Source organism: Paenibacillus tyrphae (assembly GCF_027925525.1).
GTDB classification, from domain to species: domain Bacteria; phylum Bacillota; class Bacilli; order Paenibacillales; family NBRC-103111; genus Paenibacillus_G; species Paenibacillus_G tyrfis_B.
In genome coordinates, this window is the sequence record NZ_BSDJ01000017.1 from 1 (window position 1) to 115,343 (window position 115,343).

The window sequence follows — 115,343 nt, forward strand, 5'->3', positions numbered from 1 at the left end:
GTCGGGTCGATCCGGTCTTCTTTCGGGCAGATGACCATCATCCCGCCGTTATACAGCGTCCGCGCGATATCTCCGACGAACACGTCGAACGAGAAGCTCGCCAATTGCAGCAGCCGCACCGGGAACTGGTCCAGACGGTAATCCCGGCGATAAGCCGCTGCCGTATTGACCAAGCTGCGGTGCTCGATCATAACGCCCTTCGGCTGGCCCGTCGTCCCCGACGTGTAGATCACGTAAGCGAGGTCGCTCGGCTCGTTTTGGTTCGGCACGTTGGACGCGTCCTCGGCGTAAACGGATTCGTCGTCCAGGCACAGCGCCGCTTCCAGCGCCTGGCCTTCAGCCAGCCACGCTTGCGCGCGCTCCTGCAAATGCGTCTGCGTCAGCAGCACAGTCGCTCCGCTGTCCCGCAGCATAAACCCGATCCGCTCGGACGGATAGTCCGGGTCCAGCGGTACATACGCTCCGCCTGCTTTCCAGACGGCCAGCACGGCGACGAGCAAGTCCGTCGAACGGTCGGCCAGAATGCCGACGATCGACTCGCGCCCGATCCCGCGGGCTTGCAGCGTCCGGGCCAGCCGGTTCGCCCGCTCGTTCAGCTCGCGGTACGTCAGCTGCGCCTCTTCATACACGACCGCCGTCTGCTCCGGCACAAGCTCCGCCTGCGCTTCGAAGCACGCGTGGAACGTTTGCTCCGGCGCATAGTCTTCCTCAACGCCCACACTGCCGAAGCCATCCACCAGCATCGCCCGCTCTTCCGGCGTAACCAGTTCCAGCTCGTTCACCTGCGCGTCCGGGTTGCTTGTCGCCTGCTCCAGCACGTGCACGAGATGACCGCGCATCCGCTCCAGCGTCGAACGGTCGAACGCCAGCGCGTTGTATTCGAAGTGGATGCCCATGTCTTCGCCCGGCATCACCGTAATGTTGAATGCATAGTTCGTTTGCTCGGACATCGCGACGCCCGCAATCGCGAAGCTGTCCGCGCTGTCGCCTCCCATTTGCTCCATTTCCTGCTCGACCGGGAAGTTTTCGAATACGATAATATGGTTGACCAAATCTTGCTTTTGCTCGGTTAAACCTTGAATCTCGTAGAGCGGATACGTCTCGTAGGTGCGGGAAGCCAACGCCTGCTCCTGCGTGCTCCGCAGCAATTCCGCGAACGTCGTTTCCGCTTCGCAGCGAATGCGCACCGGAATCGTGTTGATGAACAGACCGATCATCCGGTCGACGCCCGGAATGTCGTCCGGCCGCCCTGATACAACGCTTCCGAACACGACATCCTCGTTGTTGTTGTATTTTTGCAGCACGACGCCCCAAGCCGCCTGCAGCAGCGTGTTCATCGTCACCTGATGCAGCCTGGCCGTCCGACGCATCTGCTCGGTCAAACGCTTTCCAAGCTGGAACGCCAGCTCCTCGGCCGCGTAGCCTTCTGCCTTGCGCTCCTGCGGCAGCAGCGTCTGATGCTCGAAGCCGGTCAAATAGCCGCTCCAATAGCGGGCCGCTTCCTCGCCGTTCTGCCGCTCCAGCCACTCGAGATAGCGGCTGTACGGGACAACCGGAGCAAGCTCGGGCTCACGCCGGTCCAGCAGCGCGAAATACGTGCCGAACACTTCGCTTGCCACCAATGCGAGGCACCAGCCGTCCATCACGATATGATGGAAGCTCCAGATGAGGCGGTATACGGCGTCCCCCGTTTGCAGCACGGAGATGCGCATCAGCGCGTCCTGAGCCAAATCGAAGCTACGGGCCTTATCCTTCTCAAGGAAAGCCGCGACATACTCCTGCCGCTCCGCTTCTTCCATGCCGCGCAAATCCTCGTAATGGAAGCCAACCCTTTTCGTCCGGTAAACGACCTGCAAAGGCCGCTCATGCCAGCCGCTATAGAAATTCGTGCGGAAAATCTCGTGTCTTTCCGCGAGCCGCTCCAGACTTTGCTCGAACACCGCCAAGTTGAAGCTTCCCGTCAGGTCGAATGTGGCTTGCTGGAAGTACGCTCCCGAATCCGGCTCCATCAGGCTGTGGAACAGCATGCCGTTCTGCATCGGGGTGAGTGCGTACACGTTCTCCAGCTCCCCGGCGCTCCGGGTCCGTTCCGCAATCGCGTCCAACTGTTCCACCGTCAGTCCTTTGAACAGGACGTCGCTTGGCGTCAGCTCCGCGCGCTCCTTCGCCGTGCAGTGCGCGATCACTTCCTGCAGATTCGCCTGCAGCCGCTCGGCCAGTCGCTCCATCGTCTCTTTGCGGTACGCCTTGCCGTTATAGCGGATATCCAAAACAAGCGTACCGTCGGTAACAATTCCCCCGAAATCCAGCGCATATTTCATTACCGTGCGTTCGCTGACGGCGGAGCCGATGGAGTATGCGGACATCGCGACGTCGCCGCTTTGCAGGTCTTGATCGAACTGCCCCAAATAGTTAAAACTGATCTGCGGCTCCGTCTCGCGAGCGCGATCTTCCTGTAAACCGGACAAATGCTTCCAAATGCCGTAACCGATCCCCTTATGCGGAATTTGACGCAGTCCTTCCTTCACCCGTTTGATCTGCTGCGCTACGGACTCTTCCTGCCCCATCTCCAGCACGACCGGGAATTGGCTCGTGAACCACCCGACAGAACGCGAGATGTCAATGTCCGGCAAAATCTCCTCACGGCCGTGTCCTTCCAGGTTGACCAGCACACGCTCCATTCCGGTCCACTGGCGGATCGTCATGCCCAGCGCCGTCAGCAGCAGGTCGTTCACCTCAGTGCCGTAAGCCCGGTGCGTTTGTTTCAACAACTGCTCCGTTTCCCGCTTCGTCAACTGCACGGCTACCGTCTCGCTATCGCGAAGCGTAAACGCGCCATCATGCACCGTATCCTGAGGCAGCGGAGCATAGCTTGCCTCAGCGATTTGCTGCCAATACGCCGACTCGCTTGCCATAGCCGGACCGGCCGCATACTGCGACAATTGTTCCGCCCACGTACGGAACGAATCCGTTTTGTACGGCAAACGGATGGCTTGTCCGTTGGCAGCCTGCTCATAGCCTGCCGCAAGATCCTCAATCAAAATGCGCCAAGATACCCCGTCAACCACCAAATGGTGAATGACGATCAGCAAGTGATCTCCGTCGTCGCAGCGGAACAGCCCCAGCTTTACCAAAGGTCCGGCGCTCAGGTCGATGCCGCTTTGAATGTCGTCCGCTTTCGCTTCAATCGCCGCAGCGCAATCCGCCGTTTCCCTCACATCGACCACATCCAGGGTATACAGCTCGCCTTCGCCCATACCGCGGTTCCACGCTTCAAAACCGGTTTCCGTCTTACGGAAGACCGTGCGCAGGGCGTCATGATGCTCCACGACCTTCGCCATCGCCTGCCGAAGCGGCGTTTTGTCGAAGCCGCGTTCCCGGTGAAGCATCACCGCTTGGTTAAAATGATTCGGCTCCTCCTGGTTTTGCTCGAAGAACCAGTATTGAATCGGCGTCAGGCTGACGGCTCCGCTGACCTCGCGCTGCTCGGCCTTTTTGTCAGCCGCACGAAGCAGCGGGCTTAATTCCGCCACCGTCGCATACCGGAACAAATCCTTCATTTCAAGCTTATGCCCGAGTTGCAGCAGTCTGGAAGATACCTGGATCGCCTTGATCGAGTCGCCGCCCAACTCAAAGAAATTGTCCAGCACCCCGACCGCCTCGACACCGAGCACGGCCTGCCACACCGAAGCCAGCGTTTGCTCCGCGGTTGTGCGGGGCGCTACATATTCCGCGCCCGTCTGGATGCTTCCTTCCGGCGCAGGCAGCGCTTTGCGGTCGATCTTGCCGTTGGCGTTCAGCGGCATCCGCTCCAGCTGCACGAAGTACGACGGAATCATGTAGCTCGGCAGCTCCTGCGACAGCGCGCTTCGCAGCTCCGCCGCGCTCCATTCCCGGTCCGCCGTGAAATAGGCGCACAGCTGCTTCTGGCCGAGCTCGTTCTCCCGCGCAATAACCACCGCTTCACGCACGTCCGGCAAGCGCAGCACTTGCGTTTCCACCTCGCCAAGCTCGATCCGATAGCCGCGGATTTTCACCTGATGGTCGATCCGGCCCAAATATTCGATATTCCCACACGGCATCCAGCGCACCAAGTCGCCCGTTCGGTACATCCGCTTGCCCGGCGCAAACGGATTCGGCACAAACTTCTCCTCCGTCAGCTCCGGCCGGTTCAAATAGCCTCGGGCCACGCCCTCACCCGCGATGCACAGCTCTCCGGCTACGCCGACCGGCATCAAACGGGAAGCCGCGTCCATAATCCACGCCTGCACATTGCCGAGCGGCCGTCCAATTGGCACGCCCGCCAGCTCTGCGGTTTCTGGAGTCGTCGAATAATAGGTCGCATAAATTGTCGCTTCCGTAGGTCCATAAATATTTTCCAGTTGGGCGTTCGCCGCTAAGCTGTAATAGTCCTCGACCGCTTTGACCGGCAGCGCCTCTCCGGCAACGAATACATATTTCAAGGTGCGGATGCTGGAAACGTCGGTTTCCTTCAGCGTATTGACCCATGCGCTGAACATCGACGGCACTAGATTCAAATGGGTGATTTGCCCGCTCTCGATCGCTTCCGTGAGCGCAGCGGGGTCTTTTTCCAGCCCCGGTGGCAAAATCGCCAGTTTGCCTTTTCCGAAATACCAACCGAACAACTCGGTTACCGATACGTCGAACGTGAAGGTCGTTTTCAGCAAATACGTATCGTCCGCCAGCATCGGGTATTCCCGCTCCAACTGGGTCAGCGTATGCACGACGGACCGGTGCTCGACCATGACCCCCTTCGGCTTGCCGGTCGAACCCGACGTGTAAATGACGTAAGCCAAATGACTCGGTCCCGCTGCAGGCTCCGGGTTCGAAGCATCTTCGCTATACACCGCCGCGTCTTCAAGCACCAGCAGCTTCCCGGCAAAATCCGCGCGTTCCCGCAAACGGCTCTGCGTCAGCAGCAGCTTGGCCCCCGAATCCTCCAGCATGTAAGCGATCCGCTCCTGCGGGTATTCCGGATCGATCGGCACATATGCGCCGCCGGCTTTCAGGATTCCGAAAATGCCCACGATCATCTCAAGCGAACGCTCGACCATGATGCCGACCGGCTGATCGGGCTGTACGCCCTCCGCCCGCAGCGTATGCGCCAACCGGTTCGCTCGCTCGTTCAATTCCCGGTACGTGAGCCGCTCGTCTTCGAATACGACCGCCACCTGGTCCGGCGTCCGCTCCGCTTGCGCTTCGAACAGCCCGTGAACGGTCTCGTCACGGGGATAGTCCGCCGCCGTAGCGTTGAAGACATCGACAATTTGTGCCCGCTCCGCCTCGGTAACCCATTCCAGCTCGTCCACGCGAATATGCGGTGCAGCCGCCACCTGCTCCAGCACCCTGGCGACATGACCGGCAATTTGCCGGATACCAGCTTCGTCGAACGCCATCGCATTATAGCCGAAACGAATGGTGATCCGTTCGCCGGGGATAACGATGAAATTGAAATTGTAGTTCGTTTGCTCCGGCGTTTCGATGTTCGCAATCGCAAAAGCGTCCCGGCTTCCGCCGCCCAGCTGCCCGATCTGCTCGTCGATCGGATAGTTTTCGAACACCATGATGTGGTTGATCAAATCGCGCTTCTGTCCGGTCCGCGCCTGAATCTCATAGAGCGGAAACGTGTCGTGGGCGCCGGAATTCAAGGCTTGCTCCTGCGTTCTGCGCATGACATCGGCTACCGATTCCCCGGCGGCACTGGTGATGCGCACCGGAATCGTATTGATGAACAAACCGATCATCGATTCCACGCCCGGGATTTCCGCCGGACGGCCAGCCACGACGCTGCCGAACACGACATCGTCGCTATTGTTGTATTTTTGCAGGATCAGGCCCCACACGGTCTGAATGAGCGTATTGACGGTCACCTGATGCTGTTTGGCCGCACGTTCGACCCGTACGCTCAGTTCGGGACTGAACGTCCAGTCCAGATTTTGCAGGACGTAGCCTTCCGTCTTGTGCTGCGGCTTCTCCTGCGGCAGCAGCACCTGCTGCTCGTAGCCGGACAAGTAATCGCTCCAATAGCCTGCCGCCGCTTCGCGGTTCTGATTTTCCAGCCATTCGATAAACCTGCCAAACGGGGTTACCGGTTCAAGCTCCGGCTGCCGCTGCTCGCGGAACGCAAAGTAGCTGCCGAACACTTCCTGAATCAAAAGAGACATGCACCAGCCGTCCATCAAAATATGATGGAAGCTCCAAACAAAGCGGTACATATCCTCACCGGTGCGCAGTACCGACACGCGCATCAGCGAACCTTGGCTCAGGTCGAAGCCGCGGGCCTTGTCCGCGCTCGTAAAGTCGGCGGCGTGCGCCTCGCGCTCCGCTTCCTCCATGCCGCGCAGGTCTTCATAAAGCAGCTCGCCCGCACGTTCCCGGAATACGGCCTGGACCGGCTCGTCCTTCCAGCCGCTGATGAAATTGGTCCGCAGCGTCTCATGCCGCTGTACCAGCAGATCCAGACTTTTCCCGAAGGATACGACATCGAAGCCGCCCTTCAGATCGAACGTCGCCTGTTCAAAATAAGCTCCCGATTCCGCATCCATCAGGCTGTGGAACAGCATGCCCTTCTGCATCGGCGTTAGCGCGTATACGTTCTCCAGCTCGCCGACCGGCTGCGTAAGCTCCGCCAACCGCTCCAGTTCGTCAACCGTCACTCCTTTGAGCAGAACGTCGCTCGGCGTGAGTTCAGGCTGCTCTTTCGCCACACAGTGCGCGATCACTTCCCGCAGGCTGGCTTGCAGCAGTCCGCCCAGCCGCTCCACCGTTTCTCGGCGGTATTGGGTTGTGCCGTAGCGGATCGTTAAAACAAGCTCGCCTTCCGATACGATACCGTTCATATCCAGCGCAAAATCCATCGCCGCATTCCCGCTGGCTTCCGCCCCCACGGAATACCGGGATTGCTTCAGATCGTTGCTTTCGTAATCTTGGTCGAACTGGCCGAGATAGTTGAAGCTGATTTCCGGCTCGACGGCAAACTTCACGCCCTCTTGCGGCGCGGACAAATATCGCAGGATGCCGTACCCGATGCCTTTGTTCGGAATGTGGCGCAACCCTTCCTTCACCCGCTTGATCCGCTGGCCGATAGGCTCGTCCTGTCCCTTCTCCAATACGACCGGGAATTGGCTTGTAAACCAGCCGACGGTCCGCGAAACGTCCACATCCGGGATGATTTCCTCCCGGCCATGGCCCTCCAGGTTGACCGGCACTCGGTCCAGACCCGACCATTCGTGCACGGCCATGCCCAATGCCGTCAGCAGCAGGTCGTTCATTTCCGTACGGTATGCCCGGTGCGCCTGCCTCAAAAGCTGCTCCGTTTCCTCCGCCGTCCAGCGCACCGTCACGACGTCGCTCTCTTTCAGCAGCGGTCTGACCTCCGCGTTATCCTTCGGCAGTGAGGCATAGTCGCTTTGCTCGATCTGCTGCCAGTACGTCCGCTCCTGCTCCATCGCGGGGCCGTTCACATAGTGCGACAGTTGCTCCGCCCATGTCCGGAACGAATCCGTTTTGTGAGGCAGACGGATCGCTTCTCCGCGAAGCGCCTGCTCGTATCCAGTGGCAATGTCCTCGAACAAAATACGCCACGATACCCCGTCGACCACCAGATGATGGATTGCGATCAGCAGATGGTCGCCGTCTGCGCAGCGGAACAGACCGAGCTTCATGAGCGGTCCCTGTTCCAAGTCGATGCTGCCTTGAATTTCCGTCGCTTTCGCTTCGACCGCGGCCGCGATATCCATCGCACCGCTGAAATCCAGCACCTCCAGGCTAAACAGCTCGCCTTCGTCCACGCTGCGGTTCCATGCGACGTAGCCACCTCCGGTCTCCCGGAATACCGTGCGCAGCGCGTCGTGATGCTCGGCGATCTTCTTCATCGTCACGCGCAGCGCCGCTTCGTCGAAGCCTTCCTTGCGGTACAGCATAACCGACTGGTTGCTGTGATGCACGTCCGCCGGCTGCTGCCCGAAGAACCACCGCTGGATCGGCGTCAATTCTACCTCGCCCTCCACGGCTTCCTGGCTCGCCAGCTTGCCCGACGTTTGAATGTGCGGACTCAGCGCCGCCACCGTCGGATACTGGAACAAGTCCTTCATTACGAGCTTGTAGCCCGCTTGCAGCAAGCGAGAAGCCACCTGCAGCGCTTTGATCGAATCGCCGCCCAGCTCGAAGAAGTTGTCCAAGATGCCGACCTTCTCCACGCCCAGCACAGCCTGCCACACCGCCGCCAGCGTCTGCTCCGCCGCCGTCTTCGGCGCTGCGTACGCCGCTCCCGCGCGTACTGCGCCTTCCGGTTCCGGCAGCGCTTTGCGGTCCACTTTGCCGTTTGGCGTCAGCGGCAACCGCTCCAGCTTCATCATCCGCGCCGGCACCATATGCGACGGCAGGCTTTGCTCCAGATACGCCTGCAGCTCCTCTACGCTTAGCGTGTCGTCCCCTGCCGCGTAGCCTGCCAAATATTTTTGTCCCCGCTCGTCCGTCCGGTCGATCACCACGGCCTGACGCACCCCAGCGAAGCGCAGCATCGCCGTTTCGATCTCGCCCAGCTCGATCCGGTAACCGCGGATTTTTACCTGATGGTCGATCCGGCCGATGAAGTCCACGTTCCCGTCTTCCATCCACCGCGCCAGGTCGCCCGTACGGTACAAACGCTCGCCCGGCACGAACGGGTTCGGCACGAATTTCTCCGCCGTCAGCTCCGGACGGTTCAAGTAGCCTCGCGCGACCCCGGCTCCGCCGATGCACAGCTCGCCCAGCACGCCCACCGGCACCGGTTGCAGCTGCGCGTCCACGATGTAGAACCGCGCATTCAGCCACGCCTGCCCGATCGGCACGCTCCCCGTCTCCGGCAGCTTCGTCAAAGGCTCGTCGTAGTAGCTCGAATCGATCGCAGCTTCCGTTACCCCGTACGCGTTGATGATCCGCATGGTTGAGCCGAAACGCTCCTGCAGCACCCGGTAATCCGTCACGCTACAGCTGTCCGAGCTCGTAATCAGCAGCTCTATCGAGCTAATGTCCAGCCCGTGATCCGCGATATGCTGCATAAACGGGACGATCAACGCCGGTGTCGATTCGAACACCGTAATTTCGTAATCCCGTATCCAGCCGTGCAGGCGAGTCGGGTCGATCCGGTCCTCTTTCGGGCAGATGACCATCGTGCCGCCGTTGTACAGCGTCCGCGCGATATCTCCGACGAACACGTCAAACGAGAAGCTCGCCAATTGCAGCAGCCGCACCGGGAACTCGCTAAGCCGATAATCCCGGCGGTACGCGACCGCCGTGTTGACCAAGCTGCGGTGCTCGATCATGACGCCTTTCGGCTGGCCCGTCGTTCCCGACGTGTAGATCACGTAGGCGAGGTCGCCCGGCTCGTTCGAGTTCGGCACGTTGGACGCGTCCCCGGCGAACGATGCTTCGTCGTCCAAGCACAGCACCGCCTCCAGCGCATGGCCTTCGGCCAGCCACGCTTGCGCGCGCTCCTGCAGATGCGTCTGCGTCAGCAGCACAGTTGCTCCGCTGTCCCGCAGCATGAATCCGATCCGCTCCGACGGATAGTCCGGGTCCAGCGGTACGTACGCGCCGCCCGCTTTCCAGACCGCCAGCACGGCAACGAGCAAGTCCGTCGAACGGTCGGCCAGGATGCCGACGATCGACTCGCGCCCGATTCCGCGCGCTTGCAGCGTCCGGGCCAGCCGGTTCGCCCGCTCGTTCAGCTCGCGGTACGTCAGCTGCGCTCCCGCATACACGACCGCCGTCTGCTCCGGCACAAGCTCCGCCTGCGCTTCGAAGCATGCATGGAACGTTTGCTCCGGCGCGTAGCCGTTCTCTACGCCTACGCTGCCGAAGCCGTCCACCAGCAGCGTTCGCTCTTCCGGCGTAACAAGCTCCAGCTCGTTTACCCGCGCGTCCGGGTTACCAGTCGCCTGCTCCAGCACGCGCACGAGATGGCCCCGCATCCGCTCCAGCGTCGAACGTTCGAACGCCAGCGCGTTGTATTCGAAATGAATGCCCAGATCATCGCCCGGGATGACCGTAATATTAAACGCATAGTTCGTTTGCTCGGACATCGCGACGCCCGTAATCGCGAAGCTCTCTGCCCCACGGCTACCCATTTGCTCCATTCGCTGCTCGACCGGATAGTTTTCGAACACGATAATATGGTTGACCAAATCCTGCTTTTGCTCGGTCAAAGCCTGAATCTCATAGAGCGGATACGTCTCGAAATCGCGGGAAGCCAGCGCCTGCTCCTGCGTGCTTCGCAGCAATTCCGCAAACGTCGTTTCCACTTCGCAGCGAATGCGTACCGGGATCGTATTGATGAACAGCCCGATCATCCGGTCGACGCCCGGAATATCGTCCGGCCGCCCCGACACGACGCTGCCGAACACGACGTCCCCGTTGTTGTTGTATTTTTGCAGTACGACGCCCCAAGCCGCCTGCAGCAGCGTGTTCATCGTCACCTGATGCTGCTTCGCCGTGCGCTGCATCTGCTCCGTCAGACCCTTCCCGAGCTGGAACGATAGCTTCTGCGCGTCATACCGTTCCACCTTGCGCTCCTGCGGCAGCAGCGTCTGATGCTCAAAGCCGGCCAAATAGCCGCTCCAATAGCGGGCCGCTTCCTCGCCGTCCTGACGCTCCAGCCACTCGATATAACGGCTGTACGGGACAACCGGAGCAAGCTCCGGCTGACGCTGCTCCAGCAGCGCGAAGTACGTGCCGAACACTTCGTTCGTCACCAAAGCGAGGCACCAGCCGTCCATCACGATATGATGGAAGCTCCAGACAAAACGGTACACCGAGTCGCCTGTTTGCAGCACGGACACGCGCATCAGCGCGTCGTGACTCAAATCGAAGCCGCTGACTTTATCCTTCTCAAGAAAAGCCGCGACATACGCCTGACGCTCCGCTTCCTCCATCCCGCGTAAATCCTCGTAATGGAAGCCGGCCTGTTTCGTCCGATAAACGATCTGCAAAGGCTGCTCATGCCAGCCGCTGTAAAAATTCGTTCGGAACATGGGGTATCTTTCCACCAGCAGCCCCAGACTCTTCTCGAATACGCCGATATGGAAGCTTCCCTGCAGCTCGAATGTCGCCTGCTCGAAATAAGCGCCCGAATGCGGCTCCATCAGGCTGTGGAACAGCATCCCTTTTTGCATCGGCGTGAGCGCGTACACGTTCTCCAGCTCGCCGGCAGAGCGGGTGCGTTCGACAAGCGCATCCAGCTCTTCAACCGTCAGCCCTTTGAGCAGGACGTCGCTTGGCGTCAGCTCCGGCCGCTCTTTGGCCGCGCAGTGGGCGATCACCTCACGCAAGCTCGCCTCCAGCAGCCCGGCCAGCCGCTCCATCGTTTCCTTGCGGTACGCTTTGCCGCTGTAGCCGATGGACAGACGCAGCTCGCCGTCCGTGACCATGCCGTTGATATCCAGCTCATATCTTCTGGCCAGACTTCCGCTGACAGCCGCTCCGCTCGAATAAGGCGACAAACGGAAAGCATTGCCTTGCAAATCCTGGTCAAACTGCCCCAAATAGTTAAAGCTGATTTGCGGCTCGACCTCGAATTCCTTATTCCTCCACGAATCGGAAGCGGAGGACAAATATCTCAAAACGCCGTAGCCGATCCCTTTGTTCGGAATGCGGCGCAGCCCTTCCTTCACCCGCTTGATCCGCCGGGAAACGTCCCGCTCTGCCCCCAACTCCAGCACAATCGGGAATTGGCTCGTAAACCAGCCGACGGTGCGCGTAATGTCCAGCTCCGGCAGGATCGCTTCCCGGCCGTGTCCCTCCAGATTGACAAGCACCCGCTCCATCCCGGTCCACTCGTGAACCGCCATGCCCAGCGCCGTCAGCAGCAGATCGTTTACTTCCGTGTTATACGCGCGGGACGCCTGCTTCAGAAGCTGCTCCGTCTCCTGCGCCGTCCATACCGCCGTAACGGCTTCGCCGTCCCCGACCTGCGCCTGATCCTGCGCACAATCCTTCGGGAGCGCACCATAATCGGCTTCCGCGATCTGCCGCCAATAGGCCCGTTCGCGCTCGATGGCCGGACCGCTCGCATAATGCGACAGCTGCTCCGCCCAGACCTGGAACGAATCCGTCTTGTGAGGAAGACGAACCGTCTCTCCCTTCAACGCTTGCTCATAGCTTGCCGCCAAATCTTCGAGCAAAATGCGCCACGATACTCCGTCCACCACAAGATGGTGAATGGCAATCAACAGATGATCTCCGTCCGCGCACCGGAACAGTCCCAGCTTCACCAAAGGTCCGGCGCTCAGGTCGATGCCGCTTTGAAGCTCGTTCGCCTTCGCTTCGATCGCCGCTGCGCAGTCCGTTTCGCCCGTAAAATCGGCGATGTCCAGCGTGAACGGCTCGCCCTCGTCGACGCCCCGGTTCCATGCCTCGAAGCCGCCGCTTGCCGTCCGGCGATATACGGTGCGCAGCGCATCGTGATGCTGGACGATATGGCGCATCGCCTGACGCAGCGCCGCTTCGTCGAAGCCCGCTTCCCGATGAAGCAGCAGCGCCTGATTATAATGATGCGGCTCGGCCGGCTCCTGCTCGAAGTACCAGCGCTGAATCGGCGTCAGCTTCACGCCGCCCGCAACTTCCCCTTGGTCGGCGATGCGGTCGACAGCCTGCACATGTCCGCCAAGCTCAGCCACGGTCGGATACTGGAACAACTCTCGCATTTCGATCTTATAGCCGGCCTGAAGCATTCTCGAAGACACCTGAATCGCCTTGATCGAGTCGCCGCCTAACTCAAAGAAATTGTCCAGCATCCCGACGGCTTCGACTCCCAAAACCGCCTGCCACACCGATGCCAGCGCTTGCTCCACGACAGTCCGCGGGGCCACGTATTCCGTTCCCGTCTGCACGCTTCCTTCCGGCGCAGGCAGCGCCCGGCGGTCCACTTTGCCGTTCGGCGTCAATGGAATGCGCTCCACCTGCACGAAATACGACGGCACCATGTATCCCGGCAGCTCCTGCGACAATGCGCTTCGAACCTCACTTACCATCAATTCATTCTCCGCCGTAAAGTAAGCGCACAGCTGCTTTTGTCCCTGCTCGTCTTCCCTCGCAATAACGACCGCTCCCCGCACGCCTTCCACGCGCAGCAGCTGCGCTTCCACCTCGCCCAGCTCGATCCGGTAGCCCCGGATTTTCACCTGCTCGTCGATCCGGCCTTTATACTCCAGCGTTCCGTCCGCACGCCAGCGCGCCAAGTCTCCCGTCCGGTAGCAGCGCTCTCCCTCACGCACCGGGCTCGCGATAAATTTCTCCGTCGTCAGCTCCGGACGGTTCCAATAGCCTCGCGCCACCCCGTCTCCGCCGACGATCAGCTCGCCCCACGCTCCGACCGGCTGCAGTTTCATCCCGCGGTCGACCACATATGCCGTCGAATTCGCAATCGGACGTCCGATCGGCACCGCTTCCCTTTGCTCGCCCGCTATCTCGTGCGTCGTCGAGAACGTCGTATTTTCCGTCGGACCGTAGCCGTTGACCAGACTTAGCCCCGGGTTATCCCGCACCACCCGGTTGATGTGCGGCACCGATAGCACGTCCCCGCCCACAATCAGCGTCTTCATGTCCCCGAACAGACGGCTGTTCTGCTGCGTCAATTGGTTGAACAACGGCGCAGTCAGCCACATCGTCGTGATCCGGTACTCCCGAATCGCTTCCTCCATACGGGCCGCGTTTAAAATCACATCGTTGCTGACCAAATACAGCTGCCCGCCGTTCAGCAGCGCTCCCCAAATTTCGAACGTTGACGCGTCGAACACGACGGCGCCCGTCTGCAAAATGCGCGTCGTTTCATCCAGTTGGACGTAATTCGTATTTTTTACTAACCGGACCACGTTGCGGTGCTCGACCATCACGCCCTTCGGCTTGCCGGTCGTTCCCGACGTGTAGATGATATAGGCCAGATCCTCCGGCCCGCTCACCGGCTCCAAGTTCGAGGCATCTTCGCTGTAAACCCTTTCATCGTTCAAATCTACGACTATTCCCGCAAAGTCCGCACGCACCAGCTCCCGGTGCTGCACCAGCAGCAGCTTAGTCCCCGAATCGTCCAGCAGGTAGCGGATGCGCTCCTCCGGATAGTCCGGGTCAACCGGCACGTAGGCGCCTCCGGCCTTCAAAATCGCCAGCACCCCGATCACCATCTCGACGGAGCGCTCGGCCATGATCGCGACGGGCTCGTCGCGTTCTACCCCCGCGACCCGCAGCGTCCGCGCCAGCCGGTTCGCCCGCTCGTTCAGCTCGCGGTAGGTCAGCTTGACGTCTTCGCACATGACCGCCGTCTGCTCCGGCGTCCGCTCCGCCTGCGCTTCAAACAGCGCGCCGATGCTCTGCTCCCGCGGATAGTCCGCCGCCGTAGCGTTGAATACGTTCAGAATCTTACCGCGCTCCCCGGCGTCAATCAGCGATAAATCAACTATTTTTTGGGTCGGGCTCTCGATCATATGTTCTGCCACGCCAAGGAACTGCCGGATCAGCTGCGCGACTTCATGTTCATCAAACAGCTCAATACGGTAATCCAGATATAGGACGAGCTTCCCATCGTCCAGCATCTCGACCATGTGAATATCGAAGTCGTTCACGATATCCCCGCAAAAATCGTTGTCCACCTGCATGACCGAATCGCCGAACGGGGCAAAGCTCAAAGTACGGTATTGGATGGACGCCCCGAACAAACGCTGAATATCTTGGCTGCGCCGGGCTTCCCGCAGGTCCTGAACGATTTTGTTGTAAGGATAACGCTGATGACGCAGGATCGACGCCTGCTCTTTGGCTACGCTTTGCAGGAACGCCAGCAGCTCGGACTCGGGCTCCACCCGAACGCGGGTCGCGACCGTGCTGACGAACATGCCGAGCGTATCTTTTTCTTTCTTCGACGTCCGGTTCGCATACAGCGTTCCGATCGGAATGTCCTGTTCCTGCGTCATTTTGTACATGTAAATAGACAAAGCGGTCAAGAAGAACGTGAACAGACCGATCCCGTTCTGCTCGCAAAAAGCTTTCACACCTTGATAGAGCCCGTCGTTCAGCACGACGCTTTCCCGCTTGGCGGCTGTGCCGAGCGTCAACGGATTGTAGGATTTCAGCCCGAGCGTCTCCGGGAATTCGCCGAATTTGCCCATCCAGTACGCTTTATCTTTCTGATAGCGGTCCGATTGCTCGTACTCCTGCTCCACCTGAATAAAATCGAGATAGGAAGGCTTGCTTTTCCCCGCAGCAGCCGTCGTCTTCCCGCTAACGATCTGCGAGTAATGCTCGCTGATTTGGTTGACGGCCTGATTCATGGACACGCCGTCGGTGACGATGTGATGCATTTTAAAATTGAACCACGTTTCTTCCTCGCCAATCCGAACAATAACGAACCGGTACAGATCCGAATCCAGCAGCTCGAACGGCACCAGATTATGGAAGCGCACCCATTCCTCCGCCTGCGCCAAGTCCAGGTCGAGGCATTCGATTGCCTGATCGGCATGCGGCCTGACATATTGACGGGGAACCCCGTTATCCGACACGATGCGGATTCGAAACGAATCGTTCCGGGCAATCACTTGGTTGATGGCTTGCTTCAAGGCGTCGATCTGCACATGACCTCTTATTTTAACGGTCCCGATGATGGTGGACGTATTGCGGTGCGGATAAAGCAATTCCGTATACCAAATCCGCTGCTGAGGCTGCGTTAACGAATAAAACTGGATTGGATTTCCGCTCATAAGATTCTCTCCTTGTAAAAGTACTTGGAAAATATATCCTAGTAAAAGCCGTCTGCCTGCCGATCCTCCTGCCGCATCGCAGCCGATGGACATCAGGCCGGTTGCCCGGCCGGGTCCGCACGGAACTGCAGTTGGTACAGTTCGGCATAATGCCCCCCTTCGGCGAGCAATTGCTCATGAGTCCCCTTCTCTTTCACCTCGCCATCGGCAATGACGCAAATGACGTCCGCCTGCTCCACCGTGGACAGCCGATGGGCGATGACGAGGGTCGTCCGCCCCTGCATGAGCGCCTGAACCGCTTGCTGCACTTCATGCTCCGATTCGGCGTCCAGCGCCGACGTCGCTTCGTCAAGCAGCAATATCGGCGCGTTCTTCAGCAGCGCCCGGGCAATCGCAAGGCGCTGGCGCTGGCCGCCCGACAGATTGGCGCCCCGCTCGCCGACGACGGTATCGTAGCCGCCCGGCAGCTCGGTAATGAACGAATGGGCATACGCCGCTTTCGCTGCGGCCTCCACTTCCTCCATCGAGGCTCCGGGGGAACCAAAACGAATATTGTCGGCGACAGTGCCGTGAAACAGCGTCGACTCCTGCGGGACGTAAGCCATGAAGTCCCGGATTTCCGCCAGCGTATAGTGTCCCGCCGACTTTCCCCGGATCGTCAACGTTCCCTCATCCGGAGGGTAGAAGCCGAGCAGCAGCTTCATGACGGTGCTTTTGCCGCCTCCGCTCGGACCGACGAGCGCCGTCATCCGCCCTTCCTCCACCGTCAGGTTAAGCCGTCGCAACACCGCGCGGGACGAATCGTAGCCGAACGACACACCGCTGAATTCCAGAGCCGCTTGCGGGGAAGCCGCCATTCGCGCTTGATCGGGCACTGCAAACGTTTCGGAAAAACGCTCCGGTTCCCTGTGTTCGTCCAGAATCTCCCGAATCCGGGTCAGGCTCGCAAACGAATTTTGCATCAGCGAGACGGCCGAGCCGAGCTGAAGAAATACTGCCGAAATGCCGGTTTGCAGCTGCACGATTTGCCCGAGCGTACCAAGCTCCATCTGCTTCGAGGAGACCATCAGGAGACCGATCACAAGCATGCCTCCCAAGGCCGCAAACTCGATGAAAAAGTTGCACGCATCCTGCAGACCAAGATGGCGTCCCTGCTTGACTCCGGTCTCGCTGACCGCGTCGCTGGCTTCGCTGCACAACCGCCCGACCTTCCCTTTCAAGGCGAACAGCTTGACCACCTGAAGGCCGGTCAGCAGATCGCTGAGCCGTTCCGTGAACCGTGCCGTCTGTTCCTGCAGCCGTCCGCTTACCTCTCGCATCCTCCCCGCGAACTTTGCATTCAGCCAGGCTGATAGTAGGGTAAGTCCGACCGCGACCATAGCAAACCGCCAGTCCAGTGCAAGCAGGATCACGATCGAGCTGACGAACATGGTGATTTCCAAAATGATGGATCGCATATATTCCGTGTATGCCCTCTCCAGCGTCTGCACGTCGTTAGTCATCCGGGAAATCAGATCGCCGGAGTGACGGCTTTCCGCCGCCCGGAAAGGCAGCCGGCTGATATGCGCGAACAATTGCAGGCGGATGTCCGCCAAAGTCAGCTTCACGCAGCGGTGGTACGCATAGCTGCATATGGGCGATAAAATGCTCAGGGCCAAAAACGTGCCGCACACCAGATAAATCGCCCTGTAAAGCTCCGCCGTATCCCGGCTGACCACAAAATCAAGCAGGTACCGGAGCACGAAAGAAAGCAAAATCGGGACGCTTGCATTGGTGAGGCTGTTGCCGAACACACCGATGTAGTACAGCTTGCTTCGCGGCCTCATAAACGACATCAAGTGCCGAAAATCATCGAACCCCTGCTTGAAGGTCACGCTCTCCCCCCCTTGCCGCCTGCGAACGGTCAAGTCCGGCGGTATCTTCGTCCTCCGCAGCTGCAAACTGCTGGACGTATAATTTGCTGTACACTCCGTTATGTCTGAGCAGTTCGTCGTGCGTCCCGCTCTCCGCGATCCGCCCCTGATCCAGCACGATAATGCGGTCGGCCTGCCGGACGGTCGACAATCGGTGGGCGATGACGAGCACGGTACGGCCTCCCATCATGCTCTTCAGAGCGCTTTGCACAAGCGCTTCGGAGTGGCTGTCGAGCGCCGAGGTAGGCTCGTCCAGCAGCAGCAGGGGAGTGTCCTTCAGGAATGCCCTGGCGATGGCAATCCGCTGCTTTTGCCCCCCGGACAGACCGCCTCCACGTTCGCCGAGCGGCGTCTCATAGCCTTGCGGAAGCTGCATAATAAATTCATGCGCATGTGCGGCCTTTGCCGCCTCGACGATTTCCTCGCGGGTGGCGTCCGCGCGCCCGTAACCGATATTTTCGGCGATGGTGGCCGGAAACAGATACGATTCCTGAGACACCAGCGATAGGCGGGCGCGCAGCTCGGACGGATCCCAATCGGACAGCGGTCGGCCGAACACTTCGATCGTGCCGTCCCCATCCGGCCCGGGCTCGTAAAATCCGCATAGCAGCTTAAAAAGGGTACTTTTCCCGCCTCCGCTGCCCCCGACGAACGCTACCGTTTCGCCTTCGTTCACCTGAAAGCTAATCCCGTCCAGCACCTTCGTTTCGCCGTCGTAGGAGAACGTTACCGCCTCGAACCGTACCGGAGCGGCTGCGGGCCGAACCGGCAGATTCATTGACCCTTTCCGTTCCGTGGGCCAATCCAGTGCCTCGAACAAATGCTGGGCGGCTCCCGCAGCTTCTTTGATCTGCGAGATCATCGTCGGGAGCATCGAAATCGGCTGCAGAATGAACGTAATGAGATAGAGGAACAGGACGATCCCGCCTGCGCTCAGCTCCCCTTGCGCGATCAAATAGCCGCCGAAGGCGATAACCAGAATAATGGGCGTAGAGAAGAGCGCGACGCCTATCGGCGTGATTGCTGCATATCGCTTTTCCATGCGCAGGCCTTGTCTGATCACCTCGTCCATGATCAGCGAATATTTTTTCAAAAAAGCCGCCTGCATGTTGAACGCTTTGACGATGGCAATTCCGCCGATCGCATCTTGGGCCACGACATTCAGCTCGCTGATCTTTTCCTGAAGCTGCGCCGAATACGATTGAATCGGCTTGTTCAGCAAAGCGGCCAAGACGATGCCGAGCGGCATCAGCACTAGACTGGACAGCACCAGCTTCCAGCTTGTGAGCAAGAGCAAGGTCAGAGCGCCTATAAAAACAACGGGAAGATAAAAGAGATTGGCGAAATGCTGGATGAAAAAGTTTTGCAGCACGGCGGTATTGTTCGTCAACCGGGAGACAAGATCTCCCGTAAAGCGGCGCTCCACGTTCGACATCGTCAGATCGCCGAACCGGTCCGCCAGCTCGTTGCGCAAATCCCTTAATGCGCTGACGCTAAATTTCGCCGAAGCGTATTTGATCATAAATTTGCACGGCATGCCAACCAATACCATCGCAAGGACCATCAGAATCATGGCGACGGGCGAACCGATCGTTCCCTCGGCCAACCGTTCGATGGCTTTGCCCAACACGATGTCGATGGCAGCCACACAGAGGGAAGCGAGCACCGTGACAGCAACCCACGGAAAATAAGGTTTGACATAGCGGGCCAATCTGGAAAAAGCGGGGTTTCGTTTGGACAAAAGGGAGCCTCCTATCGTCGGACGGCTTTCGATGGCTTAGCAGCCGCCAAACCGTCAATCACGTCGTGCCTGTCCATAGTCTTGGCTGATTACCGAGGAGCCTTGAATTCCAAAGCTTCAAAATGTGGTTCTCATCCCTGTCTCCTTTCGCACTGTAGTAGGTTTATCCGGCTTTCTCTTTCACCCTTTCGATAACGTCAAGCTTCAGCGTACCTTCGCGATTTAATACACATTATTCCGATAAAAATTATGAAGTATATAGGAGAATTTGTCCTACAATAACAGGAGCTAATCTTCCGGCTTAACCTAAACGATTGACATGGATCATGTCCTGTCGTAAAACAGCCGGTTTATTGGGCGCCGACAATACGTGCATAATGCTGTCAATAACCTCCGTCTCCTGCTGATGGAGAAAGAAGTGATTGCCCTCGAACAGCTGCAGCTTGAAGTCGCTGCTTGTATGTTCCTGCCAAGCGCGAAGCGAGTCTATGCTCACATCATGGTCTTGTACCCCTCCAAAAACGGTGATCGGGCAGCTCAGCGGTTCTTCCGGATGGTAAACGTACGTTTCGCAAACGGCAAAATCCGAACGCAGTCGAGGCATAACAATTTGCATCAATTCGTCATTGTCCAAAATCTCTTCCGGTGTTCCCTCGATGAGCCGAAGCTCATTCTTGAACTGTTCGTCCGGCAGACGATGGAGAATTTTTTTTCTGGAGGTATAGTGCGGTGCGTCTTTTCCTGACGCGAAGAAGTGTGCAGGCAATACCTGATGTTCCCGGTAGAGCTTCCGGGCCGTTTCAAATGCAATCAGCGCCCCCATGCTGTGACCGAAAAAAGCAAACGGAGAGTGCAGGAATGGCGTCATCTCCGAAACAAGCGATTGTACGATGTCCGGAAGAGAGTTTAGCGGGCTCTCCAATGCCCTGCTTTCCCGACCGGGGAGCTGCACGGGGCATACTTTAATCTCTGGCGGAAACTTTCGTTTCCAATTGCCGAATACCGACGCTCCGCCGCCCGCATATGGAAAGCAGAATAAACGAAGCTGCATACGCGAACTGGCCTCGGCATTCAGAAACCAAGAAGGCGTTCGTGAAATCATGTCTCCTCCCCCTATAGGTGTTGTCGAAGAGTGGATCCCATTCTCTGCTAATTATATACAAATAATAGGACCTATTGGCATGAGACATTTATCCTAATTTTAGGAGATTAAATTTACAGAAAACAAAATAACCATTTTTATTCATTTATGTAATAAAACCATACTTCTTTTTGTTTTCACTTTTACTTTTTTTCCATCGGCTTGGCTTGTTTATTTTACATTTCATTCATTTTAATTCTAAAGAAACCGTAAATTGACGCGAAATTTGTAAAAACAACTCTAAAAAAGTCCGGTTCCCTTAGAGACTTCCCATGCCAGCCATTTTGACCAAGATTTACGAAACTAATAAAATCAAAACGAAAATTCCGTTAAGACAAAATGGTCTCCGGCAAGGCTTCACAAAAAAACGCTCTTGTCGAATTGTGTCAAACTAACATTCGTAAAAACTAAGACTTAAGACCTATATACTTGTGTTCGTAATAAAAACGTCAAGCGAATACGATTGAGCAATATCATCCAATTCTTCTTTAAGGGCATTCTGATATAGTTACAAGGAGGAGCTGTTAAGGAGGAGAACACATGCCCAATGAGATTAGAACCGTGTGCTATGACACGGATTTGCAGATAGAAGCCTATCGTTTTGAAGGGATTATGCAGAAATTCCCCAACCATTTCCATGACTATTACGTGATTGGGTTTATCGAAGAAGGTCAGCGGTATTTACAGTGTAACCATCAGGACTATATCATTCATCCCGGCGATATTCTTATTTTTAATCCGAGGGATATTCATTCCTGCGAGCAGATTGATGAGAAAGTATTGGATTATCGCTGTATCAATATACAGCCGGATCGGATGAGACAAGTTGTATTGGAGATCACCGGTCGCGATTATTTGCCTGATTTCACGCACAACGTGATTTGCCGAAGCGAGCTTGCATCCTCCTTACAGGAACTGCATCACATGATCTGTGAAGGGGAGACGGACTTTGTCAAAGAGGAATTGTTCTTTTTTCTGATCGGACAGCTTATGCAGGACTATTCGGATACTTCCGCCGAGGGAACGGCCCAGGAGCGTGATTCCGAGTTTCAAGCGGTTTGCGATTATATGGAGACAAATTTTTTCCAAAAAATCACGCTGGATGAGTTGAGCGGTATGGTTGGCCTCAGCAAATATCATTTTCTACGGTCCTTCACCCGGCAGAGAGGAATTTCCCCTTATAATTATCTGGAGACGATACGGATCGGCAAGGCCAAAAAGTTGTTGGAGCAAGGCATTGCTCCCGTTGACGCAGCGCATCAAACCGGATTCAGCGATCAAAGTCATTTTACGAATTTTTTCAAAAGATTTATTGGTTTGACCCCCCGGCAGTATATGCGCATCTTCCTCCATGCTAACCCGGTGGAGCGCTCCGCTCCCAAGGAGGACGTATGACGGATTCCCGTAAAAAAGCCGCCGCACACTTTGCGGCGTTTGTGACCATATTGATTTGGGGGACAACCTTTATCTCGACCAAGGTTCTGCTGGTGGAATTTACCCCCCTTGAAATTTTGTTTTTTCGCTTCATTCTTGGCTATATCGTGCTGTGGGCGGTTTATCCGCGCTTCTTCAAAACGGGACGCATTCGAGAGGAGCTGCTCTTCGCAGGAGCCGGGCTTTGCGGCGTTACCATGTATTTTTTGCTCGAAAATATCGCCTTAGTCCATACCTTGGCCTCAAATGTAGGGATTATCGTTTCCCTTGCTCCGTTCATCACTGCCGTTTTAGCGCATTTTCTGCTGAAAGAGGAACCGCTGCATCTGCAGTTTTTCATCGGGTTCATCGTCGCGATCCTCGGTATTGTCTTCATCACCTTGAATGGCAGTTATATTTTAAAGCTCAATCCGCTAGGCGATGTTCTGGCCATTCTCGCCTGCTTGTTTTGGGGGGCCTATTCCATTTTGATGCGTCATATCAGCAAGCTCGGCTATCCTGCCGTGGGCATCACCCGCCGTGTCTTTTTTTACGGATTGATCTTCATGCTGCCCGTGTTGCCCGTGTCCGACTTTCGTTTAGATCTGGAACGATTTGCCGAAGGAAGCCACCTTCTCAATCTATTATTTCTTGGCATGGGTGCCTCCGCGCTCTGCTTTGTGACATGGAACTGGAGTGTCGGCGTTCTCGGCGCAGTCAAAACAAGCATCTACATTTACCTGGTCCCGGTCATCACCGTAACGGCCTCCTATCTGATTCTGCATGAGAACATCACCGGAACCGCTTTATTAGGCACGTTTCTTACGCTGGCGGGATTATTTCTTTCCGAGAAAAAAACGAAGAAGGCGAAATAAAAAAACACCCGACAGGTGTTTTCCCCCATTCGATATGCGAAAAAAGGAGAACAGCGTCAGGTGTTCTGTTTAACGTCATGCTGTAAACGGTACTGCATCGGCGTGGTGCCAAGCTTTTTCTTAAACACGTAATGCAAATAGTTGGCGCTGGAGAAGCCGTTCTGAAACGCAATCTGATCGATCGTAAGCTCGCTCTCGGCCAATTCCTTGCAGATTTGCGCGAGCCGCACATGCTCGATGTACTCGCTGAACGTGCCTCCCGTTTGCTCGCGAAAAATGCGCTGCAGCTGTCTCGGGCTGACCTGCACCCGCTCCGCCACCACCTCCAGCGTTAGCGGCGCCATGTAGTTGTCCTTGATGAACTGGGCGGCTAGCTGGTAACGGTAGTTTTTCATATCGCGGGAAGGCAGGTCCCGCTGCGGCGTATCGTCGTAGGCGCGCGTCATCCGCAGCAGCACCTGAATGATCGATTGCTTGATCACCGTCAGGACTCCCGGCTGATTCTCGTACCAGGCCCGGTATGCGGTCATAAAGCATTCCATCGCCTTGTATTTGTCGGCCATCGGCCGGGGAGGCAACTGCTCCAAGCGGCGGATGCACGCTTCCGCCTCCGCCTGCTCCCAGCGGGCTCCCCACTCCTCCGTCTCTTCCGCTTCCAGCTTTTGAATATCGATATGCAGACACAGCTCATCCATCGCCTCGAAAGCGTCCGCCTCCTGATAATGCAGAAGACCGGGGCCGGTCAAATACATCTGGCCTTCCTGCAGCGAATACGGCTCACTGCCGAGAATGACCTTCCCTTTGCCGCGCGGGATAAAATGAAATTCGAAGTCCGAATGCTTATGAAAATGCACGATCCGGCCCGGAGCAAAGCTGGTATGGTGAAAGTTCAGCATGCGAATGCCGTAACGGCCCCATTTGAACTCCACCTCCAGCCGGTCAAGCGCCGTCGGGTTTTCCAGCATCAGCTCGAACGGATACGGCCTCGCGCCGATTCGGGACTGGCCGTTCATGGCTGCAAATCGTTAAGCTTGCAGGCCGCCCCGGAGCGTGCGGACAAGTTCGAAGCTTCCATTAACCGCGTCAGGTCGAGCGCAAGCCCGATATTTTCGTCCGCCGTCGTTCCCTGCTGAATATGGGCTACCCACTGATGAAACGCCGACGGTCGACCGGCCGGAAGCTCCTGCACCCGCCATTCCTCGTCCGACGCCGCTTCGCCCTTCGCTGTGCGTACGAGCAAACGGTTGTCGTGCGTCGAATAGAGCAAGCTGCCTTCCGTGCCGTGCACTTCAATAACGAACGGCGAGTGCCGATTGACGAAGCCCGCCTCCACAACGGCAAGCGCCCCGCTGGAATAACGCAGCACGGACACCGCATTGTCCTCGACTTCTCTGCCGGTAACGAAGCCGTAGTTGGCCGTTACGCTCTCCGGCATGCCGAGGAACAAGCGGGCCAAATACATCGGATGGCAGCCGAGGTCGATCATCGCGCCGCCGCCGCATTGCTCCGCATTGTAGAAGTGCGCGGGAAGCCAACCGTTCGCCGAATGGTCGTTCGGAATCGCGCCGTTATGAGACAGCCGTGTGCGGACTAGCGTCACCTCGCCGAGCAGCCCCCGGCTCAGCACGTCCTGTACGGCCAGCGTGTAGCCTTCGTTCAAGCGCGGAAGCGACACCGTTAATTTGACGTCGGCCTTGCGGACCGCCTCCATAATCTCGTTGCTTTCCTTCAGCGTCGGCGCGACGACTTTTTCCGTAAAAATATGTTTGCCCGCCTGCGCCGCTGCCACCATCACACCCCGGTGCAGATTGGTCGGCGTATCGACAATGACCGCATCGATATCCGGCTGGGCGAGAAGCTCATCCAGCTTGTCGTAAAACCGGACGCTCCGCGCTTCCGCTTCCCGGCGTCCACGCTCCGGCAGCTCATCCCATACGGCCACAATTTCCGTATCCGGATGCTCCGCCGCCTGCTTCGCGTAATCGGCGGCATGCACATGCCAAAAGCTAAGCATCGCTACTTTGATCATCGTTCCCATCCTTCCTTCCGGCGTTTAGTCGAAGTATACGGCTTTGCCCGTTTTCGCCGATTCGTAGATCGCTTCGAGAATTTCGGACACGACGCAAGCCTGCTCCGGCGTGACGACCGGCTGCTTGTCATGCAGGATGGCATCGATCCACAGACGCATTTCCGTATCCGGCGCGCTCTCGCTTTGCCCGTCGTAGAAATCGACTCCGCCGCTGCCAAGCTGGATCTTGTTCATGTACAAGCGGCTCAGCTTCTCTCCGTTCAGCCGGAGGCCGTCCTCCATATCCGCGCCGCCTTCCGTTCCGCACAAGGTGCTCTTCGCTTCCTTCGCATCGAGCGTATTGAGCGCCCAGCTCGATTCCAGCATGATGGTCGCGCCGTTTTTCATGACGATCATGCCGAAGGCCGAATCTTCCACCGTAAACTTCTTCGGGTCCCAAGGTCCCCAAGCATTGGCAGCGTTTTCTTTCCCCGATAATTTATGAAATGCCGTTCCAAGTACGACCTTCGGTTCGTAGTTGTCCATCAGCCAGAGGGTCAGGTCGAGGGCATGCGTGCCGATATCGATCAGCGGTCCTCCGCCCTGCTTTTCCTCGTCCAGGAAGACGCCCCAAGTCGGCACGGCGCGGCGACGAACGGCATGCGCTTTCGCATAGTAGATGTCGCCAAGCTCGCCTTCCTCGCAAATGCGTTTCAAATAAAGACTGTCCGCCCGGAACCGGTTGTTGTAGCCGATCGTCAGCTTCTTGCCTGTCCGCTTGGCTGCCTCGACCATCCGGCGCGCATCGGCCGCCGTCTTGGCCATCGGCTTCTCGCACATCACATGCTTGCCGGCTTCCAGCGCCGCAACCGTGATCTCCGCATGGGAATCGTTCGGCGTACACACGTGAACGACATCAATCGACGCATCCTGCAGCAGCGTTTTATAATCTTCATAGACCTTCGCTTCCGCACTGCCGTACTTCGCTTTCGCTTCCTCGGCCCGATCGGAAATAATATCACAAAATGCGACAAGTTCAACTTGATCCAAACGAGACAGACTCGGCAAATGCTTTCCGTTTGCAATGCCGCCGCATCCGATAATGGCTATTTTGAGCTTCTGGGACACTTGATACGCCTCCTATTTTTGTACGACATGCCTTCATAGTAGCATGATTGAGGCGGCGATGAAATTGCAATTTGACGACAGGAAAAAGTAAGATATTGCGACATTGTCAAAATCACAGAGCACATACTTATTAACGGGAAGCCTCCCGCAAAAACTGTCCGATCCGGCGGACTGCTTCCTGAAGCCGGTCCTCTTCCTGAACGAGCGCGATGCGGACATAGCCTTCACCTTCCTTGCCGAACGCGTCGCCCGGAATAACGACGACGCCCGCGGAATACAGCATTTCCCGGGAAATCTGCCGGGATGTCCAGCCTTCCGGGATCGGCGCCCAGATAAACATCGTCGCCTTCGGTTTCGGAATGCTCCAGCCCGCTTCGTTCAGCCCTTTGATCACAATATCCCGTCGCCGTTCGTACAGCGCTGCGACTGATCGGCTCCCCGGCATCATATCTTCCTCCAGCGCTGCGATGCCGGCATGCTGCACAGCCAAATATACGCCGTAGTCGATATTGGATTTCAGCACGCGCAGAGCACGGACCGCGTCACGCTGTCCGACCATGAAGGCGATGCGGCAGCCGGCCATATTGAAGCTTTTCGACAAGGAATGGAACTCGACGGCGATGTCTTTCGCTCCCTCGACTTCCAGGATGCTGGGCGGCTTGAAGCCGTCAAACGACATCTCGGAATAAGCGAGATCGTGCACCAGCAGCAGCTCGTGCTCGCGTGCATATTCCACCAGCCGCTCGAAAAACGTCAAGTCGGCCACCGCCGACAGCGGGTTGCTCGGATAGTTCAAGAGCATGAATTTCGCTTGCCGCGCCACTTCTTCTGGGATGTCCTCCAGCTTCGGCAAAAAGCCGTTATCGGCCCGCAGCGGCATATAGTAAGGCTGCACCCCGGCCAACACCAGACTCGCGGAATAAATCGGATAGCCCGGATCGGGAACCATCACGGTATCGCCGGGGTCCGTCACTGCCATCGCCAAGTGCGCCAAGCCATCCTGCGAGCCCATCAGCGTGACGATCTCCTCCTCCGGATCGAGCGTCACCCCAAACCGGTGGGCGTACCAGCGGGCGACCGTTTGCCGGAATTGCGTACTCCCTTCCGATGTCGGATAGCCGTACATTCCCGGATCGTTCACCGCGAGCGTTAACGCTTCCATGACACGGGCGGACGGTGCCCGGTCCGGGCTCCCGATGCCGAGGTCGATCACATCGACGCCGCGTGCCGTCACTTCCCGCTTCCACGCCGCCATCTCAGAAAAAATAGCCGAACCCAGTTCGGCCAATCGTTTCGATTCCCATCGTTTCATCTATTTGCTACCTCGTTTTCCTTCCGAACGGCCATTCGGAATGTTGATTATACCTTCAGTCCCGTTACCTCGTGAACGTACCACATCATGCCGATGAGAAACGCTGCAAGCAGCGCATACGCCGTCCCGTACTTCCATCGCGACGCCGTAGGAACTTCGTAGTATTTGTCATTTTCGTATAGACGGTAATCGATCTGGCAGTGGATCATCAGATGCAGACCGTCTTCCTTCCGGAGATGCTCTACCCGGGTCACGTGTGCACGCTTGATGATTCCTTGATGCATGAGTGGCACCGTTCCTTGAAAATGAAGGCCTTCCCAGAGAACGTTCACATACTGCTGCCCGTCCAAATCCGAGAACGTGACAAAAGGCAGCTCCCGCTTATGCTCCGGGCCGGGAATCATATAGCCCTGCGCCAGCAGCGGCTCGGCCGCCACCAGAAAGCTTGCGTTGACGAACCGCTCCTCGCCTTGCTTGCGGTATTTGACGAATTTTTTGTACAGATCGTAGGCGAACATCGCCCAAATGATGAAGAACAAATACGAGCGCAGGTATATAATGACGACCAGCCCTCCGACCAGGCCGACCAGCCAGAGCCAGCGCGTTACCGCCGTCGCGATCCGTCCTCCGTCAAGCGGATGAATCGGCAGCAGGTTGATCAGATTAAGAAAAAAGCCGACATAAGCGATGGAATAAAGCAGTTTACTATACTCCGGGTTATCCAGCGCATAGGCTGCGCCGAACACGGCTAACGCGCCGACCGTTCCGAGAACGGGTCCCCCCAAAGCGACATACGCTTCCGTCACCGCATCCCGGGGATTCCGCTTCATGGTGATCAGCGCGCCCAGAAACGGGATAAACACCGGGGCCGTCACAGGCATCCCTTTTTGCTTGGCGGCAATGACATGACCGAGCTCGTGGATGAGCAGCAGCAGGACTAAGCCGATAGCGAACTGCCACGGAAACACGATCGCATACGCGCCGATGGTCACCGCCATCGAGATGATCGCTCCCCCGAATTTGCCGAGCTTCAGCAATGGCAGCAGCGTTTTCAGCTGCGTCAGAATGAAGGTCGCGGCTGCGCCGATATACCAAAGCGGATTTTGTTTTTTCGGTTTAGGTCTTTGCTGCAACAAGACTCACGCTCCTTAGACAAACCTTACGATTCGTTCCCCCAATTTTCCTCGTACAGCTCCGGCTTGAAGCCAACCGTCACCCGCGTCCCGTCCGTCGCGACCGGCCGTTTGATCAGCTTGCCGTTCGATGCGAGCAGCTTCATTTTCTCCTCGTCGTTCAACTGCGGCAGCTTGTCCTTAAGCTGCATTTCCTTATACACCTCGCCGGAGACGTTAAACCACTTTTTGATGTCCAGCCCGCTTTGCGGGATCAGCGTCCGAAGCTCCTCTACGGTCGGCGGCTGCTCCATAATGTGGATCGCCTCCACTTCCCATCCGTGCTCTTTGAGCCACTTCAACGCGCTCCGGCAGGTGCTGCAAGCAGGGTATTGAAAAACTTTGATCGCTTTGCTCTTGCTCATGATTTCTCTCATCCTTATCCTATCCTGAAATGGTTAACTATGACATGAATTCATTATACCGATGAATCGGCGGGTCCTGCAAATCGCCATCGACGCGGTTAAAAGTTGAAAAAAGGCAGCCAAGCGCAGATAATGGAAAAGAGTCCCATAGAAGGAGTTTAGCCATGATTATGTTCTTAAACTCATTTACAGCTTCATGATGCCTCCCGGCTGCTTCGTTCCGCTGCTGCTCCTGATCGGATGGTGGCTTTACGCCCGCGTCCGCCGCTCGGCCGGCATCGTTCTGTTCGCCTCGGCCGGCATCGTTCTGTTCGCCTCGGCCTGCCTCGTCTATTTGCTCTCGATCCCGCTGGTCGGCGAAACGGCGCTGCAGTCGATCGAAAATCGCTATTCGCCGCCTGCCGTCCTGCAGGGCGACGTCTACGTCATGCTGACCGGCGGAGCGGTGTCGGGGACCCCGGACGTGAACAGTACCGGCCATTTGAGCGGCAGCACACTGCACCGTGTCGTCGCGGTGGCCGAGCTGTACGCCGCTAAGCCGCTGCCGATCATCGTCTCCGGCGGGCAGGTGTACGCCGATACGGCCAACGAGGGCCAATTGGCCCGCAGCAAGCTTATTGCGCTGGGCGTTCCGGCCGAAGCGATCCGGTTGGACGACCGGAGCCGCACAACGCAAGAGAATGCGCAATACTCGAAGCAGCTGCTGGACGAAGGCGGTTGGAAGCGGCCGATCCTCGTGACGTCGGCTTTTCATATGCCTCGCTCGGTGAAGCATTTTGCCGCGCAGCACGTTCAGGTCGTTCCTTATCCGGTCGATTATAAGATCAGCCGCGGCACAGACTGGACGGGAAGACTATGGATTCCGACCTCAGCGGCCATGGACGATCTGAGCCTCACGGCCAAAGAGTATTTGGGACTTCTGCAGAAATGAACGAAACCGAAAAAATCCGCTCGTTTCCCCGATCGTATCTTGAAATACGCGGGAACGGCGGATTTTTTATGCTTATCGTACAGCCTCGGACTGCTCTAATTGCCTGATGCAGCGTTCCATATCCGCCGGAAGCGGCGCGTGAAATTCCATCCGCTGGCGCGTGACGGGATGCGTCAGCCCGAGCGTGCAGGCGTGCAGCGCTTGACGCTCCATCCCATAGTCCGCAGCAGGCGAAGACGCTTGGCAGACGCTTGGCGCCGCCTGCTGCTGCGTTGCGCTGCGGTCGGCGACGGGGATGCCCTCGGCGGCCGCCTTATCTACCTCGTCCGCCGTTCCACCCGGACCGTACATCTTATCGCCGAGTAGCGGATGGCCGAGATACCGCATATGCACTCGGATCTGGTGTGTCCGCCCCGTCTCCAGCCACAAGCGCACAAGCGTCGCTTCGTGAAACCTCCGCTCCACACGGTAATGCGTGACCGCCGGATAGCCGGTTGGCGTGACGATGCGGACATGCGGCGCAAGCGGATTGCGGTCGATCGGCGCATCAACCGTGCCTTCATCGCTGCCGATTACACCGTGCACGAGCGCAACGTATTCCTTCTTTAGCCCGTGCGCCTGCATTTCCTCCGAAATTTGCTGATGCACGTAAGGATTTTTGGCGACGGCCAGCACCCCGGACGTCTCCTGATCGAGCCGGTGCACGGGGCGGAAGCGGAAGCTGACGCCCTTTTCCCGCCAATAATGAACAACGCCGTTGGCCAGCGTATCCGTGTAATGTCCGTGCGTCGGATGCACGATCATCCCGGCCTCTTTGTTCAGCACCAACAGCTCATCATCCTCATACAAAATGTCGATCGGAAGCGGCTGCGGCAAAATATCGTCGGACGCTTCCATCTCCATCCGCGCGGCGACCCGGTCTCCGGCGCGTACCTTCACATCGATATATTTGCGTTCCCCGTTGACCGTTATGCCCTGTTCCGTCAGCTTCAGCCGCGAAAGCAGCTTGCGGGATACGCCCATTCGTTTTTGCAAAATCGTCCTCAGCACCATGCCGTCGTCTTCTGTCGGGACGATATATTCCAGCGGTTTATAATAGCTCATGACTTGCGTCTGAACACCTCGGCGCTCCGAATATATTCCACGTCGCCGTTGCCGGCCCGATGATTGGCCACCCGGGCGACCGTAAAGAACAAGTCCGACAGCCGGTTCAAATAACGGCGCACCTCTTCGTTGATCGGCTGCGTGCGAGCGAGCGTGACGACCCGGCGCTCGGCGCGGCGGCATACCGTCCTACATACGTGCAGCGCCGACGACGCCTGGCTCCCGCCCGGAAGGATAAAGCGCTGGATGTCCGGCGTTTCCGCATCGTATTTGTCGATCCATGCTTCCAGCCGGTCCACCATCTCGGCCGTCACCTTATACGGCCGCAGCTCCTGCTTCAACAGCGCCAGATCGGAGCCGCAGTCGAACGTCTCGTGCTGGATTTGCAGCAGATCGGCGAGCAGATCCGCATCGCGTTCCGCATCCAGAAATCCCATCGCCTGGCCGATAAAGCAATTCAGCTCGTCGACCGTGCCATACGCCTCGACCCGGACATCGTCCTTATCTACGCGGCCTCCGATCACACCGGTTTTCCCGGCATCGCCCGTTCTCGTATAAATTTTCACTGGAATCCCTCCCGGCCTTTTTTCCACCCTATCATCTCATACAATCGCTCCATATCCAAGTGCTCCCGCACATGGGCCGCGAGCCGGTCGAAGGCCGCCTCCCGGCGTTCCTGAAAGCGCAGCTCCGCCGGCAGCGGCTCCAGTCCTTTCGCAGCGCGAATCCCGTTCAGCCACGCACGGCGGAAATCGTCGTTATGCAAAATGCCATGCACATACGTGCCCCACAGCCGTCCGTCCGCGCAAACCGCGCCGTCCGGCGACGAACCGGATTCGGCCAGTCCGGTATCGGGATGCGATAACTCGAACGGGTGGTCGACAGGCCGCAAAAACGAAGTCACGCCCATGTGAATCTCATAACCCTGGATTTCAAACGCCTGCCCGGGACCGGCATACAGCCGTGTCGTACCTGCGGCTCTTACGGTCCGTTTCTCCGTGGCAAATACGGTTTGCGTCGGGAATAAGCCGAGTCCGTCGAGCACCGGTTGGTTGGATTCGACCGCATTCGGATCGAGCAGCTTCTCCCCCAGCATCTGATACCCCGCGCAGATGCCCGTCACCCATCCGCCGCTTTTGGCGAAATCAAGCAGCTTCCGGTCAAGACCGCAGTCGCGAAGATATAAAAGATCGTCGACGGTATTTTTGCTTCCCGGCACAATGACCGCATCCGGAAATCCAAACGTCTCCGCCGAATCCACAAAACGAAGCCGGACATCGCGCTCGTATTCCAACGGATCGATATCCGTAAAGTTGGACAGGCGCGGCAGCCGGATGACAGCGATATCGAGCATGTCTTCGGACAGTGCCGTATCCGTGCGGCCTAGTTCGCCCTCCGCCAGCTTGCGATCGAGCGAAGCCGAATCCTCGTCCTCCAGCCCAAGCTGCGGCAAATAAGGAATAACGCCCAGCACCGGCTTGCCCGTCCGCTTCTCCAGCCATTCGATCCCCGGCGTAAGCAGCGTCACGTCGCCTCGGAACTTGTTGATGATAAAGCCCTTCACCCGGCCGCGCTCCTCCGGCGACAAAATGTCCAGCGTCCCGACAAGGGAAGCGAACACGCCTCCACGGTCGATATCCGCCACGAGCAGCACCGGGGCGTCCGCCCATCCGGCCAGCCGCATGTTGACGATATCCCGGTCTTTCAGATTCACCTCGGCCGGGCTGCCCGCCCCTTCGATCACGACCGCGTCATAGGCTTGCCGCAAGCGGGCGAGCGCTTCCTTCACGACGGCCTCGGCTTCCGGCAAATATTTTTCCCGGTAAGTCCGCGCATCCAGATCACGGTAAGGCTTGCCGTGGACGACCACTTGCGAGACCATGTCTTTTTTGGGCTTGAGCAGAATCGGGTTCATGTCCGTCGTGGCCGGAATCCGACAGGCGTCCGCCTGCATTCCCTGCGCCCGGCCGATTTCTTTACCGTCCGGCGTCACGTAGGAGTTGAGCGACATGTTCTGCGATTTGAACGGCGCCACGCGCAAGCCGTCCTGCAGCAGGATGCGGCACAAAGCCGCCGTCAGCAAGCTTTTGCCGACATCGGAGGCGGTTCCCTGCAGCATGAACGTCGGGGCGAGCTTCAGCGATGCGGAATCGGGTATGGCCCCACCGCTGCTCTGTGAACCTTCCGCCCTCCGGGCTGCCGCGGCTTCTTCGCCCGCCGTCACGCACTCCCGCGCTTCGAGCAGTTCGGCAATCGACTGCCTAAGGCCGTCCAGCAGCGCTTCGTTCTGCTCCCTCAGCTTGACCGCCACCCGGCAGTACGTTTCGTCCAGCCCGGGAAACAGCGAAGCGTCCCGGATCAAAATGCCCCGCCGTCCCATCGCCGCTTGTAGCGCCCGCACGTCAAGTCCCAGCGGCCGCAATGAAAACAGCACAAAGTTCACATCGCTCTCGTACACGCTCAGGCCGAGCAATTGCAGCCCGGCGCGCAAACGTTCCTTCTCTTCCTTTACCCATTCCAGCGTCCGGCGCGCAAACTCCCGCTCCTCCAGAACGGCCGAGCCGATCCACTGGGATAAAGCGTTTACGCTCCACGGCACCTGCAGCCGTTTCATTTCGCGGATTAGCTCCGGATGCGCCACTACGTACCCGAGACGAAGTCCGGGAATCGAATAAAACTTCGTCATCGAGCGAATGACGGTCAAATGAGGATTTTGTGCTGCAGCGCGGACCAGCGTCAACTCCTCCTCCCGCGGGCAAAAATCCAAAAACGCCTCATCGACGATAGCCGGAATCTGTCCGCCAGCCAGCGCCTGCACCACCTCATCCGGCAGTAGACGCCCTGTCGGATTGTTCGGATGACCGAGAAACAGCAGATCGCACCGGTCTGCTGCCGCCTGCACGTCGGCCAGACGAAGCGCAAAACCGTTCGCTTCATCGAGCGGGATATCGACGATACGCCCCCCGATTTTTTCCACAGCTTCTTCGTATTCGGCAAAAGACGGACGAACCAGTCCCGTCACCCGGGGACGTCGCACCCGGACGGCCAAATCGATCAGTTCCGCTGCCCCGTTGCCGACGAGCACGCATTCGACCGGAACGCCGTGCTTGGCCGCCAGCTTGCCGGTCAGCTCCCGCACCGCCGGGTCCGGATAATGGACGACCTCCTGCCATTGCTCGGCCAAAATGCGTCCTACCGCCTCAGGCGGTCCGAGCGGGTTCATGTTCGAGCTAAAATCGACAAATCGCTCCCGCGGCTTGCCGAATGCTTCCGCGGCCGTCCACAAATCGCCACCGTGTCCGTATCGTTCCAGCATCGCAACCTCTCCTATCCCTTAATCAACACAAGCACGAGCAGCAGAGCCGCTTCCAGCAATTCGTTCATCGCGCCGTACGTATCGCCCGTCAGCCCGCCCAATTTCCGGTGAATCGAAACGCTCATCAGAGCACCTGCCCCCATCGTCACGGCGAGCAGAATACCTACTATACCTACCATATGCCAAAACGGAAGCGTAAGCCCTCCGAATGCTTCTCCCGCTGCAACAACGACTAATGACAGCAACAGCGCCACCAGCCCCGAGCCTGCGGCATGCCTGGCTCCGACACCGCGAAAAAAGCCGCCCATTCCGCTCCCCGCCTGCCGCGCATACGGCCAGCAGGCTATCGCTACGACCATGTACCAGCGGCTCCAGAGCGGAACCAGCGCCAATAGGAGCCACAGATTCACCTGGCCACCGGTTGCCGCAGAAGGCAGCAGCTCCGTCAGCAGCGACCATTTCAGCAGCAGCACCAGCACGGCGGCGATAACGCCCATGGCGCCAACCCGGCTGTCCTTCATGATTTCCAGCATTCTCTCCCGCGAACGGTGGCTCAAGATGCCATCAGCGGTATCCATCAGCCCGTCGAGATGCAGCGCTCCGGTGATCATCACCCAGAGCCCGAGCAGCAGAGCGGCTGCCGGAAGCGGGGACAGCACGCTGGTTAACAGCAGACCGGCAGTGGCTGTGATCAGTCCCAACACCAAGCCGACGAATGGATAAAAAACGACGCTCCGCCGAAACAAAGCGTCGTTATAATCCAGCTTCACCGGTACGGGCAATCGGGTTAAAAATTGAAACGCAGCCGCGCAGGCTTCGCCCCAAAGCCGCATCAAACGAATAAAAGCGCGCACAGCAATCCCCCCGCAATGATGTAACTGACGCCGTACAGCATGCGCACGGTCCGCTTAATATCTTCCCGGGTGCGCTCCCGCAGCGGCCAGCCCATCCGGGCCCGTTCGCTTGTCCGGCCGTGGTACACGTTCACGCCCCCAAGCTCGATGCCGAGCGCACCGGCCACCGCCGACTCCGGAATGCCGCTGTTCGGACTCGGATGAAGCCGGGCAAACTTCAGGACAGCTTTTGCCGCACGAACGGCATACAGTCCTGGACTTGCAAGCGCAACCAAGACGAGCAGCCCTCCGGTCAGCCGCGCCGGAATCCAGTTGAGCACATCGTCGAACCGGGCCGAGGCCCAGCCGAAGTGCAGGTACTTGTCATTTTTGTAGCCGACCATCGAATCCAGCGTATTCGCCGCACGGTACAGCATCGCCAGCGGAGCTCCACCGAGCAGTGCAAAGAAGATCGGCGACATGACACCGTCTACGATATTCTCGGCCACCGTCTCTACGGTCGCCCGCGTAATCTCCGGCTCATCCAGCCGCGTCGTATCCCGTCCGACGATATAGCCGACATATTTTCGCGCTTCGTCCAGACGCCCTTCGGCCAGTGGGCGGTAGACCGCCATAGCCGCATCCTTCAGTCCTTTGATGGCGATCGTGGTCGAAATGAACCAGGTGTTCACCGCATAGCCGAGCCACGGATGCACCTGTGACGCAGCCCAGACGATGAGGTACATCGCGCCGAACGCCAGGCCTACCGTCGATGCGGTAAGCGCAATGCCGCGCCAGCGCACAGCCCACTTGCCGTGAACGCCGGCCGCCTGCGCCCCGTCCGGCCACAGGCGCCTTTCCACGGCGGAAATCCACCGCCCGATCCAGATGACGGGATGCGTCAGCCAGCGCCATGACGGGTCGCCAAGCACCCAATCGATGACGATGGCGGCCAGCACCATCATTAGCGTTTCACTCATACTTTTTGGTGGGTGTATCTCTTTGTTCGCTCCGCTTGACTTCGTCAAAAGTCGCTCTCAAAGAGATACACCTCCTCCCTATAAAAGACTAAAAAGCTTGACGCGCCGCCTTACAGGGCGCTTATTTTTCATGCGCTGCCGGCGGCGGGCATGAAGCCGGGCTTGATTCTTGGTTCGCTCCGTTGACTTCGTCAAAAGTCGCTCCCAAGAAAACGCACCCACCCGCCCTACCCCAAAACCAAAAAACGTACTGCAAACTACAGTTTAAAAGCCATGCTCTTGAGTTCAAGAGGAATGCCGGAGGCGACAAGGAATACCTGATCGGCTTCGCGGGCAAGCCGTTGATTCATCCGGCCGGACAAATCGCGGAAAATACGGCCGAGCTTGTATTCCGGTACAAGCCCGGCTCCGACTTCGTTCGTCACGAGAACGGTCGGCTGCTTCACCGCCGCGAAGACGGCAGCCAGGCTGTCGATCTTCGCTTCGAGCTGCGCCTCCGCATCCGGCTCCTGTTCCAGCCGCAGCAGCCAGTTCGACAGCCAGAGCGTCAGGCAGTCGACGAGCACGACCGGTGCCGACGATCGTTCGAGCAGCTCCGCCAAGGCGAAGGGCTCCTCGGCCGTCGTCCAGCGGAAGCCGCGCTCGCTGCGCGATTGGCGGTGCAGGTCGATGCGACGCCGCATTTCGTCGTCATACGCTTGCGCGGTCGCGACATATAGGCCCTCGTGGCCCAGCACCGCCGCGTACTTCTCGGCGAACCCGCTTTTGCCGCTGCGCGCCCCTCCGGTGACAAGCACTCTCACCGGCATGTTTCCTTCCCGTTGACCGGCTTTCATACGCTTTCCCGTTCCGATGCGCCCGAAATTCCGGCATCCGCGAAGGTCGCCATCTCCTTCATAATGCGGACCGCCGCTTCGATCATCGGGAATGCCAGCACCGCGCCGGTGCCTTCGCCCAGCCGCATGTCCATGCGAAGCATCGGCGTCAGGCCGATCTCCGTAAGCAGGCGCTCATGGCCCTGCTCTTGCGAGAGATGCGACGCGATCATATACGACACGCTGAGCGGCGCCAGCCTCGCCGCGACCAAGGCCGCGGCCGACGAAATGAATCCGTCGATGACGACGGGGATGCGGCTCTGCGCCGCACCGAGAATAAGACCGACCAGTCCGGCGATCTCAAGGCCACCTACCTTGGCGAGCGCATCGAGCGGATCGGAAGCTTCCGGCCGGTTCGTTTCAATCGCCCGGCGAATGACCGCCTGCTTGTGCAGCAGCCGCTCGTCGTCGATTCCGGTTCCGCGTCCTGCCGCAGCGGCGGGGTCGGTCGCTCCGAGCACGGCCAGCAGCGCCGAGCTGGCTGTCGTGTTCCCGATGCCCATCTCGCCGGTAGCGAGCAGCCGGTAACCTTCGCCCGCCAACTCCTGGGCTATTTCCACGCCGATCATGACCGCGGCTTCCGCCTCCGCCCGCGTCATCGCCGGTCCTTTCGCCATGTTGGCGGTTCCCATGCGAATCTTGCGCGAACGCAGCAGCGGGTGCGACAGCTCGGCGTTGACGCCGATGTCCACGCAAACGACATCCGCCCCGGCCTGCCTTGAGAGCACATTGACGGCCGCCCCGCCGTTCAGGAAGTTGAGCACCATCTGCGGCGTCACCTCCGCCGGAAAGGCGCTAACCCCTTCCTCGCATACGCCATGATCTCCCGCCATTACGACGACGGCTTTTCGCGTCAGCTCCGGCATCACCTCGCCGCGAATGCCTGCGAGCTGCTTCGCGATTTCCTCCAGCCGGCCGAGGCTGCCCGGCGGCTTGGTCAATTGGTCCAGCCTGCGGGCAGCCTCCTCCATGATCTCCGCATCAAGCGGCCGAATGTCCGATAGCACTTGTTGTAACCGGCTTTGATCCGTCACGGTCATTCCCCTTTTCCGAGCAAAATTTGCGGCACGCCGCTGTCCGGGTGCCGAAGCACATACGGACGCGTGCCGTATACGTTCTCCAAAAGATCAGCGCGCAGCACGTCCTCCGGCGTACCGATTCCGGCTGCCTCGCCATTATAAAGCAGCATAAGCCGATCGCAATACTGCGCGGCCAAGTTCAAATCGTGCAGCACCGAAATGACGGTCATCCCGCATTCCCGCTGCCATTGACGGACCTTGTCCATTAGATCCACCTGATACCCGATATCCAGAAAGGTCGTCGGTTCGTCCAGCAGCAGCAGCTTCGGCTCCTGCGCCATCGCTTTGCCCAGCGCCACCCGCTGCCGCTCGCCACCGCTCAGCCCGTCGACCGTACGTTCCTCCAAGGGTCTGAGCTTCAGCCAATCAAGAATTCGCTCAATTAAAGCTGCGGAATCCCCAGGTTCGTCTCCCAACCAGTTTTGGTACGGGTAACGTCCCATCTCGACGATTTCGCGCACCGTGAACCCGAGCGGCGGCAGCGCATCTTGATGCAGCACGGCGAGCTGCCGGGCCAGCTCTTTGCGGGAGACGGCTTCCACCGGACGGCCGTCCAGCTTCACCGTTCCGGCGGCAGCACGCTCCGCGCCGGATATCATATGCAGCAGCGTCGACTTTCCGCTGCCATTCGGGCCGAGAATGCCAAACCATTCGCCCGGCTCTACCGAGAAGCCGATCTGTCGAAGCACCGGACGGCCGCCGAACGCTTTGGCCGCCTGCTCCACTTCCACCCGTATCACCCGCTTCGCTCCCCCTTTTTCCTGAAGTCTTATACATGAGGAGCGCCGCGTGAACGGATATTTTCCCAGTCGCTACGGTCCCCGGCTTTCTCGAACGACGCTCTGCTTCTCCAAAACCATTCCCCTCGTACGCCCGTTTGATCGACCCGGACCTAAGTCGAAGCGGCTCCAGATTTATCCTTCCCGAATCGCCCGCTTCCGCCGCCGCAGCAAATAAGCGAAGAAGGGCGCTCCCATAAAAGCCGTGACGACGCCGAGCGGAATTTCCGTCGGGCTAAGAAGCGTCCGCGCAAGCGTATCCGCCAACACGACATAGATGGCGCCTCCGATGAGCGAAAGCGGCAGCAACAAACGGTAGTCCGGGCCGACCAGCAAACGCAGCAGGTGCGGCACGAGCAGGCCGACAAAAGCGATGACGCCCGACACGGATACCGCAGCGGCCGTAATCAAAGTGGAAGCGATCAATACGACAAGCTTCGTCCGTTCCACGTGAACGCCCAGGTGGGCCGCCTGCCGCTCGCCAAGAGCAAATAGATTCATGGCCCTTCCGAATCCGAGCAATATCGCCGCTCCGACGGCCAGATAAGGAAGCAGTACAAGCGAATAAGTCCATCCGCGCAGCGCCAGGCTGCCCATCATCCAAAATACGATTTCATTAATGACCTGCTTGGACATCGAGACCATCAGCGAAACGAACGAGCCGAGAAACGCCTGCATTACAACGCCGGACAAAATGACCGTTTCCATCCGCAGTTTGCCTTCCGTCCGGGCCAGCAGCAGCACCGCACTTAGGGTAAGCGTCCCGGTCGCAAACGCGACAACCGGCACGCTCCATTCCCCAAGCAGCGAAAACTGCAGCCCGAACAGTATCAGGAAGGAAGCCCCTACGGACGCCCCCGACGAGACGCCGAGCGTGTACGGGTCGGCAAGCGGATTGCGCAGCACGCCCTGAAATGCTGCGCCCGCCAGCCCGAGCGCTGCGCCAACCAGCAGACCGAGCGCCACCCTGGGTAGCCGCACCTTCCATATAATTTGCTCCGATGCCACGCTCCAAGTCTCGGGGAGGTACTCGCCGGGCCATGGAAGCTGATGCAGAAGAATCCCCCACACGTGCCCGAACGGCACGCGAACCGAACCGACGGACAGGGCGGCCGTCGCGGACAGCAGAAGCAGGACGATAGCGCCTCCGCCCCATATCCACAGCTTGCGCTTCATTTTATTTCACCAGATCCGGATAAATCCCTTTGGCAATCTCCACAAGCCCGGCCGTAATGCGCGGCCCCGGACGGCTGATCAAATCTTTGTCGACACCGGCCAGCTTGCCGGACCGGACCGCTTCGATTTTGTCCCAGCCGCTGCGTTCGCGGATCAACTGGTCCATCGGCTTTTTCGACTTGTCGTCAATAATGCCGTTCGGATAAATGATCACCTGCGGATTATCCGCGATGACTTTCTCTTCGCTGATTTGAACATAACCTTTCTCACTACCGGCTACGTTGATCCCGCCGGACAGCGTGATCAATTCGTCGATAAATTCGCCTTTACCGACCGTCCAGCCCGGAGAAAACTCGATAAACACCTTTTTCTTCTGCTCCGGCTTCAAATCCTTCACGGCATCCACGACCTTCTGACGGTCGGCTTTCATCGAATCGACGAGCTTTTGCGCCTGCTCCTGACGATCGAAGATTTGCCCCATCATCAGCAGATTGTTCATCACGTCGTCCAGCGTTTTCGGCTCGACCTTGAACATGTTGATTTTCAGCTCGCGCAGCTTGTCGACCACTTGCGGCTTCATCGAGACCCCGGTCATGACCAGATCCGCATTGGCCCCGATCAGCGCTTCTTCATTCGGCTTGACGATGCTGCCCATCTTCGGCTTCGACTTTGCTTCCGCAGGGTAATCGCAGAAGTCCGATACGCCGACCACTTTATCTCCGAGACCCAGAGCGAAGAGCGCTTCCGTTTCGCTCGGCGAGGTCGATGCGATTCGTTCCGGCGCTTTCTCAAACACGAACTCTTTGCCCGTAGCATCCTTCACCTTCAAAGGATACGACGTTCGCTTGGCGGACGCCGCCGCTCCATCCTGCTTCGTGCCGTCAGCCTTCGGCGGATTGGCAAGCTCCCCCTGCCCCGGCGTCTTCACCGCGCTTCCGCAGCCGGCCAGCGATGCGGCCAGCGCCAAGCTCAAGATCGCAGCTAACCATCGTTTGTGTAGAACCTTCGTTGTAAGTTTAGCTTTCATCTTCCCAAACTCCTCTGGATATGTGGTTTATTTTGTTTCCGCCTAAAATGAAAAAGGCCCTTCACCCCGGGAGCATCTCCGAGGCGAAGAGCACAAACGGACCGCCGCCTGCGATCCGCCTGTTCAAAGACGGCACACCGCTGGCCGGCTGCCCGATTCCGCTCCTTTTCCTCGAAGGACGCTTCGCTTGCCGTTCGGGCAGGTTTCCTGACTTACAGGCTTCCTTCCGGAACTCTCCGCCTTCCCGCTTTACATCAAGCAGTGGCTTCCCGGAGAGCATTCGCCCGTTCACAGTGGCGGGACCGCGCCGGAGTCACACCGGCTTCCCTTTTAACTCGCAAGCTTCCATCGCCCGCAAGCACCCGAACCGCTATTCGATTATTCGCCCGCCGTCGGCTCCCGCATAGAGCCTGCCTTACGAACGGTTACTTTTGCGCAATGATTTTTAACACTTGCTTTGCTTTCTCCAGGTCCGGAGCACTCTCCGGAATGAACGCAAACAAATCCTTGCCGTTCAATTGAAGCTCCTTGAACCAAAGGGACTTCTCCATCGGAATGCCGTACAGATGCTTCTCCTTCTTGCCGCCTACGGGAATTTCCATAACGCCTTCGGCAAAATCCTCCGGCTTCGCCACGTCGTCAAGCGACACGTATCCACCTTGCTGCGCCATGCCCTTGAACTGCTCCGCCGGTATAATCAACACTCCATGCCCTCCGGCGGCTATTTCGACCATCATTTTCTCAAGCGAAAACAACGGCGATGTCACGACTTGCACAGTGGGCGTCTGTCCGATTTTGCTCTGCAGCGACGCTTGCAGCTTTTCCCCGATTTCCGTCGGAATGCCGCTCTTCCCCATTAAAAACACCGTCACGTCCGCCTTCGGTCCTCCGCAGCCCGCAAGCACGAAGATCAGCAGCAGACCGAGAAGCCATCTCCTTCTCATCGTCCCTTTGTCTCCCCCTCTATCCGTGCCGACGGAAGCCCGTCTCCGCGGCTCTCTATCCTTGTATCTTACCATAGTCGGGGCTGCGCTTTCAAAGCTTTTTCGACAAAGCAAAAAGAGACCGCTCAACGTCGGTCCCCTTTAGGGCGATTCATATATTCATTGATTTTAATATCCAACTGCATGCTGATTTCGACAACTTCGGGGGACGTGAGGCTGTTCCCGTTCTGTACAAGCTGTTCCAGCTGACGCCGGAGCTTGTAGATGTCATCTTCCAGCGAAACGGCGGATGAGGCCTGTTTTCTTTTTCCAAAAGTCCACTTGGCCTTGTGCTCGCTGTCGCGAATCCAGCCGACGTTCAAATATTGCCGGAGCTGATATTCCGGAAAAGCCATCCCCATCCCTCCCACCGGGTCGTCGTCATCAGACTTAAGCTGACAAGTTTTTATAGGTAAGTCATACATTTAAACCTTTTATACCTATAAGATACCAGTTTTTGGGGGATTTGAAAATGATTTATTTTGACGAAATTACAACTTTTTTATGAAATTTCCAATCCTGTCGATTGCTTCTGTCAATTGATTGACCGATGTCGCATATGAGCAGCGGATAAAACCCTCGCCGCCGAGACCGAATACTTGCCCGGGCACCGCTGCAACCTTGGCCTCAAACAGCAGCCGCTGCGCGAATTCCTCCGAAGTAAGTCCCGTGGACTGGATGGACGGGAAAGCGTAGAACGCGCCCTGAGGCTCATGGCACGGCAGGCCGATCTCCCGGAAACCATGGACGACCAAGCGTCTCCGCTGGTTGTAGGACTCGACCATCTTGTCCTTCTCCTCCATCCCGTTCGTGAGCGCTTCGAGCGCAGCCACCTGCGCCATGGACGGAGCGCACATGACCGTATACTGATGGATTTTCAGCATCGCCGAAATGAGGTCCTGATGCCCGCAAGCATATCCCATCCGCCATCCGGTCATGGCGAACGCCTTGGAGAAGCCGCTCACGAGAATCGTGCGGTCCCGCATGCCGGGCATCGACGCGAAGCTGACATGCTTTTGCTCGTAGGTGAGCTCCGCATAAATTTCGTCGGAAATGACGATCAGGTCGTTCTCTTCAACAATTTTCGCAATCGGAAGCCAGTCCTCGTACGTCATGATTCCGCCGGTCGGGTTGCTCGGGTAACACAAGATGAGCACCTTCGAGCGGGGCGTAATGACCGCTTTCAGCGCTTCCGGCTTGAGCTTGAACTGGTCCTTGGCGAACGTTTCGATCCCGACGGGAATACCGCCGCTGATCCGCGCGATCGGGCTGTAGGAAATGTAAGTAGGCTCCGGAATCAGGATTTCGTCTCCCGGGGCGATCAAAGCGCGCAGCGCAAGATCGATGGCTTCGCTGCCCCCGACCGTTACCATCACTTCTTCCGACGGCTCGTAGAGCAGCCGGAACGATTCGTACAAATATTCCGCGATCGCCTCGCGCAGCTCAAGAAGGCCGGCGTTAGGCGTATATTTCGTATTGCCGCGCTCCAACGAATAAACGCACGATTCCCGGACATGCCAAGGCGTGTGAAAATCAGGCTCTCCGACGCCAAGAGAAATAATATCTTTGCTCCCGCTTACCAAGTCAAAAAACTTGCGAATCCCCGAAGGCGGAATTTCCTGCACGAGCGGCGCCAAATACCCGCGCATTGACTTGACCTGCTGTACCTGTTTTGACTCAATCATTGCTTTTCAGCGTCCTTTACGGCGAGATTAAAAGACGGCGGTCATCCTCATGATCTTCAAAGACGATTCCGTCTTGCTTGTATTTTTTAAGAATAAAATGCGTTTTGGTCGAAAGCACCCGGTCGATCGGAGACAGCTTGTTGGAGACGAACGACGCCACTTCCTTCAGCGTCTTCCCTTCGATTTCCACCAGCAGATCGTAAGCCCCCGACATCAAATAAACCGACTTGACTTCCGGATATAAGTAAATGCGCTCGGCAATCGCATCGAAGCCCCGTCCTCGCTCCGGCGTAATCTGCACTTCGATCAAGGCGGTGACCTTCTCATTGTCCACCTTGGCCCAGTTAACGACCGTCGCATATTTGACGATAACGTTCGCTTCCTCCAGCTCGCGGATGGCTTCCGCCACTTCGGCTTCGGACGCCCCCAGCATAGTCGCAATCAGAGCCGGCGTACGTCTCGCGTCTTCCTTCAGCAGCTCGATAATTTTCATTTTGAATTGTTCCAATGACAACGCCCTCCTACTAGATATACGAAGCAAACGGCCTCACCCGGCGAATCCACCGTGAGCCGGGAAGCCTGCGGGGTCGCAGCCTCGCAACGAGTGCCGGAACCGATGGCTTATTACTCCATATTACACCTGTCAGCCACGCTTTGGCAAAGTAAAATTATGCGGGCTCGCTTTCCCGCGGCTAACGGAAACCACCTTCCCCTGCACAGCAAAAAAAACCTCCGAAACCCATTCGGAGGTCGATAACGGCTTATGGCAAGCCCGTATCAGCAATGGCAGTGGCTCTCTACCGGGGAAACGGCCAGCAGCTTGCGCATATAGGCTTCGATTTCCCGCCGTTCGTAGCCGGGCCTGATTTTGCATTCGAACGCTTGCTGTCCGATGTCGTCGCTTACCAGCCGCCCGAGGCCGACCAGCACTCCTTGGTCGTAGGCCGCGATGACAGGGCCCCCGTCGCATAAAGCTTCGTAAGCCAGCGGCCGGCGCTCGCCGGTCCGCCCAGACACGGAGTCGATCAACTGCTGAAACTGCGCTTCGCCCGGAAGCTCGTTATGCAGCGCGATTTTCATCCTTGGTTCCCTCTCTTCCATACTGCTTTTCGATGTCAAGATTGATCTCTATTGATTATTATACATTTAATTGCATATTTATTCAACATATCCGACGGAGTTTACAAATAAAAAAGGCCCACCCTTATTGGGCGAGCCTAAAAGTATCGAGAAAGTGGTCCATTGAGGTAATAGAGGTGAACGAGGGGGTGGGGTATCTACTTCCGGTCGCTGCCCCACCCCGTAAAGTGAAGTTGAATCAAGGAAGATAAATCCGAGTACTTTTCGGGGACCCCAGATCTGCGGGAAATTCGAGTTGAAGCCCCTTAGTAGCGGATATTTCCCGAAGACAAAGGCGAACGCTATCGCTCCTCCAGTAGATACCCCTCCGTGTGTAGCTCTATTAATAAGACCACTTTCTCGATGAAACAAGCCTGCCCTCATCGGACAAGCCTGCTTTCCCTATCGGATCAAAAGATTCCCATGCTCAAATAGCGCTCTCCGGTATCCGGCGCAATGCACAGCACGCGCTTGCCGCGGCCGAGCTTACGGGCGATTTGAAGCCCTGTCCATACGGACGCTCCGGCGGACGGGCCGACCAGAATGCCTTCGAGACGCGCCAAGTCCCGCGTCGTTTGTAGCGCATCCTCGTCGGACACCTGAACGATTTCGTCGTAAACGCTGGTGTTCAAAATTTTCGGCACGAAGCCGGGGCTTGTGCCTACGAGCTTATGGGGTCCCGGCTCGCCGCCCGACAGAACCGGAGAGCCTTGGGGCTCGACGACGTAGATCTGCACTCCCGGAAGCTTCTCGCGAAGCACCTCGCCCGTGCCTGTAATCGTGCCGCCTGTACCGGCGGTCGCGACGAACGCATCGAGCCGCCCTTCCATCTGCTCGATGATCTCCAGCGCCGTCGTCGTCCGGTGAATGTCCGGATTCGCCTTGTTCTCAAACTGCTGCGGGATGAAGCTGTTCGGAATTTGCGCCTGCAGCTCCACCGCCTTGCGGATGGCTCCTGGCATCCGCTGCTCAGCGGGCGTCAGGACAACCTCCGCTCCGTACGCTTTCAGCAGGTTGATCCGCTCTTTCGTCATGTTATCCGGCATGATCAGAATCGCCTTGTAGCCCTTGGCCGCGGCGTTCATCGCCAAGCCGATCCCGGTATTGCCGCTGGTCGGCTCTATAATCGTCGCACCGGGGCCGATCAGGCCGTCCTTCTCCGCCTGTGCAATGAGATTGAACGCCGCGCGGTCCTTGACGCTTCCGCTCGGGTTGAAATATTCCAGCTTCACATACAGCTCCGCATCGTTTTCCTCAACCAGCCTGCGGATGCGCACGGCCGGCGTATCGCCGATCAGCTCCGTAATGCTGTTCACCATTTTTCCGGTAGTTCTCTTCATGCTGCCTGCCGCTCCCTTCCCTATCCCTCTTATTTTATCGGGAAGGTATGGTTTTAGCAAGCTACACGAGAGTTCACGCCATCTCCGCCTTGCGCATCCAATACCATACGGCGAGCGGCGAACTGCCAATGCCGAGCAGCAGCCAGTTCATGGCGGCGGGCGACTGGGTAAATGAAACGACGGCAATAAACACAGCGGTGCCGAGCAATCGGCCCGCATTCAGCGCCAGCTCCCGCATGACGATATATTCCTCCCGCTTCTTCACACTCTCCTCCTCCCGCCCGATGAGATCGAAGACGATGGAGGTCATGGGAATGCCGTACAGTGGATAAAAGACGGCCGCGCCTACCCCGAACAGCAGCAGCGTAAAGAAATTGACCTTCCAAAAAAACGGCAAAATGACAAGCACCAGCATCACCGCGCCGAGCAGCATCGCTTTCCCCCGAAATCGGGGCTTCAGCAGCTTGCCCGCCACCAAAAAACTAAGCAGCGCTACCGCGGAAGTAATGAGCGAGAAATTGCCGAGCGACATCTCGCTCCCCGTATGAACATAGACCAGCAGTCCGATCATGAAACCGAACACGCCCTCCCGAACACCTTGGGCCGCCAGGGCGAGCCCGACCTTGCGCCAAGCCGTATCCTGGTATCTTAAGCACCGCCAGACGAGAAACCATTCGTAGGTCCCGGACGTTTTACGCTTTTTCAGAAAAAAGCTGAAAATCACCCCGACCACAAACACAATCAGCGACAAGGTAAAAATGAGCCGATACCCCGTCGCCGCATGCAGCCGGATAATTAAAAAACCGGAAATCCAGGGCGCGATCATCCCCGCCCCCGATCCGAGCAGTCCCGCCCATCCGTTGAACCGGTCGCGGTCGTCCGGGCCCGTCACCTCGAAGTAGACGACGTTGAATGCAAGCCAGAACAAGCCCGATGACAAGCCTTGAACGGCTCCAAGCAGCGCGAAATAGTCTGCGGCCCTCCCGCCGAACCACAGCACCAGCATGTAAAAGACCGCCGCAACCGCAACCCCCGTGCGCAAGCAGTTCATTTTGTTATGTTCTTTGACCCATTTGCCCGCAATCCAGAACGTTAGCGCCATCGTCAAATGATGAATGAGCGTAAACCATCCGATGACCGTAAAATCATGCTTCGCTTTCCATAGATACACATTGACGAACGTGCCGGAAAGGGCGTTGGCCACGGCAAACAAGCCGTTCACCGTCAGCAGAAGCCGCGATTGCCCCGACAACGGGCCGCTTTTTTTCTTCTTCGGCTTTCCGCCGGCCGGGCCTGTCTGCTCTATATCCCGCCAACTGTGCTCCCCCGCACGATCCTTGCCTCGCACCCAATCGTGCGGAAAATGTTTAGCTCCGGAATGCATGCTCTCACCTTGTATCCGTAATGTCTTAGTTAAGCTTCCCTGTTCGGCGGAAATCATGAATGAAAGCCAAAAAAAGGAACCCGGAAGCCGGCAAATGCCTGCTTTCGAATTCCTTTTTTAGCAGATCTTATTTCTTGGCTCCATGCTCCCGAAGCTGCTCCACCAACGCGAGTCGGTCCGTTTCCGCCAACTGTCGTTCGACTCTAAAGCAGGACGGGCACAAGTAAACCTGAACGCTGAATGACGCTTGAAGGAGCGGCTTGCCAAGCGCCGGATGCACGAACGGAACAAAGGCCTCCGAAACCGATTCGGTACCGGCCAGCAGCATAAAGCTGTGGCAGGAAGAACATTCCGGCGCTTCCTCTTGACTGTCCAGCAGTTGCTGAACGCCTTCCCCGTAATCGTCTGCCAGCTGCAGCTCCTCGTCCGACAGCTCCAGATCGTCATCCAGTTCTTCCTCATCGTCATATTGGATGCCCGAATCGGAACTCTCCACCTTTAGATTAATGCTCCGGTAATCGCTCAGCTCGTTGAAGCAGTGCGGACATTCCTCTTCCGGACCGATTTCCGGATCCCATACGATCTCCGTATGGCACCACGGGCAAACTTGATTTTCTGATTGCGACAAACGCGTCATCCCCCTTAGCGGCGGCGGGTGAAGGTCTGCTTACGCCTTCACGCTATGCAAATTTAATAAAATAGTAAACGCCCGCGCCCAAAAAAACAAGCGCAAGCGCAAATAAGGTGCCCCATAAATATTTCACAAGGACTCTTCCTCCTCCGGTCTTGAAGAACGATCCGATTCTGGCCGGCCCTCTTCGCCGGCCCCCGGCATCAGGTCACGCTAGCGCCGATAACATAGGACAACGATACCGAAATTACCATGGATAGAAAGCCCACGGCCCGGTTGTCCTTCTGGATTTGCTCGTCGATTTTGAAGTACGGCGTCAAAAACTCAAAAATAAAATAAGCCGCCAGCAGCAGTAAAAAGCCGTACCCTGCCCAAATCAACGAATGCAGCAGCGAATCGTTATTCAAGATCGCAAAACGGAACAGGTTGCAGATCCCGAATATTTTGCCCCCGGTTGCCATCGCTACCGACAAGTTTCCTTTCTTGATCTCGTCCCAATCCTTATACTTGGTGACAAGCTCGAAAATCGCCAAAAAGACAATCAGCGCCAGCACGGCGATCGAAAAAAACGCCAGCGTCTCAACATAAGGGTTGCTCAACAAAAAATCCACCTCTTTATCCGCCATATCGATCCACCCTGCCTTTCGCCTCAATCAAGGTGAGTTTTTAACACTGAAGAGACTGAAGGCGCTAAGCCTCCAGTCTCTCTATGTCGCTTACTCCGCTTGCTTCTTGGCCGCCAGCTTCGCACGAAGCGCTGCCAGTTCATCGTCGACGCCGTCGTTTTTGCTGAGCGCTTCGAACTCGTCGTCGAGGCTCTTGTCTTTGGAGCGCAGCTCATTGCTCGCTTCGGCTTCCGCCTCAAGCTGCATCACCTTTTGGCTCATCCGGTCGAAGCCTTTCGCCGCATTGTCGGTACCGAAGCCGGTCATTGCCTGGTTGATTTGCTTCTGGGCTTTGGCCGCTTCCGCACGGGCTACCAAAATGTCCTTTTTGTTCTTCATTTTGCTGAATTCGTCCTTCATCTCGGACAATTGGTTGCGCAGACGGTCGGCGTTGGCTTTCGCCGTATCGTATTGCTGCTTCATTTCGTCATAGCGCAATTGATGCTCTTTCTTGTCCTGCAGCGCGCGGCGGGCCAAATCCTCGTTGCCGGATTCCAGTGCCTTGAGCGCTTGCTCCTCGCGCTTTTGAACCATTTCTTGCGCTTCCTCGTACTGCTGCTTGAACTTCTTCTCGATCGCGATTTGCTTGGCAACCGCCGACTCGGCTTCCAAAATATCTTCTTCCATATCCCGAAGGAATTGATTGAGCATTTTTACCGGGTCTTCCGCTTTGTCCAGAAGATCGTTAATCGAAGCCATCGTCATGTCACGCAGTCTTTTGAAAATTCCCATGTTAAAATTCCTCCTGTACGATTGTTTAAATATCGCTTCAGCCTGCAGAGCTTCACAAACATCGATGCTTACACTCGTATATACGGAAGATGCGAGCCGGAGTTTCAATTGTCGAATAAAATTTTTTCAAAGGATGAGTACGGGCCCGCTGCGACCGGAAGGAAGAGCGGGCTTCTTCTATTTCAGCTCGGCTACCGTGACCCCTGCGCCGCCTTCGTTGTAAGCTCCCATCCGGAAGCTCTTAACATGCTTATGCTTGCGCAAAAACTCTTGAATGCCGGTCCGCAGCACGCCGGTGCCTTTGCCGTGAATGATAAACACCTGGCCGAAATTGGCCAAGTACGATTCGTCCAGGAACCGGTCCACTTCAATGATCGCCTCTTCCACATTGGCCCCGCGCAAGTCCAGCTCCATCTTGGCGTTCTCGTCGCGCGTCCGCTTCAGGCTGGAAGTAGCCTGCTGCTGCGGCTTCTTCTGGGCGGAGGCTTGCTTCAGCAGCTCCAGGTCCGCTTTGTTCACTTTCATCTTAAGAATACCGAGCTGCACGGTCACTTCCGTCTCGCTCACCAGCTCGACCACATGTCCCCGCTGGCCGAGATTCGTCACCAGCACTTCGTCGCCCGGCTCGATCCGGTCGGCCTTTTTGCGCGGCGCGCCGGCCTTGGACTTGCTTCGGAGCTCGGGAGCAGCATCGTTCATCCGCCGTTTCAGCTCGCTGAGCTTGTGATCCTTCACTCCGCCCGCTTCCTCGCGCTGAATTCTGCGGAGCTCGGTGATGATCTCGTCGGCTTCGCGGCGGGCTTTCGCCACCGCCTCCTGCGCCTCGCGCTCCGCACGCTCGAACAGCTTATCCTTCTGCTCTTCGAAGCGCCGGCGTTCGGCGGCAAGCTGCTCGCGCAGCGTTTCGACTTCGCGGCGGTTGCGCTCCGCCGATTCGCGCTCGGCCTCAGCCTGCAGCCGGTTCTCTTCGAGCGTGGCGATCATCGATTCGACGCGCTGATCCTCCTCGCCGACCTGTCCGCGGGCATGGTCGATGATGGTTTTCGCCAGGCCGAGGCGCTCCGCAATCGCGAACGCATTGCTTCGCCCGGGAACCCCAACAAGCAGCCGATACGTCGGGCGCAGCGTCTGCACGTCGAACTCCATGCTGGCGTTGATGACGCCTTGCCGGTCGAAGGCATACGCCTTCAGCTCGCTGTAGTGCGTCGTCGCCACGATACGGCAGCCCATCCGGTGCATATGCTCCAGGATCGATATCGCCAGCGCCGAGCCTTCCGCAGGGTCGGTTCCGGCCCCAAGCTCATCGAGCAGCACAAGGCTTTTCGGGGTCATTTCTTTGAGAATCCGGATAATATTGGTCATATGGCTGGAGAACGTACTAAGGTTCTGCTCGATGCTTTGCTCGTCTCCGATATCCGCAAAGATCGCATCGAACACGCAAAGCTGGCTACCCTCCTCGGCCGGAACGAACAGCCCCGCCATCGCCATGAGCGACAGCAGACCGATCGTCTTGAGCGAGACGGTCTTGCCGCCCGTATTCGGTCCGGTTACAATGATCGTCGAATAGCGGTTGCCCAGCTCCACGTCAAGAGGAACGACCTTTTCTGCAGGAATGAGCGGATGCCGTCCGCGCTTGAGCTTGATGAAGCCGCGGTCGTTGAGCAGCGGCAGCGTCGCTTTCATTTCGCGCGCGACGCCCGCTTTGGCGAAAATAAAGTCAAGCTCCGTCAGCGACTCTACGTTGACGAGCAGCGTATCCGCGCTATCCGCTACGAGGGCGGACAGCATGCGAAGAATTTTCTCGACCTCTGCCTCTTCTTTCAGCTTTAATTCACGTACGCGGTTGTTCATTTGCACGACCGCTTCCGGCTCGATAAACAACGTCGCCCCGGAAGCCGACTGATCGTGGATCATGCCGCCGAAATGGCCGCGGTATTCCTGTTTTACGGGAATGACGTACCGGTCCCCCCGGATCGTTACGAGATTGTCCTGCAGCATCTTTTGGATGGACGGCGTGCGCACCATTTGCTCCAGCCGCTCGCGGGCTTTCGATTCGCTCGACCGCAGCTCTTGACGGATTTTCAGCAGCTCCGCGCTTGCGGTATCCATGACCTGCGCGTTCTCGTCGACGCACCCGCGAATCCGCTCTTCCAAATCCTTATGGTCCGTCATCGGCTCAAGCAGGTCAAGCAGCAGCGGAACGCTGTAATCTTCGTTCGTCGCTTCCAGAAACCTGCCCAGCCGGCGACCGCCTTGACTCGTCATCGCAATATCCAACAACTCGACCGGGTTCAGCATGCCGCCGATCCGCGCCCGATGGACCGCAGCGCGAATATCCCGGATGCCGCCGAACGGCGCGCCGCCCTTCAAGCGGTCCACATTGACCGCTTCGTCGGTTGCCTGCAGCCTGCGCTTCACTTCATGAAAGTCGCCGCTCGGTTCAAGCTCTTCCACCCGGCCTTTGCCGAGCGATGTCGCCGCATAATTCGCGCAGCGCTCAAGCACTGACCGGAAATCCAGCGTCGCCAATATTTTTTGATTGTATGATGTCTTGTTCGTATTCATCGCTTTCGTTTTAGAAACCTGCCTTTCTTACCGGAAAAAGCTCTCCATTGCTATTATATCCAAGTCCGGGTAGTAAAGCTAATGAATTTCCGCTAAGGTTTGCCATTCATAAAGCCGAAGACTTGGGAAAACCTATAAGGTGCACCGAAAGCGTTTGACGAATACCGCAAAGACACGAAGGAGGAACTGCACGATGCACTTGCTTGGACATCTCGTCAGGTTTATCGTTTCCGCCTTAATGCTGCTGATTGTAAGCTGGATCGTTCCCGGCTTTAGGGTTGGAGGCTTCTGGAGCGCCTTTTTCCTGGCCTTGGTTATCGCGATCGCGGCATGGGTCATTGAAGGAATCTTCGGCAGAAAGATCACTCCGTTCGGCCGGGGAATTGTCGGTTTTTTAACAAGCGCGCTGATCATTTGGCTCGCCCAGTTTATCGTGAGCGGCGTATCGACAAGCATTATCGGTGCAATCCTGGCTGCCTTGGTTATCGGAATCATCGACTTGTTCATTCCGGTGAAAACACCGTTTGAGCAAGGCCGTTCCGGTCGTGAGAACGCCAAGTAAGCGAATCGGCCGCAGGCAAAAGCGTCTGCGGCCGATTTCTTCGTTTTCACGAATATGGTCATTATACAAATAACGAGTAAATCAAGTAACACGCCGTCCCCCAAATCATCAGAGCCGATATCCGGTTCAACCAAGTATGGAACCGTCCAGAAGTATCCAGCTTTCCGGTCATCCGACCGACGCTGGCCATTCCGATAAACCACAGCCACGATACGACGATGGCCGCAGCGGTAAACCCGACTTTTTCCGCTCCCGCATAGTTCAGCGAGCTCGTTCCGATGACACCGACGGTATCGAGGATCGCATGCGGATTAAGCAGGGAAATCGACGCCGTAAAGGCGATTTGCTTCGAAATTCGGAACGATTCGGGCGAGCTTTGAACAGACGGTCCCGAAGCCGAAGCGGCTTTCCAAGCGTTCCAACCCAAATAGAGCAAAAATGCGGCGCCCGCGATAAGCAGCACCGTCTTGACCCAAGCAAACGCCAAAATGACGACGGAAACCCCTAAAACGGCAGCCAAAATCAAAATTGTATCGCACAGAGCCGCTGTGACCGAGGCGGACAGCGCAAGGACGAACCTCCGCTGAACAACCCCTTGCTGAAAAATAAACAGGTTTTGCACCCCCAATGGAAGGATCAATCCCAAAGCTAAAACAAATCCGTGCAGTACCGCTTGCATGCCCTCTCTCCTCCTGAAGCTATCTGAATAAATCCGGTCTTCATCCATCATAACTCCCTTGACGGAAAAGTCTTCAACCAAACGGTTGGTCGAGTACCCAACCAAAACGATCTTTGTTACAATTGGAGTAACTAACTTCGTACGGAGGGGATGGCCGCTTATGTACCGCATCGACTGGCAGCCGGATGAAAGTTCGCCGCTGCCGCTCTATTTGCAAATCAAAACCTATATGAAACGCAAAATCGAAAACGGCGAATGGCCGGTCGGCAGCCGCATCCCGACACAGCGACAACTGGCCGAGGCGCTGGGCGTCAACCGGTCCACCGTCGTTACGGCGCTTCAGGAGCTGATCGCCGACGGACTGCTTGAAGGCGACGGTCGCCGGGGCACGAAGGTGGTGAACAATCCGTGGTCCTTGCTGACCTCGCGCACCCCGCCCGACTGGGATTCGTATGTCCAGGCCGGCTGGCACCGGCCAAATCTGCCGACCATCCAAACGATCAATGAGACGGAATTTCAAGCCGGGATGATCCGTCTAAGCACGGGAGAGCCATCTCCGTCGCTGTATCCGCAGCCGCTGCTCGGAGAGGTATTTGGACGTCTTGCTTCCCGCATTCACACGCTCGGCTACGAGGAGCCGCGCGGACTGCTGCCGCTGCGGGAGCAGCTAAGCCGCCACCTGCAGGCGCTCGGCATCGCTGCTTCTCCGGCCTCCATCCTGATCGTCTCGGGAGCGCTGCAAGCCCTGCAGCTTATTTCCCTCGGACTCGTCAAACCGGGAGCCACCATGATCACGGAGAGCCCCTCCTACCTGCATTCCCTGCATGTATTTCACTCCGCCGGGGTCCGGTTAGCGGGGCTGGAGATGGATTCGGAGGGCATTCGCATTCGCGGTTTGATCGAATTGAAGCCCCAGCCGAACCGGATGCTGTATACGATTCCGTCCTTCCACAACCCAACGGGCATCGTCATGTCGGAGCGGCGGCGCGTCGAGCTGCTACGGGAATGCGAGCGGCTGCAGCTGCCGGTGATCGAGGACGATGTCTATCGCGAGCTATGGCTGGATGCCCCTCCGCCTCCACCCTTGAAAGCGCGCGATCCGAACGGCCTCGTTCTTTACTTGGGAAGCGTCTCCAAGACGGTCGGCCCGGGCCTGCGCACCGGTTGGATCGCAGGGCCGGAGCCGGTCATCCGGCGGCTTGCGGATCTCAAAATGCAGACCGATTACGGGTCAAGCTCGCTTTCTCAATGGGCGCTGACGGAATGGTTCGAACGCGGCTTTCATGAAGAGCATTTAAGCCGGGTGCGTATCGTATTAAGGCAAAGACGCGACGACGTGTTGGGCATGCTGCAGAAGCATTTATCGGGGCTTGCGGTATGGAGTGTGCCCGCTGGCGGCTTTTACATTTGGCTGCGAATTGTGCCTCCCGTCTCCATGAATGCGCTATTTACGCGTGCGCTTCAGGAGGGCATCTTGTTTAACCCCGGAACGGTGTACGACTCGCTCGGCGGGCCTTACATCCGGCTCTCTTATTCCTTCGAATCGGGAGAACGCCTGAATTTTGGCCTTCGGAAGCTGGCCGGATTGATCCGGGAGCTGAGCTCTCAACCAAGGTAAGGTTCGACAACGAATGACACGATGTTTTCATATTGTTGTCACCGCTCCGACACAGCCTTAAAGCCGACGGTTGCTGTATCATGGAATGAGAAAAATATTCCATGATGGTTTTGAAAGGGGACTTACCAGATGAAAAAATGGATCGTCAGTATGGCAGCAGTCGGGATGATTTTCGCCTTGTCCGCGTGCGGAGCCAAAGAAACCCCGAAAGCTTCGGAGCAGGCCAACAGCAATCCGGCGGCTCAGCAGGTAAAATTGGTTGCCACGAACTTCCAGTTCGATCAGAAAGAATATAAAGTGAAAAAAGGCGAGGACGTTACGTTTTCGCTGGAAAACAAACAGGGCATGCATGCCGTGCAAATTAGCGGCGTAAACGTCGGGTTGGACAACAACAACAAGACCAAAACGGTAAAAATCGACAAGGCCGGCACCTACGATATCGTCTGCTCGCTTCCTTGCGGCCAAGGCCATGCGACGATGAAATCCACGCTTATTGTGGAATAAGGGTAGCCTGACGACAACTAATTCCAAAGCGGCTCCGTTTGTCCCGCGGGATGGACGGGGCCGTTTTTTATTTAATATAAAGGCTATGTTAAACTTTGTTGTTGATCTTTACGATAAGAAAACCGCCTCGTTGAAGAGGCGGCTTATTGAGCTATCTTACCCGTTTGTTGAGTCTCTTTAATTTGGTTTTGCATTGATTTCCGTTAAAGTTCATGCATCACGAAGTCCCACCGAGTTAAGGCAGCTTGCTGCCGGCTGCGATGCGGTTAGTCGGTGCGGATGTGTCCCGGCCATTACTTCCTCGTTCCTTGTTTCCGGGACCGAGGGTCGCCCAGACCCGGAGCGTGAATGCGGTGTTTATATGATGCACCCGACTTCTTCGAGATACTTTCACACTGCTTTTCTGTTTCTGTTTTTACTCTAGTAATGTATATTTCAGTTAAGTTTTCTTTTAAACGTCACTTATTTATTACCGAGTTGTTCCGCCAAACCGATTAGAAGTCCTTCATTTCCACGAATGTAGCAGAGCCGATACGAGTCCTCGTACTGAACCACTTCGCCAACGAGCTGAGCACCATGCTTAGTGAGTCTGGATACCATTTCGTCAATGTCTTCAACGGTGAACATGACCCGTAGATAACCGAGGGCATTTACAGGAGCAGTTCGGTGATCTGATACAGTAGGTGGGGAGAGAAATCGCGAAAGTTCAAGTCGGCTGTGGCCATCTGGGGTAACCATCATAGCAATCTCTACACACTGTGAACCCAGCCCGGTTACGCGACCAGCCCATTCACCTTCGACAGTAGCTCGCCCTTCGAGCTTCAAGCCAATCTCCTCGAAGAAAGAGATTGCGTCATCAAGGGATTCTACAACGATGCCAACATTGTCCATTCTTAGTAATTTGTTTTTTGCCATAGTTTTATCTCCTCATGTGTACAAATTTATTACCTGTCACAGTATAGTAAAATGTGAAATTTGGTTTTCGGATATGTCATATTAACTTTTATTCTCCAAGGAATCGTTGGAATGGACGAAACGTATTTCTTATTCTCCGAAAAGGACAAACGGAATATTGCCAATTGTAAGCAACGTAAACGCGGCGAAAAAGCCAAATATCGTGGTATTAGTAATCACCAAGTATGTGTACTCGTTAACGCTTCAGTTGGAATCTGCTTTAGAGCAGCAAGAATCTATGTCGCCAGTAAAACAAGGTGACGTGCGTGACTTCACCATTTTAACTGCTCTGCACATTTTCTCAGTGAATAACCCTCAATCATACATTCAATAAAGCGAATCCAAACCTGAGGTTTCCTCGTTGGTTTCAGAGGGGGGTATTTGTAAGGTTATTGAACGTTTGGCGACAGGACTTACAACGGTAACGTTGACGTTTAACCTCTCCAGTACGGAATCTTACAGCGTACTTCCCAAATCGCACAACACAATGGTTTTTGCAATGCAGGCAAACGAGTCCCTCTTTATGCTTCTGCTCTGGAATTTCATCAATCGCTCGAACCGGAACCGCCACACCCTTGGTTCGGAACTGCAAAAAGTAGATAAGCTCTCGCTTACCATTATCATCCAATGTATCAGCAAGTCTCTTCAGTTCATTTAAATCCATGGGTAAATCATCGCTGAACAGTGATATTTATTACCCTAATTATAGAACACTAGTTCGTATATATCAACAACAAAGTTTAACATAGCCCATATAAAAAAGGGCCTGCTCCGCAGCTTGGTTTATTCCAAGCGTGAAGCAAACCCTTTATTCAGTTATTCCATTCTGCGGCTTCAGGATTCCCCCGCTTTGACCCGGCCGCCTCGGTTGTTCCAAAGCTCTTGCAGCTTATCGGTCAAAATCGGCGTATGCTCTAGGACGTACGGGGTCAGCATGGAGTTTTTGAGCTGATTCTGCGCGCCGTCGTTCGGAATAACCGTCATGACATGGACGGCGATCACTGCGATGACCGCTGCTTCGGCAAAGCCGAGCGCCGCGCCGCTCCATTGGTTGGCCTGCTTGAGTCCCGGCGCTGCCGCCAGCCAGTTCAGCAGCCGCCCGCCGATGCTGAACGCGATTTTGACCCCGAAGAACAAGATCGCAAACGCCAACGCATTATACACGTAGGTGTCCAACTTCAAGCCTTTGGCTAGAAATTCATACTTCTGGTACGTTTCGTGCCCGGATAGCGCAAGCGTACTGCCCACCAACGGCGCCAGATCGGCATAAAAGAAAAAGGCAATCAAGTACGCGGCCACAAGACCGACGACCGATACCAGTTGGCCGATAAAGCCGCGCGCGAACCCTAGAACCGTTCCGACCGCGAGCACCGCCAGAACGGTGTAATCCAATCCGTTCATTCGCTATTCCTTCTCCACGAGCTCGATCCATTCGTTATATTCGATCTGGAGCTTCTCGTACTCGGATTTCAAGTTCTGCAATTCCTCGAATACTTGCTCCGCCTTCTCCTGATGCTGCCCGTATTCGGCCTGCAGCGCTTTGTGCAGTTTTACTTGTTCGGCGAGCTGTTCTTGAAGCTCATTGTACAGCTCGACCTGAAGCTCCAGCTCGTCCTTCTGCTCCGCCAGCTCGATCCGCAGCTGCGCTCCCTGCGCGGCTTGCTCGGTCAGCTCGGCGATTTTCGCTTCCTGCGCAGCCAGCCGCTGCTCCAGTGTCTCCCGTTCGCTCTGCACCGTTTGCTGCCGATCTTCTAGCGCGGCACACTGCTCCTGCAGGGCACGGCTCAGCTCAACGGCCGCTTCGCGTTCCTGACGCAGTTCGGCAAGCTCGCGTTCACGCTCGCCGAGAAGGCGCTGGAACTCCTCGTGACGCGACTCCTGCGCAGCCGCTGCTTCGCGCAGCCCCGCTTCTTGCTCGGCCAAACGCCGCGCCAGCTCGTCATGCTGCCCTTGCAGCTCGTCATGCTGCCCTTGCAGCTCGTCATAGAGCTCCTGATGCAGGCCAATCTCTTCCTCCTGCTCACGGATTTTAACCCGCAGCTCGTCGACCTGCGCCGCCTGCGTTTCGCTGCGCTGCTCCCGTTCGGCAAGCTCGCGCGTCAGCTCGGCCTCCCGCTCACTAAGCTGCTGTCCGAGCTGCGCAATGCGCGCCGCCAAGGCAGCCGCTTCTTCGTCGAACCGCTGCTTCGCTTCGGCCAGCTCGCTTTCCCGCCTCCGCTCCAGCGCTTCCAACTGCCGCCGCTGCTCTTCTTCGCGGGCCGCCAGCCGGGCATCGCTCTCGGCTGCCCGAGCCGCTAGCTCCGCCTGGCGCTGTTCTGATTCGGCCAGCTCTGCGATGCGCTTTTGCTCCAGCGTAACGAGCTTGTGCTGAAGCTCCGCTTCCTGGGCTACGCTGCGCTCCCGCAAAGCGGCCAGCTCGCCTTCGAGCTCGTTGTACAGCTCCTGCTGCAGCGTAAGCTCTTCTTCTTGCTCGCGCCGCTTTCCGCGCAGGGCTTCCAGCTCCGCCTGCAGGCCGTCGCCGCGCTGCAGTTGCTCGCGCGTCCTCTCCAGCTGCTCGCCAAGCTGCACCTCGAGGCGGCGCTTCTGTTCCATCAGCTCCGCCTCGCGAGCCGCTAGACGCTCGGCGTAGCTCGCTTCCGCTTCGTGCATCTGCTCCGCCAGCATCGCCTTTGCCGCGACTACTGCCTCGCGGCTGCGCTCCCGCTCGGCTGCGAGCTGCCGCTCCAGCTCCGCTTGCTGCGCTTTTGCCGCGGCTGCTTGCGCTTCCGCTTCGCGCGCCTGCTCCGCCAGCATCGCCTCTGCCGCGGCTGCCTCTGCGCGGCTCCGCTCCCGCTCGGCTGCGAGCTGCCGCTCCAGCTCCGCTTGCTGCGCTTTCGCCGCGGCTGCTTGCGCCTCCGCTTCGCGCGCCTGCTCCGCCAGCATCGCTTCCGCTACGGCCGCTTCCTCGCGGCTGCGCTCCCGCTCGGCTGCGAGCTGCCGCTCCAGCTCCGCTTGCTGCGCTGCTACCGCGGCCGCTTTCGCCTCCGCTTCGCGCGCCTGCTCCGCCAGCATCGCCTCCGCCGCGGCTGCCTCTGCGCGGCTGCGCTCCCGCTCGGCCGCGAGCTGCCGCTCCAGCTCCGCTTGCTGCGCTGCTACCGCGGCCGCTTTCGCCTCCGCTTCACGCGCCTGCTCCGCCAGCATCGCCTCCGCCGCGGCTGCCTCTGCGCGGTTGCGCTCCCGCTCAGCTGCGAGCTGTCGCTCCAGCTCCGCTTGCTGCGCTGCTGCCGCGGCCGCCTGCGCCTCCGCTTCGCGCGCCTGCTCCGCCAGCATCGCCTCCGCTGCGGCTGCCTCTGCGCGGCTGCGCTCTCGCTCGGCCGCGAGCTGCCGCTCCAGCTCCGCTTGCTGCGCTTTCGCCGCTGCCGCCTGCGCTTCCGCTTCGCGCGCCTGCTCCGCCAGCAGTGCCTCCGCTGCGGCCGCTTCCTCGCGGCTGCGCTCCCGCTCAGCCGCGAGCTGTCGCTCCAGCTCCGCTTGCTGCGCTTTCGCCGCTGCCGCTTGCGCTTCCGCTTCGCGCGCCTGCTCCGCCAGCAGCGCCTCCGCTGCGGTTGCCTCCTCGCGGCTGCGCTCCCGCTCGGCCGCGAGCTGCCGCTCCAGCTCCGCTTGCTGCGCTTTCGCCGCGGCCGTCTGCACCTCCGCTTCGCGCGCCTGCTCCGCCAGCTTCGCCTCGGCCGCGGTCGCCTGCTCCCGAAGCTCGCGTTCCTTCGCTTCGCTCAGCTCCTGCAGCTCGTTATAAAGCGCCACCTGCAGCTCGATCTCCTGCTGCTGTCCGGAAAGCTGCTCCTGCAGCCCGTCGAGTTGGTCACTCAGCTCGGCGTACTGCTGTTCCCGCTCCGCGAGCCGCTTCACCGTCTCGCCGCGAGCCTGCTCGGTTGTCTGCAGTTGCTGCTCCAGCTCGTTTGCGCGCTTCTCCTGCGCCGTCAGCCGCTCCTGCGTCTGACGCTCTGCTTCCGCCTGCTTGCTCAGCTGCGCTTCCTGCGAAGCAATCTTCGCCCGCAAACCGTCCCGCTCCTTGGCCTGCTCGGCTGCCCGTCGCTCAAGCTCCTGCTTCGCCTGCTCCAACTCGCGGATCCGCTGTCCGCGGCGTTCCGCTTCCTGCGCTTCGGCTGCGCAACGCCCCTCGAACTCGCGTGCCCGCTCCAGCGTCTCGGCCAGCTTGCGTTCCAGCTCGCCGCTCAGCTCCAGTTGGCCGTTCAACCGTTTCCGGCTTTCGGCGAGCTCGCTATCGAGCGTGGACAAACGGTCGCGAAGCGGTTCCAGCTCGGCCCGCAGCGCTGCCGCTTCCGCCTCGGCGCGTTCCCGCGAAGCCTGCTGCTCTCCGCGCTCCGCTTCGAGCTTGGCCAGCCGGTCACGCTCCGTCTCCAGCTCCTGCTGAAGCTGCGCATGCCGCTCGCTTAACCGTTCCAGCTCTTCGCTCGCCTGCTCGAGCTGCCGCTGCCGCTCCAATACCGACTCAAAATCCTGACGCATCCGGCTCCATTCGTCCGCCATATTGACGGCCGCGAGCACTGCGATTTTAGGCAAATCAAGCCGCGGGCTGCTCTCCGCGATCTTGTGCATTTGATCGTTCACCAGAGCGGCCATTTGCTTTATATAGGAAGGGCTGGATTTCGAAACCAGCTTGTACTGGGTACCATAAATATCGACGGTCATCCGAACTTTCTCTTCACCGCTCATGCGCCTTGCTCCCCTTTCCAAAACACAAAAAAAGATTCTCCGTATCCTATAGACTTCGATACGGAGAATCGCTTTTCCTGCTGTCTTTTTCAGACTTTTGCCGGACAAAAGACAAGGGAATTATTTCCTGAGCTCAGCGCCAAATCCTTCCTCAAGGGCCGCTACGACACGGCCATGCAGCTCGCTGACCTCTTCGTCGGTCAACGTCCGCTCCAGAGTGCGGTAGACCAGCGAAATGGCCACGCTTTTCTTATCCGCGCCAAGCCGCTCGCCCGTGTAAATGTCGAACACCTGGATCGATTCGAGCAGGCTGCCTGCGGTTTCCCGCGCCTTCGCGAGCAGATCGCCGACAGGAACGCTGCGGTCCACGACGAGCGCCATATCCCGCCCGATTGCCGGGAAACGAGGCAGCGGACGGTAAGCAAAGCTTTCGCTTGCCAATTGAGCGAGCGTATCTAGCTCTACTTCAAGGACATACGTGTCCACGAGGTCCTTTTGCTGCTGAAGCGACGGGTGAAGCTGGCCGATCGTTCCGATGGCCCGGCTGCCGCTCGCCGTTTCGACAACGATCCGCGCCGTCCGTCCCGGATGGAAGCCTTCCGGCTGGGCAGCCTCGTACCGGACGCCGTCGATTCCGAGATAAGACACTCCCCCTTCGAAAATGCCCTTCAAATCGTAAAAGTCGACATCGGCCGGCTTATCGGTCCAATGCAGCTCGCTTCGTTTGCCGGTCAGGAGGATGGCAAGCTGCAGCTTTTCCTCCGGAAGACGGCTCAACTGTGCATCTCCGGTAACGAATACGCGGCCGATTTCGAACACGGCGACGTCATCCTGATTCCGGTTCCGGTTATAAACTGCCACATCGAGCAAATGCGGGATTAAGCTCGTACGCAGCACGCTGCGGTCCTCACTCATCGGCATCGCCAAAGCAATCGGCTTCGCGTCCGGGTAAGCACCCGTATATTGGCGGATTTGCTCCGGATGCGTGAACGTGTACGTAATCGCCTCGTGCAGGCCGCTTCCCGTCAGCAGCGTCCGCGTCAAGCGGCGGATCGCCTGCTCCCGGGTAAGCGCGCCCGGCGTCGTGACCACGTTCATCAGCGTGGTCGGAATGTTGTCGTAGCCGTGCAGACGGGCCACTTCCTCGATCAAATCGACGGCGCGGGTAATATCGCCGCGGCGGCTCGGCACATGCACCAGCAGTCCGTCCTGCTCCAGCGGCTCGACCGTGAAGTTCAACCGTTCGAAGATCGCTTTTACTTCTTCAACCGACAGCTCCGTGCCAAGATACCCGTTGATGCGGCTTACGGTCAACTCAATTTGCACCGGCTTGCGCTCTCCCGCTACCGCTTCGACGATACCGGACGCCACTTGGCCGCCGGCCAGCTCGGCGATGAGAGCCGCCGCGCGGTTCAGCGCCGGAATAACCGCTTCCGGATTCGCTTCCTTCTCGAAGCGCAGCGACGCTTCCGAACGAAGTCCGAGCTGACGCGACGTTTTGCGGACCGAGGAGCCGGCAAAGTTGGCGGACTCCAGCAGGATGCGCGTCGTTCCGTCCGATACTTCAGAGTTCGCGCCGCCCATGACGCCCGCGATCGCGACCGGCTTCACCCCGTCGGTGATCAGCAGCATATGCGGCTCCAAGGTCCGCTCCGCATCGTCCAGCGTCACGAGCTTCTCGCCTTCACGAGCGAGCCGCACGTCGATATGGCCGTTGTTCAGCTGATCCGCATCGAAAGCGTGCAGAGGCTGGCCGTATTCGAACATGACGAAGTTGGTCACATCCACGATATTGTTGATCGGACGCACGCCGGCAGCCATCAGGCGGTTTTGCAGCCAAAGCGGCGACGGGCCAATTTTTACGCCTTCGATCAGACGCGCCGCGTAATGCGAGCATTGCTCTTTGGCCGAAATTTCCACGGAAATCCGGTCCGCCGCTTTGACGGCTGCCGCGCTGTCGTTCAAGCCCGCTTCCGCATCCGGCAGCTTCACCCCGCGGCCCAGAATCGCCCCGATCTCGTAGGCTGCGCCCAACATGCTGAGGCAGTCGGAACGGTTCGGCGTCAGGTCGAAGTCCATCACTTCGTCGTTCAACGCAAGAACATCGAGGATGCTTGCGCCGATCTGCGTATCCTCCGGCAGCACCAGAATGCCTTCTTGAATTTCCTTCGGCAGCAGCTTGTCGTTCAAGCCAAGCTCCTTGGCCGAGCAGATCATGCCTTGCGACTCGACGCCGCGCAGCTTTGCCCGCTTGATGACGAGACCGTCCGGCAGCTTCGCGCCGACGATGGCGACAGGCACCTTTTGCCCTGCGGCTACGTTTTTGGCTCCGCATACGATTTGCAGATCCTCGCCTTGGCCTACATCGACGATACAGACACTTAGTTTATCGGCGTCGGGATGCTTTTCGCGCGATTTGACGAAACCGACAAACACCTGCGACACGCCTTTGTTGCGGCTTTCCACGATATCGACTTCAATGCCGCTGCGGGTCAGCTTCTCCGCCAGCTCGGCGGCCGAATAGCCGCTGACATCCACATACTGCGACAACCATTGGTAAGATACTTTCATGATTTAGCCCACGCTCCTCTCGCTTACAAATGCACGAACTGCTTCAAGAAGCGCAGATCGTTCGTATAGAAATGCCGGATATCTTCAATGTCGTACTTCAGCATAGCCACCCGCTCGACGCCGAGGCCGAACGCAAAGCCGCTGTATACTTCCGGGTCGTAGCCCGCCATCTCCAGCACGCGCGGATGCACCATGCCGGAGCCGAGAATTTCGAGCCAGCCCGTATGCTTGCACACCCGGCAGCCTTCGCCGCCGCACATCGCGCAGGTAACGTCGACCTCCGCGCTCGGCTCCGTGAACGGGAAGAAGCTCGGGCGCATCCGGATTTGCGTCTGCTTCCCGAACAGCTCCTGCACGAACTGCAGCAGCGTCCCCTTCAGATCGCTCATGCGGATGCCCTTGTCGATCACGAGACCTTCGATCTGCGTGAACATGTGGGAATGCGTCGCATCGTCGTCGTCGCGGCGGTATACGCGTCCTGGACAGATGATTTTGACAGGCACATGGCCTTTCATTTTCTCCATCGTGCGGACCTGCACCGGAGACGTGTGCGTACGCATCAAAATTTCATCGGTAATATAGAACGAATCCTGCATGTCGCGGGCCGGGTGGTTTTTCGGCAGGTTGAGCGCTTCGAAGTTGTAGTAATCCTGCTCCACCTCGGGACCTTCGGCTACCGTATAGCCCATCCCAATGAAAATGTCCTCGATCTCCTCGATCACTTTGCTGATCGGATGCACGGCGCCGCGCGCCGCCGGACGCCCCGGCAAAGTCACGTCGATCCGCTCCGCCGCAAGCCGGGCATTCGTCTCCGCCTCGTTGTATGCCGCCTGTTTTGCTTCGATAACTTCCTCAATCGCGCCGCGAACCTCGTTAGCCACCTGACCGATGACCGGACGCTCCTCCGCGCTCAAAGCACCCATCCCGCGTAAAATTTCCGTCAGCGGGCCTTTTTTGCCCAAATACTTGATCCGAAGGTCGGCAAGCTGCTGCTGGTTTTCCACTTGGGCCAGCTCGCGCAGCGCTTCTTCCTTCAGTGTAAGCAATCGTTCTTTCATGCCTGCATTCCCTCCTTGTATGATTTCCGCCTGCGCCGTGTCCGCGAACGCAAAAAAAGGCTTTTCCATCCCGGTAAGGGACGAAAAAGCCGTGGTACCACCCTTGTTTCAGAAGACAGGCTAAGCCGCCTGAAGTCTTCTTCCTTCATTGAACGTAACGGTTCGGGAACTTGCGTTCTGGACCGGTTCCTCCTACTTGCCGACGGCCGGATGGACCGCGCGGTTTCAAAGGACTGCTCAGGAGCGAACTTCAGCAGCCTGGTTCTTCGGACACGCTCTCAATCTCCGGCGTCTCCTCCCTGTCAAGAGGCACTGCTTACTTTTCTCCGTCAACGCATTTGGCAGTATTCAGTATATGAAAAGTATTATATGCAAACGAGCGGCCGAATGCAAGCGCAAACGGCGCAGTTCACAGCATGTTCATGTGAGAAGTAAGATGACAGTGGAGTTATGAACGGTCCTCGATGGAGGAGATTTTTCCGTCATAAAAAGCAAACTGCGAGGAGCCCCGTAATTTGATAAGCTCGCCAGCCTTCGGCCCGCCCGGGAGATCGGCAGCGAGCGTGCCCTCGTAGTCGATTTCAACTTCAACATGGTCCTCGTGAAAACCGAAGCTCAGCACCTTTTGACAGCGGCTCTCGAATATAGCGGCCGATTGCACGGCCAAACTTCTAAACGCTTCGACGCCCGCCGTCTCCGTCGTCACCTCGCCGTTCGATACGTTGCGAAACCGGACCTCCTCGTGCAAAAGCGACACTATACCGTCAACATCAAAGGAATTGTAATACTGGATGTACGCGCGGATCATCGCTTCTTTTTGCTCGTTGTTCATAGAATAGGCCTCCTCTTCGATTGTGTATGAAATTCGACCACGCAAAAAAAGGCTTTTCCATCCCGGTAAGGGACGAAAAAGCCGTGGTACCACCCTTGTTTCGGAAGACCTGCTAAACCGCCTGAGTCTTCCTCTTCATTGAACGTAACGGTTCGGGAACTTGCGTTCGGACCGGTTCCCCCTACTTGCCGACGGGTCGGATGGACCGCGTTGGTTTCAAAGGACTGCTCGGGAGCGAACTTCGGCAGCCTGATTCTTCGGATACGCTCTCAATCTCCGGCGTCTCCTCCCTGTGAAGAAGCACTGCTTACTTTTCTCCGTCAACGCATTTGGCGTATGGAATTAATGGGTATTATAAGCAATCGGCGGGAAAGCGGCAAGCGGAAAATGATCCGGTCACAAAAAAAATCGCTGCATCGTCTTAGGAGTGTAAACAAACAGAAAACAAAACCAAAGGAGCGGATTTCCATGAAAGTAAGAATGAATCATTACGAAGTGAACCCGAAAGCGTATGAAACGATGCTCGGCTTGGAGAAATTTGCCGCAAGCAGCGGGCTGGACCACACGCTCTACGAGCTGATCAAAATCCGGGCGTCGCAGATCAACGGCTGCGCTTTTTGCCTGGATATGCATACGGAGGCGCTGCTGAAAGTGAGCGGCAACGAACGCCGAATTCATCTCATTAGCGTTTGGCGGGAAGCGCCATTTTTTACTGAAGCGGAGCGGGTCGCTCTTGAGCTGACGGAAGCGGTGACGCTGATCTCGGACGGCGGAGTACCGCAAAGCTTGTACGAGCGGGTACGCGAGCATTTCGACGAGAAACAGTATGTCGCGCTGATCATGGCTATCGTAACGATCAATGGCTGGAACCGGCTTGCCATCTCCACCGGTATGTTCCCGGGCTGCCTCGACCCGCAGTCGGGCAAGTAAAATGGTGAAACGTATCAAGTCCGTCGGCGAAAAATATATTTTGACCGATTATGTGGACGGCTGGTACGTGTATTGGGGATACGAAGGTTCGCTTGACGATATCGCTAAGCGTCTGGCCGACGCCGGTGTTTTGATCGGGTAGGTTCATAAAAGGATAGAGCAGCAGACTTGTTTCTGCCGCTTCTATCCTTTTTCCCATTTTTAGCAGCCGCACGACGACGACTTCCGGGTCTTCCGCCCGTTTGACCGCATCGATCATGACGTGCCCGGACGCGGCCACTAGCAAGGAAAGCAGCGACAAGGCGCTCCCCTCCGGCTTGCTGTACACGTCCCCCTTTTCAACTCGCAGATCTCTGTGCCGGAATAAGGCTGTCGCAAATTCGTAACATAGGGCGGTTGAAAACAGCCAGATTCTGAATTACTGTAAAAAAGAAACCATTTGGTCTTTTTTATCCATTCTCACGCTACAAGAGCCATTATACCGATTAGCGCAGAAAGAGCTGCGGCTCGATACCATTTTTACCGAAACACCACCGGGACTTGCCAGGATTGAATGTATAAAAAGGGGGCTTTTCCAATGAACAGTACGCCAGAAGAAGAAAAAAACGCAGCCGGGGAGAACCGCCCGGAGGCGGGGAGTGAATCGATCAGCCGTCGCGAGATGCTGAAACTGACTGCCATTGCCGGAACCGGCGTTGTGCTGGGCATGAGCGGGATGGCAACCCTAATGTCTCTTAAGCGCGCCGATCCTGGCCCGGGCTTCGGCATGTCGGCGACGAAGCCTCAAGCGGATGCCGGCGATGCCATCCCATTTTACGGTCCGCAGCAGGCCGGGATCGTCACTCCTCAGCAGCAGTACGTATGCTTCGCCGCATTCGATATTTTGCATCAGGATGCCGGTCAGCTAATGAAATTATTGCAAGAATGGTCCGCGGCCGGCGCTCTCATGACAGCCGGGAAACCTCTGAAAGAAAGCGGAAACGTCACCTCGACCCCGGCGGATACCGGAGAAACGAAGGGGCTTTCCCCCTCGAAGCTGACTCTCACATTCGGGTTCGGGCCCACGTTGTTCCAAAGCAACGGCAAAGACCGCTTCGGCCTCGCCTCCGAACAGCCGGCCGAGCTATCCGAAATTCCAACCATGCCCGGCGACCGGCTCAACCCGCAATGGAGCGGCGGAGATATCGGGGTGCAAGCATGCGCGGACGATCCGGGCGTCGCTTTCCATGCGATCCGCAACTTGGCCAAAACCTCCAAAGGCACCGCGGCGATCCGGTGGGTTCAGAACGGCTACATCGGAGCCCCTGACGGGCAGACGCCGAGAAATCTTTTTGGGTTCAAGGACGGCACGGCCAACCGCGAGCTCGATTCGGATGCGGCGAGATCGCAGCACGTTTGGGTAGCGCCGTCCGACGCGCCCGCATGGATGGCGAACGGCACTTATTTGGTCGCGCGCAAGATCCGCATGTTTCTGGAGCCGTGGGACCAAGCAACGCTGGCCGAGCAGGAGATCACCTTCGGCCGGTTGAAGGAGAGCGGCGCTCCTTTCGGCAAAAAGAACGAATTCGACCCGGCTCCGCTGAGCCAATTTCCGGCGAGCTCGCATGTATGGCTGGCCCGCAGCGCGGGAACGAAAATGCTTCGCCGGGCTTATTCCTACGTCGACGGAATCAATGCTGGGACAGGCGAGTGGGAAGCCGGCCTCTTTTTTATGAGCTTTCAGCGGAGCGTCAAGCAGCAGTTCATCCCCATGCTATCCCTGCTGGCGAAGCTGGATGCGCTCAATAAATTCACAGCGCACGTATCCAGCGCCGTATTCGCTTGTCCGCCGGGTGCGGGAGAAGGCGGATTTGTCGGCGAGACGCTGCTTCGCTCCGGGAATCGTTAATTCCGGTGCGAACTCCTCTGTCGCAGGAAAACGAGGCGGGGCCGTTTTATCGGATCGTATTGCGGGTATGTAATATACGTAACGATATGTAGGCCGTATGAAACCTGCCAAAAAACCACTCACGACGGAGTGGCTTTAATATTTTCATATATTTACGCTAAGCGGCAAGACTAATCAGATTGCCGTCAGGGTCCTGAACGATTGCGTAGCGCTCTCCCCAGAAACCATCCAACGGCTCGCGATGTCCGATGTATCCATGCTCCGTCAATTGACGGTACAGCTCGTCCACCGCTTCGCGGCTGGCGCACTGAAAGGCGAGCTCGATTCGATATCCGGAAGGCTCTTCCCAGCTACCATAAACTACTTGCGCCGATTCCCGTGTGGCCACGGCCAAGCGAAGCCCGTTGTGTTCCACCTCGACGTGCTTTTCTTCGTCGGCGCTTTTCGGTATTTCCAAACCCAACATGCGGTAGAAATCCAAAGCCTTTCTCATATCCTTCACGAAAATCCCGATTCTTTTCAATTTAACCGCCATGCTTCACCACTCCAATCGTTGCGATTTGGTTTTCTTTTCACCCTCCTATCATATATCTTATATGGACAGTCAAAATAGTAAAAAACGGACTTCTTCAGCCCTTTTTCGTAATTCGTTTTAGCGGCAGCCCGTAATAACGTGCAAAGTCTTTGGCAAAATGCGACTGATCATAGTAACCGTATTTCAGCGCCAGGTCGGTCAAGCTGGAATAGCCGCCGCTAGAAAACTCCTGCAATAAGCTTTGAAACCGAACGATTCCCAGCATCTCCTTCGGGCTCACGCCGAGTTCCCGAACAAATGCCCTTCTTAGATGCCGTTCGCTGAAATTAACTTTTTCGGCCAAATCCGTTACGGACAGATTCCCTTTGAATTCGTACATATATTGCGTGCTTTGGTACACTAGGGAAGGGGTAGACATATCGCTGCAAGCCAGCATTTGGCTTAGTTTGCGTTCAACGATTGCAATAATGTCCGAAGCGGTATTTGCGGCCATTATTTCTTCGGCCATAAGCCGCCCATCAACGCCCCAGATCTCTTCCAGAAAAACATGGCGTCCAACAAACGCCGAGAGCGGATATTTTAAAAAAGCCCGGGCCGACTCCGAATATAACCGGATGCCGAACACCGAACGCGCTTTGGTGAAATGTAAAACTTTGTAACGGGTCGATAGCCCATCGACAAACGCGGCCTTTCCGTAAGAGGGGGAATGAAGATCCACGATAATATGGACACAGCCGTCCGGGAGGATCCGATGCCATGGATTCCCGGCGCCGGCCTGAAAATCCATTGTCCAATAACAAGCAATATGCGATGCTAACTGACGGCTCGGCACATATTCCCGGTAGATGTACCCCGGATGATGCAGCTCCGGCTGCAATTTTGGCGATTGTACAGGACGATAGGAATACATCATTTCAACCTTCCTTTGCCACTCTAACGCTTCCAAAATTTTTCGTTGTTTGGAGCTGAGTACAATGACGGGTGCTTAGCTGACTGGCAATGGTTTGATCCACCGAGACGTTTACTAAGTCTCTTAAGCATACATGCACAAAACGATTTTGTCAGCAACGCCACAGCGTTATCTTACATTATGATTATCTAATTGAGCCATCGTGTACCAGTTAATTTTCGATGAGAAAAGAGGTGAGATTTCGTGCTTATCCAGACGGTTGTTTTGGTGCTGACGCTGCTTCTCGCTCCGGTCGTCTCCTCCCTGCCACCAGGTTCTTATTCAAAGACCCTATCCCTAGACGAGCCGGGTGTAAAGGGGACCGATATGGTATCGCCGGACGAGACAAAAAAGATGATTGCCAAACAAGCGGAAGCCGTCCTTAAAGCACTCAAGCATCAAGATATGAACCAACTTCAGCCGTACATCCATCCGAAAAAAGGTGTCCGGTTCTCCCCGTATGCCACAGTCGATGTAAAGCACGATTTGGTTTTTAAAGCCGAGCAGCTTAAGCCGCTCCCTCAAGACAAAACCGTGTATACTTGGGGGACCTATGACGGCAGTGGCGCTCCGATTCAGCTGACGTTCCCGGATTATTACAAACGTTTCGTGTACGACCGGGATTATGCGCAGCCGGAAAAAATCGGGTACAACGAGCTCGTGATGCAGGGCAACTCGGTCATTAACATTCGTGAGGCGTATCCGAATTCGATCTTTGTCGAGACCCATTTCAGCCGCGATGCGGACCATAACGAAATGGGCTGGAGCAGTTTGAGGCTCGTTTTCCAACAGCACGCTGAGGCTTGGTATTTGGTCGGCATCGTTCATGACCAATGGACGATTTAACATTTTGACGATGCCATATACGCCAAAAAGGGCCAATCGACGTGTCGTGCGACAGACCGCCGGTTAGCCCTCTTTTTGCATTCTATTGACTGTAGGCTTCGCAGCATTCCAGCCAGCGCGCCACGATGCCGGGGTTCGAAGCAAAATGCAAGTGCGTGTAGCCGGCTACCGTCCGATGGAGCAGGCAGCCGTCCTTTTTCGCGCCGCGCAGTCCCTTTGTCTCGTAAGCGTGAGGCAGCTCCGACTGCGGCTCGTAGACCGAGTAATGGAATTCGTGCCCGCGGGCCGTCTCCCCTGCGGGCAGCAAAAAGTTGCCTTCCGCCCCCGTGACTTCCCGTAGTCCGAGCGCCGCCAGCTTCGTCTGCATCGTCACTTGACCCGGGACGAGGCCCAGCATCGGGTAACTTCTCCCCTGCGTATCTCCGATCGCTCCGGTCAAATACATAAAGCCCCCGCATTCGGCCAGCGTCGGAAGCCCGCTCTCCACGGCGCTGCGGATCGAGTCGGTGACCTGCGTCTGCGCGCTTAGCCGTTCGGCGAACTCCTCGGGGAATCCGCCGCCGATATACAAGCCCTGCACATCTTTCGGCAGCGGCTCGCCCGCCAGCGGCGAGAAATAGACAAGCTCCGCCCCGTACAGCTCCAGCAGCTCCAAATTTTCCGGGTAATAAAAATGAAATGCGGCGTCCCGGGCGACCGCCATCCTTACATGGTAACGGTGGGACGGCTCGGCGAACAAGCGCGGCTGCGGGACGGCCGGAGGCTCGGACGCTTGCGCCAGCTCCAGCAGACGGTCCATATCGACCGTCTGATCGATCCGGTCGGCCAGCGCTTCAAACAAGCCGCCGAGCTCCCCGCGCTCGATGGACGGCACCAGACCCAGATGCCGTTCGGGGACGGAAAGTGAGTCCTCCCGCTTCATGTATCCGATAACGGGAATGCCGCATTCCTGCTCGATCGCTTCCTTCACGATCCGGTAATGCCCGTCGCTGCCGACTTTATTGGCGAATACGGCGGCGATGCGGGCGCGCGGTTCAAGGCACTGGAAGCCTTTGACGATGGCTGCGGCGCTGCGGGCCATGCTCTGGCAGTTCACGACGAGCAAAACGGGACAATCCAGCAGCAGGCTGATTTCCGCCGTGCTTCCCGTATTGGACAACGGATCTTTGCCGTCGTAAAATCCCATCACGCCTTCGATGATCGAAATATCCGCATCACGGGAAGCCCGGGCGTAAATTTCCTTCACCGTGTCCGGGGTCAGCATCCAGCTGTCCAAATTGCGGGACGGTCTCCCCGTCACCGCTTTATGATACGTCGGATCGATATAGTCCGGGCCGCATTTGAAGCCCTGCAACGTCATTCCCCGGCGGCGAAGCGCCGCCATGAGTCCTAGGGTAACGGTCGTTTTGCCCGCTCCGCTTCCCGTTCCGGCAACGACGAGGCTTCGGTGCGCTCTAGATTCGCTCATGAGGTTTATCGGCTCCTTTCCGCTGCAAAGCTGAAATTTCCGTTTTTGTGCTTCCGTACAGCAGCCGCGCGCGTGGTTACTTCCCAAACGCCAGGAGGCCGACGGAAATCGTTACGTTGCCGCTTTTCTTTTTGGTCAGCACGAGCCGGTCCGCGCCGGTGTACCGTTTGGCCGCGGGCTCGCTGACTCCGTAAGCGCCGGTAAACTTGAACACCGTGTCCGACGGCTCTTCCATCGGCATCTCGTTTAATTCGCCCGGCGTATAGCATTCGAGGGACCATCCGTATTTGGCGCAGACGGCGAGCAGCCCTTCCTCGTCCTTCTTCAGATCGATCGTGCAGACCGCTTTGACACTGCGGATCGAGAAGCGCAGCTCTTCGAGCGTCTCGCGGATCACCGCTTCGATCTCCTCCGCCGCCGTTCCACGGTTGCAGCCGATGCCGAGCGCGATCACCTTCGGCCGGTACAGCACGCCGTTGGCGAGAATCGCTTCCTCGTCGGCCTCCAGCAGCCGGTGCGTGACGACTAACGCCGCCTGTGGCTCGTCGGCCAACGCGCTCCGCACGTCGCCGTACACCCGGATCGTCTGCGGCAGCGGCGTGTCGTACAGCCACCAGTCCGGCTCACCGGACTCTTGGACGACGGCTACGCGCTCTTCGTTGACGACGGAAGCGCTGACCGGCGTCAGCTTGTCGGCCGATTCCCACGTCCAGCCGAAGCGGCGACCGAACAGGTCGACGGCGATCGTCTTCTGCACGTCCGACGCGGTCGTCAGCACGGGTCTCGCGCCCAGCGCCGCCGCCACCTCGCGCGTCAGCTCGTTCGCACCGCCGAGATGGCCGGACAGCACGCTGATGACGTGCTCCCCTTTATCGTCGATGACGACGATGCCTGGGTCTTTCTTTTTGTCCTCCAGCAGCGGCGCGATCATCCGGACTACCGCGCCCAGCGAGATGATGCAAATGATGCCCTTGTACGCCGGGAACAGCGCGGGAAACAGCAGCCGCACGCTGCCCTCGAACAATTGGATGCCTTTGGCCGCCTCGTCGCCTCTCGCGAATTTGGACATGTAATATACGTCCGCATGGGAAAACGTGCTCTGCAAACGGCGCGCCAGCTCCACGCCGTGCTTCGTAATCGCGATGACGGCGTAATCGCCGCTCAAGCGGACCGTGGGGATTACGCCTTCTTGCAGAACAATGGGCTGAGCTTCGCTTGCTGCAGCTTCTGGCGAGTTGCTTGCCGCTCCTTTCGAAGCTGCGATCGATGCCGTCACCATCCCGTTCCGCTCTCCGTCTCCGCCCTTTGCGCTCATTATTCCTTCACTCCTTTGCGGTAACCGTGAGTGAACGTTTTATCGTACAGCTTGGAGCGGTATTCGTCCTTCTCGTGGATATTCGGGTCAAGCGCCCACCCGGCCAAAATCATCGCATGCGAGCGGATGCCGTTCGTCCGCATATCCTCGTCCAGCTTCTCCAGCGTCGTGCGGATGATCAATTGATCCGGCCATGTCGCCCGCTGCACGACCGCTACCGGTGTATCGAGGCTCCATCCGGCTTCGGTCAGCTCGCGCACGACTTTTTTGGTCAGCGTTGCGCTAAGGAACAGCGCGATCGTACAGTGATGCGACGCCAGCTCCTTCAACTGCTCGCGGTCCGGCACCGGGGTGCGTCCCTCGGCCCGCGTCAAAATCAGCGTCTGCGTCAGATCCGGGATCGTCAGCTCCGCGCCGACCGCGGCTGCGGACGCAAACACCGAGCTGACGCCCGGAATGATCTCGCAGGAGATGCCTTCTTTGGCGAGCAGCGCCTTTTGCTCCATGATCGCCCCGAACACCGCCGGATCGCCGGTATGCACCCGGGCGACGAGCTTGCCCGCTTTGACGCGGTCGGTCATGACCGCGACCATGTCCTCCAGGCTCATGCCTGCGCTTTGCAGAACCTCCGCCCCCGGCTTCGCCCGGGCAATCAGTTCCTCATTAACGAGCGAATCCGTATACAGCACGACGTCCGCTTCCTGCAGAATGCGAAGTCCTTTGACGGTGATCAAATCCGGGTCGCCTGGACCTGCTCCGATAATATAAATTTTCATCTATTTTCTCACCACCATCAGCGTCAAATATTCCAACTCCCGTCCGGCCAGCTCCTCAATGTTGCGCCAGATCAGCTCCTCCGCAGAGGTTACTTTGGTCAAGACGGCCGCCTTGTCGACCAGCCCCAGATCGCGCAGCACGGTCAGCATCAGGTCGATGACCTTCGCTACCTTGATGAATACGACGCAATCGTGCGTTTCAATCGCCCGGCGCATCGCATCGTAATCGTCGGTCGCCGGGATGACAGCCACCTGCTCGTCTCCGTCCGCCAGCGGCAGACCGAGCCTTGACGCAGCGGCAAGCACGGACGAGATCCCAGGTATGGATACCGCTTCCACCTCGGGATGACGCTCCTTCATGAGCCGCATCAGGTGAATGTACGTGCTGTACAGCATCGGATCGCCTTCCGTGACGAACGCGACATTTTTTCCTTGGCTGAGATAGCCCCATACCGTGTCGACCGTCTTGTTCCACTTCTTTTCCAGCGCTTCGCGGTCCTTCGTCATCGGGAAGGTCAGGCCGACCATTTCCTTCTCCCGGGTGTCGACGTACAGCTCCGTAATCGCCAAAGCGTAGCTCTTGGCCCCGGATTTTTTGCGGGGGTAGGCGATCACCGGCGATTCCTTCAGCAGGCGGAACGCCTTCACCGTAATCAGCTCGGGATCCCCCGGCCCTACGCCCAATCCGTACAACGTGCCCAGCTTACTCATCCGTTCCGTCCTCTCCTTTATCCGTCCGCTTCCGCGCTGCAATGATGTATACCGGATTCAAGCTTTCAAACCGCGTCATGTCCAAAATCGGCTTGCTGCGGCTCACCTGGGTCAGCGTTATGTCCGTTACGAACCCTTCCGCGGCAAAAGCCTGCGCCGCGGCGGACAAATTCTCGATCGTCACCGCGTTCAGCACGATCCGCCCTTCCGGCTTCAGCCGGGCACAGCATACGGAGAGCAGCTCGCGCAGCTCGCCGCCGCTGCCGCCGATAAAGACCGCGTCGGGATCTGGAAATTGCTCCAGCCCTTGCGGCGCTTTGCCGTGCACAGCGGTAATGTCCGTACGGAATTTACGGGCGTTCTCGTGAAAATTGTCCAAATCGCCCTCGTTCTTCTCGATGGCGTACACCGCGCCTTCGCGGCATATTTTCGCCGCTTCAATCGCGACCGAGCCTGTGCAGGTGCCAATGTCCCAGACGACGCTATCCCGCTTCAACTGCAGGGCAGCCAAGCTAAGCACACGGACTTCCTTTTTCGTGATGAGCCCTTTGTCCGGCTTCCTTTGCGCGAACTCTCCATCCTCGATGCCGAGCGCCCAGCGCGGCTGCGCGGCGTCTTTGCGCATCCGCAGCACGACGACATTGAGCGGCGAAAAATACGCCTGCGCCGTATCCGCCAGCTCCTGCAGCCCGAACCAGCCCGTCCGCTCGCCCGGTCCGCCGAGGTTCTCGCCGACGAACACGTCGTATTCGGTCATGCCGTAATTGAGCAAATAGCGCGCAATCGCCCCCGGCGTATTGTGCTCGTCCGTGAGCAGCGCCACCTTCTTCGCGCCGTCGATCCGCTGCGCTAACCCTTGTATGCTGCGTCCGTGCGCGCTGACGACTACGGCGTCCTGCCAACTCTCGCCCATCCGCGCAAAAGCAAGCTGCAGTGAGCTCACCTGCGGGTAAACCTCCACCCGCCCGGGCAGCTTGCCAGCCAAATAACCTCCGATCCCGTAAAACAACGGATCGCCCGAAGCCAGCACCACCGCGTTCCGGGTTTCCGACCTCAGGCGCTCCGTCAGCTCGGACAGCCCGCTTTTGAGTACGACCTTTTCAGCGGCGGTATCGACAAAAAAATGCAGCTGCCGCTCCCCGCCGATCAATAGCTCGGCTTGCCGAATCCGGTCGAGATATGCCTGCGGCAAACCCGCCGCTCCGTCGTCGCCAATCCCGATCACTGCGATTTTCTCTCCCATTCGTGATACCCCTTTCCTTCTCGCTCTCCTGCCTGCCGGAGTCCGAGTCCGGTCAATCGCAGCCCTCTATGCAAGCACAAGCAGACCGTTAAACCTCGTTCGTCATGCTTTTGCGCCCCAACAGCGCGCCCTTCATCGAAATGATCACCGTTTCGACTTCCAGCGGCGTCCGCAGCTTCGCTTCGGGTCCAAACGCTCCCGCTTCCTGCAGCGACTCCCGGCAGCAATGGCCGGACATCACGTCGAAAAATGCGGTACAACCCAGCGCCTGCATCTGATCGCCGACCTGCGCCGCCGTATTCGCTTCCAAAATTTCCTTGACAGCCGCCTCCGGCGCTCCCGCTTCCTCCGCCATACGAGCCAGAAATCCGAAGTCGACCGAGGCGCTCTTCGAATGAACCATCATGACGCCCTGCGCCACTTTGGAAAATTTACCCATCATTCCAACAAGCGTAATTTTGCTAATACCCTGCCGTGCGCATTGTTGAATCGCAAAGCCGACGAAATCGCCCATCTCGACAAACGCTTCCTCCGGCAGCTCCGGATACAGCTCCATGCCGAACTTCTCGCTGCGCCCGCCGGTCGACAGCACCACGTGGCTGCAGCCGCCCTTGACCGCTACGCGGATCGCCTGCGCGACGCTCGCTTTGTAAGCGGCTGTCGAGAACGGTACCACAATGCCGCGCGTCCCCAAAATCGAGATGCCGCCGAGAATACCCAGCCGGGCATTGAGCGTCTTCTTCGCAATCTCCTCGCCGTCCGGCACGGAGACGACCACGCGCACGCCACGATGCAGCTCATAGCGGTTCAGCACCGCTTCGACGGCTTCGCGGATCATTTTCCGCGGCACCGGATTGATCGCCGCCTGTCCGACATCGACGGGCAGCCCCGGCTTCGTCACCCGGCCGACCCCGACGCCGCCGTCGATCTCGATCCCGGGCGCTTCGCGCCAGAACACCTCGCTGATGATCCGCGCGCCGTGCGTGGCGTCCGGGTCGTCGCCGCCGTCTTTGATCACCTCGGCGGACGCCCAATCGGACGCGTAAGCGCAAGCGACGATTTCGAACGTCACGTCCTGCCCGATCGGCAGGCGAATGGTCGCCTGCGTCTGGGACTCTTGTACAATCAGCGCCTCGAGCGCCGCTTGAGCCGCCGCCGTCGCGCAGGCGCCCGTCGTATAGCCATGCCGGAGCGGCTTCGTTTCCTTTTCCCCGCCGTCCGCCATCGCGTTATCCCTGCCGTTCGGCGAGCAGCGACAGCGCGTTGACGGTCGCCACCGCGACCGGGCTGCCGCCCTTCCGCCCGATATTCGTAATAAACGGCACGTCCAGCTTCAGCAGTTCTTCCTTGGACTCGGCCGCCGACACAAAGCCGACCGGCACGCCGACGATCAGTCCCGGACGCGCTTCCCCTTCCTTAACGAGACGGATCAGCTCCAGCAGCGCCGTCGGTGCATTGCCGATCGCATAAATCGCGCCGTCTGCTTCCCGCGCCGCTTTCCTTATGGAAATAATCGCCCGGGTCGTATTCAGGCGTTTCGCTTCCTCCATCACATCCGCATCCGAAATGTATACCCGCACGTCGCCGCCGTATTTGGCCAGCCTCGGCTTGCTGATGCCGACCTGCACCATCTGCACGTCCGCCACCACCGGCTTGCCTCTGCGGATCGCTTCGATTCCGGCGCGGATCGCATCGGGATGGAACACCAGACTGCGCCCGAGCTCAAAATCCGCCGACGCGTGAATGACGCGCTGCACGACCTTGAACTGCTCTTCCGTGTAGTCGTGCTCGCCAAGCTCCTCCGTGATCATTTCGAAGCTTTTTTCCTCGATTTCCTGCGGTTGAACGGTAAGCGGTTTAAATTCCGTGCGAAAATCCATTAATCGCGCACCTCCTGAAATAATGCGTTTAACGCGTTCGTGACGCCTTCAAAATCCGAGTACACTTCGCCGTACTCCAGCTGCGGCCGGCCGATAACGATCGTATCGATATCCATTTCGAGCGCCGCCGACAGCTTTTCCTCCACCGCGCCGACCTTGCCGCTTTCCTTCGTGACGATGACGTTGACGCCATAATGCTTGTACAGCCCTTGGTTCAGCTCTTTGGAAAAAGGCCCCTGCATCGCGATAATGTTCCTCTGCTCTAGGCCAAGCTGCTCGCATTTCTCCATATTGTCCTTGCGCGGCAGCATGCGCGCCACGAGCGTCGTATCCGGCAATCCGATCAGCTTCTCGGCGAAAATTTGCAGCGTCTTGCTTCCCGTCGTCAGCATGACGACGCCTCGCTTCTGCGCCGCCAGATCAGCCGCCTCTTCGTAATCGTCGACGAAAAACAGCCGCGGGTGCCCATCGTACGATCCGCGCTCACGCTCGTAGCGGATGTATGGCACCCCTGCCTGCTCGGCCGCCGCCATCGCGTTGCGGGAGGCTTCCTCCGCGAACGGATGGCTCGCATCGACCACCGCTTGGGCGCCGCGGCTGCGGATCAAATCGGCCAAGCCGTTTGCGTCAAGCCGGCCCATGCGCACCTCGAGCCCCGCTTCTTCGAGGCTTTTGGCCGCGCTCTCGGTCACGACAGTGGCGACGAGCGGATAGCCCGCCGCGCGGATGAGCAGCGCCAGCTCCCGGGCGTCGCTCGTCCCGGCCAGCACGACGATCATGACAGCACCTCTTTCGACGCAGCCGCCTCTGACGGCCCCGCGGGCTTCGTGCTGCCGCTTTCCGGCTGATGGTGATCGTGATCATGAGAGTGCGCATGATGGTGCTCGTGGTCGTGGTCGTGATGATGATCATGGTCGTGGTCATGGTGGTGCTCATGGTCGTGATCGTGGTCATGGTGGTGATGATGGTGATGATCGTGCCCATGCTCGTGATCGTGATGGTGATGGTGGTCCATATGCTTCATCGCTTCAAGACGGAATTGACACATATCGCAGTTCATTCGCGTTTCGCCTTGGAGCGCTTCTTGGGCCCGCTCCAGCAAAATCGTTTGCAGCGTCGGGTGGAACCCGAAGTATTCCGCCAGCACGAACGATTGGTCCGGATACGTCTGCGCAAAAGCTTCCGTCATTTGCTCCATCCGCTTGATCAGCACGCCGGTGAACAAAAAGTAAGGCAGCAGGACGATCCGCTTCGCCCCAAGCCGGATACAGCGTTCTATTCCTTCGTCCACCAGCGGCGCCGTCACTCCGATAAACGCCGTCTCCACCCATTTTACCTTAAGCCGCTCCCAGAGCAGCCGTGAGATTTTGTATAAATCGCTGTTGGCATCCGCATCGCTGCTGCCGCGTCCGATAACGAGAAGCGCCGTATCGTCGTCCCCTGCCAAGCCGTCCACGCCCGCATCCGTCAGCCTGGAGATCAAAATATCCAGCGCCAGCTCGTGCACCCCGATCGGACGGCCGTACATAAACTGCACCGCCGGGTATCTCAGTCTCGCTTCATCAATAGCTGCCGGAATATGCAGCTTGGCATGGCCGGCCGCAAACAGCGTAATCGGCACCACCGCGATCCGCGTGGCCCCTCTCGCTACGCATGTCGCGATGCCTTTCGAAATCGATGGCGCCTCGAATTCCAGGAAGCACGTCTCCACGATCGGCTCCCCCAGACGGCCCTCCACCGAACGGACAAACTCCCGGATCTCCTCATTCCCTTCCGGGTCCCGGCTTCCGTGGCCAACAAACAATACTGCGTTCATCTGCTTCCTCCTCATTTTCACTGTTGCTTATTGCTTTTGAGCAGCTGCTTCAAAAGAGTGCGTAAGCTTTAATCCCCGCATACCGCGTTCTCGATCTGAAACGCCGGCACTTCCTGGTACCGGTAACCTTCCAGCTCCTTGATGCGCTTATAAAATTTATGAAACCGCTCGTTCGGATGCCCGTCCGCCGCATAACGCGCTACAATGCGCTCGATCGTTTCGACCAGACGCTCCGGCTCGATTCCTTCGGCAACCGGCTGCGCCACATGGGCGTTGCGTCCAACTGTTTTGCCCCCGAGGAACAAATCGAATTTCTCCCGGCGGTACACGATTCCGATATCTTCCTTCACTGCACCGTAGCAGGCCATGCCGCAGCCGTTGAAGCCGATTTTGAGCTCCTTGGGTACGCGCATGCCTCCCAAACGACGGTGCAGCTCTTCGGCGTACGGCACCGAATCGGCCTTATCCATATTGCAAAAATCGCAAGCCTTGATCTGCGCAACATCGCCGACCGGAGCGAGCAGCAGTCCGGCAGCCCGAAGCCTTCCGGTTACGCTTTCCGGGTCCGACGTCGCAATGCGTACGAGCATCTGATGATGCGGCGTATACTCCATGGTCCCATGCTCGCCGACGACTTCCGCAAGCAGCATGAGCTGCTGCGCCGTCAGCTTCTTTTCCGCAAGCCCGGGGCTTACGGCAAACTCCAGGATCTGCTCCTGCTTAAACAGGTAGCCGTTCCGCTCGCCTTGAGCCGACTCGGGAACGCCCCGGTGCGAATCGACAAGCCGCAGCGCTTCCAGCGCAAGAGCCAACGGCGATTCGCCTTCCGTTCTGGCTCCGTAAGCCGGTCCGCCCAGCGGATCGAGCATCGAATCAACGACGTATGGGCCTTTCACGGACTCGCTCGGCCCGTCTGAACGCGCTTCAGCCGCCCACGCTTTATTTTCCTCGCCCATGCTCTTGGACGCTTCTTCTTGCTGCGCGTCCAGCGACCAAGGCTCCGCTTCCGTCCGCAGCCTTTCGTGCGGCCGGAGCGGCTGCACGTCGGCGTTCAGCGTATACTTGCGCTGGTATCCCCGCGGTGTGATTATCAGCCCGTCGTAAACGACCGTCGTCGAATTGCCGATGATGACCGTCGTCAGCATGCCGATGTCGTGCTCGAGCATTTTGCCAAGCGTCGTCACCACCACATCTTGCCGGTCGCGGTAAGCGCTCTTCACGATCCCGACCGGCGTATCCGGCGACCGGTACTGCAGCAGCACGCGCTGTGTCTCGACGATCTGCCGCGTGCGTCTTCCGCTGCGCGGATTGTACAGCGCAATGACGAAATCGGCGGAAGCCGCCGCTTCTACCCGGCGAATGATGATCTCCCACGGCGTCAAATGGTCGCTCAAGCTAATCGTGCATGCGTCGTGCATGACCGGCGCGCCCAGCAGTGAAGCCACAGAGTTGATCGCCGAGATGCCAGGAATAACCTCCACTTCGACGCCATCCTCGCGCCGCCATCCTTTTTCCATCAGCACTTCGTAAATGAGCCCGGCCATCCCGTACACGCCTGCATCGCCGCTCGAAATGACCGCCACCGTTTTTCCCGCTTCGGCTTGACGCACCGCTTCCTGCGCTCGGCTAACCTCTTCCGTCATCCCGGTGCGGACCACCTGCTGCTCGTTCAAAAGCCCCCGGATCAGATCCACATACGTGTTGTAGCCGATTACGACGTCACTTTCCTGGATCGCTTCCCTTGCCCGTTTCGTAATATGATCGAAGCTGCCCGGGCCGAACCCGATGACTGACAATTTTCCCTTCATCATTGCCGCCTCCTGTTAAGTATGCTTCCTCTTGGAGTACAAGACTTCCGAGGCCTGTAACTGACGTACTCCAGCCGGCTGTCCATGCGATAAACCTATTCAGAGAACTAGCGACTCATGCCGATTTCTTTTTCCATAAACTGAGAGAGCAACAAAAAAAGCATCTCCCTTGTCGGAAGATGCTTGTGCGAGCTTAGGTTGCTGAGACGAGTGCAGCCAGCATTGACTTATGCGACGAGCGCCGCTGTGACGCCAGATCGCCAGCCTTGCTGCCTGTCCTGTACCGCTCCCGTACACCTCCCTATCCGCGTAGGTTTTGTGGTGACTTCGTTGCCGGCCATCGACGAAAATAACAGCCGCAACAGAGCGGGCAGGTCTCCTGACTTACGTCTCATCGCTTTTTCCGCAGCCTTCCCATCGACTTGGCAACAGTGGCGTTCGCGATACGGAAAAAACTCCTCGCTTACAGTGGCGGGACCGTGCCGGACTTTCACCGGCTTCCCTTTTAAGCCGATTCCGCCTTCAACGGATATCAGCACCTGCTCTATATGATATGAAATTATTATAGAAAACATTTGCTAGGAAACAGTGTAATGATAGCATGTTTCTCCCACGCATGTCTACCTTACAGTTGCGTTGGGGAAGCGGCTTCGTCGTTGTTCTGCCATTGGATAGAAGCAATGTAAATGCATGTATGTGAGTACAGCGGGGACTCTTGGTAAGGGGGCTCGTGGGGAGACGTGAGTGAGCATTTGCGATTCGGAACCTTGATGTTCGCATCATGTTCGTATTAACACTACGAATTCACCGAGAAGTTTCAAAAGATTGATGATAAGCTCGAGAAAGTAGACGACGAGTTCCGCAAGGTTCATACCCGCTTCGATCACAATGAACGCATGATCGGTCAATTGATTCATATGTTGACGAACAGAACAAAGCAAATAAAGAGATTCGAGCCGAGCAAAATACCCTTGAGCATAGCGTAGACATTCTTAATCGCCGCTAGCTTAAAATAACCAAGGTACCTCTAAACCACATGTTTCCGGTTCGAGGTACCTTTTATCATAGTAAAACAAAAAATCCCTACCAGCCGAAGCCAGTAGGGACCGGTGAACATATTTCGTTATACATCCGATTTGTTACGAAACCTGCCCGGATGCCTTCCGAAGCTCATTTGCGAGCCAATGAATATAATCCGCCTGTTGTTGATGAGCGGAGGCAGTGCTCGTGTCTCCTTGTTGTTCCGCCTCGCAGCGTTTTGCCTCGGACTCCTTCCAAGCCGGACTCATCCATGTATCGATAATTGTATTGGCCACTCCTGCATCCAGCATCACTTCTGTTACCTCCTTATCGTACTGTTCAAGCGAATAGCCCGCGATCAAACGGTTTAACTTTTTAGAGTAATCCGGGTCGGTGGCATAGCCGCAAACGCGCAGCATCTCCGTCTGTTCCTGCGGCGTCTGGGCACTTCGTACACGATCGTACCGACTCCACTGAAAAAGTAAATCCTGATCGCGGAAACAATCTTCGAGGCAGTCATAGGCTCGCCAATGGGCTTGCACACCATCTACTCGGACGCCGTCATATACTTCCCACGTCTTGGTGCTTACCGATTTTCCTTTCCAAAATTCATTGGGCCGGCCGCTGCCAACTTTATAACCGACAAGATTGTTCCATTCGTGGATCTTTCCGCCCGTTTCCAGCAAAGCCTGGGCGATCCGAACCGAAGGGAAGATCGGAGAACCTTCCCTTTTCAGTTCCACAGCGACAGGCGCAACCGCAGCGATAAATTGCTCCCGTGTCAATGACGCTCCTCCTTTCCTTTGATCGCAGATATCACATTGCTCAACGGCCCAAGAGGCACCCCGAGCTTCCCGCCATTTTCGACGATGCTTAGAAACTCAATGACGCTGTACGCGATAACGACACCGTCCCCGATGACGCCGTTTGAGTTAAGGACCGATAGTTCGATCATGTACACGCAGCCGACAAGAATGATGATATAGGTTTTTCTGAGCAAGCCATTCGTTCCGGTACGGCTGCTGAGCTCTTTCCTGACGTATCCAGCCATAAGCCCCGTTGCATAATCCAATAGCATTAGTCCCAGCAGGACGGTAAAAGCCAATCCAAATCCTCCGACGACCCATGAGATGAAGCTGCCAATGACGCCGAAACCCGTTTTGACAATCGCGGATTTGTCCATGTATTCCTCCTTTCAGCCCAAATAAGGCGTCAAAATAGCCCCGATGGGATCGGGGCTAACCTTGAATAGTGATTCAAAACGAAGGTGCGGATCTGCATGCGTTTTTAGAGCATGTTATATCATACTTGTTGACTATTATGAATGCCTGAAAGTCATAGCCGCTGGTTTTTCCTACTCGGAGCCACATAATTAATTCATAATTTTTTCTCAGCCCTTCGTACCACACACGGATAGTTAGGCGCTATTGCCGGGACGGTTTCTGTTCCGATTCCAGGCGTAGTATAGTTCACGCAGGTAAGCTACATATTCGATCAATATTCTACTTTCATGACATTCTTCTTCTCCTATTCAGTAAGGTCGAGCCGTGGCTTCTTCCAGTGGCTGCGTTATAGCCCGTCAGTACGTCGTGATTATCGTCTAAAGCGGAAGCTAATAAGGCGTTTTTCTTGTCACCTTGCTCCGCTTCTTCAAGAGCCGGTAGACTGAATAGAGGCTATTAGTTTCTACTGTTGTTAGCATAACGTCCACAATAAACCAGAAGATATCAAGTAGCAACGCCTCATTTGTGCTTCCCCATTGTTTAATTTTCGGCTAAAAATGAAATGTTATCGAGCGAGACATAGCCGTTACTTCCGATAGCGACGGATACATACCCCATCCAATCTACGTCGACACGACCAGGTTTGAATTGTCCGCCCTCATCTGTACATGCCGCAATTATTAAGGTGTAGGCAGGGCGGTAACCAGACGGGAGCCTGAAAACCGCCTTCCCAATAGCACCTCCTCGAATTAGCCCGCGGATATGGACGACGCCTGTGCTGTCCTTATAATAGCCGACTAAACTAAAAGCGTTCTCGTAATTTTCCCATCCATTTAGCAACGACGGAGTGATCCAGCGCATTTGTTGACGTAGTGCAAACGCATTTTCAATCGATCCTACACGCGCAGCCATGCCAGAATGCTCTGCCACAAGCGTATCGACCACAGACTTGACGTTCGCAGGACTATGCGCTGAAGCATATACAATGCTTGGTGTTAAGGCCCACTTGTCTATCGTCTCGTAAGTGACCGAGTAGACGTTGGCCGGATCATAAAGCAGTGATGGTATGGATGCCCATACTTTTCCGTGCGCGTGGTCCGCGTCTAGCTCTTCTCTGATCTGCCAGGATCCGTCTACTAGGCCGTTCTTATAGATTTCAAAAAAACGCAACGCGGTCCACCCAAGGCGTGAATCCCCGATGTACGTATTGTTAAAACGATAAACTCCTGGGTCACCGAGCAGTGGTCGGACCCTCTCCCGAGTCAATGCACCCTCTCCGAATAAAATGCGGTTTAGTCCCTCGTGTAATGTTACGCTTCCCTCATAGCGAACTTCTTCATAGGCGGCATTGGCCAACTGGTATATCAGAAGATGCGGACGATATCCCGGTGCTGGCTCGGTTGGTACTGTAAGCTTCGTGTACTCATTACCGCCAACAGGTGCCCAAACTGCTCCCGGTGACCATTTTGCATACCAACGCTTATTGTCGTACTTATCAGAACCGTCCCATACGTTGCCCGCCATGTCTCGCAATTGCCAACCGTAAAAGTATGCCTTTATCTCTTCCTTAGACGGCTTATATTGACCGCCCCATCCGCTTATCGAGTCAGCCACGGAAAGGAGAACGGAGTTTCTATTGATGTCGCTTGAATCCAATACAACAAACTGTCCCGCGACGGGTGCTATCCCCTGCTTACCACGCTCCATTGATCCGCCGTCTGGATCGATCAGATAACCGGCATCCCTCATCGGGGGGGCGAGGAAATTGTTATCAGTACGTAGCCAGGTGTACCCCGTATATCGTTCCTCGCTTCTCCAGTTCAGATCTCCTGTCAGTGACGTGGTGTTGATACGTATATTTTTCCGAAATTTTCCGTTTGTAAAATGAAGCGAGTCATATACCGAGCCATCTACGTTAGATGCCAACCTTACACCTCCGAATATGATACGCTCCGTCTTATTTTCATCTGTGAATGGAAGCTTCTCGGCCCCAACGTTAAGCATTGGGTTCGAGAAAGTAAATTTGCCCGTAACATTGTTCTCCACGCCTACGTTAATTACAATCCGAACAGCGTTCAGCGGCACGGTGAACGTTTTACAAAATATATGTTGCCCATTTGATGACGCGTATGGCGGTCCATGCAAACTCGGCTGCAATAGCACCCCATCGATATCATACGGAAGTATTTGATAATACGCACCGACGTTCGGATTACCAGCGATATTCTCGACGTCGACATCGACGGAGAACGTGTATACCTCGCCCGGCTTGGCACGAAAACCGAACGATCTGGCTGCGTAACCTGTCACAGGCTTGGTAAACGTAAGTTTATAGCCATCCGATTGTATGTTACCGACAGTATATCCTACAGAAAGGTTCCATTGCTCGAACGGTGGCAATACGTTCTTGCCGTATTTCTCGACATATGGGCCGTAGAGCGATTTCGCATCATCTACATAAGGCCAGCGGGCAGCAACTTGTTCCGGTGTCATACTGTCGATTTCGTCGAATTCGGCAGCGCTGATTTCGTATATAGCAATCTCATCCATATATGCCGTTTGCCCGGCAGACGTAGCGCGTGGAGATATTAAGCCTTGTACTCCTGTTACATCAATAGACGGACGAAATTTCTTGTATAGGAAGACCCACTTGCCTTGGATTGACGTTTCCACCCACTGCGCCGTATTTCCATAGTATAACCGTGTAGTCGGACAAGTTTCGTTATAAACCCACCCTCGCAGTAGATACGACTTGTCTTTTTGCAACTTTATTGCCATGGCGGTCCCCGCCACGGATTCACCTGTTGCATCAGTAGCCGTCACCTTGGCGCTAAAGTATCCAGATAGCTTTTTCGTCGAGTCTAGCGCAACAGTAGCTTTGTACGATGCGATACGCGATGCAACTTCGCAACCGCCATCTCGTCCTAGCAGATTAATCAACATGCGGCCACGAATGCGGATATCGGTCAGTGGCGCAACAGTTTTACTATCGATGATCTGCACACCTGCGTTAAGTACGATTTCCTGTGGCTGAGAACTAGTTAGACATTCTGTATAAACATCTTTTATTCCCTGCTCAATGCGGTTCAAGTCACTTTCTGTGACAGTCTCATCAAACTGCCAATTCGTTTTTGCGTTATAGGCCATCTCTAGGCCTCCTCACTATTTAAGATTCGTTTAACCCTAGGGCTTGTCCCTCTTCCGCACTAAGTTATTTAAGTAAACGCTTGTAGATCGACACTAGCTGTTGATGCTTGTTCTTCATCTTTTCGGTAAAAGTCAGATTTTTTTCTGTAGCTGCAGATTGAATTGAATGGGTACGGACAGAGTTAGGTTCTTCTGAAGTTAGTCCTTCAATCCACAAATTTAACTCTTGTAGATTTTTGTATATGATATTCCTATTTTTGCTATAAATTTCTGGATCCAGCAGTTTGTTGTACAGCTCCCAGGCATTGAAATCAAATTTAGGCTTATACAATCCTGAAGGAACGGCAATAGCAATAATGTAACCGGTTATCTCTGGTGACGGTTGTTGTAACTCTTCAGTACTTTCTGTTATCTGATGTGGCTTGAACATAGGAAAAACGCCTGTCACATCATCCGCGACAAGCGTTACTTCTGTCATATAACCGTCTGCATCAACAATGATTGCTTCTTTCATCTTACTCCTCCTTTATTGCTCTGCTAAAAAAGAAATACCATCCAAAGAAATATATTGTTTACAATTAATCGATCCGATTTTTACAGCTCCATCGGCTTCTATGTGGAGCGAGCAAATGCCTGTAGAAGATCCATCAAATGTAAAAAGGGCCAAATTAGTCCGGTTTTTAGGACGATACAAAGCAGGAAGGTAGAACAGAACCGTGAAAGTTGAAGTTGATCCGCCTCGTATTACTCCTGAGAGATGTACACTCCCAAATTGGTCCTTATAATAACCCGGGTTGGAATAACCGCTTCCTTCACTTACCCACCCATTCAACAACGTCGGTGTGATCCATTGCCCCTGTACTTTTTGGGCTTTCGTATTCTCCAATAAGCTAACCCGCGCCAGCAGATCGGCCTGATTTGCTGCCAACATGTCAACGACGGTTTTCACATTACCGGCATATTCACCTTGAATGGCTAGAACATTGCAGGTCAGAGCGTATTGATCAAGAGCAAGATAAGTAACAGTATAAACTGCTAATGGGTCATATCCTCCCTTATCGCCTACGTTCATTAACCAATCTCCGTTTGCTTGTAATCCTGTCATATCGCCCTTCTGAGCAATAATGTAATCATTCGTTGTTTTTTCATTTTTATAGAGGGTTAAATATTTCTCTACACGATTTTTTAGCACAGCGGGATAACCCGCCGCATTTATATTGTACTTCCGGCTTCCGCCGTCATAAGCAGGAGTCGTTCCCTCGCGAACAATCATCCCGTTACCAACTTCGACCTGATTCAGTCCCTCGCGAAACGTTACCCCGCCTTCTGCGGCGATTTCTTCGACCACTGGGGTGGCAAGTTGGTACTGAAATTTGTAGGGCTTGTAACCGTAGTTGCGAGCCATCGTTGTTGGCAAGGTTTGCGATGTATCAATTGACGACCCCGGATATGCCTGTCCTATTTGCACCCAAGCCTTATTTAAATTATCAGACCTGTTGTACGGAATGTTATTTGCTTTTTCCCATTCAAACATACGCCAACCATTAACATATGCCTTTATTTCTTCTTTCGAGGGTTTATACGAATCACCCCAGCCGCTATCTACATTGGAAACAGATATATAAAAGTTATCAGACTCCCAAGGACGGTAAAGCCACTGGTCCGCTTCAGTTATATTATCGGCTGATGCACCTGTCATAATTTTACCGTCGTATTTTACAGCGACTTTGAAATCGTTAAAGTTATGAGGTGGCACTTTGCAAACGATAAGTTTATATCCAGACACTCCATTTGAAATGTCCCATGTAGACAAATTACCATCTAAATTTATTGTCTTAAGCCTCGCATTCTTCCACATCTTCCCGTCTCTCTGAAATAACGTATCGCAGATCGTTCCTCCTATATTAGATGCTAGTTGGGTGTTGGGGAAGAACAGGTAGTCATCTTGACGAGGTTTGAACGTTTTTGATACTGATCCAAGGGAAAGCATCGGATATTCTAAGTTACCGGACTTCGACTTATCATTTGCCTTTATCACATACGCTAACTTGGTATGCGGACCACAGTTGAATGTAAACGAATTATTAGTTGTATACCCACGAATCAAAGTAGTGTAGTCTGTTGTGGATATTCCATGATACATATTCGTTAGTTTGTCAACCGAAAGGGAATAGTTTGTATTAGGGATACATTGAAACTCAAAAGCAGCGAAGTCGCCATCGCCACCTGAGTAAAAAGTGATTTTATACGAATCAGAAGGTACCGCTTTAGACCCTGATGTAATTCTAGTCCACTCCGTAAACGGCGGCAGCAGATTTTCCCCGTACTTGATAACATAAGGCGAGTAAATGCTTTTCATATCATCAACGTACGACCATTTCGCGGAAATCTGTTCCGGCGTCATGCTGTCGATAGCGCTGTACTCAGCTTGCGTAATTTCGTAAATTCGGACACCGTCAAAAAATGCGTATTGATCAATAGCACCATTTACAAGTAAGCTGACATTGACAGTTGTATCGGAGGCGGGATTCACTTTCCGGTAAGCTATGCTGAACTTCGTCTTATCCGACACCGTATTCGATTGCCCAAAAGAATCCAAGCTTATAAATGCCAGGGAGGCATTTCCATTCTTTATATCTGCTACAACAAGGTAATATTTCCCTGCCTTAAATGTTTGACCCGTTCGAACAATGCCTCCCGAGGTCGAAGTAATGCTCACCTTGAGCGATTGTAACCCGTAAGCTTTGTTTGCCGTATCAAACACTGTGGTAGATTGAAAATTACTCCACCCGGTCGGGTTGCTTTCAAAATTCCCATCCCGTCCCAGCAAATTCACCAGCGTCCGGCCCTTGATGCAAACATTCTCCAGCGGCGCCGTCCGCTTCGCATCCACAACCTGCAAACCATATCTCAAATTCACCTGTTCAGGGGGTGGACTTGTCATACTATTCTCATACGCATCCTTTAGCCCCTGCTCGATCCGGTTCATGTCCTGCTCGGTCACCGTATCATCAAGCTGCCAGTTCGTCTTGGCCTCGTACGCCATCCCTACACCTCCTTCACGGTCACCGTATGCCTGATCACCGTATCACTCGTAATCGGCACATACGCTTCGTTAGAACTTACCACTTGCCCTTTATTGCTTTTGAGCTCAATCAAAGTCACCTCAGCCACCGATCCGGCAGGAATCATATACTCCAGCTCCACGATACTAGCTTCCACTTTTTTGATCCGGAACGTATCGATCTCGTAACTCCCGTTCAGGACTACCTTAGCAATTTGCGTATTCGTAAATTGAGCCAGCTCGCTCAAAAACGTCGTAGGAATCATTTTACCTGTACCTCCTTGCCACGATTGGCGAATGGGGTGCTGCCCAGCTTCCACGTCGTAGAAAGCCGGGTCATCCGGGTAAGCGGCGTTTTCCAAATGTGCTCCTCCAGCCCGACGCGGTCGGCCAGAGAAGTCGCCTGGTTGTATACAAGGTTCGCCGGCTTAACGATTTGGACCGTATGCTCGATCTCCTTGAAATACGCCGCATCGGGTACACCCATCGTAATTTTCAAAATAAAATTTTGCCCGTCCACTTCCACCTTCGCCACGCCCTGCCCGATGAGGGAATCCAACCGGCTTTGCAGGTAGCGGACGGTAAATGGCGGACGTGTAGAATAACGGTTAATCAGCCGGTTGCGCCGGAACTCCAGCGTCTCCGCTGCCGAATCCGCGCGGATGCCGACCATGTCCTCCCGCCGTTTGATCACCCATTCCTGCGCCGTCGTGACGAACTGGTTATCCAAAAACTGCCGGACCGCTTGGGCTATCGCCTCGATTTCCTCGTCCTCGGTCCGGGTCAGCTCCTTCATTTCCTTGATGTCGTGAAAATGCTCCGGCAAATAGTCCATCAGCTTAGGCATGCAGCTTCACCTGCCCCATCTGCGGGATTTTCTCCGTGGACAAAGTAATGTTCGCCGTCTCGCCATTCAGGCGGGTACCCTTCACGTCGTTCACCCCGGATACGGTCAAAATCCTTGCGTCGATCTGGCTGATCCGGACGATCAGCTGCGATTCCTCCGCCCAGGTTTGCCGCAAGCCGAGCAAATAGGACGAAATCGCGGCCTCAATCTCCCCCTGCACCTGCCCCACGGTCACACCGGAAGCAAGCGTAACCGTCGTCTCCACGTCGATCTTTACGTGTTGAACGCCATCAATCGTGACCGTATGGCCCATCGGAGCCAGTCCCCAGCCTTTGCCCTGGTTCACCGTAGGGTCAATGGCCGTCTGGACCTCTTCGATCAAAGCGGCGGACGGCGGATTAAAATCGCTGCCCAACAAAGTACATTTGACCGTCCCGCCTCCCTGCCACGCCGGGAAGATTTTAACGCCGCCAACGCCGGGAATATTGCCGATCTTTTGTTTGTAATCCGCCACGTTGCCCCCGAACGGCTTCTCCTTCTGCCCTTGGAAAAACCGCTTCCGAAGTGCCTCGTCTGTCTCCTCGTCCTCTCCCGGGACAAGGACGTCAGCCAATTCAGCGCGGACAAGTCCGGCGATATAATCGATGGGCAGCAGCGTGCCGAAATAATGGTTTCCCGTGACGCCGGCCGTTTCGCATTCCAGCTCGAACACGCCAGCCGCAATGCGGCGAACAACCGCATACCGCAGATCCCCGGCACCGAACCGGCTGCCGACAGGCACATCCGCCAGTGCGTCGGCATTCCCGTAAAATAGCCCCTTGCGGCGCGCTTTGCTGGCCTTTTCACGTTCAACGCCGAATTCGGCCGTACGCCGTTCCAAAAATTCACCGCTCGACGTATCCGCAAGCGAAAGGTTCAGATTCGTATCCAGCTGAAAATACATCTCCGTCAGCTCCAAAGCCGCCGGCGCAAGGGCGTCATAGATGATGCTGCCCTCCCGCTTGTCCACGTCTGCCGGCACACGGGAAAGCATCCGGTTCAAAATCGTTTGAAACGTCTGATGTTCATACACCCGCTCCCACCCCTTTCGTCATCTCAAAACTGCCGTATTGCGATACGACGGTGAACGAAGCCGAAGCTTCGTCCCCCATAACCGTGATCCGCATGTCCTGCACATCCCTGATCCGGTCATCCTGCATAAGCGCCGCCCGGATGCGCCGATAAAGCTCCGCCTGCACAAAAGCGGGCTCTCGTCCAAGCAATCCGGCGAACTCGCGGCCATAATTGCCACTATAGATCAAATGCTCAAAACGCTCCGTCTCCAAAATGAGCTGCGCAGCCTGCTTGACCGCGTCCAATCCGTCGGTCATACCGACGATCCGGTTCGTCGCATTATCCAACCGGTAAGTCCGGCTGGGAAGCTGCGTAACTTCCACGTTCCGGTTGTTTCCCAGCACACCGCCTTGCGGAATCATGCCGTCACCACCCGATCTACAACGACGTACTGCTCCCCGCCCTGCATGCGAAGCAAAATGACAGTGTTACCCGCTTTCAGGCCTTCCCGGATGACGATCTCCTGTCCCCCCATCGTTACCCGATAGTCCGTCAGTTGCTCCGGAACAATTAAAAAATCCTCTGTCAGCGTAAACCGTTGGTCAATGGTTACACTCAGAGGACTTTCGCTTGCTACCGTTCCATACAATACGGATACCGGATTGCCCGCCTCGACGGCATCGAGACCGGCTTGCTTGATAAGATTTAAAAGTCCCATTCCTACCTCTCCCCAATGCGAATGTCGATTAATTCCAAGCTCATCGTATGCTCGACACTGCCGTCAAATTTATGCGTACATTCGTTGACCAAAAAGCGTTGGTTCAATCCCAGCTCTTCCATGTTAATGGAAACGTAGCAGCCGGCCCGCACGCGGATATCCCCAAGAGCGTCGATCGAAAACGACCTTTGCTCACGGTTTTTCAGTTGAATCAGATTGTCCAGCATTTCTTTGACTTTTTCGACGCTTACCTTTTCGTCGACGGTCTGATAATGCTGAAGCAGCCCCCATTTGGCGATGGTTCGGCTGTCTTGAACAATGTATAGCTCTCTCTTTCCGGATTCTTTATTGTCCCGGACGATCTTGATCTTGTTGCTGGCGTTCTCGAGCGACCGTTTTTGCTTGTAATCGTAAACAAGGCTCGTGTCTCCAAGTGAAAAATTCAAAGCCATGGTCTCAACATCGCGAAGCGTCAACTCTCCGAAATCGTCAAAGAGGACGTAAATTTTTTTCGTGGCGATTAACGTCTTGTCAAGCGCTTTGAAAATGATATCAAGCAGCTTCGTGTTGTTTTCGCTAAGCCCCGGGATGACGTGCTTTGTATCGTCCAGCTTCCCAAGCTTCAATCCAAAATCTTTGCCGATGCGTTCCACCACTTGCGTTGCCGTTACATTCGAGAGCACGTAAGAGTCATTTGCAAGCAAATAACGCATTTGATCGTAGGCCGTAATCTGTACGGTTTCCTCTCTCCCGCTCTCAATGGAGAAAATATAGCCGTAAAACACATTGCGGCCGTCTTGTCTGACCCGAACAATGTCGCCGAGGTTGTACTTGAATTCTTTCGCTTCGTAGAAACCGCCCTTAATCAAGGTCATTTCAAGACTTGAAGCTTGCCCGACTCGGGCGGTTTTAAATGTCGCTTCAGAGACGATCCCCGAAAGGTCCCATAAGAAACCGTCCTTGTTATCGATTTCGATCTGGAGCATGACGGTCCCCCTTTACTTTGGCGGCAGTTTCAGTACCGTGCCGTTTCGGATACCTTCCACTTCCGAATCCGAAATCCCATTAAACTCTTGGATTTCGCGGGCACGCGCACTGTCGCCGTAGTACTTTGTAGATATTTTCGTAAGACTGTCCCCGTCTTGGAAGATGTGCGTCTCCGGCATGACCCCTTCGTTCGGGCGGTCAGGCTGCTGCTGAACGAGAACGGTCTCCCCTTTGGCGTTCACAACGGGCTGAACATTTCTGGCGGAGTAAAAGACGTATTCCTTAAGCGACAGCGAATATTCGATATCGCCTGGGGAACCGGCAACTTCCTTCCATTCGAACTTTTCGATCGAAGCCGGAAAGTTAAGGTCTCGATCGCTGGCGTTATCCAGTTTGCCGTCTTCGCGACCGCGTCGAACAATATACATAAAACGAATGGGATGCTTGGTTTCCATCCATTTACGAATATCTTTAACGTATTTCATCGGGTCATGAATTCCATCTCTAAGATACAGATACTTCGGATTCGGAGTCAGCTCCGGAATTCCCTGTACAATAAACGGATAGTTGTGCGATTTTGAGGGAAAAAAGCTGCTGAAGCTGACCGTTTTCAGCCTCGGGCTCTGAATGACATTAATTTCGCCCGCACGCGTCTCCTCTGTCCCCCCGCCTTTGCCAACAATGTTGTACGTCTTCCCTTGACCTTCTTCCGAAATTTCGATCGATTCCGGGTTGACCGGCAGCCTCCAACCTTCAGCCTGATTATTAAAGCTCAAATAAATAAAATAATGGTCTTCCATCACGCGTACACCCCTTGAGCGGAATTTGCGATTTCACGCGACATCACTTCTTCGATGCGCCGGATCATTTCGTTCGCATCGGTCGGTTGGTGAATATCCCCTGTGGTCACCTGTACGGTTGGTGTCAGCGTTACAAAGTTTTGGATGCTTTGAATTTCAGCCAAGTCCCGCATGACCTCCAAGTCCTCGCTAGAGATATCGACCGTATTGTTGATTTCACCGATCGAGTTCACGTGGTTAATGTTAGGAAGCTGGGCACCGGGTTGTTTGGCTGAAGGGGCGTTTTTGCCTTTCCAAAGGTTACTCATGTCCTCAACCTTGCCTCCACCGAAATTCATAGCGTTTGCTGCAAAGTTTTGCCCCTCGCTGAAGGCTTGGGTTAGATCCTTTTGTTCCCATCGGAGATTCGATAAATCTACCGTGCCTGTCTTTGGTTCCGGTTTAAGGTTGTCAACCCATTCGCTTTCGAATTTACCGATAAGAGAAAATTTACTGCCGGTAATTGTATTAACTTTCTCAATTAACCAGTTTAACCCTGTAATAGCCGCATTGATAAAAGTGGTTAAATTTTCAGACACGCTTTTTAACAAATCGTAAAAAAGTTTCTTAAAAGCATATCCCGGCTCATTCCAAACGTTGGCGAAAAACTCGGCAACGGCAATTATGACATTCCAAAACAAAGCAATTTGGTTATAAATGGCAGCGAAAAGACTGAAAAATAATCCTGCAACAAAACCAACGACTTGACCGGTGGATACTCCAAATTGATTCAGTATTTCCATAAGCAATACGAGCACTCCGATTATTAAGAACACAGGCCATAAAGCAGAAAACCATTGAATTAACCAAATACCTGCGAGAACCAAGAGAACGATACCAAGAGCAAGCAATACATTTTGTACAAGACCAAGATGATCCAAAATAAAGCGGGCAAAAACGGCAACCCCTTGAGCGATAGCATTGAGTCCGGCTTGCAAACCGTCGAAAAAGGGCTGGAATTTTCCGGATTCAAAAGCTTCATTAATTAATGTAATCACAGGAAGCAGCGCCGTTAAAGCCGCTTGACCCGTTTCAGTCAGGGCGTTTTTGAAGTTGTTCATCATCGTCCCTACTTGATTCACGGGACTTTTGGAAATTTTATCATAGGCGGCCTGCCCCATATTGTTCTTTTCGAGGAGTTTGTCCAAGGCCGTAATAGCTCCGCCAACATCGCCCTTTTCCAAAAGCTTGTCCAACTTGAGATCTTTCACTTGATTTTTGTCCATCCCAAACCGTTTGGCTATAGAATCCATCGAAGCCGTATCTCCGCTAAACACGTCTTTTACGGCTTCTCCGTTTGCTTTAAGTCCCTTTTTCTCCGGATCGAATATAGCCAGACGCTGAGCAATGTTGTTCAGTTTGCTGATCTGATCCGAGTTCTGAGCAACAGACATGAACGACAAGGAGTTGGACAAATACTCATTTGCATCTTCCCCGGCAGTCAATGCTTCTTTCTTGAACTTTTCAAACATGGCCGTGCCTACTTTATCATTGCCAGACTTGGCAATGAACATATCTTTTTGGTTTTGCTGCTCCATCGCACTGCCGACGGTTGCTTGATATATTTTCTCTGGATCAATCATAGAACCTGCCTTGGCTCCGAGTTTAGAAAATGATTCCTTGAATTTCGGCGCCAGCGCTTTGATGCCCTGACCGAGCGCTTTGAAACTCTGACCAAGGGCATGGAGACCACTTCTTATCTTTGCCTCTATAAGTCCAGCGACTAAAGTGGCCTGAAAAATAGGCTTACTTGTAATTACACGCAAAAGCCCCTTTTCGAGCGATTTCATAGTCGATCTTAGAAAGCTCGGAATCTGTGTAACAGCCGCGGAACCTACTCTAGAAATAGTATCGTTAGCCATAAAAGCTAATCGATACATTCCCTGCCCGATTGCATTGATTCCGCTTCTCACTTTTACCTCAATGAGACCCGCTATAACTAAAGGCCTAAAGACAGGCTTGCTCGTGATTACATGCACTAATCCTTTTTCAAGCGACCGTCCAAACGCCGTTGCCGTACGTTCAAAAATTTTGAGACCAAAATTCACATCCCTACCTCCTTTCTACAACCTAAAAAGAAGCGCCTCCTAAGAGACGCTCATCATAACCCTTTTTTAGCGCGGGCGCGCTTTTCCTTTTCCACCCGTACGTCGATCATGGCGTAGATCGCGGCCCTTTCGTGCCGCGACATCGCCATGAGATCTTGCGGTAAAATGTGAAGCTCGTGGAGGGCATAGTAGGCGTAATTCGCCTCGCCTGCGCCCTCGTTGATCAGTTTTTTACTTCGTCAACCAGCTCGTTCATATCCTTGTCGAAGCCGTTGAGCTCCTGCACCTTTTGAAGCAGGTTCGCGTACTCCCCGGGGAGCAGCATTTTGCGCAGCAGCGACTCGGCGCCGAGCACACCGTACGATTGCTGCAATTCCGCATCCTTGAGGTTCGGGAAAACGACGCTGTTCACGGCCAGCTTGGCAATATACTCGTTCTGGTCGATTTCGGTGGTGTAGCTGCCGCCTTTGCCTTTGATACGCTTCGTGACGGCTTTGCGCACCGCTTCGTTTTCCTCCTCCGTCATGCTGCGGAGACGCCAAGGCACCGGAACGCCCTCTCGGTCCTTGAACCGTTCGGAAATAATGACTTCCTCAATTGTGTTGGCTTCTGCATTTTGGGCAAAAAATACGCTTAAATCGCTCATGAATGATGTCCTCCTGTTAATGTGATTAGTTCATGGAAGGGGCTTTGAAACGATCTTTAATTTCAATACCGTCGAAGGTGAAGGAAATTTCCTCCTCCAACGTATCGCTTCCGGTATCGAGAGACGCCATAATGACGCTGTCCAGGTTGACATTTTTAATAATAACGGTTTGCATTCCAACGGAAGAGGAAGGGTCCTCGTTCGTTACCGTAATATCGAAATAAGTATCCTTACCGTTGACCATATATTCATTCATCATCTCACGGAAAAGCGTGGTGATATAGTAAATCGTCATGCTGCCGGTGCCCTTCCAGCCTTTTGCCTTGCTTTGCGTTCCCCGACGGCCGAGCGCCTTAATTTCGGCCTTTTCTTTCTCGACCTTGGCTTCCAGCTTTTTAACGTAGAACATTTCTTCTTTATTATTATTAATCGTTGCGTAAGCACGGCCTTCCTGACCGCTAATCGTATCGCGAGCGTGTAACACTTTTTGTTCTGCCATGTTACTTCACCGTCACTTTCATGTAGATTTTTTCGATCGAATCCACCGGCTGGACGTGCAACTCCACATACACGCTGTCCGCGTCCTGGCCTTGAATGACATTCACATCGGTTTGCGAATTGAAATTTTGGATGGCTGCATTCGCCTGCAGCGTTCTCAGGTAAGTGACCACCTCGTTCCACAGCAAATTGCGCCCGTCATGGTCGTTGCTCACCTTACCGATATAGAACGTCTCGAAAATCCGCTTAATATCGTTGGCGATGCCGTCGAGCACGCGGATCACGCGGTTTTTGGAGAATGCTTTGCCCTTGGTCGGCAGGAAGCTTTTGAACGTATTCAGGTCCTGCTCGATAATGGCACGGCCTTTGTTTTGCACAAAAACAACCTCGCCGCTGCGCAGGGCGGATTCGATTTGGGAGTTCGTGTAGCGGATGTCCACGTCCACCGCATCGTCGTACGCTTGGTACGTCAGCGATTGGTTCACCTGCGCCCCGGCCGTAGCCGCAGCTACCCATACCGTCGCTTTCACCGCATCCAGAACGGTGCCGTCCGTCAGCACGACGCCATTTTTGACGCTGATGATGCCTTCGAAATCGGCTGCCGGATAGTTTTCCAGCACGGCTTGCACCTTCTTGCCTTCGGTTTCTCGAAGCCGTTTCACGAATGCCGTGTAGACGGATTTCAACGTAGCGTCGCCGAATGCGAGCGCCATCGTTTGGAAATCGAACACTTCGATCGCCCCGAGGTAGTCGGTATGGTCCTGGTTCGTCACGGTGCCGTCAGCACCACCGGTGAGCGCAGCGCCCGCCGTTGCCGTCAAGTCGCCCGTGCCGCTAAAGACGACCCAATCGTTCGCCTTCAGCCCGGCGATATTGGCCACCGTCTGGGAATCGACGGCTTGACCGGCCAGCAGCGTCTTCACGTCGAATTTCGTATTGTCGTCGATATTCGCTTGAACGACGACGGACAAATCGTTGCCGCGCACGCCGCCGTGCTTGGCCGTTACCTTCAGCGCGCCGACCGTTGCGGCGGCCTTCGTCCCTGCATTCAAACGGTACAGCAGCACCGTTTGGGCGCGTTTCAAAGCCTCGCGAACCAGCAGCAGCTGAGGCGCTGCGATATCGTAGCCGAGCAGCGTTTTCACATCGTCTCCTGCGCTGATGGTCAGCACCTTTTTCGCTTCGCCCCAGCCGAGCGGCAGCGCCATCGTCATAATCCCGCGATCGCCGGCTGCACCCGCCGGTTTTCCTTCACCTACGAAATTGATGTACACCCCTGGGCGTACTTTGTTTTGAGTTGTCCATGTTCCGCCTGCCATCTATTCCACCGCCTTTTTCAAATATTGTTCGATTTGTTGTTTGACCTCATCGGTCGTATACGTTTCCTCATCTTGAAGCAGAGCGTTCAGCAAATCTTTTTGCTGCGCCGTAAACAGCTTCGACTCCAAAAACTGCTGCTTCGTAAAAGCCGGCAAGCTCTCCTGAGCCACAGTCGTCTCTTCCTTCATGGCTGCCACTTTCGACGTCCCTTTTTTAATCATGTCGGATATGTTCCTCCTGTACTAAATTTCGCATCGTAGGCACGGCCTCTTTCGGCCGCATCACATGAACCTCGAAGCTCACGTAAAAATGAAGCACGTTGTCCGCCAACGTGTAACGCATGCCTGAGCTGCGGTACGTATGACCTTCCCACGGGATCAGCTCAAGCCGCTCGTACAATGTATCCCGGACCATCTCGCAATCGCGAATCAACTGCGGACTGCCCGGAACCGGAAAGTAGGCGATGTCGAACGTCCCCGTCCGGATATACCGGCGGTTCATTACGTGCTTTTGCGCACCTTCCGTTTGCCGAACAAAAAAAGCAGGCTTCGTGAAGCCCTGCTCGACTTGTTCCGTATAGACGCTCGCGGCCGGAAACAATTCCTTGAGTCGTTTCGCAATCCCCTGCTTAATTTCTTCCACGTTCACCACCCCGATAGAAGCCGGATAAAGCTTCATGAATTGCCGCAGCTTGCGTTTCCGACTGGCAGCGGCTCACACCTCAAAGGGTGCTCCGGAAATCGCCTGCTCGAACTGTACCATCCAGTTTGCGCAACCGCTCCATATCCTCCCTCCCCCCTAAAGCCTAATCTTGTGCGGCGGAGCGAATGCAAAAAGAGCCGCATCGCTGCGACTCTTTCGTTCGTGTTCCCCTTAGCACAATTATCTTACATTAACATCATAGCACGGGAAAACCGCACTTCGTTACAAAGGTTGTCCATGGTTATTCCAACGCTTTTTCAGCGAAATTCCGATGAAATTCCATCGGCTCCCCCGAATCACCTCAGCCTCCAGCCTCGATACGTTCTACCTCCGCATACAGCTCCCCGGCGGCATTCCGCACTTCCTCACGCACCGAATCGCAAAGCCGGCGAATCTCTTCCTTATATAGAAGCAAAATTTGCGCCGTATAATAAACAAAGCTGTAAAAAGCTTGATCGGAGACGGGATCGTCCTCCCAACGCTCCTCATCTTCCTCCTCGTCTACCGGCCAAAGCTCGCTTTCATGAAGCAGATCGGTGATAGACGAGAACGGTTCCATATCGACAACATGACCAAGCGTATCCGCGCACGCAACCGCAATGGGCTGACACATCTTCAGGATCGCGACAACAATCGCATTCAAACGCTCACGCTCCTGCTCGCTTAATTCCTGCTTCATGGAATCGTTCGCAACTCCACCAAGCATCCGCATCGCAAAAATGACGCCGAACGGCGTAGCGTGCCACAGCGTGCTTTGATGCTCAAGCTCCTCGGCCAATCGCCCGGCGGCATTGTCCATCGCCTCCATATCTCCGTGAGCCATCGCATGAAACCATTGCGGGACCGCCGCTGCCCGTCCGTAGGAAGAGATTAGCCGCTGCCACGGAATGTCTTCCATTTTAACGTTTTTGATGAATGCCGAATCCTGCTGAAGCATCGGTTTCTCCCCATTTCCTCTTTATTGAAAATTAGCTTCATTATAGCACAAGCGAATCCTGCAGAACTAACTGGTCAAGCAGACCCATAAACGCAAAAAAGAGCCGCAGCCCGCTGCGACTCTAGCTAATCAATATTCCGTATTCCTTCAACGCTTTGCGTCTCCATCCATAGAAAGTGGATAAGGAGATGCCCAGATCGCAAGCGATGTCATGCGGCTCGTTTCCATCCACATACAATAACTTGAGCACTTGCGCGTATTCGTGCTTAAAATCGTCCAGAGCGTCCATGGCTTGCTCCATCTGCTCTTTTTGCCGTCCTAGCTCCTCCAGCTCGCTTACCCGCGCCAATATCCCCTGATAACCGTCCGACGTACCCAGTTGCCCTTCCAATAGCGCTTTGATTTTCGTCTCCGTGCTTCGAAGCGCTTCTTGGTCTGCACCGGATGCCGCCAGCTTCCACCATTGCCGGTGCAGGTCTTGCAGCTTACCGTCCTGGAAAATAGTGCCGAGCCGCATCCCGCCGCTGACAGGATACTTCTCAAGCATCTTGATGCGTCCGACAAGCCGTTTATATCCGCGAAGCTGATCTATAGCCATTTTTTCGTAGTTTTGTTCGAGATTAAGCATCATCATTCCGGTTTGTTCCCCTCTCGTCACTCTCTGGAAGTATGTCCGATCGAACTTACAGCTTAAACTTGCAGTACCGTTCATCCGAGCTTTTCCGCCGCGTAGAGCAGCTCGTCAAAATATTTCGTCGGAACGTCCGGCAGCCGTTCGGCGTCGTAGTGCCGGAGGAGCGCCCGAATTTCACCTTGACGTCCGGCTTGAACGAGCCCGGCAAACTTCGTCCGGATCATCTCCAACGTTACCGGTTTACGCGGTTTCCAAGGCTCTGCTTGTCCGCTGTAAACCTGTTCCGCCTTGTTGTTCTTCGCCGTCGGTGCGGTAACTTGCCGCCGTTCTCTTACAAGGTTAGCCGGTTGAGCGTCGTTTGCAGATTCGAGGTTTTGGACGGGATTCGTCATATTCGAGGCGCCTCCATTCGTTAGCATATCGTTCGTTTTACGAAACTAAGAATAAGCTATTAGCTTCAAAATGACAACCAGTCAATTTAATCATATAGGTTAATTATCGCATAAAAACATCCAATAAACAAACTATTTGCTTAATCATTCTCCCATTTTCTTCATTTTCAGTTTTCCAAAGCTTGATTATTAAGCTAAAAGCTGATATAATGGAAACAAGTGTTCTTCTATTAAAAAGCCAGTTCAGAAAAGGTGACATGTCTTATGGGGAATCGGGTGCGGGACATTCGAAAAGCAAGGAATATGGCGGGGACCGTTGTCGCCGAGCTGTTGAACATTACGCCTCAATATTATTACGAGATCGAAAGGGGAAAAAAACGGCTGAGCGCCGATATGGCCGGTAAGCTCGCCGCCCATTTTCAAGTGACGACGGATTACCTTCTGGGCTTGTCCGACGAGCCTTCACCGAACGTATCGGCCATGGAGGAGAAGCGGGACGCGTCTCCCTTAACACCCAAAGAAGAGAAGGACATCGCCCGGGATCTTGAGCGAATGCTCAGCGATCTCGAGTCCGATGAAGCACTTGCCTTTCATGGCGAAACCTTGGATGAGGAGAGTAAAGAATTGCTGCGAATATCGCTAGAGAACTCCATGCGACTTGCCAAGCAGTTAGCGAAACAGAAGTTTACCCCGAACAAATATCGAAAATAAAATCGGTACGGGGGTAGATAAGCAGATGCGAAATTCGAAACAAGCAGCCTTGCAACTGATTAAAAAGTACGGAACGAACAACCCTTTTAAAATCGCATCTCAGAAAAACATCCATGTTCTCTTTGAGCCGCTCGGCAATGTTCTCGGCTACTTCAGCACGTACAAACGAATCCGCTTCATCCATATTAACCAAGGCCTAGATAAATCCGGCCAGCGCTTTACGTGCGCGCACGAGCTCGGGCACGTGCTCCTTCACCCCAAAGTGAATACGCCCTTCCTTCGCAGGAACACACTCGTTTCGATCGACCGGATCGAGAGCGAAGCCAATCAGTTCGCCGTCGAGCTGCTGATGCCCGACGAGCTCATCCTGGGCGGCATGACGATCTACGAAGCGGCGGCAGCAAGCGGCGTGCCGCAAGAAGTAGCGCATTTAAAGAGTCTCCCGAAGCGGCAGCGCAGTATCTGGAAAAGCGAAGATACATATTTCACCATCTAACAACGTAAGTAAAACACAGAGCCGGTGCTCCTGAATGCGGGAAACACCGGCTTTTTTATAGAAAGCTCATAACGGTACTCCTCATAGAAAAATAGACCGCCCCCCACGAGAGAGAACGGTCTATTTCTTGCCTGCTTACTGTGTTATCAGCTCGAACCCGCAATCCACTTCCAAAAATAAAGCCATTTCGTACATCGCCGCAAGTCGCTGCCGATCGTATGTATCCTTGGACATGCTCAGTCGGTCGCATACTTGCATATCCGTCGGCGTATTTTGCCGCATATACCGTGTTTCGATGATCGACCGCTGCTTGTCCGGCAGCAGGCTCAGCGCGATTTCCACGGAATCGCACACATAACTGCGGTGCATTTGCTCGTTTACGTTGTACACCGCGATCTGTGCGGTCGGATCGCTTACCGCATTCGTCGCCCCGTGGTACCGCGGATCGTAACTGGCGGTAACCCGGGCTTCGCGTCGTTCGAAGCTGTTGTATTTGTAGCTCCGGTACAGAGCCAGCCGTTCTTCCATGGCTGCGCGGACGGCTTTTTTTTGCGCAAGCGTGAGCGTATCGTTCATAGCGACCACCTTTCGATTCACCCGAATGGATATTCTTGCAGCGGACAAGCAACCGCGGGCTGCTGTTCACCGTTTCTTGTTTTGTGTTAGTAACATTATCACACTTTCTTGCTATTAGCAATAATATTTTAGATAATATTTACTAATAACAAGTAAAAGTGTATAATAGAAGAACAAGAAAGGATGTGCGCGGATGAACGTTCAGCAGTTCGGAGCCTATTTAAAAAGCTTGAGGGAAGCCAAAGGGCTGACGCTTACTCAATTGGGCGATCGGATCGGTTACTCGAACCCTTATTTGTCCCAGATCGAAACGGGCAAGAAAAAAAACATGCCCTCGCCCGAGCTGCTGGAGAAGCTAGTCGAACCGCTGGGTGTCGAGTATGCCGACCTGATGGCAGCCGCCGGCTATCGGAAGCTTGCCGACACCCACAAGTATCGGCAGGCGTTTCAAGATCTGCTCGATATTCTCGGTATTGACCTCGATGGGATCGTTCAAGCCCTTGCCGTCATTCCCCGGGCGGCCATCAAACGATTGGAACAGGAATATCGCCCGTTCTTCGGCGATGATTTCGAGATCACGCCGGACACGCTGCAAACTTTGCTTCAGCAAGATCCGCCAAAGGTCGAAATTTACAAGCTGATCGGCCAATTGGAAAGCATGGCGGAGCAATTCCGAACGATAGGAGCGGACGCAGAAAAAACCGATACCCAGACGCTCGACCATCTGTACGATATCGGCAAATCGCTTCAATATATTGACGGCCTCCAATATAACGGCCACCTGCTCACCGATCAAGACCGGCAGCGCATTCTCGGGATGCTCAAGCTGCTGTTCCCGCAATACGAGCAGCAGTCCAACGATTGAGAAATGGAGTTACTGGTGTTCGCGCTCCAACAAAGCCCCTTTTTTCCGAAGCTGCAGCTGCACGAACCCGTACGCAGCTGAAATGAGTAGCACGCAGCCGGAGGCGATATAAACCAAACGAACGCCGATAACGTCTGTTACGATTCCGATCACCGCAATAGAGAGCATCGTGATGAGCTGGACCAAGGTAGACCGGGCGGCCGCCACTTTAAGCAAGGTATGCTCGTCCGAGCTATTTTGAACCATCGACTCTTGCGCCAGATCGCGGATTTGATAAGCCGGCCCCATCAACAGGACAAGCAGCAGCGCCAGCATGCTGTTCGATACCAACCCATACAGCAGTGTCAGCACACCGAACAGAGTCGCTCCCAGCAGCATACTTACGGTCAGCTTTCCCTGCATCCGGCGGGAAAGCCGAAGGACGATCAACCCGCCGACGATGGTACCCAAATAGTAACCGCCGTTAATGTATCCCCACCAGGCTTCACCTTCGTGCAAAGCCTCTTTGACAAAAGTTAACGTGACGGCTCCGATCCAGATCGTGCCGACCCAAGATTCGATTAGATCCATGATGACAAGGACACGCAGTCCTTCATGCCTGTAAAGAATTTTCCAGCCTGCCGTTAATCCAGCCACGAATCCTTGTTCGGTTCGAAGCCCTGCCGGTTCATGCTTCTTCCCGTGCCGCTTCAACAGAAACATGCATCCGATCGATACGACGAGCAGAGCAAAAGTAATCCCAAGCGCAGCGCCTTGGCCCAAAACCGACAACAGCACGCCACCCAAAGTCCACCCGGCAAATTGGAACGTTTGATCCACCGTCGACAGCAAGCCGATCGCTCTCACCCGTTCCTTCTCTTGTACGACGGCCCGGAGTAACGAGCTTTTCACAGGCGAGAACCAGCCATTGAAAAAAGAAATGATCGCGAGTAGCCCCATAGTGACAATCAAGCTCAAGGCCGAAACGTCCTGCGTCAGCATCAGCGCAAGAAACAGGAGAATTACCAGCTGCGTCGTTTGCGAAAAGATCAGCAGCGCGGGAAGCCGAAACCGGTCGGCAAACGACGGCAAAACGACACCGCTGACCATTCGCGAAATGGCGCTGATTAGCGTTACGGCAGCGGACAAAGCCGTCGAACCGGTCTGCGCGTACAAATGCATGACCACAACCATCGTATAAAGCGCAAAGCCAAGATTGGTTGCCGTTTGGCTGACCAATAAAGCGTAAAATGAACGGTTCAAGCGCAATCCCCCGTAGAGTAAATATACTTTTTATATTTTTATGTATGTTAAGTTTGCAGGATTTATTATAAATGCGCCGGCTTGAGGAAGCAATTGTTTTCTGAAGATACATTGAAGAAACCCGATCGACGACGATCTACGCAACAGGGTTGTAGGGCGGAGGGACCCGGAGGACGCTTATAGGCTGCTTAAGGCATTGGAGCCGGGTTTATTTGGATCGCAAGAAACAATTAAGTTGTCGGAGTTACATCCGGGGCAATATATCAACTACAACGGTGAGGTCATTACAAAAGAGCAGGCAGAAAAGATCGTCGCTTGAGGAGAGCGTCCGGTACTGTACACGGTATTGTCGCGCAGTCTTTCTTCAGTCGAGGTACCATTCGCCAGTCCAAGGATCTTGCACCCAGCGGGCATGATGGTAAAAATGATGCCCGTGCATCTCATGATGATGGTGCGGATAGTGGTGCCGATGGAACGGATTGAAGCCGTGTAGATTGAAGCTTTGAGGATGCGTTAAATCGAGATATTGGTGATAATGCTGTCCGTAATGCGGCCAATAAGGCTGAGTTTGATAGTGCGGAGAAGGCTGACCTGAAGGGCCGTGACCGTACCACCAAGGATAACGATACGGACGGATGTGTTCGAACTCCTCTGCGGTTTCGATTATCGTCTCTTGAGACATTTTGATTTCTCCTCTCTGACTAGAACATACTCCACCATATGTCAGAGAGGAGGAATTGGGCACTTATCCATCTAAAAAAATGGGCTTAAAGAGGACTTATCCCTCCTACTAAACAATAAAAAAAGCGAATAACTTATCAAAATTTGAAGTCGTTCGCTTGTTAAGTTTAAATTCAAACATTCGCGCTATCTTGAGGAAATTGTCACCGATATTCTGCCGAACTAATACATCAAAGCGAACTATTGCATCTACGACTTGCAAAGAGTGTACTGTCAAATTCAATCACTCAGAAGCAAACTTAATCAACATAACAAAAAAACACACAGCCAAAGCGTTCAATAAGTTCGATCCGAAAGCGAGTGGCACCAGTTTGGCACCAACATCAGAAAATGAGGTAAATTAACAACATATAAAAATAGCGAAAACCCTTGATATTCAAGGGTTTTTCTTATAAGCGGGTGATGGGAATCGAACCCACGCCACCAGCTTGGGAAGCTGGAGTTCTACCATTGAACTACACCCGCGCGAAAAGGGATTGCGCTTATTTATTATAAGCGTTCCCTCTCGTTTTGTCCAGTCTCGGCCCCTACTTAATCTCCCCGATCTGATCGAACGGGTAATAACGGAACAGCGCTTTCCCGACAAGCTTGCTTTTGTCCACGAACGGCGTCGGCCACAGGTGGGAATCCATGCTGTCGTTGCGGTTGTCGCCAAGGAACAAATATTTCCCTTCCGGTACTTGAACCGGGCCGAATTGGTATTTCATCGGCTCCTTCACATAAGGCTCGTCCACCTTCTCGCCATTGCGATACAGCGCGCCGTCCTTCACTTCAATCGTATCGCCTGGCAAGCCGATAAGCCGTTTAATGTAGCGCTTGTCCTCTTCTCCCTTGAGCGGCGGATAAAAGACAACGATATCGCCGAACTTAAAATCGGTCAGCGCGACCATCTTTTCCACAAACACTTTATCGTCGAGCTGAATGGTCGGCAGCATCGAACCGGTCGGCACCTTCATCCCCTGCGCCACGTATGTGTTGAACGAAAAGCTGATGATCACAGCCAAGCCAAGCGGCGCTACCCATTCCTTCGCCCATCGCATCATTCGGTTCAAGAGCTTCTCCCTCGCCTTCTCAACGTCGTTTCTCTTAACTATACCGGATACAGAGGAAAAGAGTATTAAAATAACCTTAAAATTAGAAACCACCGACCGTTGGTCGTACATTTGAAGCAAGCTAACGAATTAGGTACAATCAGGGAGAAGCGCAACATCATTCGCTTGAGGAGGGATTATCGATGAAATACCGGAAGTTGGGCAAAACAAATATGAAGGTGTCCGTCATCGGGGTCGGCACATGGCAGTTCGGCGGCGAATGGGGCAAGCCGTTTACCCAGGAGGAAGCGGATGCGATTCTGGACGAAGCCAAAGCGTGCGGCATCAACCTGATCGATACCGCGGAATGCTACGGAGACCATACGTCCGAATCGCTCATCGGAAGCTACATCTCCCGGGGCCGACGCGAAGACTGGGTCATTGCCACCAAGTTCGGGCATAAATTTCACGCCCATCTGGACCGGAGTCAGGAATGGTCGCCGCAAGCAGTGCTGGCACAGCTCGATGCCTCGCTCAAAGCGCTCCGGACGGACTACATAGATCTTTATCAGTTTCATTCGGGCACAGACGAAGCCTTCGATCAGAACGAGCTGTGGACCTTGCTGGATAAACAAGTACAGGCGGGAAAAATACGGCATCTCGGCACGTCCATCGGCAGCAACGACAACCTCCATCAGACAGACGCATCCGAACGCGTGAACTCGAAGGTGATTCAAGTCGTTTACAACCGGCTCGACCGCAAACCCGAGGAGCGGGTCTTCCCGTCCTGCGAGCGCCAAGGACTTGGCGTGCTGGCGCGCGTGCCGCTGGCCAGCGGCTACCTGAGCGGCAAATACAATCCCGGCGCCTCGTTCGCGGAGAACGACGTCCGCCATCGGCACGACCCGGAGCAAACGCGGTTGAAGCTTGAGGAAGTTAAGCGCATCCGCGAGCATGAAGTGCCGGAGGGGATGGATATGGCGACGTGGGCGCTGGCTTGGTGCCTGAAGCACCCTGCGGTCAGCGCGGTGATCCCGGGCTGCAAAAGCCGCCAGCAGGTCATCGCCAACGCCGCTGCTGCGAGGTATGTCGGCGACGGTCACCCGCAGACTTGGCAAGAAACGAACGCCTAATAAGCACCCGAGTCGGTCGCTACCTGCCTCTCAGAAGTGCCCGCCTCCACAAAATAAACAAGCGTTCCGGCCCTCGCATTGGACGAGGCTGGAACGCTTCTTTGTTTCCGTCAAGCAGGAGTCCGCAGCATCAGATCGGTGAACTCGTTTGCCGGAACCGGCTTGCTGTATATGTAACCTTGAATTTCCCTGCATTTGATATCGAGCAGGAAGGAGAGCTGCTCCTCCGTCTCGACCCCTTCGGCAATCACGTTCAGCTTCAGGCTGAGCGCCATGGCCATAATCGCTTGGACGATGGCAGCATCGTCAGGATCGACCGTAATGTCGCGGACGAACTGCTGCGCAATTTTCAGTTTGTCGATCGGAAATTTCTTGAGATAATTGAGGGACGAATAGCCGGTGCCGAAATCGTCCATCGAGATATGTACGCCGAGCTCGCGCAAGGTTTGCAGCTTTTGAATGACTTGATCCACGTGATACATCGCAATGCCTTCGGTAATTTCCAGCTCCAGATACCGCGGCTCCAGCCCGCTTTCCTGCAGCGCATCGAGAACGACTTGGACAAAATCGTGCTGGTGAAACTGAATCGGGGAGATGTTCACCGCCATCTTCAGCGGCGGAAATCCGGCGAGCTGCCATGCCTTGTTCTGCTTACAAGCCGTGCGCAGCACCCATCGTCCGATCGGAATGATCAATCCCGTCTCTTCGGCCAGCGGAATAAATTCACCCGGCGAGATAAAGCCAAGCCGCGGATGATTCCAACGGATCAGCGCTTCCATTCCGTTCATGCGGGTCGTGAAAATATCGACCTGCGGCTGGTAGTACAGGACGAACTCCTCCTGCTCCAGCGCTTTGTTCAGCCACTCTTCCATCACCAGCTTCTGAATGACCGTATCGTTCATCTCGGCCTTGTAGAACTGGTAGCCGTTTTTCCCGAGCTCCTTGGCCCGGTACATGGCCGTATCGGCATTTTTCATGAGCGTAATGGGATCTTCCCCGTCCTGCGGATACATCGCAATTCCGATACTGCAGCCCACACGAAGCTCGTGTCCGTCAATGGCAAAGGGCTGGCTGAGCAGATGAATAATTTTCTGCGCCACCTTCTCGGCATCTTCCGGCCGTGACGTATCCTTGATCAGCACGGTGAATTCGTCCCCGCCCTGCCGCGACACGCCATCGCCTGCCTGCAGCCCGCTTTTGAGCCGTTCCGCCGCTTCCGTCAACAGGAGATCGCCGAACGCATGACCGAACGTATCGTTGACGTTCTTAAACCGGTCCAGATCGATGAACATAACGGACAGCTTGCCCCCCGACAGCTTGGCTTTCCGGATCGACATGCCGACGGTTTGTTGGAACTTCTGGCGGTTCGGCAGCCCGGTCAGCCTATCGTGATAGGCGAGGTACGTAAGCTGGCGTACCGTAAACTCCCGGTTGCGCATATCCGTCAGCACAAAGTAAAGGATCGGCGCCGTGAGCAGAGCGAGCCCCGCCAGATCAGCCGTTGTTCTCATCAAGTCGGCGGTTTGCGACGACGCATAGCGCACCGCCAACTCCATAACCTCTGCGAACGCCATAATAATGACGGCCGGGGCCATCGCCCGAATCGGCTTGACGCTGTTTTTCCGAACGGCCGCATTCAGGATCGGGGCGACCAACAGCACGGTCAAGCCCGCTGTCATGAAGTCCAACGAGTCATTAGGCACACCAAGCAACTGTTTGAGCGAAAGCAGTACGATTTCCGTACCGGCCATGACGCACCACAGATGCAAAAGCGCACCGTGCCGGTACAGTTTATGCCGCCATTCCCGCAGCAGACCCGAACCTACAGGACTCCGTTTTTTTGCCATGTCGATCCTCTGCTTCCTCTGATGAAGGGTTTTCTTTTATTCTAATTCCCTAGAACCAAAAGAACAAGACAATTTTGGTTATAAAGACCCATATTCATCGACATAAAACGATAAAATTCAACATCCCTTTTATTGAAATTCCGATCAATAAACGCGGAACGTATGTTCATATACCGTTTCGTCGTCATTGCTGTCCATAACCCGTATCTCCAGCTTCCAATGGCCGGGATAAGGCAAATAAGCTCCGCGCGTTTTGTACGTATGTCTTTTTAACCCGAACGACTCCTCGAAGCTCACATCCTCCGTATATTCGACAGGCACGACGAGCGGCGCAATTTCCGGATTGTCCGTCGCCTGAAGCTTCATGATCACCTGCTTCGGTTTGCCGAGCTTTTCGGGCAGCCACACTTTTACGGCAAAATCGTTAACGCCCGGCACGTTCGGACTGATCTGCGCGGTCATATGGATTTTCTCGCCCATCACATGCCAGTTCATCGGTTCATTGGCCGGAAGCGGGGTTAAATAAGTAAATACGCCGACGACGCCGACAATAAGCGTCATCAGCACGGCATCGACGCCAAGCAGGCGGCCTGCCCCCCGTTCGCTGCTTTTGCGGAACAAGAAGCGGATCAGCGCCGCGGTCACGACGACCAACAGCACGAGCCCGGTCTTCGCCAGAAGCAGCTTGCCCCACCCGGTCTCCACGATATACCGTACGTCCGGGAGAAAAATGAACACGGTCAGCACGCCGGAGACGGTCAGCAGCAAGATGCTGACCAGCGCAGCCGTTGAGAAGCGCGGAAGGAAACGTTTGCCCAGTTCCTTATCCGTACGCCACAAGACGAGCAGCATCAGCAGGCCTCCGACCCATACCGAAGAGGCGGCCAGATGAAGCCAGTCCAGCACGAGCGTTTCGCTTTTCGGTTCGAAAGCAGCCGCATGCCCGAGCAGACTTTTGGCGAACCAGACGAGCGCAAGCCAGATATAGTCGAGAAAGACGCTGCGGTACAGCACGACAAAGGACAGCAGCGCCAGCAACAATCCTCCGAGCCAGGCGTAGCCGACCGTCGTTTGGGTGAACAAACGCAGCAAACCTTCTGCTCCCCCGTCGCCGATCAGATCGCCCATATGCGCCCACATGAACAAAATATACGCGATCAAATAGAGCTGCTGCAGCCGTTCCGCCCACTGCCTCAGCCGGACGCGGGACGGATCTGTTTTTTCTCCGGGAGCGAACCAGCGCAGCCAGAGCAGCCAGCCCGTGAAACCGAGCAAAGCCAAATAAAACAAAATACGCGAGCCGAACTGCAGGACATCCTTCACTCCAAACGTACTCATCGGACCGTCGTGGCGGTGCAAATGCTCAATCGCAGGCGCGCTGCCGCTGACGCCCGACGGCTGGTCCAAGCTTTGGCCGACCGCGAACAAATAAGTGCCGTCTACGGGATGCCCGTCCGCTGAGATGACGTGATAAGTCACCACATAGATGCCTTTGACAAGTCCCGGCAGATCCAGGGTCAAGGTCGTGCGGGTATCGTTCATCACAGCCGCTTTGTCTGTTACCTTGCGCTTGCTGCCGTCGTAGACCCTTAAATAGTACAGCCCCTCCTCCAGACGCTCGTTAAACGTCAAGACCACCTGCTCCGGGGGCTTCTCCAGCTCCGCGCCGTTGGCCGGAACCGTCTGTACGAGAGAGGCGTGCGCTCCGGCCGTAGCCGCAGACCCAAACAGGTACATGAAGCCGAAGCCGACGATCAACACCCATAAGGCGAGCGTCCTGTACGTCTCTCCCCAATACCCTCTCCATTCCATTGGTTACTCCTCCTATCGTTTACCGGAGACCCGGTGTCCTCATCCCATGACCTCAATTTTTATCACAAAAAAAGGCAGGTTTCCCACAGCCCATAGTAAATGTAGCATAAAACGCAATAACAAACCAAATTCGGCGTTTTTTCGCGATTTTATCCTAATCAATTGGCGATTCTCGGCCGAAATAATAGATTGACAGCGAAGCGACGATGCGGTAAATTCATGTTATTGCTTTGTGAAAACAACTACATATTGTAGGTTCAAGAATCAAGAACTACGACATATTGTGGAAACTCGTTAGGGCATCGCTACGATAATGAAGCCGCACCCGCACGGTTCGTCAGGCCTGATCGACGGCAAACCGGCAGAACGACAGGAAGACGCTTCAGAAGCGGGAACCCTGCGCGTTACCAGACATTTAACGCTTCGCACGAAGCGTTAGCGGCATGCGTCTGCCTGCACGGCGGCGGCATGCTTTTTTCTTTGAACATTCCAAAGGAGCTGAATGCATGATCATCGTAAAACGGGACGGCACGAAAGAAGAACTCGTGTTCGCAAAAATGAAAAAAGTCATCGACTTCGCGTGCGAAACTTATCCGGAATGCGATCCGCTGGAGTTGGAAACCGCTCTGCTACCCTTGTTCCGCAACGGAATTACGACCCAGGAAATCCAGCGCCTGCTCATTCAGGTGGCCGTGGAAAAAACAAGCGTCGAGCAGCCGAACTGGCAGTACGTCGCCGCCAAGCTGCTTTCCTACGATCTTTATAAGGAAGCCCGCTTAAACCGCAAGTATGGCCATTTCGGCTACGGCGATCTGTATTCGCTGATCACCTATTTGACCGATATGGGCTTATACGGCAAATACATTCTGGAGCATTACAGCCGGGAAGAAATCCAGGAGCTCGGCACTTACATCAAGCCGGAGCGCGATTACCTGCTGAACTACATCGGCCTCAAAACGCTCGCCGACCGCTATTTGATCAAGGGACTGGACAAAGAAGTGCTGGAGCTGCCGCAGGAGCTGTTCATGGGCGTTGCGATGCACCTGGCCATGAAGGAAACGGATAAACTGCGTTGGGCGAAGCAGTTCTACGACGTGCTCAGCAATCTGGAGATGACGGTAGCGACGCCGACGCTGGCGAATGCCCGCAAGCCGCTGCACCAGCTCTCCAGCTGTTTTATCGATACGGTGCCGGACAACCTGTGGGGCATCTACAACGTAGACCAAAGCTTCGCGCAGGTATCCAAGCACGGCGGCGGCATGGGCATCTATGTCGGCAAAGTGCGCAGCCGCGGCTCCAACATCCGCGGATTCAAGGGCGTCGCCGGCGGCGTCGTGCCTTGGATCAAGAACTACAACAATACGGCCATCGCCGTCGACCAGTTGGGCGTCCGTTCCGGAGCCGTCGCCGTCTACCTAGACGTGTGGCATAAGGATATTTTGGACTTCCTGAACCTCAAGACGAACAACGGCGACGACCGGATGAAGGCTCACGACATTTTCCCGGGCGTCTGCATCCCCGATCTGTTCATGAAAACAGTCGAGGAGCGCGGCACATGGTACTTGTTCGATCCGCACGAAGTGCGCAAGATCAAGGGCTACTCGATCGAGGATTCGTGGGGCGAGGAATTCGAAAGCCGCTACTGGGATTGCGTGAACGACGACAAAATTTCGAAGGACGAAATTCCGGCCATCGACATCATGAAGCGCGTCCTTACCAGCTCGTTCGAAACCGGCACGCCGTTCGTGTTCTTCCGCGATACGGTCAACCGCGCTAACCCGAACAAGCACAAAGGCATGATTTACTGCTCGAACCTGTGTACCGAAATTTGCCAAAATATGAGCGCTACCGAGATGATCCAGACGGAGCACGAGGACGGCATCATTACGACAAAGGTAAAAAGCGGCGATTTCGTCGTCTGCAACCTGTCGTCCACCAACCTCGGCCGCGTCTATACGAAAGAAGACATCGAGCGCGTCGTCACGACGCAAATGCGGATGATGGACAATGTCATCGACCTGAACTACTACCCGATTCCGCAAGCGGAAATTACGAATAAAAAGTACCGCGCCGTCGGCCTCGGCTCCAGCGGCTACCATCAAATGCTGGCTCAGCTCAAAATTCAATGGGAATCCGACGAGCACGTGCAGAAAGCCGACGAAGTGTACGAATGGATGAACTACTACGCCATCAAAGCGTCGATGGAAATCGCCAAAGAAAAAGGCGCCTACCCTGTATTCGAAGGCAGCGAATGGCAGACCGGCGAATACTTCGAAGCTCGTGGCTACAACAGCCCGGAATGGCTCGAATTGAAAGAGCAAGTCGCGAAACACGGCGTCCGCAACGGCTGGATGTTCGCCATCGCGCCGACGGCATCGACCTCGCTTATCGCCGGTTCAACGGCCGGGATCGACCCGATCTTCAACAAGTTTTTCGTCGAAGAGAAGAAGAACGCCGTCATCCCGCAAACCGCGCCGAACCTGAACCCGGAGACGATGTGGTTCTACAAGGAAGCGCACCGGATCGACCAGCACTGGAGCATCCGCGCCGCCGGCGCCCGCCAGCGCCATATCGACCAATCGCAATCGTTCAACCTGTACATCACACCGGAGCTGTCCGCCCGCGAGTTTCTGGAAATGTACATCGCCGCTTGGAAGCACGGCCTGAAAACCGTCTACTACTGCCGCAACAAAAGCCTCGAAGTCGAGGATTGCGTAAGCTGCAGCGCGTAGATGAAGATTTTCTGTATCCTAATCCGTTAGGGCCGGGCGCATAAGCGCCCCCTCCCCAACGAAAAAGCCCGGAGTTCGCGGACGGCAGCGAAGCGCGCCGCCCAATGAACTCCAACGCTCTAAACGTAAAGCGTGTACATAAGACTCTTTGCAAATGCAAAGAGTCTTATGTACGAAAGCGATCAACCATCAACCGTCTCTCATCTGCACAACTTCACTCAACCGACCCTTTCCGGGGTCCAGGGGGCCGGCGCCCCATGGGGTCCTCCCTACTAGGGAGGATTTAGGAGGGTCATTCGACTTTAGGGGGTAGACCAACCAATGGAACTTCAAAAGAAAAAGCTGTTTAACGAGCACGGCGACCGGGATTGGGGCAAGCGCCGCATGATCGGCGGCAACACGACGAACCTGATC

Annotated in this window: 93 protein-coding genes, 1 tRNA gene, 2 pseudogenes and 2 riboswitches (1 of these 98 running past the window's edge); of the genes and pseudogenes, 17 read left to right on the top strand and 79 right to left on the bottom strand. The window is 55.7% G+C overall.

The features are described from left to right. The 4 genes from QMG93_RS20225 to QMG93_RS20240 all read right to left on the bottom strand — a co-directional run. On the bottom strand, positions 1 to 15,743 hold a 15,743-nt coding region (locus QMG93_RS20225; protein ID WP_281939591.1), incomplete at its 3' end, for a non-ribosomal peptide synthase/polyketide synthase. 92 nt (positions 15,744 to 15,835) lie between these two features. After that, positions 15,836 to 17,617, bottom strand: coding sequence for an ABC transporter ATP-binding protein (locus tag QMG93_RS20230; protein ID WP_281939593.1), 1,782 nt, complete (start codon positions 17,615 to 17,617; stop codon positions 15,836 to 15,838). Then, positions 17,592 to 19,397, bottom strand: coding sequence for an ABC transporter ATP-binding protein (locus QMG93_RS20235; RefSeq protein WP_281939595.1), 1,806 nt, complete (start codon positions 19,395 to 19,397; stop codon positions 17,592 to 17,594). The genes QMG93_RS20230 and QMG93_RS20235 overlap by 26 nt, the downstream gene beginning before the upstream one ends. Positions 19,398 to 19,698: 301 nt before the next feature. After that, entirely contained in the window at positions 19,699 to 20,499 is an 801-nt protein-coding gene (locus QMG93_RS20240; protein ID WP_281939597.1) for a thioesterase II family protein, read from the bottom strand. A 579-nt stretch (positions 20,500 to 21,078) separates the two neighbouring features. Here QMG93_RS20240 and QMG93_RS20245 point away from each other — a divergent pair. Then, a complete protein-coding gene (locus QMG93_RS20245; protein WP_281939599.1) occupies positions 21,079 to 21,933 on the top strand; it encodes an AraC family transcriptional regulator in 855 nt (284 codons plus the stop codon). Then, positions 21,930 to 22,826, top strand: a complete 897-nt coding sequence (locus QMG93_RS20250; protein WP_281939601.1) for a DMT family transporter — start codon at positions 21,930 to 21,932, stop codon at positions 22,824 to 22,826. The genes QMG93_RS20245 and QMG93_RS20250 overlap by 4 nt, the downstream gene beginning before the upstream one ends. Before the next feature lie 56 nt (positions 22,827 to 22,882). Here the strand turns inward: QMG93_RS20250 and QMG93_RS20255 are convergent, their stop codons facing one another. From QMG93_RS20255 to QMG93_RS20280, 6 genes are all read right to left on the bottom strand, one after another. Next, entirely contained in the window at positions 22,883 to 23,839 is a 957-nt protein-coding gene (locus QMG93_RS20255; protein ID WP_216795177.1) for an AraC family transcriptional regulator, read from the bottom strand. Continuing rightward, on the bottom strand, positions 23,836 to 24,855 hold the full coding sequence (locus tag QMG93_RS20260; RefSeq protein WP_281939604.1) for a Gfo/Idh/MocA family protein: 1,020 nt from the start codon (positions 24,853 to 24,855) through the stop codon (positions 23,836 to 23,838). The genes QMG93_RS20255 and QMG93_RS20260 overlap by 4 nt, the downstream gene beginning before the upstream one ends. 24 nt (positions 24,856 to 24,879) lie before the next feature. Beyond that, a complete protein-coding gene (locus tag QMG93_RS20265) occupies positions 24,880 to 25,962 on the bottom strand; it encodes a Gfo/Idh/MocA family protein (RefSeq protein WP_281939606.1) in 1,083 nt (360 codons plus the stop codon). A 130-nt stretch (positions 25,963 to 26,092) separates the two neighbouring features. After that, positions 26,093 to 27,274: an aminotransferase class I/II-fold pyridoxal phosphate-dependent enzyme gene (locus QMG93_RS20270; protein ID WP_281939608.1), complete on the bottom strand. Its 1,182-nt coding sequence runs from the start codon at positions 27,272 to 27,274 to the stop codon at positions 26,093 to 26,095. Positions 27,275 to 27,321: 47 nt separating this feature from the next. Beyond that, the gene (locus QMG93_RS20275) at positions 27,322 to 28,407 is read right to left on the bottom strand and encodes a site-2 protease family protein (protein ID WP_281939783.1); all 1,086 of its coding nucleotides are present in this window, start codon (positions 28,405 to 28,407) and stop codon (positions 27,322 to 27,324) included. Positions 28,408 to 28,433: 26 nt separating this feature from the next. Beyond that, the gene (locus tag QMG93_RS20280) at positions 28,434 to 28,811 is read right to left on the bottom strand and encodes an arsenate reductase family protein (RefSeq protein WP_281939609.1); all 378 of its coding nucleotides are present in this window, start codon (positions 28,809 to 28,811) and stop codon (positions 28,434 to 28,436) included. A gap of 196 nt (positions 28,812 to 29,007) precedes the next feature. Between QMG93_RS20280 and QMG93_RS20285 the strand changes: the two genes are divergently transcribed. After that, positions 29,008 to 29,742, top strand: a complete 735-nt coding sequence (locus QMG93_RS20285; protein ID WP_281939611.1) for a YdcF family protein — start codon at positions 29,008 to 29,010, stop codon at positions 29,740 to 29,742. A gap of 72 nt (positions 29,743 to 29,814) precedes the next feature. On the opposite strand, the gene QMG93_RS20290 is transcribed toward QMG93_RS20285, so the two are convergent. The 21 genes from QMG93_RS20290 to QMG93_RS20395 form a co-directional block, all read right to left on the bottom strand. Next, positions 29,815 to 30,846 (bottom strand): RluA family pseudouridine synthase, encoded by a 1,032-nt coding sequence (locus tag QMG93_RS20290; RefSeq protein WP_281939612.1) that lies wholly within the window; start codon positions 30,844 to 30,846, stop codon positions 29,815 to 29,817. Beyond that, complete coding sequence (locus tag QMG93_RS20295; RefSeq protein WP_054976183.1) at positions 30,843 to 31,412, bottom strand: cob(I)yrinic acid a,c-diamide adenosyltransferase; 570 nt, start codon at positions 31,410 to 31,412, stop codon at positions 30,843 to 30,845. The genes QMG93_RS20290 and QMG93_RS20295 overlap by 4 nt, the downstream gene beginning before the upstream one ends. Further along, positions 31,409 to 34,162: a cobyric acid synthase gene (locus QMG93_RS35230; protein ID WP_309299682.1), complete on the bottom strand. Its 2,754-nt coding sequence runs from the start codon at positions 34,160 to 34,162 to the stop codon at positions 31,409 to 31,411. The genes QMG93_RS20295 and QMG93_RS35230 overlap by 4 nt, the downstream gene beginning before the upstream one ends. Positions 34,163 to 34,173: 11 nt before the next feature. Continuing rightward, a complete protein-coding gene (gene cobS / locus QMG93_RS20310; RefSeq protein WP_281939616.1) occupies positions 34,174 to 35,016 on the bottom strand; it encodes an adenosylcobinamide-GDP ribazoletransferase in 843 nt (280 codons plus the stop codon). Next, positions 34,995 to 35,957, bottom strand: coding sequence for an adenosylcobinamide-phosphate synthase CbiB (cbiB, locus tag QMG93_RS20315; protein ID WP_281939785.1), 963 nt, complete (start codon positions 35,955 to 35,957; stop codon positions 34,995 to 34,997). Before cbiB ends, cobS begins: the two co-directional genes overlap by 22 nt. Before the next feature lie 275 nt (positions 35,958 to 36,232). Further along, the gene (gene cobU / locus QMG93_RS20320; RefSeq protein WP_281939618.1) at positions 36,233 to 36,811 is read right to left on the bottom strand and encodes a bifunctional adenosylcobinamide kinase/adenosylcobinamide-phosphate guanylyltransferase; all 579 of its coding nucleotides are present in this window, start codon (positions 36,809 to 36,811) and stop codon (positions 36,233 to 36,235) included. Beyond that, positions 36,808 to 37,890 (bottom strand): nicotinate-nucleotide--dimethylbenzimidazole phosphoribosyltransferase, encoded by a 1,083-nt coding sequence (gene cobT, locus QMG93_RS20325; RefSeq protein WP_281939620.1) that lies wholly within the window; start codon positions 37,888 to 37,890, stop codon positions 36,808 to 36,810. The genes cobU and cobT overlap by 4 nt, the downstream gene beginning before the upstream one ends. Then, the gene (locus QMG93_RS20330; RefSeq protein WP_281939622.1) at positions 37,887 to 38,669 is read right to left on the bottom strand and encodes an ABC transporter ATP-binding protein; all 783 of its coding nucleotides are present in this window, start codon (positions 38,667 to 38,669) and stop codon (positions 37,887 to 37,889) included. Before QMG93_RS20330 ends, cobT begins: the two co-directional genes overlap by 4 nt. A gap of 174 nt (positions 38,670 to 38,843) precedes the next feature. Next, positions 38,844 to 39,884, bottom strand: a complete 1,041-nt coding sequence (locus QMG93_RS20335; protein WP_281939624.1) for a FecCD family ABC transporter permease — start codon at positions 39,882 to 39,884, stop codon at positions 38,844 to 38,846. A 1-nt stretch (position 39,885) separates the two neighbouring features. Beyond that, positions 39,886 to 40,911 carry an ABC transporter substrate-binding protein gene (locus QMG93_RS20340; protein WP_281939626.1) on the bottom strand — a complete coding sequence of 342 codons (1,026 nt, stop codon included), beginning with the start codon at positions 40,909 to 40,911 and terminating at the stop codon, positions 39,886 to 39,888. Positions 40,912 to 41,090: 179 nt separating this feature from the next. After that, a riboswitch (cobalamin riboswitch) is annotated at positions 41,091 to 41,292 on the bottom strand. A gap of 44 nt (positions 41,293 to 41,336) precedes the next feature. Then, positions 41,337 to 41,855 (bottom strand): hypothetical protein, encoded by a 519-nt coding sequence (locus tag QMG93_RS20345; protein ID WP_281939628.1) that lies wholly within the window; start codon positions 41,853 to 41,855, stop codon positions 41,337 to 41,339. A gap of 125 nt (positions 41,856 to 41,980) precedes the next feature. Next, on the bottom strand, positions 41,981 to 42,250 hold the full coding sequence (locus tag QMG93_RS20350; protein ID WP_025853169.1) for an aspartyl-phosphate phosphatase Spo0E family protein: 270 nt from the start codon (positions 42,248 to 42,250) through the stop codon (positions 41,981 to 41,983). 135 nt (positions 42,251 to 42,385) lie between these two features. Further along, positions 42,386 to 43,579 (bottom strand): aminotransferase class I/II-fold pyridoxal phosphate-dependent enzyme, encoded by a 1,194-nt coding sequence (locus QMG93_RS20355; RefSeq protein WP_281939633.1) that lies wholly within the window; start codon positions 43,577 to 43,579, stop codon positions 42,386 to 42,388. Positions 43,580 to 43,595: 16 nt separating this feature from the next. Next, complete coding sequence (locus QMG93_RS20360) at positions 43,596 to 44,072, bottom strand: Lrp/AsnC family transcriptional regulator (protein WP_173426612.1); 477 nt, start codon at positions 44,070 to 44,072, stop codon at positions 43,596 to 43,598. Between the two features lie 284 nt (positions 44,073 to 44,356). Next, the gene (locus QMG93_RS20365) at positions 44,357 to 44,659 is read right to left on the bottom strand and encodes a hypothetical protein (RefSeq protein WP_281939635.1); all 303 of its coding nucleotides are present in this window, start codon (positions 44,657 to 44,659) and stop codon (positions 44,357 to 44,359) included. Between the two features lie 449 nt (positions 44,660 to 45,108). Then, positions 45,109 to 46,038 (bottom strand): cysteine synthase A, encoded by a 930-nt coding sequence (gene cysK / locus QMG93_RS20370; protein ID WP_281939636.1) that lies wholly within the window; start codon positions 46,036 to 46,038, stop codon positions 45,109 to 45,111. A gap of 73 nt (positions 46,039 to 46,111) precedes the next feature. Further along, positions 46,112 to 47,422, bottom strand: a complete 1,311-nt coding sequence (locus tag QMG93_RS20375) for an MFS transporter (RefSeq protein WP_281939637.1) — start codon at positions 47,420 to 47,422, stop codon at positions 46,112 to 46,114. Between the two features lie 127 nt (positions 47,423 to 47,549). Then, entirely contained in the window at positions 47,550 to 48,059 is a 510-nt protein-coding gene (locus QMG93_RS20380; protein ID WP_281939639.1) for a hypothetical protein, read from the bottom strand. Positions 48,060 to 48,256: 197 nt separating this feature from the next. Beyond that, positions 48,257 to 48,679: a DUF350 domain-containing protein gene (locus tag QMG93_RS20385; RefSeq protein ID WP_281939641.1), complete on the bottom strand. Its 423-nt coding sequence runs from the start codon at positions 48,677 to 48,679 to the stop codon at positions 48,257 to 48,259. Between the two features lie 90 nt (positions 48,680 to 48,769). Continuing rightward, positions 48,770 to 49,450, bottom strand: a complete 681-nt coding sequence (locus tag QMG93_RS20390) for a PspA/IM30 family protein (RefSeq protein WP_216795198.1) — start codon at positions 49,448 to 49,450, stop codon at positions 48,770 to 48,772. Between the two features lie 177 nt (positions 49,451 to 49,627). Next, on the bottom strand, positions 49,628 to 52,015 hold the full coding sequence (locus QMG93_RS20395) for an endonuclease MutS2 (RefSeq protein WP_281939643.1): 2,388 nt from the start codon (positions 52,013 to 52,015) through the stop codon (positions 49,628 to 49,630). Positions 52,016 to 52,208: 193 nt separating this feature from the next. Here QMG93_RS20395 and QMG93_RS20400 point away from each other — a divergent pair, with 193 nt between their 5' ends. Further along, on the top strand, positions 52,209 to 52,577 hold the full coding sequence (locus QMG93_RS20400; protein WP_036687620.1) for a phage holin family protein: 369 nt from the start codon (positions 52,209 to 52,211) through the stop codon (positions 52,575 to 52,577). Between the two features lie 61 nt (positions 52,578 to 52,638). Here QMG93_RS20400 and QMG93_RS20405 read toward each other — a convergent pair whose 3' ends face one another. After that, positions 52,639 to 53,256: a LysE/ArgO family amino acid transporter gene (locus tag QMG93_RS20405; RefSeq protein ID WP_281939647.1), complete on the bottom strand. Its 618-nt coding sequence runs from the start codon at positions 53,254 to 53,256 to the stop codon at positions 52,639 to 52,641. Between the two features lie 160 nt (positions 53,257 to 53,416). On the opposite strand from QMG93_RS20405, the gene QMG93_RS20410 reads away from it, so the two are divergent. After that, entirely contained in the window at positions 53,417 to 54,874 is a 1,458-nt protein-coding gene (locus tag QMG93_RS20410) for a PLP-dependent aminotransferase family protein (RefSeq protein ID WP_281939649.1), read from the top strand. Between the two features lie 129 nt (positions 54,875 to 55,003). Beyond that, positions 55,004 to 55,378, top strand: a complete 375-nt coding sequence (locus QMG93_RS20415) for a cupredoxin domain-containing protein (protein ID WP_216795203.1) — start codon at positions 55,004 to 55,006, stop codon at positions 55,376 to 55,378. 462 nt (positions 55,379 to 55,840) lie between these two features. On the opposite strand, the gene QMG93_RS20420 is transcribed toward QMG93_RS20415, so the two are convergent. Beyond that, a complete protein-coding gene (locus tag QMG93_RS20420) occupies positions 55,841 to 56,293 on the bottom strand; it encodes a VOC family protein (protein ID WP_281939653.1) in 453 nt (150 codons plus the stop codon). A 96-nt stretch (positions 56,294 to 56,389) separates the two neighbouring features. On the opposite strand from QMG93_RS20420, the pseudogene QMG93_RS20425 reads away from it, so the two are divergent. Then, positions 56,390 to 56,530, top strand: a pseudogene (locus tag QMG93_RS20425) (IS1595 family transposase); the annotation flags it as partial. Between the two features lie 5 nt (positions 56,531 to 56,535). Here the strand turns inward: QMG93_RS20425 and QMG93_RS20430 are convergent. From QMG93_RS20430 to QMG93_RS20455, 6 genes and pseudogenes are all read right to left on the bottom strand, one after another. After that, positions 56,536 to 56,996, bottom strand: a pseudogene (locus QMG93_RS20430) (transposase); the annotation flags it as partial. 170 nt (positions 56,997 to 57,166) lie between these two features. Beyond that, positions 57,167 to 57,733 (bottom strand): CvpA family protein, encoded by a 567-nt coding sequence (locus QMG93_RS20435; protein WP_216795205.1) that lies wholly within the window; start codon positions 57,731 to 57,733, stop codon positions 57,167 to 57,169. Positions 57,734 to 57,736: 3 nt separating this feature from the next. Then, a complete protein-coding gene (locus QMG93_RS20440) occupies positions 57,737 to 61,042 on the bottom strand; it encodes a hypothetical protein (RefSeq protein WP_281939656.1) in 3,306 nt (1,101 codons plus the stop codon). Positions 61,043 to 61,162: 120 nt separating this feature from the next. Continuing rightward, complete coding sequence (pheT, locus tag QMG93_RS20445; protein WP_281939658.1) at positions 61,163 to 63,613, bottom strand: phenylalanine--tRNA ligase subunit beta; 2,451 nt, start codon at positions 63,611 to 63,613, stop codon at positions 61,163 to 61,165. A gap of 23 nt (positions 63,614 to 63,636) precedes the next feature. After that, positions 63,637 to 64,671, bottom strand: a complete 1,035-nt coding sequence (gene pheS, locus QMG93_RS20450) for a phenylalanine--tRNA ligase subunit alpha (protein WP_010497043.1) — start codon at positions 64,669 to 64,671, stop codon at positions 63,637 to 63,639. A 448-nt stretch (positions 64,672 to 65,119) separates the two neighbouring features. Further along, positions 65,120 to 65,503: a nuclear transport factor 2 family protein gene (locus QMG93_RS20455; protein WP_281939659.1), complete on the bottom strand. Its 384-nt coding sequence runs from the start codon at positions 65,501 to 65,503 to the stop codon at positions 65,120 to 65,122. Positions 65,504 to 65,971: 468 nt separating this feature from the next. On the opposite strand from QMG93_RS20455, the gene QMG93_RS20460 reads away from it, so the two are divergent. The 3 genes from QMG93_RS20460 (at position 65,972) to efeB (ending at position 68,321) form a co-directional block, all read left to right on the top strand. Continuing rightward, the gene (locus QMG93_RS20460) at positions 65,972 to 66,433 is read left to right on the top strand and encodes a carboxymuconolactone decarboxylase family protein (RefSeq protein ID WP_281939661.1); all 462 of its coding nucleotides are present in this window, start codon (positions 65,972 to 65,974) and stop codon (positions 66,431 to 66,433) included. 1 nt (position 66,434) lies between these two features. Then, a complete protein-coding gene (locus tag QMG93_RS20465; protein ID WP_281939663.1) occupies positions 66,435 to 66,575 on the top strand; it encodes a hypothetical protein in 141 nt (46 codons plus the stop codon). A gap of 435 nt (positions 66,576 to 67,010) precedes the next feature. Beyond that, positions 67,011 to 68,321, top strand: a complete 1,311-nt coding sequence (gene efeB / locus QMG93_RS20470; RefSeq protein WP_281939665.1) for an iron uptake transporter deferrochelatase/peroxidase subunit — start codon at positions 67,011 to 67,013, stop codon at positions 68,319 to 68,321. A gap of 157 nt (positions 68,322 to 68,478) precedes the next feature. On the opposite strand, the gene QMG93_RS20475 is transcribed toward efeB, so the two are convergent. Together QMG93_RS20475 and QMG93_RS20480 are read right to left on the bottom strand one after the other, a co-directional pair. Then, on the bottom strand, positions 68,479 to 68,856 hold the full coding sequence (locus tag QMG93_RS20475) for a VOC family protein (protein ID WP_281939667.1): 378 nt from the start codon (positions 68,854 to 68,856) through the stop codon (positions 68,479 to 68,481). 94 nt (positions 68,857 to 68,950) lie between these two features. Further along, a complete protein-coding gene (locus QMG93_RS20480; RefSeq protein WP_281939669.1) occupies positions 68,951 to 69,769 on the bottom strand; it encodes a helix-turn-helix transcriptional regulator in 819 nt (272 codons plus the stop codon). A gap of 240 nt (positions 69,770 to 70,009) precedes the next feature. On the opposite strand from QMG93_RS20480, the gene QMG93_RS20485 reads away from it, so the two are divergent. After that, on the top strand, positions 70,010 to 70,651 hold the full coding sequence (locus QMG93_RS20485) for a hypothetical protein (protein WP_281939671.1): 642 nt from the start codon (positions 70,010 to 70,012) through the stop codon (positions 70,649 to 70,651). A gap of 82 nt (positions 70,652 to 70,733) precedes the next feature. Here QMG93_RS20485 and QMG93_RS20490 read toward each other — a convergent pair whose 3' ends face one another. The 31 genes from QMG93_RS20490 to QMG93_RS20640 all read right to left on the bottom strand — a co-directional run bounded on the left by QMG93_RS20490 (position 70,734) and on the right by QMG93_RS20640 (position 101,743). Then, positions 70,734 to 72,119, bottom strand: coding sequence for a cobyrinate a,c-diamide synthase (locus QMG93_RS20490; protein WP_281939673.1), 1,386 nt, complete (start codon positions 72,117 to 72,119; stop codon positions 70,734 to 70,736). 76 nt (positions 72,120 to 72,195) lie between these two features. After that, entirely contained in the window at positions 72,196 to 73,434 is a 1,239-nt protein-coding gene (locus QMG93_RS20495) for a cobalt-precorrin 5A hydrolase (protein WP_413789314.1), read from the bottom strand. Continuing rightward, positions 73,434 to 74,210 (bottom strand): precorrin-4 C(11)-methyltransferase, encoded by a 777-nt coding sequence (cobM, locus tag QMG93_RS20500; RefSeq protein WP_281939675.1) that lies wholly within the window; start codon positions 74,208 to 74,210, stop codon positions 73,434 to 73,436. Before cobM ends, QMG93_RS20495 begins: the two co-directional genes overlap by 1 nt. Next, positions 74,211 to 74,921 carry a precorrin-2 C(20)-methyltransferase gene (gene cobI / locus QMG93_RS20505; protein ID WP_281939677.1) on the bottom strand — a complete coding sequence of 237 codons (711 nt, stop codon included), beginning with the start codon at positions 74,919 to 74,921 and terminating at the stop codon, positions 74,211 to 74,213. Further along, positions 74,914 to 76,164: a precorrin-6y C5,15-methyltransferase (decarboxylating) subunit CbiE gene (cbiE, locus tag QMG93_RS20510; RefSeq protein ID WP_281939678.1), complete on the bottom strand. Its 1,251-nt coding sequence runs from the start codon at positions 76,162 to 76,164 to the stop codon at positions 74,914 to 74,916. The genes cobI and cbiE overlap by 8 nt, the downstream gene beginning before the upstream one ends. Positions 76,165 to 76,252: 88 nt before the next feature. Then, positions 76,253 to 77,389, bottom strand: coding sequence for a cobalt-precorrin-5B (C(1))-methyltransferase (locus QMG93_RS20515; RefSeq protein ID WP_281939680.1), 1,137 nt, complete (start codon positions 77,387 to 77,389; stop codon positions 76,253 to 76,255). A 4-nt stretch (positions 77,390 to 77,393) separates the two neighbouring features. Beyond that, positions 77,394 to 78,044 (bottom strand): precorrin-8X methylmutase, encoded by a 651-nt coding sequence (locus tag QMG93_RS20520; RefSeq protein ID WP_281939682.1) that lies wholly within the window; start codon positions 78,042 to 78,044, stop codon positions 77,394 to 77,396. Continuing rightward, the gene (cobK, locus tag QMG93_RS20525) at positions 78,044 to 78,823 is read right to left on the bottom strand and encodes a precorrin-6A reductase (protein ID WP_281939684.1); all 780 of its coding nucleotides are present in this window, start codon (positions 78,821 to 78,823) and stop codon (positions 78,044 to 78,046) included. The genes QMG93_RS20520 and cobK overlap by 1 nt, the downstream gene beginning before the upstream one ends. Next, positions 78,820 to 79,860, bottom strand: a complete 1,041-nt coding sequence (locus QMG93_RS20530; RefSeq protein ID WP_281939686.1) for a sirohydrochlorin chelatase — start codon at positions 79,858 to 79,860, stop codon at positions 78,820 to 78,822. The genes cobK and QMG93_RS20530 overlap by 4 nt, the downstream gene beginning before the upstream one ends. 68 nt (positions 79,861 to 79,928) lie before the next feature. Further along, a complete protein-coding gene (gene cobJ / locus QMG93_RS20535) occupies positions 79,929 to 81,668 on the bottom strand; it encodes a precorrin-3B C(17)-methyltransferase (protein ID WP_281939791.1) in 1,740 nt (579 codons plus the stop codon). A 351-nt stretch (positions 81,669 to 82,019) separates the two neighbouring features. Further along, positions 82,020 to 82,226, bottom strand: a riboswitch (cobalamin riboswitch). 581 nt (positions 82,227 to 82,807) lie between these two features. After that, entirely contained in the window at positions 82,808 to 83,473 is a 666-nt protein-coding gene (locus tag QMG93_RS20540) for a glycoside hydrolase family 73 protein (protein ID WP_281939688.1), read from the bottom strand. Next, positions 83,470 to 83,871 carry a holin family protein gene (locus tag QMG93_RS20545; protein WP_281939690.1) on the bottom strand — a complete coding sequence of 134 codons (402 nt, stop codon included), beginning with the start codon at positions 83,869 to 83,871 and terminating at the stop codon, positions 83,470 to 83,472. Before QMG93_RS20545 ends, QMG93_RS20540 begins: the two co-directional genes overlap by 4 nt. 580 nt (positions 83,872 to 84,451) lie before the next feature. Then, positions 84,452 to 87,058 (bottom strand): hypothetical protein, encoded by a 2,607-nt coding sequence (locus QMG93_RS20550; RefSeq protein ID WP_281939692.1) that lies wholly within the window; start codon positions 87,056 to 87,058, stop codon positions 84,452 to 84,454. 64 nt (positions 87,059 to 87,122) lie between these two features. Then, complete coding sequence (locus QMG93_RS20555; RefSeq protein ID WP_281939694.1) at positions 87,123 to 87,572, bottom strand: hypothetical protein; 450 nt, start codon at positions 87,570 to 87,572, stop codon at positions 87,123 to 87,125. A gap of 12 nt (positions 87,573 to 87,584) precedes the next feature. After that, positions 87,585 to 90,104: a hypothetical protein gene (locus QMG93_RS20560; protein WP_281939695.1), complete on the bottom strand. Its 2,520-nt coding sequence runs from the start codon at positions 90,102 to 90,104 to the stop codon at positions 87,585 to 87,587. Between the two features lie 2 nt (positions 90,105 to 90,106). Then, the gene (locus QMG93_RS20565; RefSeq protein ID WP_281939697.1) at positions 90,107 to 90,388 is read right to left on the bottom strand and encodes a ketopantoate hydroxymethyltransferase; all 282 of its coding nucleotides are present in this window, start codon (positions 90,386 to 90,388) and stop codon (positions 90,107 to 90,109) included. Beyond that, the gene (locus QMG93_RS20570) at positions 90,385 to 90,969 is read right to left on the bottom strand and encodes a putative phage tail protein (protein WP_281939699.1); all 585 of its coding nucleotides are present in this window, start codon (positions 90,967 to 90,969) and stop codon (positions 90,385 to 90,387) included. Before QMG93_RS20570 ends, QMG93_RS20565 begins: the two co-directional genes overlap by 4 nt. After that, positions 90,962 to 92,041 (bottom strand): baseplate J/gp47 family protein, encoded by a 1,080-nt coding sequence (locus QMG93_RS20575; protein ID WP_281939700.1) that lies wholly within the window; start codon positions 92,039 to 92,041, stop codon positions 90,962 to 90,964. The genes QMG93_RS20570 and QMG93_RS20575 overlap by 8 nt, the downstream gene beginning before the upstream one ends. Next, on the bottom strand, positions 92,034 to 92,444 hold the full coding sequence (locus tag QMG93_RS20580; protein ID WP_281939701.1) for a DUF2634 domain-containing protein: 411 nt from the start codon (positions 92,442 to 92,444) through the stop codon (positions 92,034 to 92,036). Before QMG93_RS20580 ends, QMG93_RS20575 begins: the two co-directional genes overlap by 8 nt. Continuing rightward, positions 92,441 to 92,740 (bottom strand): DUF2577 domain-containing protein, encoded by a 300-nt coding sequence (locus QMG93_RS20585; RefSeq protein ID WP_281939703.1) that lies wholly within the window; start codon positions 92,738 to 92,740, stop codon positions 92,441 to 92,443. Before QMG93_RS20585 ends, QMG93_RS20580 begins: the two co-directional genes overlap by 4 nt. Positions 92,741 to 92,742: 2 nt before the next feature. Continuing rightward, a complete protein-coding gene (locus QMG93_RS20590; RefSeq protein ID WP_281939705.1) occupies positions 92,743 to 93,726 on the bottom strand; it encodes a hypothetical protein in 984 nt (327 codons plus the stop codon). Between the two features lie 12 nt (positions 93,727 to 93,738). Next, positions 93,739 to 94,527, bottom strand: a complete 789-nt coding sequence (locus tag QMG93_RS20595) for a LysM peptidoglycan-binding domain-containing protein (protein WP_281939707.1) — start codon at positions 94,525 to 94,527, stop codon at positions 93,739 to 93,741. After that, positions 94,527 to 96,614, bottom strand: coding sequence for a hypothetical protein (locus QMG93_RS20600; RefSeq protein ID WP_281939709.1), 2,088 nt, complete (start codon positions 96,612 to 96,614; stop codon positions 94,527 to 94,529). The genes QMG93_RS20595 and QMG93_RS20600 overlap by 1 nt, the downstream gene beginning before the upstream one ends. 223 nt (positions 96,615 to 96,837) lie before the next feature. Continuing rightward, a complete protein-coding gene (locus QMG93_RS20605; RefSeq protein WP_281939710.1) occupies positions 96,838 to 97,260 on the bottom strand; it encodes a phage tail assembly chaperone in 423 nt (140 codons plus the stop codon). A gap of 25 nt (positions 97,261 to 97,285) precedes the next feature. Then, complete coding sequence (locus QMG93_RS20610; protein WP_281939712.1) at positions 97,286 to 97,759, bottom strand: phage tail tube protein; 474 nt, start codon at positions 97,757 to 97,759, stop codon at positions 97,286 to 97,288. A gap of 1 nt (position 97,760) precedes the next feature. Beyond that, positions 97,761 to 99,077, bottom strand: coding sequence for a phage tail sheath family protein (locus tag QMG93_RS20615; RefSeq protein ID WP_281939714.1), 1,317 nt, complete (start codon positions 99,075 to 99,077; stop codon positions 97,761 to 97,763). Continuing rightward, positions 99,078 to 99,299: a hypothetical protein gene (locus tag QMG93_RS20620; RefSeq protein WP_281939716.1), complete on the bottom strand. Its 222-nt coding sequence runs from the start codon at positions 99,297 to 99,299 to the stop codon at positions 99,078 to 99,080. Continuing rightward, positions 99,292 to 99,756, bottom strand: a complete 465-nt coding sequence (locus QMG93_RS20625; protein ID WP_281939719.1) for a DUF6838 family protein — start codon at positions 99,754 to 99,756, stop codon at positions 99,292 to 99,294. The genes QMG93_RS20620 and QMG93_RS20625 overlap by 8 nt, the downstream gene beginning before the upstream one ends. Positions 99,757 to 100,081: 325 nt before the next feature. Next, entirely contained in the window at positions 100,082 to 100,717 is a 636-nt protein-coding gene (locus QMG93_RS20630) for a hypothetical protein (protein ID WP_281939721.1), read from the bottom strand. A 121-nt stretch (positions 100,718 to 100,838) separates the two neighbouring features. Further along, positions 100,839 to 101,351, bottom strand: a complete 513-nt coding sequence (locus QMG93_RS20635) for a DUF1492 domain-containing protein (protein WP_281939723.1) — start codon at positions 101,349 to 101,351, stop codon at positions 100,839 to 100,841. A gap of 74 nt (positions 101,352 to 101,425) precedes the next feature. Beyond that, positions 101,426 to 101,743, bottom strand: a complete 318-nt coding sequence (locus QMG93_RS20640; RefSeq protein ID WP_281939724.1) for a hypothetical protein — start codon at positions 101,741 to 101,743, stop codon at positions 101,426 to 101,428. A gap of 264 nt (positions 101,744 to 102,007) precedes the next feature. Between QMG93_RS20640 and QMG93_RS20645 the strand changes: the two genes are divergently transcribed. Together QMG93_RS20645 and QMG93_RS20650 are read left to right on the top strand one after the other, a co-directional pair. Further along, positions 102,008 to 102,454 carry a helix-turn-helix domain-containing protein gene (locus QMG93_RS20645; RefSeq protein ID WP_054976472.1) on the top strand — a complete coding sequence of 149 codons (447 nt, stop codon included), beginning with the start codon at positions 102,008 to 102,010 and terminating at the stop codon, positions 102,452 to 102,454. A 25-nt stretch (positions 102,455 to 102,479) separates the two neighbouring features. Beyond that, entirely contained in the window at positions 102,480 to 102,950 is a 471-nt protein-coding gene (locus QMG93_RS20650) for an ImmA/IrrE family metallo-endopeptidase (RefSeq protein WP_281939728.1), read from the top strand. A gap of 135 nt (positions 102,951 to 103,085) precedes the next feature. On the opposite strand, the gene QMG93_RS20655 is transcribed toward QMG93_RS20650, so the two are convergent. Further along, complete coding sequence (locus QMG93_RS20655; RefSeq protein ID WP_281939730.1) at positions 103,086 to 103,526, bottom strand: ArpU family phage packaging/lysis transcriptional regulator; 441 nt, start codon at positions 103,524 to 103,526, stop codon at positions 103,086 to 103,088. Between the two features lie 193 nt (positions 103,527 to 103,719). Between QMG93_RS20655 and QMG93_RS20660 the strand changes: the two genes are divergently transcribed. After that, on the top strand, positions 103,720 to 104,391 hold the full coding sequence (locus QMG93_RS20660) for a helix-turn-helix domain-containing protein (protein ID WP_281939732.1): 672 nt from the start codon (positions 103,720 to 103,722) through the stop codon (positions 104,389 to 104,391). A 9-nt stretch (positions 104,392 to 104,400) separates the two neighbouring features. Here QMG93_RS20660 and QMG93_RS20665 read toward each other — a convergent pair whose 3' ends face one another. The 4 genes from QMG93_RS20665 to lepB form a co-directional block, all read right to left on the bottom strand. Then, a complete protein-coding gene (locus tag QMG93_RS20665; RefSeq protein ID WP_281939734.1) occupies positions 104,401 to 105,633 on the bottom strand; it encodes an MFS transporter in 1,233 nt (410 codons plus the stop codon). Positions 105,634 to 105,997: 364 nt separating this feature from the next. Continuing rightward, entirely contained in the window at positions 105,998 to 106,315 is a 318-nt protein-coding gene (locus tag QMG93_RS20670) for a hypothetical protein (RefSeq protein ID WP_281939736.1), read from the bottom strand. 453 nt (positions 106,316 to 106,768) lie between these two features. Next, positions 106,769 to 106,839 (bottom strand) — tRNA-Gly (locus tag QMG93_RS20675). A gap of 62 nt (positions 106,840 to 106,901) precedes the next feature. After that, positions 106,902 to 107,417, bottom strand: a complete 516-nt coding sequence (gene lepB, locus QMG93_RS20680; protein ID WP_281939793.1) for a signal peptidase I — start codon at positions 107,415 to 107,417, stop codon at positions 106,902 to 106,904. Between the two features lie 191 nt (positions 107,418 to 107,608). Here lepB and QMG93_RS20685 point away from each other — a divergent pair, with 191 nt between their 5' ends. After that, the gene (locus tag QMG93_RS20685) at positions 107,609 to 108,538 is read left to right on the top strand and encodes an aldo/keto reductase (RefSeq protein WP_281939737.1); all 930 of its coding nucleotides are present in this window, start codon (positions 107,609 to 107,611) and stop codon (positions 108,536 to 108,538) included. Positions 108,539 to 108,648: 110 nt separating this feature from the next. On the opposite strand, the gene QMG93_RS20690 is transcribed toward QMG93_RS20685, so the two are convergent. Together QMG93_RS20690 and QMG93_RS20695 are read right to left on the bottom strand one after the other, a co-directional pair. Further along, on the bottom strand, positions 108,649 to 110,385 hold the full coding sequence (locus QMG93_RS20690; protein WP_281939739.1) for a putative bifunctional diguanylate cyclase/phosphodiesterase: 1,737 nt from the start codon (positions 110,383 to 110,385) through the stop codon (positions 108,649 to 108,651). A gap of 144 nt (positions 110,386 to 110,529) precedes the next feature. Further along, positions 110,530 to 112,197 carry a copper resistance CopC/CopD family protein gene (locus tag QMG93_RS20695; RefSeq protein ID WP_281939740.1) on the bottom strand — a complete coding sequence of 556 codons (1,668 nt, stop codon included), beginning with the start codon at positions 112,195 to 112,197 and terminating at the stop codon, positions 110,530 to 110,532. A gap of 506 nt (positions 112,198 to 112,703) precedes the next feature. Here QMG93_RS20695 and QMG93_RS20700 point away from each other — a divergent pair. Both QMG93_RS20700 and QMG93_RS20705 read left to right on the top strand, forming a co-directional pair. Beyond that, complete coding sequence (locus QMG93_RS20700) at positions 112,704 to 114,929, top strand: ribonucleoside-diphosphate reductase subunit alpha (RefSeq protein ID WP_281939741.1); 2,226 nt, start codon at positions 112,704 to 112,706, stop codon at positions 114,927 to 114,929. Between the two features lie 321 nt (positions 114,930 to 115,250). Beyond that, on the top strand, positions 115,251 to 115,343 hold the 5' portion of the coding sequence (locus tag QMG93_RS20705; RefSeq protein ID WP_010499619.1) for a ribonucleotide-diphosphate reductase subunit beta. The gene runs 945 nt beyond the window's last position; the window shows 93 of its 1,038 coding nt (coding positions 1-93); it begins with the start codon at positions 115,251 to 115,253; its stop codon lies beyond the right edge, outside the window.

Coding starts and splice junctions, on each gene's coding strand:
- QMG93_RS20240 (WP_281939597.1), bottom strand. CDS start 20,499: ATGATTTCACGAACGCCTTCTTGGTTTCTGAATGCCGAGGCCAGTTCG.
- QMG93_RS20245 (WP_281939599.1), top strand. CDS start 21,079: ATGCCCAATGAGATTAGAACCGTGTGCTATGACACGGATTTGCAGATA.
- QMG93_RS20250 (WP_281939601.1), top strand. CDS start 21,930: ATGACGGATTCCCGTAAAAAAGCCGCCGCACACTTTGCGGCGTTTGTG.
- QMG93_RS20255 (WP_216795177.1), bottom strand. CDS start 23,839: ATGAACGGCCAGTCCCGAATCGGCGCGAGGCCGTATCCGTTCGAGCTG.
- QMG93_RS20260 (WP_281939604.1), bottom strand. CDS start 24,855: ATGATCAAAGTAGCGATGCTTAGCTTTTGGCATGTGCATGCCGCCGAT.
- QMG93_RS20270 (WP_281939608.1), bottom strand. CDS start 27,274: ATGAAACGATGGGAATCGAAACGATTGGCCGAACTGGGTTCGGCTATT.
- QMG93_RS20280 (WP_281939609.1), bottom strand. CDS start 28,811: ATGAGCAAGAGCAAAGCGATCAAAGTTTTTCAATACCCTGCTTGCAGC.
- QMG93_RS20285 (WP_281939611.1), top strand. CDS start 29,008: ATGATGCCTCCCGGCTGCTTCGTTCCGCTGCTGCTCCTGATCGGATGG.
- QMG93_RS20290 (WP_281939612.1), bottom strand. CDS start 30,846: ATGAGCTATTATAAACCGCTGGAATATATCGTCCCGACAGAAGACGAC.
- QMG93_RS35230 (WP_309299682.1), bottom strand. CDS start 34,162: ATGCTGGAACGATACGGACACGGTGGCGATTTGTGGACGGCCGCGGAA.
- cbiB (WP_281939785.1), bottom strand. CDS start 35,957: ATGGTGCTGGCCGCCATCGTCATCGATTGGGTGCTTGGCGACCCGTCA.
- cobU (WP_281939618.1), bottom strand. CDS start 36,811: ATGAAAGCCGGTCAACGGGAAGGAAACATGCCGGTGAGAGTGCTTGTC.
- cobT (WP_281939620.1), bottom strand. CDS start 37,890: ATGACCGTGACGGATCAAAGCCGGTTACAACAAGTGCTATCGGACATT.
- QMG93_RS20335 (WP_281939624.1), bottom strand. CDS start 39,884: ATGAAGCGCAAGCTGTGGATATGGGGCGGAGGCGCTATCGTCCTGCTT.
- QMG93_RS20340 (WP_281939626.1), bottom strand. CDS start 40,911: ATGAAAGCTAAACTTACAACGAAGGTTCTACACAAACGATGGTTAGCT.
- QMG93_RS20345 (WP_281939628.1), bottom strand. CDS start 41,855: ATGAGAAGGAGATGGCTTCTCGGTCTGCTGCTGATCTTCGTGCTTGCG.
- QMG93_RS20350 (WP_025853169.1), bottom strand. CDS start 42,250: ATGGCTTTTCCGGAATATCAGCTCCGGCAATATTTGAACGTCGGCTGG.
- QMG93_RS20355 (WP_281939633.1), bottom strand. CDS start 43,579: ATGATTGAGTCAAAACAGGTACAGCAGGTCAAGTCAATGCGCGGGTAT.
- QMG93_RS20360 (WP_173426612.1), bottom strand. CDS start 44,072: ATGAAAATTATCGAGCTGCTGAAGGAAGACGCGAGACGTACGCCGGCT.
- QMG93_RS20365 (WP_281939635.1), bottom strand. CDS start 44,659: ATGAAAATCGCGCTGCATAACGAGCTTCCGGGCGAAGCGCAGTTTCAG.
- cysK (WP_281939636.1), bottom strand. CDS start 46,038: ATGAAGAGAACTACCGGAAAAATGGTGAACAGCATTACGGAGCTGATC.
- QMG93_RS20375 (WP_281939637.1), bottom strand. CDS start 47,422: ATGCATTCCGGAGCTAAACATTTTCCGCACGATTGGGTGCGAGGCAAG.
- QMG93_RS20380 (WP_281939639.1), bottom strand. CDS start 48,059: ATGACGCGTTTGTCGCAATCAGAAAATCAAGTTTGCCCGTGGTGCCAT.
- QMG93_RS20385 (WP_281939641.1), bottom strand. CDS start 48,679: ATGGCGGATAAAGAGGTGGATTTTTTGTTGAGCAACCCTTATGTTGAG.
- QMG93_RS20390 (WP_216795198.1), bottom strand. CDS start 49,450: ATGGGAATTTTCAAAAGACTGCGTGACATGACGATGGCTTCGATTAAC.
- QMG93_RS20395 (WP_281939643.1), bottom strand. CDS start 52,015: ATGAATACGAACAAGACATCATACAATCAAAAAATATTGGCGACGCTG.
- QMG93_RS20400 (WP_036687620.1), top strand. CDS start 52,209: ATGCACTTGCTTGGACATCTCGTCAGGTTTATCGTTTCCGCCTTAATG.
- QMG93_RS20405 (WP_281939647.1), bottom strand. CDS start 53,256: ATGCAAGCGGTACTGCACGGATTTGTTTTAGCTTTGGGATTGATCCTT.
- QMG93_RS20410 (WP_281939649.1), top strand. CDS start 53,417: ATGTACCGCATCGACTGGCAGCCGGATGAAAGTTCGCCGCTGCCGCTC.
- QMG93_RS20415 (WP_216795203.1), top strand. CDS start 55,004: ATGAAAAAATGGATCGTCAGTATGGCAGCAGTCGGGATGATTTTCGCC.
- QMG93_RS20420 (WP_281939653.1), bottom strand. CDS start 56,293: ATGGCAAAAAACAAATTACTAAGAATGGACAATGTTGGCATCGTTGTA.
- QMG93_RS20435 (WP_216795205.1), bottom strand. CDS start 57,733: ATGAACGGATTGGATTACACCGTTCTGGCGGTGCTCGCGGTCGGAACG.
- QMG93_RS20440 (WP_281939656.1), bottom strand. CDS start 61,042: ATGAGCGGTGAAGAGAAAGTTCGGATGACCGTCGATATTTATGGTACC.
- pheT (WP_281939658.1), bottom strand. CDS start 63,613: ATGAAAGTATCTTACCAATGGTTGTCGCAGTATGTGGATGTCAGCGGC.
- pheS (WP_010497043.1), bottom strand. CDS start 64,671: ATGAAAGAACGATTGCTTACACTGAAGGAAGAAGCGCTGCGCGAGCTG.
- QMG93_RS20455 (WP_281939659.1), bottom strand. CDS start 65,503: ATGAACAACGAGCAAAAAGAAGCGATGATCCGCGCGTACATCCAGTAT.
- QMG93_RS20460 (WP_281939661.1), top strand. CDS start 65,972: ATGAAAGTAAGAATGAATCATTACGAAGTGAACCCGAAAGCGTATGAA.
- QMG93_RS20465 (WP_281939663.1), top strand. CDS start 66,435: ATGGTGAAACGTATCAAGTCCGTCGGCGAAAAATATATTTTGACCGAT.
- efeB (WP_281939665.1), top strand. CDS start 67,011: ATGAACAGTACGCCAGAAGAAGAAAAAAACGCAGCCGGGGAGAACCGC.
- QMG93_RS20475 (WP_281939667.1), bottom strand. CDS start 68,856: ATGGCGGTTAAATTGAAAAGAATCGGGATTTTCGTGAAGGATATGAGA.
- QMG93_RS20480 (WP_281939669.1), bottom strand. CDS start 69,769: ATGATGTATTCCTATCGTCCTGTACAATCGCCAAAATTGCAGCCGGAG.
- QMG93_RS20490 (WP_281939673.1), bottom strand. CDS start 72,119: ATGAGCGAATCTAGAGCGCACCGAAGCCTCGTCGTTGCCGGAACGGGA.
- QMG93_RS20495 (WP_413789314.1), bottom strand. CDS start 73,434: ATGAGCGCAAAGGGCGGAGACGGAGAGCGGAACGGGATGGTGACGGCA.
- cobM (WP_281939675.1), bottom strand. CDS start 74,210: ATGAAAATTTATATTATCGGAGCAGGTCCAGGCGACCCGGATTTGATC.
- cobI (WP_281939677.1), bottom strand. CDS start 74,921: ATGAGTAAGCTGGGCACGTTGTACGGATTGGGCGTAGGGCCGGGGGAT.
- cbiE (WP_281939678.1), bottom strand. CDS start 76,164: ATGGGAGAGAAAATCGCAGTGATCGGGATTGGCGACGACGGAGCGGCG.
- QMG93_RS20515 (WP_281939680.1), bottom strand. CDS start 77,389: ATGGCGGACGGCGGGGAAAAGGAAACGAAGCCGCTCCGGCATGGCTAT.
- QMG93_RS20520 (WP_281939682.1), bottom strand. CDS start 78,044: ATGGATTTTCGCACGGAATTTAAACCGCTTACCGTTCAACCGCAGGAA.
- cobK (WP_281939684.1), bottom strand. CDS start 78,823: ATGATCGTCGTGCTGGCCGGGACGAGCGACGCCCGGGAGCTGGCGCTG.
- QMG93_RS20530 (WP_281939686.1), bottom strand. CDS start 79,860: ATGAACGCAGTATTGTTTGTTGGCCACGGAAGCCGGGACCCGGAAGGG.
- cobJ (WP_281939791.1), bottom strand. CDS start 81,668: ATGAAGGGAAAATTGTCAGTCATCGGGTTCGGCCCGGGCAGCTTCGAT.
- QMG93_RS20545 (WP_281939690.1), bottom strand. CDS start 83,871: ATGGACAAATCCGCGATTGTCAAAACGGGTTTCGGCGTCATTGGCAGC.
- QMG93_RS20550 (WP_281939692.1), bottom strand. CDS start 87,058: ATGGCCTATAACGCAAAAACGAATTGGCAGTTTGATGAGACTGTCACA.
- QMG93_RS20555 (WP_281939694.1), bottom strand. CDS start 87,572: ATGAAAGAAGCAATCATTGTTGATGCAGACGGTTATATGACAGAAGTA.
- QMG93_RS20560 (WP_281939695.1), bottom strand. CDS start 90,104: ATGGCGTACGAGGCCAAGACGAACTGGCAGCTTGATGATACGGTGACC.
- QMG93_RS20565 (WP_281939697.1), bottom strand. CDS start 90,388: ATGATTCCTACGACGTTTTTGAGCGAGCTGGCTCAATTTACGAATACG.
- QMG93_RS20570 (WP_281939699.1), bottom strand. CDS start 90,969: ATGCCTAAGCTGATGGACTATTTGCCGGAGCATTTTCACGACATCAAG.
- QMG93_RS20580 (WP_281939701.1), bottom strand. CDS start 92,444: ATGATTCCGCAAGGCGGTGTGCTGGGAAACAACCGGAACGTGGAAGTT.
- QMG93_RS20585 (WP_281939703.1), bottom strand. CDS start 92,740: ATGGGACTTTTAAATCTTATCAAGCAAGCCGGTCTCGATGCCGTCGAG.
- QMG93_RS20590 (WP_281939705.1), bottom strand. CDS start 93,726: ATGCTCCAGATCGAAATCGATAACAAGGACGGTTTCTTATGGGACCTT.
- QMG93_RS20595 (WP_281939707.1), bottom strand. CDS start 94,527: ATGGAAGACCATTATTTTATTTATTTGAGCTTTAATAATCAGGCTGAA.
- QMG93_RS20605 (WP_281939710.1), bottom strand. CDS start 97,260: ATGAGCGATTTAAGCGTATTTTTTGCCCAAAATGCAGAAGCCAACACA.
- QMG93_RS20610 (WP_281939712.1), bottom strand. CDS start 97,759: ATGGCAGAACAAAAAGTGTTACACGCTCGCGATACGATTAGCGGTCAG.
- QMG93_RS20615 (WP_281939714.1), bottom strand. CDS start 99,077: ATGGCAGGCGGAACATGGACAACTCAAAACAAAGTACGCCCAGGGGTG.
- QMG93_RS20620 (WP_281939716.1), bottom strand. CDS start 99,299: ATGATTAAAAAAGGGACGTCGAAAGTGGCAGCCATGAAGGAAGAGACG.
- QMG93_RS20625 (WP_281939719.1), bottom strand. CDS start 99,756: ATGAAGCTTTATCCGGCTTCTATCGGGGTGGTGAACGTGGAAGAAATT.
- QMG93_RS20630 (WP_281939721.1), bottom strand. CDS start 100,717: ATGCTTCAGCAGGATTCGGCATTCATCAAAAACGTTAAAATGGAAGAC.
- QMG93_RS20635 (WP_281939723.1), bottom strand. CDS start 101,351: ATGATGATGCTTAATCTCGAACAAAACTACGAAAAAATGGCTATAGAT.
- QMG93_RS20640 (WP_281939724.1), bottom strand. CDS start 101,743: ATGACGAATCCCGTCCAAAACCTCGAATCTGCAAACGACGCTCAACCG.
- QMG93_RS20645 (WP_054976472.1), top strand. CDS start 102,008: ATGGGGAATCGGGTGCGGGACATTCGAAAAGCAAGGAATATGGCGGGG.
- QMG93_RS20650 (WP_281939728.1), top strand. CDS start 102,480: ATGCGAAATTCGAAACAAGCAGCCTTGCAACTGATTAAAAAGTACGGA.
- QMG93_RS20655 (WP_281939730.1), bottom strand. CDS start 103,526: ATGAACGATACGCTCACGCTTGCGCAAAAAAAAGCCGTCCGCGCAGCC.
- QMG93_RS20660 (WP_281939732.1), top strand. CDS start 103,720: ATGAACGTTCAGCAGTTCGGAGCCTATTTAAAAAGCTTGAGGGAAGCC.
- QMG93_RS20670 (WP_281939736.1), bottom strand. CDS start 106,315: ATGTCTCAAGAGACGATAATCGAAACCGCAGAGGAGTTCGAACACATC.
- lepB (WP_281939793.1), bottom strand. CDS start 107,417: ATGATGCGATGGGCGAAGGAATGGGTAGCGCCGCTTGGCTTGGCTGTG.
- QMG93_RS20685 (WP_281939737.1), top strand. CDS start 107,609: ATGAAATACCGGAAGTTGGGCAAAACAAATATGAAGGTGTCCGTCATC.
- QMG93_RS20690 (WP_281939739.1), bottom strand. CDS start 110,385: ATGGCAAAAAAACGGAGTCCTGTAGGTTCGGGTCTGCTGCGGGAATGG.
- QMG93_RS20695 (WP_281939740.1), bottom strand. CDS start 112,197: ATGGAATGGAGAGGGTATTGGGGAGAGACGTACAGGACGCTCGCCTTA.
- QMG93_RS20700 (WP_281939741.1), top strand. CDS start 112,704: ATGATCATCGTAAAACGGGACGGCACGAAAGAAGAACTCGTGTTCGCA.